109 protein-coding genes (2 of these 109 running past the window's edge) are annotated in these 111,874 nt (G+C 63.3%); 53 read left to right on the plus strand and 56 right to left on the minus strand.

From position 1 onward, the window contains the following. A protein-coding gene (locus tag CIT25_RS10170) for an FAD-binding oxidoreductase (RefSeq protein ID WP_095485057.1) crosses the window boundary here: on the plus strand, positions 1–193 show its final stretch. It extends 908 nt beyond the left edge of the window; 193 of the gene's 1,101 nt are visible here — the last part of the coding sequence; its start codon lies beyond the left edge, outside the window; its stop codon occupies positions 191–193. A gap of 72 nt (positions 194–265) precedes the next feature. Here the strand turns inward: CIT25_RS10170 and CIT25_RS10175 are convergent, their stop codons facing one another. The 6 genes from CIT25_RS10175 to CIT25_RS10200 form a co-directional block, all read right to left on the minus strand. Beyond that, entirely contained in the window at positions 266–1,012 is a 747-nt protein-coding gene (locus CIT25_RS10175; protein ID WP_095484421.1) for an FAD-binding oxidoreductase, read from the minus strand. Then, on the minus strand, positions 1,009–1,620 hold the full coding sequence (locus CIT25_RS10180) for a molybdopterin-dependent oxidoreductase (protein ID WP_095484422.1): 612 nt from the start codon (positions 1,618–1,620) through the stop codon (positions 1,009–1,011). Before CIT25_RS10180 ends, CIT25_RS10175 begins: the two co-directional genes overlap by 4 nt. 100 nt (positions 1,621–1,720) lie before the next feature. Then, positions 1,721–3,259 carry a DegQ family serine endoprotease gene (locus CIT25_RS10185; protein ID WP_095484423.1) on the minus strand — a complete coding sequence of 513 codons (1,539 nt, stop codon included), beginning with the start codon at positions 3,257–3,259 and terminating at the stop codon, positions 1,721–1,723. A 473-nt stretch (positions 3,260–3,732) separates the two neighbouring features. Beyond that, on the minus strand, positions 3,733–4,458 hold the full coding sequence (locus CIT25_RS10190) for an MBL fold metallo-hydrolase (protein ID WP_095484424.1): 726 nt from the start codon (positions 4,456–4,458) through the stop codon (positions 3,733–3,735). Between the two features lie 16 nt (positions 4,459–4,474). Further along, complete coding sequence (locus tag CIT25_RS10195) at positions 4,475–5,641, minus strand: diphosphate--fructose-6-phosphate 1-phosphotransferase (protein ID WP_095484425.1); 1,167 nt, start codon at positions 5,639–5,641, stop codon at positions 4,475–4,477. Positions 5,642–5,759: 118 nt separating this feature from the next. Beyond that, positions 5,760–6,533, minus strand: a complete 774-nt coding sequence (locus CIT25_RS10200; RefSeq protein WP_095484426.1) for a L,D-transpeptidase — start codon at positions 6,531–6,533, stop codon at positions 5,760–5,762. Between the two features lie 205 nt (positions 6,534–6,738). Here CIT25_RS10200 and CIT25_RS10205 point away from each other — a divergent pair, with 205 nt between their 5' ends. The 3 genes from CIT25_RS10205 to xylB all read left to right on the plus strand — a co-directional run bounded on the left by CIT25_RS10205 (position 6,739) and on the right by xylB (position 10,230). Continuing rightward, complete coding sequence (locus CIT25_RS10205; protein WP_095484427.1) at positions 6,739–7,362, plus strand: LysE family translocator; 624 nt, start codon at positions 6,739–6,741, stop codon at positions 7,360–7,362. 9 nt (positions 7,363–7,371) lie between these two features. Next, positions 7,372–8,694, plus strand: coding sequence for a tetratricopeptide repeat protein (locus CIT25_RS10210; protein ID WP_095484428.1), 1,323 nt, complete (start codon positions 7,372–7,374; stop codon positions 8,692–8,694). Between the two features lie 81 nt (positions 8,695–8,775). After that, positions 8,776–10,230 (plus strand): xylulokinase, encoded by a 1,455-nt coding sequence (xylB, locus tag CIT25_RS10215; RefSeq protein WP_095484429.1) that lies wholly within the window; start codon positions 8,776–8,778, stop codon positions 10,228–10,230. Between the two features lie 194 nt (positions 10,231–10,424). Here xylB and CIT25_RS10225 read toward each other — a convergent pair whose 3' ends face one another. Beyond that, on the minus strand, positions 10,425–10,787 hold the full coding sequence (locus CIT25_RS10225) for a nuclear transport factor 2 family protein (RefSeq protein WP_095484430.1): 363 nt from the start codon (positions 10,785–10,787) through the stop codon (positions 10,425–10,427). A gap of 113 nt (positions 10,788–10,900) precedes the next feature. Between CIT25_RS10225 and xylA the strand changes: the two genes are divergently transcribed. After that, positions 10,901–12,226: a xylose isomerase gene (gene xylA, locus CIT25_RS10230; protein WP_095484431.1), complete on the plus strand. Its 1,326-nt coding sequence runs from the start codon at positions 10,901–10,903 to the stop codon at positions 12,224–12,226. A gap of 185 nt (positions 12,227–12,411) precedes the next feature. Then, positions 12,412–12,621, plus strand: a complete 210-nt coding sequence (locus CIT25_RS10235; protein ID WP_095484432.1) for a hypothetical protein — start codon at positions 12,412–12,414, stop codon at positions 12,619–12,621. A gap of 8 nt (positions 12,622–12,629) precedes the next feature. On the opposite strand, the gene CIT25_RS10240 is transcribed toward CIT25_RS10235, so the two are convergent. After that, positions 12,630–13,610, minus strand: coding sequence for a GlxA family transcriptional regulator (locus CIT25_RS10240; RefSeq protein ID WP_095484433.1), 981 nt, complete (start codon positions 13,608–13,610; stop codon positions 12,630–12,632). Between the two features lie 126 nt (positions 13,611–13,736). On the opposite strand from CIT25_RS10240, the gene bcoG reads away from it, so the two are divergent. The 7 genes from bcoG (at position 13,737) to CIT25_RS10280 (ending at position 21,579) form a co-directional block, all read left to right on the plus strand. Then, complete coding sequence (gene bcoG, locus CIT25_RS10245) at positions 13,737–14,648, plus strand: 3-dehydrocarnitine:acetyl-CoA trimethylamine transferase BcoG (RefSeq protein ID WP_095484434.1); 912 nt, start codon at positions 13,737–13,739, stop codon at positions 14,646–14,648. 26 nt (positions 14,649–14,674) lie between these two features. Next, positions 14,675–15,304, plus strand: a complete 630-nt coding sequence (locus tag CIT25_RS10250; RefSeq protein ID WP_095484435.1) for an HD domain-containing protein — start codon at positions 14,675–14,677, stop codon at positions 15,302–15,304. Continuing rightward, on the plus strand, positions 15,301–16,398 hold the full coding sequence (locus CIT25_RS10255; RefSeq protein ID WP_095484436.1) for a carnitine 3-dehydrogenase: 1,098 nt from the start codon (positions 15,301–15,303) through the stop codon (positions 16,396–16,398). The genes CIT25_RS10250 and CIT25_RS10255 overlap by 4 nt, the downstream gene beginning before the upstream one ends. A 4-nt stretch (positions 16,399–16,402) precedes the next feature. Then, the gene (locus tag CIT25_RS10260; RefSeq protein WP_095484437.1) at positions 16,403–17,566 is read left to right on the plus strand and encodes an acyl-CoA dehydrogenase family protein; all 1,164 of its coding nucleotides are present in this window, start codon (positions 16,403–16,405) and stop codon (positions 17,564–17,566) included. 3 nt (positions 17,567–17,569) lie between these two features. Then, positions 17,570–19,648 (plus strand): acetate--CoA ligase family protein, encoded by a 2,079-nt coding sequence (locus tag CIT25_RS10265; RefSeq protein ID WP_095484438.1) that lies wholly within the window; start codon positions 17,570–17,572, stop codon positions 19,646–19,648. Further along, positions 19,641–20,423 carry a carnitinyl-CoA dehydratase gene (locus CIT25_RS10270; protein WP_095484439.1) on the plus strand — a complete coding sequence of 261 codons (783 nt, stop codon included), beginning with the start codon at positions 19,641–19,643 and terminating at the stop codon, positions 20,421–20,423. The genes CIT25_RS10265 and CIT25_RS10270 overlap by 8 nt, the downstream gene beginning before the upstream one ends. 214 nt (positions 20,424–20,637) lie before the next feature. Next, positions 20,638–21,579: an alpha/beta hydrolase gene (locus CIT25_RS10280; RefSeq protein WP_095484440.1), complete on the plus strand. Its 942-nt coding sequence runs from the start codon at positions 20,638–20,640 to the stop codon at positions 21,577–21,579. Positions 21,580–21,584: 5 nt separating this feature from the next. Here the strand turns inward: CIT25_RS10280 and CIT25_RS10285 are convergent, their stop codons facing one another. From CIT25_RS10285 to CIT25_RS10305, 5 genes are all read right to left on the minus strand, one after another. Beyond that, a complete protein-coding gene (locus CIT25_RS10285) occupies positions 21,585–23,243 on the minus strand; it encodes an FAD-binding dehydrogenase (RefSeq protein ID WP_095484441.1) in 1,659 nt (552 codons plus the stop codon). Between the two features lie 27 nt (positions 23,244–23,270). Next, positions 23,271–24,257 (minus strand): Gfo/Idh/MocA family protein, encoded by a 987-nt coding sequence (locus tag CIT25_RS10290; RefSeq protein ID WP_095484442.1) that lies wholly within the window; start codon positions 24,255–24,257, stop codon positions 23,271–23,273. A 281-nt stretch (positions 24,258–24,538) separates the two neighbouring features. Beyond that, positions 24,539–25,114 (minus strand): YceI family protein, encoded by a 576-nt coding sequence (locus tag CIT25_RS10295; RefSeq protein ID WP_095484443.1) that lies wholly within the window; start codon positions 25,112–25,114, stop codon positions 24,539–24,541. A 70-nt stretch (positions 25,115–25,184) separates the two neighbouring features. After that, positions 25,185–25,763, minus strand: a complete 579-nt coding sequence (locus CIT25_RS10300) for a cytochrome b (protein WP_095484444.1) — start codon at positions 25,761–25,763, stop codon at positions 25,185–25,187. 219 nt (positions 25,764–25,982) lie between these two features. Beyond that, positions 25,983–26,873, minus strand: coding sequence for a LysR family transcriptional regulator (locus CIT25_RS10305; RefSeq protein ID WP_095484445.1), 891 nt, complete (start codon positions 26,871–26,873; stop codon positions 25,983–25,985). Between the two features lie 96 nt (positions 26,874–26,969). Between CIT25_RS10305 and CIT25_RS10310 the strand changes: the two genes are divergently transcribed. Further along, positions 26,970–27,965, plus strand: a complete 996-nt coding sequence (locus CIT25_RS10310; protein ID WP_095484446.1) for an aldo/keto reductase — start codon at positions 26,970–26,972, stop codon at positions 27,963–27,965. Between the two features lie 321 nt (positions 27,966–28,286). Here CIT25_RS10310 and pheT read toward each other — a convergent pair whose 3' ends face one another. From pheT to infC, 8 genes are all read right to left on the minus strand, one after another. Further along, positions 28,287–30,695, minus strand: a complete 2,409-nt coding sequence (pheT, locus tag CIT25_RS10320) for a phenylalanine--tRNA ligase subunit beta (protein ID WP_095484448.1) — start codon at positions 30,693–30,695, stop codon at positions 28,287–28,289. Then, positions 30,692–31,129, minus strand: a complete 438-nt coding sequence (locus tag CIT25_RS10325) for a GFA family protein (RefSeq protein WP_095484449.1) — start codon at positions 31,127–31,129, stop codon at positions 30,692–30,694. Before CIT25_RS10325 ends, pheT begins: the two co-directional genes overlap by 4 nt. Next, positions 31,126–32,211 carry a phenylalanine--tRNA ligase subunit alpha gene (gene pheS / locus CIT25_RS10330; RefSeq protein ID WP_095484450.1) on the minus strand — a complete coding sequence of 362 codons (1,086 nt, stop codon included), beginning with the start codon at positions 32,209–32,211 and terminating at the stop codon, positions 31,126–31,128. The genes CIT25_RS10325 and pheS overlap by 4 nt, the downstream gene beginning before the upstream one ends. A 95-nt stretch (positions 32,212–32,306) precedes the next feature. Beyond that, the gene (rplT, locus tag CIT25_RS10335) at positions 32,307–32,708 is read right to left on the minus strand and encodes a 50S ribosomal protein L20 (protein ID WP_006201247.1); all 402 of its coding nucleotides are present in this window, start codon (positions 32,706–32,708) and stop codon (positions 32,307–32,309) included. 38 nt (positions 32,709–32,746) lie between these two features. Further along, positions 32,747–32,950, minus strand: a complete 204-nt coding sequence (rpmI, locus tag CIT25_RS10340; RefSeq protein ID WP_006201248.1) for a 50S ribosomal protein L35 — start codon at positions 32,948–32,950, stop codon at positions 32,747–32,749. Positions 32,951–33,126: 176 nt separating this feature from the next. Next, on the minus strand, positions 33,127–33,783 hold the full coding sequence (locus CIT25_RS10345; protein ID WP_095484451.1) for a methyltransferase family protein: 657 nt from the start codon (positions 33,781–33,783) through the stop codon (positions 33,127–33,129). A gap of 146 nt (positions 33,784–33,929) precedes the next feature. Then, the gene (locus CIT25_RS10350) at positions 33,930–34,574 is read right to left on the minus strand and encodes a methyltransferase family protein (RefSeq protein ID WP_095484452.1); all 645 of its coding nucleotides are present in this window, start codon (positions 34,572–34,574) and stop codon (positions 33,930–33,932) included. Between the two features lie 151 nt (positions 34,575–34,725). Further along, entirely contained in the window at positions 34,726–35,262 is a 537-nt protein-coding gene (infC, locus tag CIT25_RS10355; protein WP_095484453.1) for a translation initiation factor IF-3, read from the minus strand. Positions 35,263–35,473: 211 nt separating this feature from the next. Between infC and CIT25_RS10360 the strand changes: the two genes are divergently transcribed. The 4 genes from CIT25_RS10360 to CIT25_RS10375 all read left to right on the plus strand — a co-directional run bounded on the left by CIT25_RS10360 (position 35,474) and on the right by CIT25_RS10375 (position 38,849). After that, positions 35,474–36,238, plus strand: coding sequence for an alpha/beta hydrolase (locus tag CIT25_RS10360; protein ID WP_095484454.1), 765 nt, complete (start codon positions 35,474–35,476; stop codon positions 36,236–36,238). Between the two features lie 4 nt (positions 36,239–36,242). Beyond that, positions 36,243–37,385, plus strand: a complete 1,143-nt coding sequence (locus CIT25_RS10365; protein WP_095484455.1) for a benzoate/H(+) symporter BenE family transporter — start codon at positions 36,243–36,245, stop codon at positions 37,383–37,385. Between the two features lie 117 nt (positions 37,386–37,502). Further along, on the plus strand, positions 37,503–37,991 hold the full coding sequence (locus CIT25_RS10370) for a DUF2852 domain-containing protein (protein ID WP_095484456.1): 489 nt from the start codon (positions 37,503–37,505) through the stop codon (positions 37,989–37,991). Between the two features lie 99 nt (positions 37,992–38,090). Next, positions 38,091–38,849: a M48 family metallopeptidase gene (locus tag CIT25_RS10375; protein WP_095484457.1), complete on the plus strand. Its 759-nt coding sequence runs from the start codon at positions 38,091–38,093 to the stop codon at positions 38,847–38,849. 9 nt (positions 38,850–38,858) lie between these two features. Here CIT25_RS10375 and CIT25_RS10380 read toward each other — a convergent pair whose 3' ends face one another. After that, on the minus strand, positions 38,859–39,077 hold the full coding sequence (locus CIT25_RS10380; RefSeq protein ID WP_095484458.1) for a hypothetical protein: 219 nt from the start codon (positions 39,075–39,077) through the stop codon (positions 38,859–38,861). Between the two features lie 109 nt (positions 39,078–39,186). On the opposite strand from CIT25_RS10380, the gene CIT25_RS10385 reads away from it, so the two are divergent. The 6 genes from CIT25_RS10385 to CIT25_RS10410 all read left to right on the plus strand — a co-directional run bounded on the left by CIT25_RS10385 (position 39,187) and on the right by CIT25_RS10410 (position 44,850). Then, entirely contained in the window at positions 39,187–39,846 is a 660-nt protein-coding gene (locus CIT25_RS10385) for a phosphoribosylanthranilate isomerase (protein ID WP_095484459.1), read from the plus strand. Between the two features lie 81 nt (positions 39,847–39,927). Beyond that, positions 39,928–41,178 (plus strand): tryptophan synthase subunit beta, encoded by a 1,251-nt coding sequence (gene trpB / locus CIT25_RS10390; protein ID WP_095484460.1) that lies wholly within the window; start codon positions 39,928–39,930, stop codon positions 41,176–41,178. 2 nt (positions 41,179–41,180) lie between these two features. After that, on the plus strand, positions 41,181–42,020 hold the full coding sequence (trpA, locus tag CIT25_RS10395; protein ID WP_095484461.1) for a tryptophan synthase subunit alpha: 840 nt from the start codon (positions 41,181–41,183) through the stop codon (positions 42,018–42,020). Between the two features lie 36 nt (positions 42,021–42,056). Continuing rightward, positions 42,057–42,983 carry an acetyl-CoA carboxylase, carboxyltransferase subunit beta gene (gene accD / locus CIT25_RS10400; protein WP_095484462.1) on the plus strand — a complete coding sequence of 309 codons (927 nt, stop codon included), beginning with the start codon at positions 42,057–42,059 and terminating at the stop codon, positions 42,981–42,983. Between the two features lie 62 nt (positions 42,984–43,045). Beyond that, entirely contained in the window at positions 43,046–44,371 is a 1,326-nt protein-coding gene (locus CIT25_RS10405; RefSeq protein WP_095484463.1) for a bifunctional folylpolyglutamate synthase/dihydrofolate synthase, read from the plus strand. A 59-nt stretch (positions 44,372–44,430) separates the two neighbouring features. Then, on the plus strand, positions 44,431–44,850 hold the full coding sequence (locus tag CIT25_RS10410; protein WP_095484464.1) for a VOC family protein: 420 nt from the start codon (positions 44,431–44,433) through the stop codon (positions 44,848–44,850). A gap of 38 nt (positions 44,851–44,888) precedes the next feature. On the opposite strand, the gene CIT25_RS10415 is transcribed toward CIT25_RS10410, so the two are convergent. The 13 genes from CIT25_RS10415 to CIT25_RS10475 form a co-directional block, all read right to left on the minus strand. Beyond that, positions 44,889–45,170, minus strand: a complete 282-nt coding sequence (locus CIT25_RS10415; protein ID WP_095484465.1) for a cupin domain-containing protein — start codon at positions 45,168–45,170, stop codon at positions 44,889–44,891. A gap of 133 nt (positions 45,171–45,303) precedes the next feature. After that, positions 45,304–45,627: a thioredoxin gene (trxA, locus tag CIT25_RS10420; RefSeq protein WP_027152031.1), complete on the minus strand. Its 324-nt coding sequence runs from the start codon at positions 45,625–45,627 to the stop codon at positions 45,304–45,306. Positions 45,628–45,701: 74 nt separating this feature from the next. After that, positions 45,702–49,214, minus strand: a complete 3,513-nt coding sequence (gene addA / locus CIT25_RS10425; protein ID WP_095484466.1) for a double-strand break repair helicase AddA — start codon at positions 49,212–49,214, stop codon at positions 45,702–45,704. Continuing rightward, positions 49,211–52,330, minus strand: a complete 3,120-nt coding sequence (addB, locus tag CIT25_RS10430; protein ID WP_095484467.1) for a double-strand break repair protein AddB — start codon at positions 52,328–52,330, stop codon at positions 49,211–49,213. Before addB ends, addA begins: the two co-directional genes overlap by 4 nt. Beyond that, positions 52,327–53,073: a nucleotidyltransferase family protein gene (locus CIT25_RS10435; protein ID WP_095484468.1), complete on the minus strand. Its 747-nt coding sequence runs from the start codon at positions 53,071–53,073 to the stop codon at positions 52,327–52,329. Before CIT25_RS10435 ends, addB begins: the two co-directional genes overlap by 4 nt. Before the next feature lie 20 nt (positions 53,074–53,093). Beyond that, positions 53,094–54,605: a tRNA (adenosine(37)-N6)-threonylcarbamoyltransferase complex ATPase subunit type 1 TsaE gene (tsaE, locus tag CIT25_RS10440; protein ID WP_095484469.1), complete on the minus strand. Its 1,512-nt coding sequence runs from the start codon at positions 54,603–54,605 to the stop codon at positions 53,094–53,096. A gap of 8 nt (positions 54,606–54,613) precedes the next feature. Then, positions 54,614–57,178: a sensor histidine kinase gene (locus CIT25_RS10445; RefSeq protein WP_095484470.1), complete on the minus strand. Its 2,565-nt coding sequence runs from the start codon at positions 57,176–57,178 to the stop codon at positions 54,614–54,616. Between the two features lie 188 nt (positions 57,179–57,366). Beyond that, complete coding sequence (gene ahcY / locus CIT25_RS10450) at positions 57,367–58,767, minus strand: adenosylhomocysteinase (protein ID WP_095484471.1); 1,401 nt, start codon at positions 58,765–58,767, stop codon at positions 57,367–57,369. 206 nt (positions 58,768–58,973) lie between these two features. Continuing rightward, on the minus strand, positions 58,974–59,270 hold the full coding sequence (locus CIT25_RS10455) for an HPr family phosphocarrier protein (protein WP_095484472.1): 297 nt from the start codon (positions 59,268–59,270) through the stop codon (positions 58,974–58,976). Continuing rightward, positions 59,267–59,668 carry a PTS sugar transporter subunit IIA gene (locus CIT25_RS10460; protein WP_029347440.1) on the minus strand — a complete coding sequence of 134 codons (402 nt, stop codon included), beginning with the start codon at positions 59,666–59,668 and terminating at the stop codon, positions 59,267–59,269. The genes CIT25_RS10455 and CIT25_RS10460 overlap by 4 nt, the downstream gene beginning before the upstream one ends. Positions 59,669–59,831: 163 nt before the next feature. Beyond that, entirely contained in the window at positions 59,832–60,278 is a 447-nt protein-coding gene (locus CIT25_RS10465; protein WP_095484473.1) for an HPr kinase/phosphorylase, read from the minus strand. 3 nt (positions 60,279–60,281) lie between these two features. Continuing rightward, positions 60,282–62,063 (minus strand): sensor histidine kinase, encoded by a 1,782-nt coding sequence (locus tag CIT25_RS10470; RefSeq protein ID WP_095484474.1) that lies wholly within the window; start codon positions 62,061–62,063, stop codon positions 60,282–60,284. Between the two features lie 144 nt (positions 62,064–62,207). Next, positions 62,208–62,909: a response regulator transcription factor gene (locus CIT25_RS10475; RefSeq protein WP_023796909.1), complete on the minus strand. Its 702-nt coding sequence runs from the start codon at positions 62,907–62,909 to the stop codon at positions 62,208–62,210. A gap of 342 nt (positions 62,910–63,251) precedes the next feature. Between CIT25_RS10475 and CIT25_RS10480 the strand changes: the two genes are divergently transcribed. The 4 genes from CIT25_RS10480 (at position 63,252) to CIT25_RS10495 (ending at position 66,883) form a co-directional block, all read left to right on the plus strand. Further along, on the plus strand, positions 63,252–64,862 hold the full coding sequence (locus CIT25_RS10480; RefSeq protein ID WP_095484475.1) for a phosphoenolpyruvate carboxykinase: 1,611 nt from the start codon (positions 63,252–63,254) through the stop codon (positions 64,860–64,862). A 128-nt stretch (positions 64,863–64,990) separates the two neighbouring features. After that, complete coding sequence (arfB, locus tag CIT25_RS10485) at positions 64,991–65,428, plus strand: alternative ribosome rescue aminoacyl-tRNA hydrolase ArfB (protein ID WP_077374749.1); 438 nt, start codon at positions 64,991–64,993, stop codon at positions 65,426–65,428. Positions 65,429–65,543: 115 nt separating this feature from the next. After that, entirely contained in the window at positions 65,544–66,017 is a 474-nt protein-coding gene (gene lysM, locus CIT25_RS10490) for a peptidoglycan-binding protein LysM (RefSeq protein WP_095484476.1), read from the plus strand. Positions 66,018–66,265: 248 nt separating this feature from the next. Next, positions 66,266–66,883 carry an alpha-ketoglutarate-dependent dioxygenase AlkB family protein gene (locus tag CIT25_RS10495; protein WP_095484477.1) on the plus strand — a complete coding sequence of 206 codons (618 nt, stop codon included), beginning with the start codon at positions 66,266–66,268 and terminating at the stop codon, positions 66,881–66,883. Between the two features lie 1,689 nt (positions 66,884–68,572). On the opposite strand, the gene CIT25_RS37450 is transcribed toward CIT25_RS10495, so the two are convergent. From CIT25_RS37450 to hisB, 13 genes are all read right to left on the minus strand, one after another. Continuing rightward, positions 68,573–70,066: a hypothetical protein gene (locus tag CIT25_RS37450; protein WP_245329818.1), complete on the minus strand. Its 1,494-nt coding sequence runs from the start codon at positions 70,064–70,066 to the stop codon at positions 68,573–68,575. Between the two features lie 76 nt (positions 70,067–70,142). Continuing rightward, the gene (locus CIT25_RS10510) at positions 70,143–70,541 is read right to left on the minus strand and encodes a GtrA family protein (protein WP_095485060.1); all 399 of its coding nucleotides are present in this window, start codon (positions 70,539–70,541) and stop codon (positions 70,143–70,145) included. A gap of 7 nt (positions 70,542–70,548) precedes the next feature. After that, the gene (locus tag CIT25_RS10515) at positions 70,549–71,319 is read right to left on the minus strand and encodes a class I SAM-dependent methyltransferase (RefSeq protein WP_095484479.1); all 771 of its coding nucleotides are present in this window, start codon (positions 71,317–71,319) and stop codon (positions 70,549–70,551) included. Continuing rightward, on the minus strand, positions 71,319–72,326 hold the full coding sequence (locus CIT25_RS10520; RefSeq protein ID WP_095484480.1) for a glycosyltransferase family 2 protein: 1,008 nt from the start codon (positions 72,324–72,326) through the stop codon (positions 71,319–71,321). The genes CIT25_RS10515 and CIT25_RS10520 overlap by 1 nt, the downstream gene beginning before the upstream one ends. A 77-nt stretch (positions 72,327–72,403) precedes the next feature. Continuing rightward, positions 72,404–73,363, minus strand: a complete 960-nt coding sequence (gene coaA, locus CIT25_RS10525; RefSeq protein WP_095484481.1) for a type I pantothenate kinase — start codon at positions 73,361–73,363, stop codon at positions 72,404–72,406. A 24-nt stretch (positions 73,364–73,387) separates the two neighbouring features. Then, the gene (locus CIT25_RS10530; protein WP_095484482.1) at positions 73,388–73,714 is read right to left on the minus strand and encodes a phosphoribosyl-ATP diphosphatase; all 327 of its coding nucleotides are present in this window, start codon (positions 73,712–73,714) and stop codon (positions 73,388–73,390) included. 66 nt (positions 73,715–73,780) lie between these two features. Then, positions 73,781–74,575 carry an imidazole glycerol phosphate synthase subunit HisF gene (gene hisF, locus CIT25_RS10535; protein WP_164759251.1) on the minus strand — a complete coding sequence of 265 codons (795 nt, stop codon included), beginning with the start codon at positions 74,573–74,575 and terminating at the stop codon, positions 73,781–73,783. Beyond that, positions 74,572–75,408, minus strand: a complete 837-nt coding sequence (locus CIT25_RS10540; protein ID WP_095484484.1) for an arginase family protein — start codon at positions 75,406–75,408, stop codon at positions 74,572–74,574. Before CIT25_RS10540 ends, hisF begins: the two co-directional genes overlap by 4 nt. Next, positions 75,405–76,154, minus strand: coding sequence for a 1-(5-phosphoribosyl)-5-[(5-phosphoribosylamino)methylideneamino]imidazole-4-carboxamide isomerase (gene hisA, locus CIT25_RS10545; RefSeq protein WP_095484485.1), 750 nt, complete (start codon positions 76,152–76,154; stop codon positions 75,405–75,407). The genes CIT25_RS10540 and hisA overlap by 4 nt, the downstream gene beginning before the upstream one ends. A gap of 3 nt (positions 76,155–76,157) precedes the next feature. Further along, positions 76,158–76,448 (minus strand): DUF1330 domain-containing protein, encoded by a 291-nt coding sequence (locus CIT25_RS10550; RefSeq protein WP_095484486.1) that lies wholly within the window; start codon positions 76,446–76,448, stop codon positions 76,158–76,160. A 1-nt stretch (position 76,449) separates the two neighbouring features. Next, on the minus strand, positions 76,450–77,100 hold the full coding sequence (hisH, locus tag CIT25_RS10555) for an imidazole glycerol phosphate synthase subunit HisH (protein ID WP_095484487.1): 651 nt from the start codon (positions 77,098–77,100) through the stop codon (positions 76,450–76,452). Between the two features lies 1 nt (position 77,101). Next, complete coding sequence (locus tag CIT25_RS10560; RefSeq protein WP_095484488.1) at positions 77,102–77,578, minus strand: DUF2628 domain-containing protein; 477 nt, start codon at positions 77,576–77,578, stop codon at positions 77,102–77,104. A 3-nt stretch (positions 77,579–77,581) separates the two neighbouring features. After that, positions 77,582–78,181, minus strand: coding sequence for an imidazoleglycerol-phosphate dehydratase HisB (hisB, locus tag CIT25_RS10565; protein ID WP_095484489.1), 600 nt, complete (start codon positions 78,179–78,181; stop codon positions 77,582–77,584). Between the two features lie 222 nt (positions 78,182–78,403). Between hisB and hslV the strand changes: the two genes are divergently transcribed. From hslV to CIT25_RS10590, 5 genes are all read left to right on the plus strand, one after another. Beyond that, positions 78,404–78,955, plus strand: a complete 552-nt coding sequence (hslV, locus tag CIT25_RS10570) for an ATP-dependent protease subunit HslV (protein ID WP_095484490.1) — start codon at positions 78,404–78,406, stop codon at positions 78,953–78,955. 51 nt (positions 78,956–79,006) lie between these two features. Next, positions 79,007–79,531, plus strand: a complete 525-nt coding sequence (locus CIT25_RS10575; RefSeq protein WP_095485061.1) for a GNAT family N-acetyltransferase — start codon at positions 79,007–79,009, stop codon at positions 79,529–79,531. Positions 79,532–79,535: 4 nt separating this feature from the next. Continuing rightward, positions 79,536–80,135, plus strand: coding sequence for a DUF2585 domain-containing protein (locus CIT25_RS10580; protein WP_095485062.1), 600 nt, complete (start codon positions 79,536–79,538; stop codon positions 80,133–80,135). Between the two features lie 4 nt (positions 80,136–80,139). Beyond that, positions 80,140–81,453, plus strand: coding sequence for an ATP-dependent protease ATPase subunit HslU (hslU, locus tag CIT25_RS10585; protein WP_095484491.1), 1,314 nt, complete (start codon positions 80,140–80,142; stop codon positions 81,451–81,453). 169 nt (positions 81,454–81,622) lie between these two features. Then, entirely contained in the window at positions 81,623–82,582 is a 960-nt protein-coding gene (locus CIT25_RS10590) for a DUF1402 family protein (RefSeq protein WP_095484492.1), read from the plus strand. 252 nt (positions 82,583–82,834) lie between these two features. Here the strand turns inward: CIT25_RS10590 and CIT25_RS10595 are convergent, their stop codons facing one another. From CIT25_RS10595 to CIT25_RS10605, 3 genes are all read right to left on the minus strand, one after another. Then, positions 82,835–84,064 carry an NAD(P)/FAD-dependent oxidoreductase gene (locus tag CIT25_RS10595; RefSeq protein ID WP_095484493.1) on the minus strand — a complete coding sequence of 410 codons (1,230 nt, stop codon included), beginning with the start codon at positions 84,062–84,064 and terminating at the stop codon, positions 82,835–82,837. Positions 84,065–84,069: 5 nt separating this feature from the next. Further along, positions 84,070–84,384, minus strand: a complete 315-nt coding sequence (locus CIT25_RS10600) for a MocE family 2Fe-2S type ferredoxin (RefSeq protein WP_095485063.1) — start codon at positions 84,382–84,384, stop codon at positions 84,070–84,072. A gap of 63 nt (positions 84,385–84,447) precedes the next feature. Beyond that, complete coding sequence (locus CIT25_RS10605) at positions 84,448–85,557, minus strand: fatty acid desaturase family protein (protein WP_245329819.1); 1,110 nt, start codon at positions 85,555–85,557, stop codon at positions 84,448–84,450. 176 nt (positions 85,558–85,733) lie between these two features. On the opposite strand from CIT25_RS10605, the gene CIT25_RS10610 reads away from it, so the two are divergent. From CIT25_RS10610 to CIT25_RS10645, 9 genes are all read left to right on the plus strand, one after another. After that, a complete protein-coding gene (locus tag CIT25_RS10610; RefSeq protein ID WP_095484494.1) occupies positions 85,734–86,765 on the plus strand; it encodes a LacI family DNA-binding transcriptional regulator in 1,032 nt (343 codons plus the stop codon). Between the two features lie 382 nt (positions 86,766–87,147). After that, complete coding sequence (locus CIT25_RS10615; RefSeq protein ID WP_095484495.1) at positions 87,148–88,089, plus strand: sugar ABC transporter substrate-binding protein; 942 nt, start codon at positions 87,148–87,150, stop codon at positions 88,087–88,089. Positions 88,090–88,265: 176 nt separating this feature from the next. Beyond that, positions 88,266–89,342, plus strand: coding sequence for an ABC transporter permease (locus tag CIT25_RS10620; RefSeq protein WP_095484496.1), 1,077 nt, complete (start codon positions 88,266–88,268; stop codon positions 89,340–89,342). Positions 89,343–89,344: 2 nt separating this feature from the next. After that, complete coding sequence (locus tag CIT25_RS10625; RefSeq protein ID WP_095484497.1) at positions 89,345–90,112, plus strand: ATP-binding cassette domain-containing protein; 768 nt, start codon at positions 89,345–89,347, stop codon at positions 90,110–90,112. Positions 90,113–90,240: 128 nt separating this feature from the next. Then, positions 90,241–91,242 carry an inositol 2-dehydrogenase gene (gene iolG / locus CIT25_RS10630; RefSeq protein ID WP_095484498.1) on the plus strand — a complete coding sequence of 334 codons (1,002 nt, stop codon included), beginning with the start codon at positions 90,241–90,243 and terminating at the stop codon, positions 91,240–91,242. A gap of 23 nt (positions 91,243–91,265) precedes the next feature. After that, entirely contained in the window at positions 91,266–92,060 is a 795-nt protein-coding gene (locus CIT25_RS10635) for an SDR family oxidoreductase (RefSeq protein ID WP_095484499.1), read from the plus strand. 30 nt (positions 92,061–92,090) lie between these two features. After that, positions 92,091–92,387: a hypothetical protein gene (locus tag CIT25_RS10640; protein ID WP_158302537.1), complete on the plus strand. Its 297-nt coding sequence runs from the start codon at positions 92,091–92,093 to the stop codon at positions 92,385–92,387. Positions 92,388–92,465: 78 nt separating this feature from the next. Further along, positions 92,466–92,711 carry a hypothetical protein gene (locus CIT25_RS36210; protein ID WP_128286286.1) on the plus strand — a complete coding sequence of 82 codons (246 nt, stop codon included), beginning with the start codon at positions 92,466–92,468 and terminating at the stop codon, positions 92,709–92,711. A 210-nt stretch (positions 92,712–92,921) separates the two neighbouring features. Further along, entirely contained in the window at positions 92,922–94,013 is a 1,092-nt protein-coding gene (locus tag CIT25_RS10645) for a 3-deoxy-7-phosphoheptulonate synthase (RefSeq protein ID WP_095484501.1), read from the plus strand. A gap of 213 nt (positions 94,014–94,226) precedes the next feature. On the opposite strand, the gene CIT25_RS10650 is transcribed toward CIT25_RS10645, so the two are convergent. Continuing rightward, complete coding sequence (locus CIT25_RS10650; protein ID WP_095484502.1) at positions 94,227–95,336, minus strand: Gfo/Idh/MocA family protein; 1,110 nt, start codon at positions 95,334–95,336, stop codon at positions 94,227–94,229. Positions 95,337–95,488: 152 nt separating this feature from the next. On the opposite strand from CIT25_RS10650, the gene CIT25_RS10655 reads away from it, so the two are divergent. The 9 genes from CIT25_RS10655 (at position 95,489) to phnN (ending at position 105,041) form a co-directional block, all read left to right on the plus strand. Further along, positions 95,489–96,334: a MurR/RpiR family transcriptional regulator gene (locus CIT25_RS10655; RefSeq protein WP_164547059.1), complete on the plus strand. Its 846-nt coding sequence runs from the start codon at positions 95,489–95,491 to the stop codon at positions 96,332–96,334. Between the two features lie 141 nt (positions 96,335–96,475). Further along, positions 96,476–98,410 (plus strand): bifunctional 5-dehydro-2-deoxygluconokinase/5-dehydro-2-deoxyphosphogluconate aldolase, encoded by a 1,935-nt coding sequence (locus CIT25_RS10660; protein WP_095484504.1) that lies wholly within the window; start codon positions 96,476–96,478, stop codon positions 98,408–98,410. Between the two features lie 34 nt (positions 98,411–98,444). Further along, positions 98,445–100,286, plus strand: a complete 1,842-nt coding sequence (iolD, locus tag CIT25_RS10665) for a 3D-(3,5/4)-trihydroxycyclohexane-1,2-dione acylhydrolase (decyclizing) (protein ID WP_095485065.1) — start codon at positions 98,445–98,447, stop codon at positions 100,284–100,286. 44 nt (positions 100,287–100,330) lie between these two features. Continuing rightward, positions 100,331–101,248, plus strand: coding sequence for a myo-inosose-2 dehydratase (gene iolE, locus CIT25_RS10670; protein WP_095484505.1), 918 nt, complete (start codon positions 100,331–100,333; stop codon positions 101,246–101,248). 47 nt (positions 101,249–101,295) lie between these two features. Further along, entirely contained in the window at positions 101,296–101,514 is a 219-nt protein-coding gene (locus CIT25_RS10675; RefSeq protein ID WP_095484506.1) for a DUF3329 domain-containing protein, read from the plus strand. 6 nt (positions 101,515–101,520) lie between these two features. Beyond that, positions 101,521–102,333: a 5-deoxy-glucuronate isomerase gene (gene iolB / locus CIT25_RS10680; protein ID WP_095484507.1), complete on the plus strand. Its 813-nt coding sequence runs from the start codon at positions 101,521–101,523 to the stop codon at positions 102,331–102,333. Between the two features lie 154 nt (positions 102,334–102,487). After that, positions 102,488–103,195 (plus strand): DUF1045 domain-containing protein, encoded by a 708-nt coding sequence (locus tag CIT25_RS10685; protein ID WP_095484508.1) that lies wholly within the window; start codon positions 102,488–102,490, stop codon positions 103,193–103,195. A gap of 80 nt (positions 103,196–103,275) precedes the next feature. Next, entirely contained in the window at positions 103,276–104,415 is a 1,140-nt protein-coding gene (locus tag CIT25_RS10690) for an alpha-D-ribose 1-methylphosphonate 5-triphosphate diphosphatase (RefSeq protein ID WP_095484509.1), read from the plus strand. Further along, entirely contained in the window at positions 104,412–105,041 is a 630-nt protein-coding gene (phnN, locus tag CIT25_RS10695) for a phosphonate metabolism protein/1,5-bisphosphokinase (PRPP-forming) PhnN (RefSeq protein ID WP_164547060.1), read from the plus strand. Before CIT25_RS10690 ends, phnN begins: the two co-directional genes overlap by 4 nt. Positions 105,042–105,208: 167 nt before the next feature. Here the strand turns inward: phnN and CIT25_RS10705 are convergent, their stop codons facing one another. The 3 genes from CIT25_RS10705 to CIT25_RS10715 form a co-directional block, all read right to left on the minus strand. Continuing rightward, positions 105,209–106,204 (minus strand): ABC transporter permease, encoded by a 996-nt coding sequence (locus tag CIT25_RS10705; RefSeq protein WP_095484512.1) that lies wholly within the window; start codon positions 106,202–106,204, stop codon positions 105,209–105,211. 45 nt (positions 106,205–106,249) lie between these two features. Then, the gene (locus CIT25_RS10710) at positions 106,250–107,794 is read right to left on the minus strand and encodes a sugar ABC transporter ATP-binding protein (RefSeq protein WP_095484513.1); all 1,545 of its coding nucleotides are present in this window, start codon (positions 107,792–107,794) and stop codon (positions 106,250–106,252) included. 202 nt (positions 107,795–107,996) lie between these two features. Continuing rightward, positions 107,997–108,959 carry a sugar-binding protein gene (locus tag CIT25_RS10715; protein ID WP_095484514.1) on the minus strand — a complete coding sequence of 321 codons (963 nt, stop codon included), beginning with the start codon at positions 108,957–108,959 and terminating at the stop codon, positions 107,997–107,999. 579 nt (positions 108,960–109,538) lie between these two features. On the opposite strand from CIT25_RS10715, the gene CIT25_RS10720 reads away from it, so the two are divergent. Then, positions 109,539–110,678, plus strand: a complete 1,140-nt coding sequence (locus tag CIT25_RS10720) for a LacI family DNA-binding transcriptional regulator (RefSeq protein ID WP_167391046.1) — start codon at positions 109,539–109,541, stop codon at positions 110,676–110,678. 37 nt (positions 110,679–110,715) lie between these two features. On the opposite strand, the gene CIT25_RS10725 is transcribed toward CIT25_RS10720, so the two are convergent. Further along, entirely contained in the window at positions 110,716–111,039 is a 324-nt protein-coding gene (locus tag CIT25_RS10725; protein WP_095484515.1) for a winged helix-turn-helix transcriptional regulator, read from the minus strand. A gap of 94 nt (positions 111,040–111,133) precedes the next feature. Between CIT25_RS10725 and CIT25_RS10730 the strand changes: the two genes are divergently transcribed. Next, positions 111,134–111,874, plus strand: the 5' portion of a protein-coding gene (locus tag CIT25_RS10730; RefSeq protein ID WP_245329820.1) for an NAD(P)-dependent oxidoreductase. The gene runs 186 nt beyond the window's last position; only the first 741 of its 927 coding nucleotides appear in the window; it begins with the start codon at positions 111,134–111,136; its stop codon lies off the right edge, out of view.

Consider the following 111,874-nt stretch of genomic DNA (forward strand, 5'->3'; position numbering starts at 1 on the left):
GACGGCGCGCGCTTCGGGCGTGCGCATCCCGGCGGCCTGCGAGTTCGGCCTGTGCGGAACCTGCAAGGTGAAAAAGGTCTCGGGCACGGTCGAGATGAGCCACAATGGCGGCATCCTCGATCACGAGATCGACGACGGCTTCATCCTTGCCTGCTGTTCGAAGCCGCTGACGGCGATCGAGATCGAGGCATGACCGGCGGCCCTAAAGCGCGTCGCGTTTTGACCGGCCTTATGCGACGCGCTTTAGGTTGTTGCGCGACATGCATTAGACCCCGTAGCGCTCGGTGCGGATGAGGCTTGCCGGAACGCCGGCATCGATCAGCGCCTGGGCGGCGGCCGACACGAAGGCATTCGAGCCGCAGACAAAGGCGAACCTTGGCGGCGCGGGCAGCCGCACCATCGACTGCTCTATCATCGCGGCATCGATCCGCCGTGAATAGTCCGCCGGGCGCCGGGCCGGCTCGCGGGTCAGCGCCAACACCAGATCGAAGCCGTCCCGGCGATCGTGGAAGTCGATCAGCTCGTCGCGAAAGATCACCTCGTCCCAGATCCGTGCGGAAAACACCAGCGTGGCAGGCACCGCCGATTTGCGTGCGGCGCGATGGCGGATCATCGCCATCAGCGGCACCACGCCCGACCCGCCGCCGACCAGCAGAAGCGGGCCGCCGTCACTGTCGGACCAGACAAAGTGTCCGCCGAGCGGGCCGCGCAGCTCGACCTCGTCGCCGACTGCCGCGACCTCGTGGAAGAACGGCGAGACCTCGCCATCATCGAGCCTTTCGATCGCCAGCTCGATCGTCTCGCCGGCTTCCGGCGCCGAGGCAATGGAGTAGGAACGGCGCGCCTGATAGCCATCCGGCGCCGTCAGCCTGACATCGACATGCTGCCCGGCACGATAGGCGAAGGGCCGTGACGGCCGGAGAAAAAAGCTGGTGACGCGCGGCGTGCGCTTTTCGATGCGGGTGATGGTCACCGTCTGCCAGGGCGACTGCGCCGCCGGCCCGTCGCTCATGGATCGCCCGTATAGCGCTGCTCGCGCCACGGGTCGCCATAGATATGATAGCCACGCAGTTCCCAGAAACCCGGCTCGTCGCGCTCGGTGAACTGCAGCCCGTTCAGCCATTTGGCCGACTTCCAGAAATAGAGATGCGGAACCAGCAGCCGCGCCGGGCCGCCATGGTCCGGCGTGATCGGCTTGCCTTCGTAAAGCAGCGCCACCATCGCCTTGCCGGCGGTGAGGTCCTTCGTCGGCACATTGGTGGTGTAGCCGTCGAAGGACAGCGCCAGCGTGAAGCCGGTCGGCGGCTCGATGCCGGCATCCGCCAGAATATCGTCGACCAGCACGCCTTGCCACGCCGTGTCGAACTTGGTCCATGCGGTGACGCAATGAATGTCGCGCGTCATCTTGGTCAAAGGCAGCGCGTTGAACTCCGTCCAATTCCACTTCTTGATCGGCCGCGGTCCGTGCTTGAGCGTGAACGACCACTCCTCGGTGCGCACACGCGGCGTCGGCCCGGCCGACAGCACCGGGAACCCTTGCTCGAGATACTGCCCCGGCGGGATGCGCGCATCCGCATCCGTCGGGGGCTTTCGTCCTGAAGAGAAGCCGCGGGTGACCATCGAGACAATCCATGCAGGTTGAAGCCAACCTGCGCTAGTCTTCTCGAAGATGCTCTGACGGGCAACCGAAATCTTGGCCGCGACCTCGCGCCAATGCGCTTCAGCCGGCGGCGAAGGGCACGGCGACGAAGATCTGCTCGTCGCCCCGTTCGACGAGCAGGAGCACGGACTTCTTGCCAGCCTTTCCGGCCTGCGCGATCGCCTGGTCCGCCTGCCTGGCGTCCCTCACCGGCGCCTGATTGACGGCGATGATGATGTCGCCCGGCTGGATCCCGGAAGCCGAGGCCGCCTTGTCAGGATTGACGCTCTCGACCAGCGCGCCGCGCTGGTTGGGCGCCAGGTTCATCGCCTGTCGGACATCCGGGGTGACGTCCATCAGGCCGAGGCCGATCGCAGGAGCACGAAGGCCTTGCTGTGCGGACGGTGTCTCTGGTCCGCCGCCGGCCGATGCCGTCTCCACATCGTCTCCATTGCGCCCGACATCGACGGAAATCTTCACATTCTGCCCTTTGCGCCAGACACCCAGCGTTTCCGTCTCGCCGGGCGAGACATCGGCAACGGCACGCGACAGGTCCTTGGGATCCTTTATCTGCTGACCGGCGAAGCTGGTGACGACGTCGCCGGTCTCAATCCCGGCTTTTGCCGCCGGCGAGCCGTCGCTGACCTCGGAAACCAGCGCACCGCTGGGCTGACCGAGGCCGACGGCGCTCGCCACGTCGGGCGTCACCGGCTGAATCTGGACGCCGAGATAGCCATATTGGATGGAGCCGCCCTTCATCAGCTTGGCGACCACCTTTTGCGCCTGGTCCGACGGGATGGCGAAGCCGACGCCGACGCTGCCGCCATTCGGCGAAAAGATCGCCGTGTTGATGCCGACGACGTTGCCGCTCACATCCATCAGCGGACCGCCGGAATTGCCGTGGTTGATCGGTGCGTCGATCTGAATGAAGTCGTCAAACGGCCCGCTGTGCAGATCGCGGCCGCGCGCCGAGACGATGCCTGATGTAACCGTGGTGCCGAGGCCGAACGGATTGCCGAAAGCGAGCACCTGGTCGCCCGGCATGAGCTTGTCGGAATCGCCCCATTTGACGGTCGGCAAAGTCTTGTCGGATTTGATCTTGAGGACAGCGAGGTCGTTCTTGGCGTCGCGGCCGACCAGCTCGGCGGGAAGCTCGGTGCCGTCGTCGAGCGTCACCTTGATCGACGTGGCGCCGTCGATGACGTGATTGTTGGTGACGATGGTGCCGTCGGCTGCGACAATGAAGCCGGAGCCGAGCGCCTCTGCGCGAGGCGCCTGCTGCTGCGGCGGGGTCCTGGGGCCGGGCAGCCCCTGGTCGCCGAAGAACTGGCGGAAATAGTCGTCGAACGGTGAGCTGTCGCCGAAGGGAGCAGCGTCGCTCATGGTCTCCGACTGTGCCTTCATGACGGTGGTGATCGTCACCACTGCCGGCTTGTCGGCCGCCACGATCGGGGCGAACGATCCATTGGGCACCGTCATGCCGGTGACGGGAGGGGTCACTGTTTCTGCCAGGGCGCCATTCAGCTTGGGGGCGAGCGGCAGGATGAAAGGGCTGACGATCAATGCGGCGCCCAGCAAGGCGGCGACGCGATGTCTGCGAAGAATGTGGATGGGTGACATGGCCGTTGTCCGGGCGAGAAATTGGTCGGGCACCGTGGCGTTCCGGCTGGGAAACCGCCCATTCGGCGTGTCGAGGGTCGCCTTGCCTGTCTCGCCTGGCAGGCAGCCGACCGATCGACAGCCCCCGCATCTAGGGCGGCGATCGTGGTTTCCAGATGATATTACGAAGATTTAATATAACGGCCTGGCACCGGCCTGCCGGATGGCGCCGAAACCCGAAAACAAAAAACCCGCCTCACCGGCGGGTCGCTGGCGCAATCAGCACCATGCCAAAGTTACTAGCATAACTGCCGGCACAAAGCAAGAACAAAATCACTGAGACCCGGCACAAGAGCATGAACACCTCTGGCCCTGCTTCCGGCGTTGACGACTGGCGAAAGCCGTGGCGGCATCCAATCTCCCCCCTTGCGGAGGAGATCAGCAGCTTCGTCGACGGCGCCTGCCCGCATCTCTTCCCGTCCTGCCGGAGCCTCCTATGCGCCGATCCCGTCAGTCCGCCTGAGATAGCCGTTAGCGATCTCGCGCATCCGTTTGGCGTCGAAGCTCGGGCCGTGGCCGCCATGGCCGATGCGGATCGGCAAATCGAGCAGCCGCTGCATGGTGCGGCGATAGGCTGGTCGGTCGGAGTCCGGCAGGTCGTCGATCAGCATGGCGTCGTAGATGGCGTCACCGGCGAAGAACAGGCCATCGGCCTCATCGAATAGCGCGATCGAATCGGGCGAATGGCCGGGCAGATGCAGCACGCGGAACCGCCTATCGCCGAGGTCGACCAGATCGCCCTCGTCAAGCGTCCGCGTCAGCGGGGCCGGTGGGATTTTGTAATCGGCCGCTTTCCAGCCGGGCGCCGGCAGCTTGGAGACGGCGCCGTCGAGATCGTGGAACATGTGGGCGTAGGTGACCGCTTCGTCCATGCTGTCGAAATGCGCGGCACTCATCCTCGGCCCCGCCCGCGAGGGGAATTCGTGCAGCGAGCCGACATGGTCGAGATGGATGTGGGTGGCGACGACGAGCAGCGGCTTGCCAGCAGGCGTATTGATCTGCGGCGCCAGCGGGCAAATCCCCATGCCGGTGTCGACGAGCAGGTCGACGTCACGGCCGCGCAGATGCCAGATGTTGGCGCGCACGAAATCATGCACGAACGGCTCGGCCAGAATAGTCGTATGGGCGTCGACTTCCGTCTTGCTGAACCAGTCAAGCATCAGGAGAGATCCGGCATCAGACGAACGGCTTCCCGACCTTGTATTTTTCGGGGACCAGCCGCTTCAGATAGGCCATGCCCGCATCGGAGAGCTGGTTGACTTCCGGCAGCATGAAATCGTCGGGCATGTGGCGCGTCTTGCCGGCGACGTTTTTCAGCGGCACTTTCCTCAGCACGGTTTTCTTGCCGTCATATTGCAGCGCTACCGATCCGCCGCCCTCCTCCGCCACCTTGACGGCGAAAGCGCCGGCGTCGAAGGCTTCCTGCGCATCGACGGCGCTGATGGCGCCGACATAGCCGCGCGGCATGTAGCCAAGCGCATCGACGCGCGCCCGCTTGCCCGGCAATCCTTCAGCCAGCGCACGCTCGAGGGCGGCCGGCAGGTCGCTGCCCGACAGCTTGACGTTGCCATGTGCATCGCGCTCCAGTTTGTCCGGCGGGACGAGGCTTTCGACCAGCGCCTTGCCGTCGGCGGTGCTGACGCCTTCGGAGACGGCAACGATGCAGCGCTTATGGCGATCGAGCGTGGCGCGAACATCGTCGATGAAGGCCGCAGCCGAGAACGGGCGCTCCGGCACATAGACGAGATGCGGGCCGCTGTCGGGGTCAAGCTGCCATGCGGCAGCGGCGGCGGTGAGGAAACCGGCGTGCCGGCCCATGACGATGCCGACATAGATGCCGGGCAGGGCACGGAAATCGAGGTCGACCGAGAGAAAGGCGCCGGCGACGAATTCGGCCGCCGAAATGAAGCCGGGCGTGTGGTCGTTCTCCTCGAGATCGTTGTCGATGGTTTTCGGCGCATGGACGAAAGCCATCTTGCCGCCGGCGGCGTCGGTCAGGATCTGCTGCGTGCCCGACGTGTCGTTGCCGCCGATGTAGATGAAGGCGTCGGCGCCGGCCTTCTTCAGGCCGTTGAGGATGATTTCGCAGTAGGCGGCATCCGGCTTGTCGCGCGTCGAGCCGAGGGCGGCGCTCGGCGTGGCCGCGATCAGCCGCAACCGGTCCTCGGCAATGGCGGAAAGATCGACATAGTTGCCGTCACGAATGCCGCGCACGCCATGGATGGAGCCTAAAACCTTGGCGCCGGGATGCCGCTTGCGGATCTCGAGCGCGGCGCCCACCATCGTCTGGTTGATGACGGCGGTCGGGCCGCCGCCTTGCGCGATCACAAAAGTTCCGGACATGCTTCACGTCTCCCGAGCAGTGGCTTTGCAGGCACATTCGCCTGTCTTGCGAGATCACGCAACGGGAGAGTCGAGCGGCCGCGCCAGCCGCTATGAGGTCAGGCGACGACCGGGAGGGTCAGACGACGACGACGGGGTTCTTCCTAGAGACGCGGCTGTAGAGGTCGATAATGTCCTGATTGATCAGGCGAACGCAGCCCGACGACATCGCCTGGCCGATGCTCCACCATTCGGGCGAGCCGTGGATGCGGTAGCCGGTGTCCTGGCCATTCTGATAGATGTAGAGGGCGCGCGCGCCGAGCGGATTTTCGAGGCCGCCGGGTTGTCCGCCTTGCCATTTCACCAGTTCCGGCTTGCGGGCGATCATCTCGGCCGGCGGCGTCCAGACCGGCCATTCCTTGCCGTACTGGATGTTGGCGCGGCCGGACCAGCGGAAGCCTTCCTTGCCGATGCCGACGCCGTAACGGATCGCGTCGCCGCCGGGCTGCACCAGATAGAGCAGCCGCTCCTGCGAATGGACGACGATGGTGCCGGGCTGCTCGCCGGTCGGGTCGACGACGATCTGGCGGCGGAACTCCGGCTTGACCTTGAGGTAGGGCACTTCCGGCAGCGTGAAGCCGCCATCGGTGACAGAGGCATACATCACACCAGGGCTGGTGATGTTCTTGTCGACGCTGATGCTCGGGCGGATAGGGGTGATCGCGCCGGTGGTGACGCCGTCGAGTTGCAGCGATGGCAAATCGAGCGTCTGGCTGCAGCCGGCAACCCCGAGTAGCGCCAGCGCACCGGCGCCGGACAACACCGCGCGGCGGGAAAGCTGGATTTCGGAAATTTCGATTTCGACGGCGTCGCCATTGTACGGCGGCGTCAGACCTTGCGGCAACTCACGCATGTACCCAAACCCTACGCTATCGGCGGGAAACACGGTCCGGCCGGATCGATGGTATTTTCACCAATCATGGTTGAAAAAGCGTGAAGACGTCTTGCCCTACCTTAACCTCTGGCCGAGCCCGTCGTGCCGTCTATTTCAATGCTGCCCCTTTACATCTTCGCGGGGTCGAGGATTTATCCTCTTCTTTGAGCTCAAGGAGACGAGCATGTCCTTCGAAAACTGGGCCGCCTTTGCCGCGGCCTCGACGATCCTTCTTGTCATTCCCGGCCCGACCATCCTTCTGGTCGTGTCCTATGCGCTCGGCCAGGGCTGGCGCACGGCGCTGCCGATGGCGGTCGGCGTCGCGTTTGGCGACTTCACGGCGATGACGCTGTCGATGCTGGGCATCGGCGCGCTGCTGGCGGCGTCGGCCACCGTGTTCACGGTGCTGAAGGTGATCGGCGCCGGCTATCTGATCTATCTCGGCGTAAAGCTGTTTCGCGCCGGTGGCACGCTCAGGGCCGAGCCGCGCCTGGATGCGGTGTCGTCGGCCAAGATGATGGCGCATGCCTGGCTGGTCACCGCGCTCAACCCAAAAAGCATCACCTTCTTCGTCGCCTTCCTGCCGCAGTTCCTCGACCGGCATGGCGATTTCTGGACGCAGATGCTGATCTTCGAAACCACCTTCCTGGCGCTCGCCTTCGCCAATGCCTTCGGCTATGCGCTGATCGCCGCAAGGGCGCGCAACGTGGTGCGCAATCCCCGGGCGATCCGTATCTTCAACCGCACCGGCGGCACGCTGCTGGTCGGCGCCGGCATCGCCACGGTGGCGATGCGCTCGGGCAATTGAGGACATGACATGGCCGTCAGGGACGCATTCGGCCTGACTTTTTCGGGCGCGACCGAAGCCGGGTTTTCGCCCTACAGCCAAGCTGTCCGCGAACTGCAATGCTTCATCGGCGATCCGGTCGGCTCGGTCGACCGCGCCATCGCCGAGGATCCCGGCTTCGTCATGGCGCATGTGTTCAAGGGCTATCTCTTCGGCCTCGCCACCGAGCGCGAGGCGACTGCTGTGGCCAGGACATGCCACGCGGCGGCGCTGCCGCTTGCCGCCACGACGCGTGAGCAGGCGCACGTCGCAGCACTCGGCCACCTTGCAGCAGGACATTGGCATGAAGCCGCCCGTCTGCTCGAGGATATCGCCATCGAATTTCCGCTCGACGCGCTGGCACTGCAGACCGGGCACCAGATCGATTTCTTCACCGGCAACGCCCGCATGCTGCGCGACCGCATCGGCCGCGCGCTGCCGTCATGGCAGAGCGGCATGCCGGGCTATCACGCCATACTCGGCATGCAGGCGTTCGGGCTGGAGGAAATGGGCGACTATGCGCGTGCCGAAAAGCTTGGCCGCGCGGCAGTCGACATCGAGCCGCGCGACGGCTGGGCGCAGCACGCCGTCGCCCATGTCATGGAGATGCAGAGCCGCCAGAAGGACGGCATCGCTTGGATGCGCGCCAACCCCGAAGCGTGGACGCAAGAAAGCTTCCTGCAAGTGCACAATTGGTGGCATCTGGCGCTGTTCCACTACGATCTCGGCGAGACCGACCAGGTGCTGGCGCTTTATGATGGGCCGATCTACGGCGAGCGCTCGACGCTGGCGCTCAATATGGTCGACGCCTCGGCGATCTTGTGGCGATTGCATCTCGGCGGCGTCGATATCGGCGATCGCTGGGCGGCGCTTGCCGCCAACTGGGCCAAGGCTGGCGCCGGCAACTATGCCTTCAACGATGCCCACGCGATGATGGCCTTCGTCGGCGCCGGCCAAGAAGCGCCGGTTCGCACCTTGCTCGAGGCGCAGCGCGAGGCCATGAACGGCAACGACGACAACGCCGCCTTCACCCGGGACGTCGGCCATCCCCTGACGCTGGCCATCAAGTCGTTCGGCGACGCCAATTATGCCGAGACGGTGCGCCTCATCCGGCCAATCCGGGCGATCGCCCACCGCTTCGGCGGCAGCCACGCGCAACGCGACGTCATCGACCTGACGCTGATCGAGGCGGCGCTGCGTTCCGGTGACCTAGCGTTGGCAAGGGCGCTCGCGGCGGAACGCGCGCTGGCGCGGCCGGACAGTCCGCTGTCGGCACTGATCTCGCGGCGGGCGGCCGATTCGTCGGAGAATTGACCGGAGGCGGATCTTGTCTTAAAAACTGCCAAGTCAGATTTTTTCGAGATCCGAAAAAATTAATGGCATTGGGAGGACACCATGTATCTCGGCCTCGATCTGGGCACGTCGGGCGTCAAGGCGCTTTTGATCGATGCCGGGCAGACCGTCATCGGCTCCGGCCATGCTTCACTCGACGTGTCGCGGCCGCATCCCGGCTGGTCGGAGCAGAATCCCGTCGACTGGATCCGCGCCTGCGAGGAAGCGGTCGCCGAGCTCAAGGCATCGCATCCAGGGCAACTCGCCGCCGTGAAGGGCATCGGCCTGTCCGGCCAAATGCACGGCGCCACCTTGCTCGACGCCGGCGACCATGTGCTGAGTCCCTGCATCCTGTGGAACGATACGCGCAGCCATGCCGAGGCGGCCAAGCTCGACGCCGATCCGCGCTTTCGCAAGCTCACCGGCAACATCGTCTTCCCCGGTTTCACCGCGTCAAAGCTGGTCTGGGTAAAAAACAACGAGCCTGATATTTTCGCCAAGGTGGCAAAGGTCCTGCTGCCGAAGGATTTCCTGCGGCTCTGGCTTTCCGGCGAACACATTTCGGAAATGTCTGACTCGGCCGGCACATCCTGGCTCGATGTCGGCAAGCGAGGCTGGTCAACCGACCTACTTTCCGCGACGTCGCTTGATGAGAAGCAGATGCCGTCGCTGGTCGAAGGCACTGAGAAGGCTGGCGCCTTGCGCAGCGAATTGGCCTCGAAATGGGGGATGCAGGCCGGCATCCCGATCGCCGGCGGCGCGGGCGACAATGCGGCCTCGGCCTGCGGCATGGGCACTGTCGGAGCGGGCCAGGCCTTCGTCTCGCTTGGCACGTCAGGCGTGCTGTTCGCCGCCAACGCGTCCTATCTGCCAAACCCGGAAAGCGCGGTGCACACGTTCTGCCATGCGCTGCCCGGCACCTGGCACCAGATGGGCGTCATCCTGTCGGCAACCGATTCGCTCAACTGGCTGTCGGAGATATCAGGAAAAGGCGCCGGCGAGCTGACCGCCGAACTCGGCGATGCGCTGAAGGCGCCGACCGGCGTGTCCTTCCTGCCCTATCTCTCCGGCGAGCGCACGCCGCACAATGACTCGGCCATTCGCGGCTCTTTTACCGGGCTTGCACATGAAACCAGCCGCGCCGTGTTGACCCAGGCCGTGCTGGAGGGCGTGGCTTTCGCCTTCCGCGACAGTCTCGAAGCCTTGGCCAAGGCCGGCACGACGCTGACGCGGGTGACGGCGATCGGCGGCGGCTCGCGCTCGCGCTACTGGCTGACGGCCATCGCCACCGCGCTCGGCCTGCCCGTCGACGTTCCCGCCGACGGCGATTTCGGCGCTGCCTTCGGTGCAGCCCGGCTCGGCATGATCGCGGCGACAGGCGCCGATCCGCTCAGAGTGTGCACGGCGCCGGCCACCGATGCCACCATCGAACCAGTCGCCACGCTAAGCAACGCCTATGCGGATGCCTATCAGCGCTACCGGGCGCTTTATCCGGCGATCAAAGCGGCGACCGCGTGAGCCGGCGCTTACCCCCCTCTGGCCTGCCGGCCATCTCCCCCTCAAGGGGGGAGATCGGCAGTTCCAGCGCTGGTGCCAACCTTGTTTCGCTGGAGATTGGCGAAAGCAGAAAAGACAGCCAATCTCCCCCCTTGAGGGGGAGATGGCCGGCAGGCCAGAGGGGGGTGCTTGGCGCCCGCCTTACCCAGAAGTCTTCACTGCGCCGGAACCTTGTCGAGAAAGCCGGTGACGCTTTTCAGGCGGCCATTCTCGATGACGCCGATGTCGGTGCCTTCGATGACGGAATCAGTGCCTTCCGGCCCGAGATTCCACGAGAAGCGGATCGTGTCGCCAAAACCGTCCGGCTTGCCCTTGAGCGAGAACCGGAAGCCGGCAAAGCGCTGCTGGACGCCATCGATCAGCGCGGCGACGCCGTCATGGCCGTCGCCCTGCATGATCGGGTCGCGGTAGCTGACGTCCTCGGTGAAGGTCGCCTTCAGCAAGGCTTGCCGGCGAGCCGCATCACTCTCGTTCCAGGCGGTGATGTAGTTTTCGGCGATCGTGTTGAGGTCGGTCATGGTCTGTCTCCGTTGTTGAGTGGCTTTGACACGACCCTTTTCACCCAGCGCCAGCGCGAAACCAATTACGCCTGAGGTAATCAGGACAGAACCATGCGAGAGGACAGACAAACATGACCAGCGGCTTTTTCGGCGACATCAAGACGATCAAATACGAAGGACCGGATTCTACCAATCCGCTGGCCTACCGCTTCTACAACCCAGACGAGGTGGTCGCCGGCAAGCGGCTGGAGGACCATCTGCGCTTTGCCGTCGCCTACTGGCATTCGTTCGCCTGGCCGGGCGGCGATCCGTTCGGCGGCCAGACTTTTGACCGGCCATGGTTCGCCAAGGCCGGCGGCACCGACACGATGGAGTTGGCCAAGCTCAAGGCCGATGTCGCCTTCGAGATGTTTTCGCTGCTCGGCGCACCCTATTTCTGCTTCCACGATGCCGATGTGCGGCCGGAAGGCAGGGACTTTTCCGAGAGTGCCGCGCGCCTCGACGAGATCGCCGATTACTTCGCCGGCAAGATGAAGCAGACCGGCGTCAAGCTGCTTTGGGGCACGGCCAACCTGTTCTCCAACCGCCGCTTCATGTCGGGGGCCGCCACCAATCCCGACCCGGATGTCTTTGCCTATGCGGCAGCGACGGTAAAGCACTGCATCGACGTCACCAAGCGGCTGAAGGGCGAGAACTATGTGCTGTGGGGCGGCCGCGAAGGCTATGAGACGCTGCTCAACACTGACCTTGCCCGCGAGCAGGAACAGGCAGGCCGCTTCCTCAACCTGGTCGTCGACTACAAGCACCGCATCGGCTTCAAGGGCACCATTCTGATCGAGCCGAAACCGCAAGAGCCGACAAAACACCAGTACGATTATGATGTCGCCACGGTCTATGGCTTCTTGAAACGCTTCGGACTGGAGAAGGAAGTCAAGGTCAACATCGAGCAGGGACATGCGATCCTGGCCGGCCATTCCTTCGAGCATGAGCTGGCGCTGGCCAATGCGCTCGGCATCTTCGGCTCGATCGACATGAACCGCAACGACTACCAGTCGGGCTGGGACACCGACCAGTTCCCCAATAATGTGCCGGAGATGGCGCTGGCCTATTACCAGGTCCTGTTGGCGGGTGGCTTCAAGACCGGCGGCACCAATTTCGACGCCAAGCTGCGGCGCCAGTCGCTCGATCCGCAGGATCTGCTGATCGCCCATATCGGCGGCATGGACGCTTGCGCACGCGGCCTCAAGGCTGCCGCCAAGATGGTCGAGGACAAGGCGCTGTCGGGTCCGCTGGCCGAGCGCTATGCCGGCTGGAACTCTGCCGAGGCCAAGGCGATGCTTGCCGGCAAGCGGACGCTGGAGGAGATCGCCGAGCGCGTCGTCAAGAAGAAGATCGAGCCGCAGCCCAAATCCGGCCGCCAGGAACTGCTCGAGAATATCGTCAACCGCTACGTCTGAGGTGTCGCGCCGGCGGGTCTCCTAACCGACCCGCCGGCCCGGAACAGCTTTGCGCGAGGGCGGAACCGGCGACAAGGTTTTGCCTCGCACGCCCCTCAATCGCCTCGCTCTTGCCTTCAAACAGCCGTCACGAATCTCGTATAGTGTGGTTCGTGGCGGGAACAGAAAGAAGGAGGCGAAACGATATGCAGCACGAACGCGAAATCGACGCCCTGCTCTCATCTGGCGAGGCCGGATCGATCATCGACCGGCTGATGGCGCTGCCGCATCCGAAGCATGGTGCGCGCAGTGCAAACGAATGGGATCGCGCGGTCGCCAGCCGCTTCGAGACCCACCTTGCGAGACAGATGCGCTCGCAGATCGACGGCAACAGCGACCGCCAGGACGCTGCCTAATCCCCACACTATCTCTGACGCAGCCTGACCGGCGCTTCGCCGAAAGCTCTTGAAAACGCCCTGGAAAATGCCGCGGCGGACGAGAACCCTGTCCGCCCGGCAATATCGGCCATGGCCACGCGCGTGTCGACCACTAGCCGGCGCGCGGCACCCAGCCGCAGCCTGAGATAATAGGCGCCCGGCGTTTCGCCGATCGACTTGCGAAAAATGCTTTCCAAGGTTCGCGCCGTCACCCCGGCGCGCTTTGCTACCGCGGCAATGGTCAAAGGCTGGTCGACATGGGTTTCCATCAGCCGGACGGCTTGTGCCAGCCGCGGATCGTAGCCGTCGAGGCGGCCGAGCGAGACCAGCGGCTGCGCGTCGGTCGCCGCCCGCGCCTGGTCGTAGATGAAGACACTTGCCACATCGAGCGCGACGGCCATGCCGAGCCGCGTGCGGATCAGATGCAGCATCAAATCGAAGGTCGGCGAGGCGCCGCCGGAGGTGAATACCGGCCCGTCGATGACGTAGCGGTCGGGGCGGACATCGACACCGGGAAAGGCCGAGGAAAAATCTTCCATGTCCTCCCAGTGGGTGGTGGCGCTGCGCCCTTCCAGCAGGCCGGCGCGGGCGACCAGCCAGGTGCCGGCTTCGACGCCGCCGCAAGCGCGCGCAGCGCGGGCCGCGCGGCGCAGGCCGGCAAGCAGGGCCGATGTGGCATAGTTCTGCGTGCCGAAGCCGGCGACCACAACAAGCATATCGGTTGTGTCCGCTGCATCGAAGCGGCCGCTGACCGCAACCGGCAGGCCGCATGTGGTGATTGGCGCTTCGCCGGTCACCGAAACCAACCTGAAATCGAACAGCGTCTCGCCGGCGATGCGATTGGCGGCGCGCAGCGGATCGACGGCCGACGCCACGCACATGATCGACGAACCGGAAAACACCAGCAGCGTCACCTTGAGCGGCGAGCGTTCGGCGCGAAAGATCGACGGCTTTTCGCTTTTTATCATACGATCTTCGTAAAACGCAAAACAGTTTCCGGCAAGTCAGGCATTGTTGCCATCTGCTCGATTGGGCCCATGTTTGATTGGGCCATATTGGATCGGAGCCGTCTGTGCTGATTGGGAGGAAAGTCCATGCCGCTTGCGATGAACCGTGAGGTTTTCATTACCTGTGCCGTGACCGGGTCCGGCAGCTCACAGGACCGCAGCCCGCATGTGCCGCGTTCGCCCAAGCAGATCGCCGATTCGGCCATCGATGCGGCAAAGGCGGGTGCGGCGATCGTGCACTGCCATGTGCGTGATCCCGAAACCGGCAAGCCTAGGCGTGACGTGCATCTCTACCGCGAAGTGACCGAGCGCATCCGCGCGGCAGACGTCGACGTGGTGCTGAACCTGACCGCCGGCATGGGCGGCGACATGGTGTTCGGCTCGCCGGAAAACCCGCTGCCGCTGAATGAAAAAGCCACCGATATGGGCGGCGCCACCAACCGCGTGGAACATGTGCGCCAGTGCCTGCCGGAAATCTGCACGCTCGACTGCGGCACCATGAATTTCGCCGAGGCCGACTATGTCATGACCAACACGCCCGGCATGCTGCGCGCCATGGGCGGCATGATGACGGCGCTCGGCGTCAAGCCGGAGATCGAGGCCTTCGACACCGGGCATCTCTGGTTTGCCAAGCAATTGGTCGAGGAAAAGGTGCTGGATCCGGATGCTCTCGTGCAATTGTGCATGGGTGTGCCGTGGGGCGCGCCGGATGATCTCAACACCTTTATGGCCATGGTCAACAACGTGCCGTCGAGCTGGACCTGGTCGGCCTTTTCCATCGGCCGTAACCAGATGGCCTATGCCGCCGCCGCGGTGCTGGCCGGCGGCAATGTCCGCGTCGGGCTCGAGGACAATCTCTGGCTCGACAAGGGCGTGCTGGCGACCAATGCGCAGCTGGTCGACCGGGCGGTCAGCATCGTGTCGAACATGGGCGCGAGGGTGATCGGCCCGGAGGAAGTGCGCAAGAAGCTCAATTTGACGAAGCGCGTGCCGCTTTGAAGGGAATCAGTAGGGAGGAGCCGCCGATGAAGACCGTGAAATTCACCGCCATGAAGGACGGCGACCGCGAGGACTACGCCTTCCTCACCGAGCACGAGATCGACTATGCGGCGAAAACCGGCGACCGGCTGCTTGACGCGCTTGTCCAGCTCGACGAGGGGCTGTCCGGCTACAAGATCACCCGGCTTGGCCATTCGCTGCAAGCGGCGACACGCGCATGGCGCGACGGCGCCGATACCGACTGGATCGCCTGCGCGCTGCTGCACGACATCGGCGACATCTACGCACCCTACAATCACGACGAATATGCAGCTTCGATCCTAAAACCGTTCGTGCGCGAGCAATGCACCTGGGTGGTGGAAAAGCACGGCGACTTCCAGCGTCTCTATTACGCGCACCACCTTGGCGGCAATCCGCATGCGCGCGACCGTTTCGCCGGCCATCATTATTTCGACGATTGCGATGAGTTTTGCGAGCGCTGGGACCAGTCGAGCTTCGACCCGGACTACGAGACGCTGCCGATCGACTTCTTCCGGCCCTTCGTGCTCGAAGTGTTTGCGCGCAAGGCCTATGACCCCACCGTGATCCGCGCCGGCCAGCGCGTGCCACTCACCGATTCCAAAGTAGCCAGGACCAGAACCGGAGCCTCCGCATGAGCATCATCAACAAGGCGGCCGCCATCGGCGGCGGCGTCATCGGCGCCGGTTGGGTGGCACGGCTGCTCTTGAACGGCATCGACGTGTCGATTTTTGATCCGGACCCCGAAGCCGCACGCAAGGTCGGCGAAGTGATGAAAGGCGCACGCCGCGCCTACAAGCAGATGCTGCCCGACGGCCTGCCCAAGGAAGGAAAACTGACCTTTGCCAAGACCATCGCCGATGCCGTCGCCGATGCCGATTTCATCCAGGAAAGCGTGCCGGAACGGCTCGACCTGAAGCACCGCGTGCTGGCCGAGATCGATCTTTATGCGCCGGCTAACGCCATCGTCGGTTCGTCGACCTCCGGCATCAAGCCGACCGACATGCAGGTGGCGATGAAGAAGCATCCGGAGCGGCTGGTCGTCGGCCATCCGTTCAACCCGGTCTATCTCTTGCCGCTGGTCGAGATCGTCGGCGGCCAACAGACCTTTCCCGAGGCGATAGAGGTCGCCAAGGAGATGTATGCCTCGATCGGCATGAAGCCGGTGGTCATCCGCAAGGAGATCGAGGCGTTCGTCGGCGACCGCCTGCTGGAGGCGGCATGGCGCGAGGCACTATGGCTGATCAAGGATGGCATCTGCACGGTCGAGGAGCTCGACGACATCATGCGCTATGGCTTCGGCCTGCGCTGGGCGCAGATGGGCATGTTCCAGGTCTATCGCGTCGCCGGCGGCGAGGCCGGCATGCGCCACTTCATGGCGCAGTTCGGGCCATGCCTGAAATGGCCGTGGACCAAGCTGATGGATGTGCCGGAGTTCAACGACGAACTGGTCGACCTGATCGCCACCCAGTCGGACGACCAAGCGCATGGCCTGTCGATCCGCGAGCTTGAAAAGATCCGCGACGACAATCTGGTCGCCATCATGGATGCGTTGTCGAAGCAGAACAAAGGCAAGGGCTGGGGCGCCGGCGCCTTGCACAAGGACTATACCAAGCAGCTCGCCAAGCTTGCGGCGAAGAAGCCCGCCTCTTCCAAGGCAGCCGATAAGGCCAAGGCAACCAAGCCGGTGAAGGCCAAAGCTGAAAAGCCGAAGAAAAAGAAGAAGGGCTGAGACCATGGATTTTGGTCTTTCGGAAGAACAGAAACTCATCGTCGAGACGACGCGCGCCTTCGTCGAGAACGAGCTCTACCCGCATGAGCGCGAGGTCGAGCGCACCGGCGTGCTGCGCCGCGAGCTGATCGAGGAGATCAAGGCCAAGGCGATCGAAGCCGGGCTCTATGCCGCCAACATGCCGGCGGATGTCGGCGGCGCCGGCCTCGATACGGTGACCTGGCTGCTCTACGAAAAGGAGCTCGGCCGCGCCAATTACGCGCTGCATTGGACCTGCGTGGCGCGGCCTTCCAATATCCTTTTGGCGGGCACGGCCGAGCAGCGCGAGAAGTATCTGTTCCCCTGCATTCGCGGCGAGAAATGGGACTGCCTGGCGATGACCGAGCCGGGTGCCGGCTCCGACCTGCGCGGCATGAAGGCGACCGCCGTCCAGGACGGCGACGACTGGGTGCTGAACGGCACCAAGCATTTCATCAGCCATGCCGACCTCGCCGACTTCGCCATCGTCTTCATGGCCTCGGGCGAAGAGGATTCGCCGCGCGGCAAGCGAAAGAAGATCACCGCCTTCTTCGTCGACAAGGGCACCAAGGGTTTTACGGTGCGCGACGGCTACCGCAACGTCTCGCATCGCGGCTACACCAACGCCATACTCGAATTCGACGATTGCCGGCTGCCCGGGGCCCAGGTGCTCGGCGAGGTTCACAAGGGCTTCGATGTCGCCAATTCGTGGCTTGGCGCAACCCGCCTGCAGGTCGGCGCCACTTGTCTCGGCCGGGCCGAGCGGGCGCTTGGCCATGCCATCGATTACGCCGCGCAGCGCCAGCAGTTCGGCCAGCCGATCGGCAAGTTCCAGGGCGTGTCGTTTAAACTCGCGGACATGGCGACCGAGTTGAAGGCCGCCGACCTGATGGTGTTCGAAGCCGGCTGGAAGTACGATCAAGGCACCGTCACCGATCAGGACATGGCCATGGCCAAGCTGAAGGCCACCGAAATGCTTGCCTTCGTTGCCGATGAGGCGATCCAGATCCATGGCGGCATGGGGCTGATGGACGATTTGCCGCTGGAGCGCATCTGGCGCGACGCCCGCGTCGAGCGCATCTGGGAAGGCACGTCGGAAATCCAGCGCCACATTATTTCGCGGGCGCTGCTGCGTCCGTTCGGAGCCTGATCAATGCACAGACTTGAACGTCTCCTGCGTCCACGCTCCATTGCCGTGTTCGGCGGCGCGCAGGCGGCTGCTGTCGTCGCACAATCGATCAAGATGGGCTTTGCTGGCGAGATCTGGCCGGTGCACCCGACCAAGCACGAGGTCGCCGGGCGCAAAGCCTATCGCTCGGTGGCCGACTTGCCCGGCGCGCCGGACGCTGCCTTTGTCGGCGTCAACCGGCATTTGACCATCGAGGTGGTCAAGGCGCTGGCCGAGCGCGGTGCCGGCGGCGCCGTCTGCTTTGCCGCCGGCTTTCTCGAGACCGAGGCCTATGACGAGGACGGCGAGCGGCTGCAGGCCGAACTGGTCGCAGCGGCCGGCCAGATGCCGATCATCGGGCCGAACTGCTACGGCCTGATCAATTATGCCGACGGCGCGCTTTTATGGCCCGACCAGCATGGCGGCATCAGGCTGGTCGAGGGTGGCCGCGGCGTCGCCATCATCACCCAATCGTCGAACATCGCCATCAACATGACGATGCAGAAGCGCGGCCTGCCGATCGCGTTTCTGATGACCGCCGGCAACCAGGCGCAGACCGGCCTTTCCGAAATGGCGCTCGGCCTGATCGAGGGCGACCGCGTCACCTCGCTCGGCCTGCATATCGAGGCCTTCGATTCGGTAGCCGGCTTCGAAAGGCTGGCCGCGCGGGCGCGTGAGTTGAGAAAGCCGATCATTGCCATGAAGGTCGGCCGCTCCGAGCAGGCGCGGCAAGCGACCGTCTCGCACACGGCATCGCTGGCCGGCTCGGATGCGGCCTCGGGCGCCTTCCTGAAGCGGCTCGGCATCGCCCGCGTCGACTCCATCCCCGCCTTCATCGAGGCGCTGAAGCTGCTGCACGTCACCGGACCCCTGCCCGGCTACCGGCTGTCGTCGATGAGCTGTTCGGGCGGCGAGGCCTCCGTCATGGCCGACAGCGCCGAAGGCCGCTGGGTGAATTTCCCTGTTCTGACCGACACGCACCGCGCCCACGTCAAATCGACGCTCGGGCCGCTGGTTGCAGTGGCCAACCCGCTCGACTACCACACCTTCATCTGGAACAACGAGCCGGCGATGACCGCCACCTTCACCGCCATGGTGTCGGGCGGCTTCGACCTCAACATGCTGGTGCTCGACTTTCCGCGCCCCGACCGCTGCTCCGACACTGACTGGTGGGCGACGCTGCGTGCCTTCGAATCGGCGCTGAAGACCAACAAGGCGCAGGGCGCGATCGTGTCGTCGCTGCCGGAGAACCTGCCCGAGGAATACACCGCCGGACTGATGGCGCGCGGCATGGTGCCGTTGTTCGGCATTTCCGAGGCCATGGACGCCGCCCAGGCGGCAGCCTTTATCGGCTGGGCCTGGCGCGAGCCGCAGGCGCAGCCGATCGACACCTCCGCTTCCGGTGCACCGAGTGGCGACCATGTCACACCTGATGAGGCCGAGGCGAAAGCACGGCTGATCGAGGCCGGGCTTCCCGTGCCCAGGGGCGAACGCGCCGGCAACGCCGTCGAGGCGGTGATCTCGTCGATGGCGCTCGGCTTTCCGGTAGCGCTGAAGGCATTGGGCGTCACCCACAAATCCGAGCTTGGCGCGGTGCGGCTCAACCTCAGGGATGCCGAATCCGTCAGCACCGCCGCCCATGATCTCGATCCGCTCGGCACCGGCCTCTATGTCGAGCGCATGGTGCGCGACGGCGTCGCCGAGCTGCTCGTCGGCTTCACCCGCGACCCGATGTTCGGCGCGGTGATGACGCTCGGCACCGGTGGCGTGCTGGTCGAGCTGTTGCGCGACAGCGTCACGCTGATGCTGCCGGCGACACGCGACGACATCGAGGCGGCCCTGCGCGGGCTCAAATTGTTCCCGCTGCTCGAAGGCTATCGCGGTCGGCCGAAGGCCGATGTCGCGGCGGCCATCGATGCAATATCAGGCATCGCCGCCTTCGTGCAGGAAAATGCCGGCGAGATCGAGGAACTCGACATCAATCCGCTGATTGTCTGCGCGCACGGCAAAGGCGCCTGGATCGCCGACGCGCTGCTGGTGCTTGGAGAGAAAAAGAATGTCTGACGTCATTTCAACGCGCCGCGAGGGCACGATCCTCGAAGTCACGCTCGACCGGCCCAAGGCCAATGCCATCGATCTGAAGACCTCGCGGCTGATGGGCGAGACGTTCAAGGCGTTCCGCGACGATCCGGATCTGCGGGTCGCCATCGTCAGGACTGCCGGCGACAAGTTCTTCTGCGCCGGCTGGGACCTGAAGGCTGCGGCCGGCGGCGATGCGGTCGACGGCGACTATGGCGTCGGCGGGTTTGGCGGGCTGCAGGAGTTGCGCGACCTCAACAAGCCGGTCATCGCCTGCGTCAACGGCATGGCGGTCGGCGGCGGCTTCGAGCTGGCGCTGTCCTGCGACCTCATCTACGCGTCCGATCATTCCTCCTTCGCGCTGCCCGAGATCCGCGCCGGCACGCTTGCGGATGCGGCGACGATCAAGCTGCCGAAGCGCATCCCCTATCATGTCGCCATGGATCTTTTGCTCACCGGCCGCTGGATGGATGTCGCAGAGGCGCATCGCTGGGGCCTGGTCAATGAGGTGCTGCCCAGGGACAGGCTCGAGGACCGCGTCTGGGAGATCGCACGACTGCTGGCCGGCGGTCCGCCGCTGGTCTTCGCCGCGATCAAGGAGACGGCCCGGGTCGCCGAATCGCTCACCTTCCAGGACGCGATGAACCGGGTGACGCGCAGGCAGCTGCCGACCGTCGATGTCCTCTACGGTTCGGAGGACAACATGGAAGGTTTTCGTGCCTTTGCGGAGAAGCGCCAGCCTGTGTGGAAGGGACGATAACGTCGGAGATGATGGCGCGAGGCACCCCCCTCTGCCCTTCCGGGCATCTCCCCCTCAAGGGGGGAGATCGGATGTCGCGAAGGCTTTCGTCAATCTTCTATGTCGCAGGGAAAGCGCCGAGCCCGAAGCTGCCAATCTCCCCCCTTGAGGGGGAGATGCCCGGCAGGGCAGAGGGGGGTGCCTGGGCGCCGTCGTCGCAGGTTGGTCTCCTCTCATGACCGACTACAATAAGCTGATCGACGCCGAGACCTGGGCCTTCATCGAGCGGACCAATTCCTACTATCCGCCTGACACGATCGACTACACGATCGATCAGCAACGTGAAATCTACGACCGCATGTGCCGCGAGTTCTTTGCCGGCTACCCAGACAATGTCACGGCGGAGACCACCGCCATTGCCACGCCCTCGCATCCCATCCCGATCCGCATCTACCTGACGCCGGCGCCGGAAGCGGCGGCGATGGTGCTCTATTTCCATGGCGGCGGTTTTATCCTCGGCGGGCTCGACAGCCATGACGACGTCTGTGCCGAGCTTTGCAGCCGCACCGGCTTTGAAGTGGTTTCGGTCGACTATCGGCTAGCGCCGGAACATCTTCATCCGGCTGCCTTCGACGATGCCATCAGCGCCTTCGAATGGGCGGCGACAACTTATAAGCGCGCGATCCTGCTTTGCGGCGACAGCGCCGGCGGCAATCTCTGCGCCTCCGTTAGCCACGCGACACGCGGCCATGCGCGAAGGCCGATCGGCCAGGTGCTGATCTATCCCGGTCTTGGCGGCGACCGCTCGCAAGGGTCCTACGTGGCCCATGCCGAAGCGCCGTTGCTGACGGTGCGCGACCTCGATTTCTACACGAATATCAGGACTGGCGGCGAGGACCGCACCGGCGATCTCACTCTGTCGCCGCTGGCCGACGCCGATTTTGCCAATCTGCCGCCGACCGTGCTGATCACCGCGCAATGCGACCCGTTGTCGTCAGACGGCGAGGCCTATCGCGACCGCATCGTCGCGGCAGAGGGACACGCCTACTGGTTGGAGGAGCCGGGTCTGGTGCATGGCTATCTCAGAGCCAGGCATACGGTCGGCCGCGCCCGTTCGAGCTTCACCCGCATCGTCGACGCTGTGTCGGTTCTGGGACGCGGCGAATGGATCTGGTGAGGGTTCTACCCCACCGCCCGCGCGGCAGCCCGGCCGGCGCTGCGCCCGGAAAAAACGCAGCCCCCGAGAAACGTGCCTTCCAGCGCTGCATAGCCATGCATGCCGCCGCCGCCGAAACCGGCGGCTTCTCCGACGGCATAGAGCCCCTCGATCGGCTGGCCCTCGGCATCCAGCACGCGGCTGCCGAGATCGGTCTGCAAGCCGCCCAGCGTCTTGCGGGTCAATATGTTGAGCCTGACCGCGATCAGCGGGCCATTGGCAGGATCTAGCATCTTGTGCGGCCTGGCCGTGCGGATCAGCCGGTCGCCGAGATAGGCGCGAGCGCCGCGCAGGGCGGTGATCTGCATGTCCTTGGAGAACGGATTGTCGAGCTGCCGGTCACGGGCGCGGATTTCGCGCTCGACCTGGCGAAGCTCAAGCAGCGGCTCGCCACCGACAAGCGCGTTCATGCGGGCGACCAGCGCCGGCAAATCAGGCTCGACGATGAAATCCTCGCCCTTCTCCATGAATGCTTTCACCGGACCGGGAACGCCTGATGTGGCGCGGCCGAGCACCTGGCGCCAGCTCTTTCCGGTGAGATCGGGGTTCTGTTCGGAGCCCGAGAGCGCGAACTCCTTCTGAATGATTTTTTGGGTCAGGATGAACCAGGAATAGTCGAAGCCGGTGCCCATGATGTGGCTGAGCGTGCCCAGCGTGTCGAAGCCGGGATAGAGCGGCACCGGCAGGCGCTTGCCGCGGGCGTCGAGCCACAGCGATGACGGACCGGGCAGGATGCGGATGGCATGGTCGGTCCAGAGCGGCGCCCAGTTCTTGATGCCTTCGACATAGTGCCACATGCGGTCGCGGTTGATGATGCTGCCGCCGGCCGCCTCCGTGATGGCCAGCATGCGGCCGTCGACATGGTCAGGAACACCGCTGATCAAGCGGCTGGGCGGCGTGCCCAGCCGCTGCGGCCAGTTTTTCCGGACAAGCTCGGGATTGCCGCCGATGCCGCCGGAAGCGACGATGACCGCTTGCGCCTTCAGCTCGAAATCGCCGGCGATGTCGCGCGAACTCTTGCGGCCGCGCTCGACGTCGCTCGGCGCCAACATGTCGCCGCGTACGCCGTCGACGACGCCGCCCGTCCTTGTCAGTTCATTGACGCGGTGGCGGAATCTGAAGCGTATCAGCCCGTGCTTCTCGGCCTCGCGCACGCGCTGAACGAACGGCTCGAGCACGCCGGGCCCGGTACCCCAGGTGACGTGGAAGCGGGGCACTGAATTGCCGTGGCCGACGGCGTTGCCGCCGCCGCGCTCCGCCCAGCCGACCACGGGAAAGAACTTTATGCCGCGCTGCATGAGCCAGGAGCGCTTTTCGCCGGCGGCGAAGCCGACATAGGCTTCGGCCCATCGGCGCGGCCAGAGATCTTCCGCACGGTCGAAGGCGGCGGTGCCCAGCCAATCCTCGAGCGCCAGATCATGCGAATCGCGGATGCGCATGCGCCGCTGTTCGGGCGAACCGACGAGGAAGATGCCGCCAAGTGACCAGAACGCCTGGCCGCCGAGCGACTGTTCCGGTTCCTGGTCGACGACGATGATCTTCTTGCCAGCCTCGACCAGTTCCGCCGCGGCGACGAGGCCGGCAAGGCCGGCGCCGACAATGATCACATCGGCATCGTCAGCCATTTTCTCCTCCCCGGCTTGACGAAATTGTCAGACCGTCTCCCAGCCTTCCTTCTCGCCGGCGCGGAAGATGGCGTCGATGACCTTCTGGTTGAGCACGGACTCTTCCAGCGTGAAGACGCGCTCCGTGCCGCCCTGTGCTGCCCGCGCGAAGGCCTCGACCTCCAGCCGGTACTGCTGCATGCCGGGGAAGCGGAACACTTGCGCCTCGCTGTGTTTCTGGTTGTGCAGCTCGATGCGATGATGATCGTAGATACCGGCGTTGAACGGCGAAAGCACCTCGATGAAGCCCTTCTCGCCGTGGAACACCATCACCTGCCGCGCCGCCATCTGCGTCGACAGATAGAACGACAGTTCGAAGTCGCCGAAATCGGCGCGGATCGAGGAGTAGATGTCGGTGCCGAACGTCTTGTCGCGCTCGATCGTCGCCTGGACGCGCAGCGGCTCCTTGCCCGTCGAAAAGCGCGTCGACACCGTCGGGTAGACGCCGATGTCGGGCAGCGCGCCGCCGCCGAGGTCGAGCTGGTTGCGCATGTTCTTGGGATCGACATTGTAGTAGGAGAACGCGCCCTGGACATGGCGCAGCCGGCCGATGGCGCCATTGGCGATCAGTTCGCGCACCTTGATCCATTGCGGGTGGTAGACGACCATGAAGGCTTCGCAGACCAGCACGTTTTTGGCATCGCGCAGCTTGATCAGCGGCGGAATGTCCCTGGCATCGAGCGCCAGCGGCTTTTCGACCAGAACATGCTTGCCGGCTTGAATGGCCTTCGCAGTCCATTCGACATGCTGCGCGGTAGGCAGCGGGATGTAGACGCCGTCGATGTCCTTGGATGCGAGCAGCTCGTCATAGGAGCCGAAGGCATGGGGCGCGCCGAAACGGTCGGCCAGGGCACGGGCTTTCGACAGGTCGCGGCTGGCGATCGCCGACAGCACGCCGTTCTCCGCCTCGACCATTGCGGGCAAAAGATGCTCACGGCCGATCTTGGCCGTCGACAAAACACCCCATCGGAACATCAGGCTTCTCCCTCTCGATTGCAGGACTGGAGGTTTGCCCTAATTCAGGAGAAAAGCCAATCAGACACTGGCTCGTCGATCCGCACTTTCGTCATCCTCGGGCTTGACCCGAGGATCCATGCCGCGACATCGCCGAGGAATGCGACGAAACAGAATTCTGAACCGTTGCAACGCTTTGATGTCCCGGCATGGATCCTGGGGTCTGCGCCGCGTCGCTTCGCTCCTTGCTCCGCCCCAGGATGACGAAGTGAGAGGTGTCTCTGCCAATCGCGAAAGTGAAGCTAGCTCCGCTTGCCGGTCAGTGTCATGTCGAAGTGGACGACGTTCGAATAGATCGGCGTGCCGACGTCCATGCCGTAGCGCGACCGCAGCACCTTGCCGGTGACATGGAATTTTATCGTGCCCGCCTTGAGGCCGCTAAGCTCGGCAGTGAACTTTTCCGGAAAAGTCTTGCCGCGCGCCGTCAGCCGGCCGGTGACAAGAGCTGACGTCTCGCCGGTGCGTTTCACGCTGGTCGAGCGGAACTGGATTTCCGGGTTGTTGGCGGCGTCGAACACCGCGTCGGAGCGAAGGAAGGCGTCGATGCGGCTCTGGCCGGTGCCGACGCTTTCGGGAAAGATGGTGATATTGACACGCGAGCGCCCGACATCGCTGTTGTCGATGCGGATGCTGCCCTTGAAACGGGCAAAGGCGCCGTCGAATCCGCCGCCACCGAGCTTGCCGATCGAGAAGCGAATGCTCGAACCGGCCGGGCTGATCGTGTAGCTGCCGGCGGCATCACCAAGGGTGACCGCCGCGAAAACAGGCATGGCAAGACAAGTGGCGACCGCCGCAAATCCGAGGATGCGCGCATACATGGATTTGATCCTTTTCTTGCAGGCAACGCGTTCTCCGCGCCTCACCCCGTGAACGAATGAACCGCTAGCTCTATTCCGCCTCGTGATTTGACGAAGGCCGGACCATGCGCGTCAGCACCGCGTCCTTCAGCCAGAAATGATGGCGCAGCGCCGCGGCGATATGCAGGGCGACAAGTCCGATGCCAGCATAAGCGAGATACCAATGCGTTGAGATCCAGAAGCTTTCCGCCGTGTCCGATTCCACGAGTGGCAGGTCCGGCATGACGAACAGGTTGAACGGCACGCTCGGTATCTCCAGCATCGACACTGATACCAGCGCCCAGCCGGACAGAGGCAGCGCAAGCTGAAACGCGTAGAGCGCGAAATGAACGAGCGCCGCCGCCCGGCGCTCGAAGCGTCCGACTGAGCGTGGCAGCGCCGGCGCCGCATTGCCGAGCCGCCAGGCAATGCGCAGGATCACCAAGCCGAGCAGCAAGAAACCGAAAGATTTGTGCAGCTGGATCAGCTCGAAGGCGGTGCGCTGGCTGGACACCCGCATCATGACGAAGCCGAGCACGAACTGGCCGATGAAGATCGCGGCGATCAGCCAATGGAGGACGATCGCCGCCCAGCCATAGCGGGTGGTGTCGTTTGTGATCAATGCCGGCATGGTCGGTGAACGATTGCCGGACCGGCTTTCTTCCCGCCGCTTACCCCCACCCCTAACCCCTCCCCACAAGGGGGAGAGGGACGCTGCCGCGCGCCTTCTATTTATCGCTGGTGCCGAGACATCCGCTATTTGCCGTGGTCAGCGCCTACGAGAGTCCCCCTCCCCCTTGTGGGGAGGGGTTAGGGTGGGGGTACTTCCACATGCCTGCCTGGGCAGCTCTTATCCGCTCATCTTGAAGAAATCGACAAACGCCCTGAGTGCCGGCCGCATCTGGCGGCGGCTCGGGTAGTAGACGAAGAAACCGTCGAAGGGTTGGCACCAATCCTCCAGCACGCGAATGAGCCTGCCATCGGCAATCGCCTCGCGCACATAGTCCTCGAACAGAAAGGCAAGCCCGGCGCCATCGACCGCCGCATTGGCGATCAGATGATCCTCGTCGAGGATCAGTGGCCCTTGCACGGCGAGCTCGATTTCCTCGCCGCCCTTCTCGAATTCCCAGCGGTAGAGGATGCCGCTGGAGAAACGAAACCGGAGGCAGCGGTGGCCGGCGAGATCATTGGGATGCCGTGGCTCTGGCATGGTTCGGAAATAGGACGGCGCGCCAACCACGGCGCCGCGAATGTCGGGGCCGATGCGCACGGCGATCATGTCGCGCTGCAGGCTTTCGCCGAGCCGGACACCAGCGTCGAAGCCGCCTTCGACGACGTCGGTGAAGCGATCCTCGATGACGATCTCCAGCACGATGTCCGGATAGGCCGCGGCAAAGGCGCCGAGCCGTGGCGTCAGCGCCAGATGGGCCGCGGTGCGCGGCACGGTGAGCCTGAGATTGCCGGCCGGCCGGTCGCGCGCCTCGACCGCCGATTCCAGTGCAAGGTCGATCTCCGACAGCGCAGGGCGCAGACGCTCCAGCAATTGCGCGCCCTCCTCCGTCGGGGCGACGCTGCGCGTGCTGCGCGCCAGCAGGCGAACGCCGAGCCGCGCTTCCAGACTGGAGATCGCGTGGCTGACCGCCGAAGGCGCGACGGCGAGCTCCCTGGCCGCACCGCGAAAGCTGCCGCATTGGGCGACGGTTGCCAACACGGCGAGTTGGGAAAGATAGGTTCGGTTCATTGATCTATTCTTTAGAACAACCCGTGCGAATGAGAGCCGATTATCGAACGCGATGCAAGACGCTATTTCCGTCGCATCACAACAAGGAGACGCGTGATGCAAACCCGCAAGCTTGGAAATGAACTTGACGTCTATCCGGTCGGCCTCGGCTGCATGGGGATGAGCTTCGTCTATGGCGGTCAGCCTGAGGCCGACGCGATCGCCACGCTGCGCCGCGCCGTCGAGATCGGCGTCAATTTCTTCGACACGGCCGAAGTCTATGGCCCCTACGAGAACGAGACCCTGCTCGGCAAAGCGTTGAAGCCGGTGCGCGATCAGGTGACGATCGCGACAAAATTCGGCTTTAAGATTCTTGAGGAAGGCAACGGCGTCGAGCGCATGGCTGGCGTCGACAGCCGTCCCGAACACGTCAAGGCGGTCGCCGAAGCCTCGCTCCAGCGGCTGGGCGTCGAGGTGATCGATCTCTACTACCAGCATCGTGTCGATCCCAACGTGCCGATCGAGGATACGGTCGGCGCCATGGCCGAGCTGGTGCGCGAGGGCAAGGTGCGCGCGCTCGGCCTGTCGGAGGCTAGTGCGGCGACCATTCGCCGGGCGCATGCCGTGCATCCGATATCAGCCGTGCAGAGCGAATACTCGCTGTGGAGCCGCGATCCGGAAGAAGAGGTGTTTGCCGTCTGCCGCGAGCTCGGCATCGGCTTTGTCCCATACAGCCCGCTCGGCCGCGGCCTGCTGACCGGCACGATCGCCAAGCCCGAAGCCCTCGGCGCCGACGACTGGCGCCTCACCCTGCCGCGCTTCCAGGCCGACGCCATGGCCGCCAATGCGGCCGTTATCGCCACGCTGGAGAGGATGGCAACCGAGAAGGGCGTCACGCCGGCGCAACTGGCGCTCGCCTGGGTGCTGCATCAGGGCGATTTCATCGTGCCGATCCCCGGCGCGCGAAAAATCCGCCATCTGGAGCAGAACGCGGCAGCGGCACAGATCGCGCTGAGCGACACCGAGGTGGCTTCCATCGGCGACGCCCTGTCGCCAGAAAAGGTCGTCGGCAAGCGCTACACCGAAGCGGCGCTGGCGCTGGTCAACGGATAAACATCGACGTCAGAGACAACCGAGAGGGGCGCTGCGGCGTCCCTTTTTTCGAATACGGCGGTGCAGAAGATTGCGAGACGTTGGCGGGACAGCGCCCCCCTCTGTCCTGCCGGACATCTCCCCCACTTGGGGGGAGATTGGCAGCTTCGCCGTCCCGCTCAGCTTCCTGCGTTGGTAGTCGGCGAAAGCGGAGGAGATCCGATCTCCCCCCTTGTGGGGGAGATGTCCGGCAGGACAGAGGGGGGCGCTGTCCCGCCAATGTCTGCGGAGAATACTAGGCTCATCACGGCACAACAGTGATCGCCAGGTTCCCGCAAGCCGTCACGCTCTGAGCACGCCACCGGTCTGCTTGTGCACATTCTCGACGATGCGCTTGGCCAGCGCCTCGAAATCCTCGTCGGTCAGCGTCTTCTCCACCGGCTGGATCGACACCTCGATGGCGATCGATTTCTTGGCAGCACCCAGCGACGCCCCTTCGAACACGTCGAAGACCGAGACATTGGTGATCAGCTTCTTGTCGGCGGCAAGGGCGGCGCGGGTCAGCGTGGCGGCTTGGACCGCTTTGTCGACGACAAAGGCGAAATCGCGCTTGACCGCCTGGAAGGCGGACAGTTCCAGCTTCGGCTTTGTCCGCGTCGGCTTAGCCTTCGGCTCGGGCACGGCGTCGACGAAAACCTCGAAGCCGCAAAGCGGGCCGGAGACATCCAGCCCCTCCAGCGTCTTCGGATGGAATTCGCCGAATGTCCCCAAAATGACTTTAGGCCCGAGCCTGATCGTGCCGGAACGGCCGGGATGATACCAGGCCGGCCCGCCGGCCTCGATCTGCAGCCGCTCGACCGGCGCGCCGCAGGCTTCGAGCGCGGCGATCGCGTCGGCCTTGGCGTCGAACACACCGACCGGACCCGAATTGCCGGCCCAATTGCGGCCGGAGCCGTCGAGCTTGGCCGTGCCGCGCCGCACACCGGCAGCGACGCGTCGCTGCTGGTCGGCGCCGTCCCCTTCATAGGTGCCCGACACTTCGAACAGCGCGACATCGCCGATGCCCTTGTCGGCATTGCGCTGGGCGGCGGCGATCAGGCCCGGCAGCAGCGACGGCCGCATGTCCGACATGTCGGCGGCGATCGGATTGGCGAGCTTCAGCGCGGTCTGGCCGCCACCGAACAGTTCGGCATGTTTTGCCGGAATGAACGACCAGGTGACGGCCTCCATCATGCCGCGCACCGCCAGCGCCCGCTTGGCCGCCCGGGTGCGGATCTGCAGCACGGTCAGGATCTTGGCGTTGACGGCATCATGGGCGCCGAGCGGCTGCGGCGCGATATTGTCGACGCCATGGATGCGCATGACCTCTTCGACCAGGTCGGCCTTGCCGTCGACATCCGGCCGCCAGGACGGGACCGCCACATTGACGACATCGCCCGCGCCTTCCGGCTTGAAGCCGAGGCGGTTCAGGATGCCGAGGCTCTCGTCCCTCGGCACCTCGATGCCGGTCAGCCGCTTCACTTCCGACAGCGGGAAGGAAACGATCTTCTCGACATGGCCGGCATAGCCGACGACTTCGGTTTCGGTCGGCGTGCCGCCCAAGAAATCCAGCACCAGTCTGGTCGCCAGCTCCACGCCGGGCACCATGAATTCAGGGTCGACGCCGCGCTCGAAGCGGTAGCGCGCGTCGCTGATGATGCCGAGCGTCCTGCCGGTGCGGGCGGTGGTGATCGGGTCCCAAAGTGCCGATTCGATCAGCACGTCAGTGGTGTTCTCGTCGCAGCCGGAATGCTCGCCGCCCATTATGCCGGCGATCGACTCGACGCCGTCCTGGTCTGCTATCACGCACATATCAGGCGTCAGCGTGTATTCGCGGCCGTCGAGCGCCAGCACCTTTTCGCCGTCGCGCGCTCGGCGCACGACCAGGTTGCCGGCGACCTTGTTCGCGTCGAACACATGCAAGGGCCGGCCGCGGTCGAAGGTGACATAATTGGTGATGTCGACCAGCGCGCTGATCGGCCGCAGACCAATGGCGATCAGCCTTTGCTGCAGCCATTTCGGCGACGGGCCGTTCTTCACGCCGCGCACCAGGCGCAGCGCAAAACCGGGGCACAGCTCCGGCGCTTCGATCGTCACCTTGACCGGCGTCTCGCCCTTGCCGGGGATCGCCTCGACCGGCGCGCTCTTAAGTTGGCCGAGCCCGCTCGCCGCCAGATCGCGGGCGATGCCATAGACGCTGGTCGCATCCGGCCGGTTCGGCGTCAAATTGATCTCGATCAGCGGATCGTCGAGATGGGCATAGGCGGCGAAGCTGGTGCCGACCGGCGCATCTTCGGGCAGGTCGATGATGCCGCCATGCTCGTCAGAAAGCTCGAGCTCGCGCTCGGAGCACATCATGCCGTGGCTTTCGACGCCACGGATCTTGCCGACCGTCAGCGTCACGTCGATGCCGGGAACATAGGTGCCAGGCGCTGCAAAGGCGCCGATCAGGCCCGCGCGGGCGTTCGGCGCTCCACAGACAACCTGCACCGGCGGCCTGCCGTCGCCGGTGTCGACGGTCAGCACGCGCAGCCGGTCGGCGTCGGGATGCTGCACCGCCGTCAGCACCTTGGCGATGACGAAGGGTTTCAGGCTCGCCTTGTCGTCGACATGCTCGACTTCGAGGCCGATCGAGGTCAGCCGCTCGACGATTTCGGCCAGCGAGGCGTCGGTCTCGAGGTGGTCCTTGAGCCAGGAGAGAGTGAATTTCATGACTGTGTTCCGTCTGGTCTTTGCCCGTCAGGCCTGGGCACGCTGGTCTTCAGATGGCGCGGCAAGTCGTCCGGCATGTGCACGAAGGGAAGCTGCTCGCGTACATGGGCGTGGTGCATCGGCTTGAAATAGGCCGGCATGTCCATGGCGCCGAGCATAAAATAGATGTGGTCGGCCAGCCGCTCGTCGACATAGGCGATCGGCGAGCCGCAGACACCGCAAAAGGAGCGCGTCACCGACCCGTTCTCGAACATCTTCAGCGCCTTGCCCGTAAAGGCGACCTGCTCAGTCAGGAACCCGACGAAGGCCGACACCGGCGCGCCACTGGCCCGCCGGCAATCGCCGCAATGGCAATAGCTGACATGGTGCGGTTCGGCCGAAGCCTCGAACCGCACGGCGCCGCAGCGGCAGCCGCCGGTGTGGGCCGCTGTCATGCGCTCAAGCCTGCGAATAGCGTCGGCATGTCGAGCGGCCGGAAGCCGTAATGCGACAGCCAGCGCACATCGGCGTCGAAGAAGGCGCGCAGGTCCGGCATGCCGTATTTCAGCATGGCGATGCGGTCGATGCCCATGCCCCAGGCAAAGCCCTGATACTCGTCGGGATCGAGCCCGCCATATCTCAGCACATTGGGGTGAACCATGCCGCAACCGAGGATCTCCATCCAGTCGGAGCCTTCACCGAAGCGCACCTCGCCCGGCCGCGAACGGTCGCACTGGATGTCGACCTCCATGCTGGGTTCGGTGAACGGGAAGAAGGACGGCCGGAAGCGCATCTTGACCTGTGGCACCTCGAAGAAGGCCTTACAGAACTCCTCCAGCACCCATTTCATGTTGGCGACATTGGCTGTCTTGTCGATCACCAGACCCTCGACCTGATGGAACATCGGCGAGTGGGTGGCATCGGAATCCTGCCGGTAGGTTTTTCCGGGAATGACGATGCGGATCGGCGGCTTCTGCGCCTCCATGGTGCGGATCTGCACCGGCGAGGTGTGGGTGCGCAACAGCTTGCGCTCGCCCTTCTCGTCCGACTGGAAGAAGAAGGTGTCGTGCATCTCGCGCGCCGGATGGCCTTCCGGGAAATTCAGCGCGGTGAAATTGTAATAATCGGTCTCGATATCGGGACCTTCTGCGATGGCAAAGCCGAGATCGCCGAAGATCGCGGCGATCTCGTCGCTGACCTGGCTGATCGGATGGATACGACCGCGCTCGGCCGGCGATTGCCGCACCGGTAGCGTCACATCGACCTTTTCCGCCGCGAGCCTGGCTGCGATCGCCACGTCCTTCAGCTCGGCGCGGCGCGCTGTAAGCGCCTCGGTGACGCGGTTCTTGAGGCCGTTGATAGCCGGGCCTTTTATCTGGCGCTCTTCTGCGCTCATCGAGCCGAGCGTCTTCAGCATTTCTGAGACCGAGCCCTTCTTGCCGAGCGCTGAAACACGCACGGCTTCGATCGCCTGCTCGTCGGCGGCCGACGCAATGTCGGTCATCAGGGAATTTTCGAGAGTTTCCATGTCACTCATGTTTCAGACTCGATTGGAAGCAAAGAAAACCCGCGCCAGCCGTGCCAGCGCGGGTTCCCCAAAATCAGAATTGCGAATGCTTGGGAAGCGCTGGCTTAGGCGACAGCGCTTTCAAAAGCGTTCGGCGTGGTGTTCTTGAGGTATTCGAGCGCGACCTTCGCCTTAGCCACAAGTGCGGCAAATGCCTGCGGCTCGTGGATGGCCATATCCGACAGGATCTTGCGGTCGATCTCGATGCCGGCCTTGTTGAGGCCGTCGATGAAGCGGCCATAGGTCAGGCCATGCTCGTGGGTCGCGGCATTGATGCGCTGGATCCACAGAGCGCGGAACGAACGCTTGCGGTTCTTGCGGTCGCGGTAGGCATACTGCAGCGACTTTTCCACCGCCTGCTTGGCGATGCGGATGGTGTTCTTGCGACGGCCGTAGAAACCCTTGGCGGCTTTCAGGACCTTCTTGTGCTTGGCGTGCGAGGTGACGCCTCTTTTTACGCGTGCCATGTCATGATCTCCTTAAAACGCTGTCCAGACCGAATGCCTTAGAGGCCGTTCGGCAGAAAATTCTTGATGACCTTCTTGCCATCCGGTTCAGCCAGAACCATCGTGCCGCGGGCATTTCGAATGAACTTGTTGGAACGCTTGATCATGCCGTGACGCTTGCCGGCCGCAGCCGACAGGACTTTACCCGTACCTGTGATCTTGAACCGCTTCTTGGCGGCTGACTTGGTCTTCATCTTGGGCATTTTGCTACTCCGTTTATATGCGCATCATCGCGCTTTTTGTTCGCTTCAGGCCGACCAAAGCCCGAAAAGCAAATGAAACCGCCACGGCATGCCCTGCCGGGCGGTTTTTGGGAACGGCGGTCCTATACGTCAAAGCGGGCCGGCGCGCAACACCCAGTGCTCAGCAACACCAGCGCTCATGGGAAACGGAACAGCACCGGCAGTATGCCCGACTGTTGGGCGCCGTCGATCAACTCGAAAAACGGCAAGGCAACGAGGAACACCAATCCGTCCAGCAGCGTCGTGCGCAGCAGGCGCGGCTTGAAGCTGCCGGTGTCGCCTTCCTGATACAGCGAAAGCTTCGGGAAGAAGCGCGGCACCCGCGCCACATAGGCCTGGAATGGAGTGCCGAGGGCTTCCTTCAGGAACTTCTCCTCGCGCAGGATGACGACATGAAAGGCGGCGGCGCAAATCACCGCGAAGCCTACCGTCGCGGTGATCGAGCCCATCTGCGCGCCGACGCCGGCGGCAGCCATCGAGGAGAAGACATAGAGCGGATTGCGGGTAATCGAATAGGGTCCGCCGGTGACCACCTCGGAGGATTTGCGTCCGCCGATATAGAGCGTCGACCACAAGCGCCCGACAATGCCGAGAAAGATCAGCAGGATGCCGACCATTTCGATCGTTTCGTGCGGCACGCTTTCGGGAGGAAAGGCAGATTGGCCGAACAGCAGCGCCACGAACATGACGAGCACGAGCACGGCAAGCACCATCCTGCGCGCGTGCTGGTAGCTGCCCAGCGCACGCCTGGCCTGCACTTGTTCGGCCTGCGCCGATTTAACTTCATTGAGCATGTTGGGAATCCGATCGTCGAGGAACTTTGCCGGCGATCGCAGCGTCTGGCTAAGAAAACAGGCGCCCCGCCGATCGCCGGGACGCCTTTGCGGGATAATTCAGGCGGATTTAATGCATGTCGCCTCTTTGCCTGCCCATCCGTAGCTCAATACAGCCAGAACAGGACGGGAATTACACCGCTTTCCTGTCCGGACTCGATGAGTTCGAAAAACGGTATGGAAGCCAGGAACATCAAGCCATCGCGCAGCGTGTGATTGAAGACGCGCGGTGTGAAGGTGACCTCGGCCTGATCGCGAAAAAGCAAGGGATTGGGAAAAAACCGCGGCACCCGTGCGATGTAGTCCTTGTACGGCGCCCCGAGCACGGTGGTCAAATGCCGTTCCTCGCGCAGCGTGACGATGTAGAACGCGGCCGCGCACAAAACCGCCGACGCCACCGAGACGATCACGCTGCCGGTCTGGGCGCCGATGCCGGCGGCCGCTATGGTAGAGAAAAAATACAGCGGGTTGCGCATCACCGAATATGGACCGGTAGCAACCACTTCGGCCGACTTGCGGTTGCCGATATAGAGGATCGACCAGAGCCGGCCGCCGATCCCGATCAGTATCAGGGCGATCCCGTACTGCCCCTCTATGCGTTCGTGGGCTAGCTCATCGTGCGCGGAGCCGCCGAAGATCAGCAAAGCGCAAAAAACACCGATCAGCAGCGCCAGCAGAAGGCGCCGGCGCCGCTGATAGCGGCCCATTTCGTCGAACGACTTTTCGATCGGAGAACGTGCCGCAGCGGCCATGGAACAATCCTTTGCCGCGAGGACCGGCAACCAGGTTCCTTGTCGATGCAACTTGCGGAGAAATCATGGGCAACTTGCGGAGAAATCATGGCGAAGACAAAAACAAAAACAAAAGGCCGCCGAAGCGGCCTTTGCTTTGACGGGATCGCTTTTAGCGGGGCGCCAGCACCATCATCATCTGGCGGCCTTCGAGCTTCGGTTCCGCTTCGACCTTGGCGATGGGCGCCACTTCCTCGCGAACCTTGTTCAGAAGCTGCATGCCGAGTTCCATATGCGCCATCTCGCGGCCGCGAAAGCGCAATGTCAGCTTGACCTTGTCACCTTCCTCGAAAAACCGCCGGACCGCTTTCATCTTGGTCTCGTAATCATGGCTGTCGATGTTCGGGCGCATCTTGATCTCCTTGATCTCGATGACCTTCTGGTTCTTGCGCGCCTCGGCCGCCTTCTTCTGGTTGGCGTATTTCAGCTTGCCGAGATCGAGGATTTTTACGACGGGCGGCACCGCGTTGGGCGATATCTCGACCAGATCGAGCCCAGCCTCTTCGGCGAGCAGCAATGCGTCGTTGATGGAGACATCGCCGTGGTTCTGGCCTTCGGCGTCGATAAGCTGGACCCGGGGGACCCGGATGTCACGGTTGGAGCGCGGGCCCTCCTTGGTGGGCGCCGTTGCTTTGAAAGGTCTGCGAATGGTCGTGGTCTCCTTGAGCCGTTTCGTTCAGGATTTTCAGTTCAGATTTGTGAACGCGCCAATGTGGTGAGCGCGCGGCCGGAGTCAATAGCACAGCGTTCACAGGAAATCACCTGTTCCCTGACCGCAGCCTGCACCAAACGAAGAAACTTGCCGAGCGCTTTTCGTTGAACCGCCAGCCGTGCCAAAAGACCTGCCTGAGGAGTTAGCCATGACCGCACCGATTTTTCTCGACGTCGACGGAACCAGCATCGCTGTCAGGCGCGCTGCGGGTGCTGCACCAGGCATTGTCTGGCTCGGCGGCTACAAGTCGGACATGCTGGGCACCAAGGCCGAGAAGCTGTCGGAATGGGCGAGCGGGCAAGGTCGTGCTTTCCTGCGCCATGATTATTCCGGCCATGGCGAATCGGGTGGCGCCTTTGCCGACGGCACCATCTCGAAATGGCTTTCGCAGAGCCTCGCTGTCTTTCGCCATTTCACGCAAGGCAGGCAAATCCTGGTCGGCTCGTCGATGGGCGCATGGATCGCGCTGCGCATGGTTCAGGAATTGCACAAGGCAGGCGAGAACCGCATCGCCGGCCTGGTGCTTCTGGCTCCGGCGCCGGATTTCACCGCCGAGCTGGTCGAGCCGGCGCTGACCAAAGCGCAGAAGCGAGACCTTGCCAAAAAGGGTTTTTTCGAGGAGCCGTCGAACTATTCGGCCGAGCCTTACGTCTACACCCGAGCGCTGATCGAGGACGGCCGCAACAACCTGACAATGACCGGCCCGATCGACACCCATTGCCCCGTCCACATATTGCAAGGGCTGGCCGATGCCGACGTGCCGTCGAGCCATGCGCTGAAACTGGTCGGCCTGCTGCCGGCCGACGACGTCACGCTGTCGCTGATCCCCGACGGCGATCACCGCCTGTCGCGGCCGCAGGACCTCGACATGCTGGTGCGGGCGGTCGACGCCATGCTGCGGCAGGCGGGGTAGAGACATGCGTATTTCCATTCCGGTATCCGCCTTCGTCGCGGCGATCGTCGGCTTCGGCGGCACGCTGGCCATCGTCATCGCCGCTGCCAAGGCGGTCGGCGCGACGCAGGTCGAAACCGCGAGCTGGGTGACGGCGATCTGCCTCGCCATGGCGATCGAGAGCCTGTGGTTGTCATGGCGCACCAGGATGCCGGTCATCGCCGCATGGTCGACGCCGGGGGTGGCGCTGATCGCGGCATCGAGCGGCTTTTCAATCGGCGAGGCTGTCGGCGCCTTCATCGTCACCGGGATTTTGCTGATCGCCACGGGCCTGTTCAGGCCTTTGACCAAGCTGATCGCCAGGATACCGGCCTCGGTCGCGTCGGGAATGCTTGCCGGCATCGTCGTCACCTTCGCCATCAACGCGGTGAAGGCCATTCCCGCCGACCCGTGGCTGATCCTGCCGCTGATCGCCGCCTTCTTCGTCATCCGCCTGTTCAATCCGGCGCTCTCGGTGCTGGCGGTGCTGATCGGCGGCGGCGCTGCCGCCTTCCTCACCGGCCGGGTCGGTGGCCTGCCGACGCCGGAGCTTTCGACTTTGACGCTGATTGCGCCGCAGTTCACCGTCACGGCGATCATCGGCCTGGCGCTGCCGCTTTATCTGGTCACCATGGCCTCGCAGAACCTGTCCGGCCTCGCCGTGCTGAGGGCCGCGGGCTACCACCCAGACCCCGGCCCGCTGATCGGCGTCACCGGCCTGCTTTCGCTGCTGTCGGCGCCATTCGGGGCCTCGACCACCAATCTGGCGGCGATCTCAGCGGCGATCTGCACCGGCCCCGACGTGCATCCTGATCCGGGCGAGCGCTGGAAGACTGGTCCCTTCTACGCGCTTGCCTATCTCGTCTTCGCGATTTTCGGCGCCTCGCTAGTGGCGATCTTCGCCGTGCTGCCGCAGAGCCTGATCGTGCTGGTTGCCGGGCTGGCGCTGATGGCACCGCTCGCCAACGCGCTGTCGATCGCCTTGAAGGAAGACGGCGAGCGCATGGCCGCCACCGTCACTTTTGCCGTCACCGCCTCGGGGCTGACGCTGTTCGGCGTCGGCGCGGCGTTCTGGGGCCTGATTGCGGGCCTGGTCATCCTTTTCCTTGAAACTCTCAAAAAGCGATAATCATTTCAGCTGCTTGTCCGGTTTTGGCTGACACTGTCTTGAATCGCCGTTTTTCCCTTCCCATTTCGATTCCACGCAGCCGGGTTTGGCTGTCTCCAACTGAAGGATTGGGAGAAAATGAACACATCTGCATTGATCCGTCCGGCCTGGACGCCGGCAACCATCGCACTGATGGTGATCGGCTTCATGGTGTTCTGGCCGCTCGGCCTCGCCATGCTCGCCTACATCATCTGGGGCGACCGGCTTGAAGGCTTCAAGCGCGACGTCAACCGCGCCACCGACGGCATCTTCGCCGGCTGCCGCCGCAGTTCCGACAAAGCGGCGCGCTGGGGCCACGGCTCCGCCCGCACCGGCAACGTCGCTTTCGACGACTGGCGCGAAAAGGAACTCGAGCGGCTCAATGAAGAGCGCCGCAAGCTCGACGAGATGCTGAGCGAGTTCGACGAATATGCCAGGGAACTGCGTCGCGCCAAGGACCAGGAAGAGTTCGACCGCTTCATGGCGAACCGCAACAAGTCGACGTCGCCTACAACCGGTGGATCAACCGGCTCGACGGGGACCGGCAAACGCGGTGGCAAATCCACGCCAGGCCTACTGGACGAGTAAGGCACTTGCCCCGATAAATAATCAAAAAACGGCGTCGCGTCAGCGGCGCCGTTTCTTTTATGTTCTATTCGTTTTCCTCGAATCACGTATCGTCGCCCCATGTCATTCGGCTTCTTCCGCAACCTGACCAAACCCAGGCCCGCCCCCGTCGTGGAGCGAGAGCATTGTGTTGCCGGCCGCACGCTGCCGCTCAAGATCGTCGAGAGCGACCGGGCGCGGCGCCTGACGCTGCGCATCGATTCCGGCGGCCGTGGCTTGCGCATCACCGTGCCGCCGGGCTTGCGCCGTGGCGAAGTCGAAAAATTCCTGGACCGCCATCAGGACTGGCTGGAGCAGCGGCTGGCCAAGGTGCCCAACCGGCCGCAGGTGCGGCCCGGCATCAAGGTACCGGTGCGCGGCGTGCCGCATCGCATCGTTCATGAGCCTTCGAAACGCGGGACCGTCACGCTGTCGCGCGACGAGCGCGGTCCGCTGATGATCGTGCACGGCGATCGCGTGCACCTGCCGCGCCGCATCGCCGATTTCCTCAAGCGCGAAGCCAAGCGCGAGATCGAGGCGCTGGTGGTCAAGCATACCGGCGCGGTCGGCAAGCGCGCCAAGGCGATCCGCTTCAAGGACACGTCGAGCCGCTGGGGATCGTGCACCTCCGACGGCAATTTGTCCTTCTCCTGGCGCATCATGATGGCGCCATCGCCTGTTATAAACTATCTCGTCGCGCATGAGGTGGCGCATCTCAAGGAGATGAACCACGGCCCGAAATTCTGGAAATTGTGCGAGCAGCTTTGCCCCGACACCGAGCGCTGCAAGGATTGGCTCAAGCGCAATGGCGGCGCGCTGCAAGCGATCATGTTCGAGTAGATCGCCCGATCAATCGTCGTTGGCGGCGTTCAGCTCTTCGGGACGTAAGCCTTCGTCGGTATGGCGCGGCCATGGCAAGAAATTCTTCTCGAAGGCATCGTTGCTGAAATAGGCCAGCGCGCGATGTGCCTCGGCGCCGTTGAAGGCGGCCTTGTCCATCAGATGAGCGATGACCTCGTGGGCCTGGGCGATCTTTTGCCTGAGTTGGGCGACGGTTTGGTCTGCCATGCTTGTTTACTCCCGCCTGTACTGTCTGAAGTAAGGTAGCGCGTTCCGCGCTGGTGGCAAACATGCGCTTTTTCTCGACTCTTTTGCCGTTTCGTGCCAATCCCGCGCCATGGCGCTCGACATCAAGATATGCGGACTGAAGACCGACAAGGCATTGGCCGCGGCATTGGCCGGCGGCGCCAGCCATGTCGGCTTTATTCTCTTTGCCAAAAGCCCGCGCTATGTCGAGCCGGCGGAAGCCGGCCGCTTGCGCGAAGCGGCAATCGGCAAGGCCAAGGCGGTTGCCGTGACGGTCGACGCCAGCGACGCGTTTTTGAATGAAATCGTCGGGAAAATGCGCCCGGACATGCTGCAGCTGCATGGTTCGGAAACGCCCGAGCGGGTGGTCGAGTTGAAGGCGCGCTATGGCCTGCCGGTGATGAAGGCGCTGTCGGTCAGCGAGGCTGTCGATCTGAAGCGGATAAAACCCTTCATCGGCGTTGCCGACCGCTTCCTGTTCGACGCCAAGCCGCCTAAGGGTTCGGAACTGCCGGGCGGCAACGGCGTTGCCTTCGACTGGCGCATTCTGGCCGGCCTTGACGCAGGCGTCGATTACATGCTTTCCGGTGGGATCAACGCCGCCAATATCGGCGATGCTCTTCGGCTTGCCAACCCGTCCGGATTAGACATTTCCTCGGGCGTGGAAAGCGCGCCGGGCGTCAAGGATCCGGCGCTGATCGAACAGTTTTTCCGGGCCGTCAGGGCAGCACGCGACAACCGCGCCGCCTGAGGATAGAACCCGGAGCATGTCCCGGAAACGTGGAAACCGGTCGACAAGGACATGCTCCAAACAAGAAGTAGGAGATCGGCGATGAACAAGCCGACGATACCCAATTCCTTCCGCACCGGACCCGACGAACAGGGTATGTTCGGCATCTTCGGCGGTCGTTTCGTTGCCGAAACGCTGATGCCGCTGATCCTCGACCTGGAACGGCACTGGAACGAGGTCAAGGACGATCCGGATTTCAAGGCTGAGCTGACTGACCTTTCGACCCACTATGCCGGCCGGCCGTCGAAGCTTTATTTCGCCGAAGGCCTGACCAGGCATCTTCGTGAGGTTTCCGCGGCGAAGGGCCTCGGCGGCGGTGCGAAAGTCTATTTCAAGCGCGAGGATTTGAACCACACCGGCTCGCACAAGATCAACAACTGCCTTGGCCAGATCCTGCTGGCCAAGCGCATGGGCAAGAAGCGCATCATCGCCGAGACCGGCGCCGGCCAGCACGGCGTGGCGTCGGCCACGGTGGCGGCGCGTTTCGGGTTTCCTTGCGTCGTCTATATGGGCGCAACCGACGTCGCCCGGCAAAGCCCGAACGTCTTCCGGATGAAGCTGCTCGGCGCCGAGGTGCGGCCGGTGACAGCAGGCCACGGCACGCTCAAGGACGCCATGAACGAGGCCCTGCGCGACTGGGTGACCAATGTCGAGGACACCTATTACCTGATCGGCACCGCCGCCGGCCCGCACCCCTATCCGGAGCTGGTGCGCGACTTCCAGTCGGTGATCGGCACCGAGGCGCGCGCGCAGATCCTCGAGCAGGAAGGCCGGCTGCCGGACACCATTATCGCCTGCGTCGGCGGCGGCTCGAACGCCATCGGCCTGTTCCATCCCTTCCTCGACGACAAAGAGGTTCGCATCATCGGCATCGAGGCCGGCGGCCGCGGCCTCGACGGCATCGAGCATTGCGCCTCGATGAGCGCCGGCGCGCCCGGCGTGCTGCACGGCAACCGCACCTATCTCCTGCAGAACGCCGACGGGCAGATCATGGACGGGCATTCGATCTCGGCCGGCCTCGATTATCCGGGCGTCGGGCCGGAGCATTCCTGGCTGCGCGACTCAGGCCGCGTCGACTATGTGCCTGTTCTCGACGATGAGGCGCTGGAGGCGTTCCAGCTGACGACGCGCGTCGAAGGCATCATTCCGGCGCTCGAATCCGCGCATGCCATCGCGCATGCGGTGAAGATCGTGCCCGCCATGGACAAGGACCAGATCGTCATCGTCAACCTGTCCGGCCGCGGCGACAAGGACGTGCATACGGTGGCCAATATGCTGGGCATGGAGATCTGATCATGACCACCCGCATCGACCGCCGCATGGCCAAGCTGAAGGCCGAAGGCCGCCCGGCGCTCGTCACCTATTTCATGGGCGGCGACCCGGACTACGACACCTCCCTGTCGATCATGAAAGCGCTGCCCGGCGCCGGCAGTGACATCATCGAGCTTGGCATGCCGTTTTCCGATCCGATGGCCGACGGCCCGGCAATCCAGGCGGCCGGCCTGCGCGCGCTAAAAGGCGGCCAGACGCTGGTCAAGACGCTGAAGATGGCGTCGGAATTCCGCGCCGGAGACAATGAAACGCCGATCGTTTTGATGGGCTACTACAATCCGATCTACATCCACGGCGTCGACCGCTTCCTGAGCGACGCGCTGGCCAGCGGCATCGATGGGCTGATCGTCGTCGACCTGCCGCCGGAAATGGATGAGGAGCTGTGCATTCCGGCACTGAAGGCCGGCATCAATTTCATCCGGCTGGCGACGCCGACCACCGACGACAAGCGCCTGCCCAAGGTGCTGCAGAACACCTCCGGCTTCGTCTACTACGTGTCGATGACCGGCATCACCGGCTCAGCACTTGCCGACACCGGCAAGGTGGCGGCAGCGGTCACGCGCATCAAGGGCCATACCGACCTGCCGGTCTGCGTCGGCTTCGGCGTCAAGACCGCCGAGCAGGCGCGCGTGATCGGCGCCAATGCCGATGGCGTCGTCGTCGGCACCGCGATCGTCAATGCGGTCGCCAATGTTCTGGGGCCGAAGGGCGAAAAAACCGCCGACCCGGCCGAGGCGGTCGCCACGCTGGTCAGCGGGCTTTCGCAAGGCGTGCGCGCGGCTCGCCTTGCTGCCGCCGAATAGTCTTCCTACGTCTTCGTCAGGACAGGAGCCGAAGCGATGAACTGGATCACCAACTACGTTCGCCCGAAGATCAATTCGATGCTCGGCCGGCGCACCGATATGCCCGAGAATCTCTGGATCAAGGATCCGGAGACCGGCGAGATGGTCTTCCACAAGGATCTGGAGCAGAACCAGTTCGTCATCCCGTCCTCCGGCCACCACATGAAGATCTCGGCCAAGGAGCGGCTGAAATTCTTCTTCGACGACGGCAAGTACGAGACGCTCGAAAACCCCAAGGTCGTGCAGGACCCGCTGAAGTTCCGCGACGAGAAGCGCTACACCGACCGGCTGAAGGACGCCAAGGCCAAGACCGGCCTGGAGGACGCGATCATCAATGCGCTGGGCACCGTCGAAGGCCTGCCGGTGGTGGTGACCGTGCAGGACTTCGCCTTCATGGGCGGCTCGCTCGGCATGGCCGCCGGCGACGCCATTGTTCGTGGCTTCGAGGTCGCCTTGCAACGCAAGCGGCCGCTGATCCTGTTCGCGGCCTCCGGCGGCGCCCGCATGCAGGAAGGCATCCTGTCGCTGATGCAATTGCCGAGGACCACGATCGGCGTCGATCGGCTGAAAGAAGCCGGTCTTCCCTATATCGTCGTTCTGACCAACCCGACCACCGGCGGTGTCACCGCCTCCTATGCCATGCTCGGCGACGTGCACATCGCCGAGCCCGGCGCGCTGATCGGCTTTGCCGGGCCGCGCGTCATCGAGCAGACCATCAGGGAAAAGCTGCCCGACGGCTTCCAGCGCTCCGAGTATCTGATGGAGCACGGCATGGTCGACATGGTGGTGTCGAGGCTGGAGATGCGCCAGACGATCGCGCGGCTCCTGAAGATGCTGCTCAAGCTGCCGGAAGAGCAAAAGCCGCTGGAACCGGAAATCCTGCCGCCAGTAGCGATCCCGGCGGAAGCACGCCCGCAAGCCTGACGCGACATCCTTCGTCGCGAACCGCGATTGCGCGCCATCTGTGGCGCGCCTAGGATTCTCCCATGACCACGCTTGCCGCCGACCGCGAAATCGAAAGCCTGATGTCGCTTCATCCGAAGGGCTTCGATCTTTCGCTCGACCGCATTTCGCGGCTGCTGGAGCGGCTGGGCAATCCGCAGGACCATCTGCCGCCGGTCATCCACATCGCCGGCACCAACGGCAAGGGCTCCTGCGCCGCGTTTTCGCGGGCGCTGCTCGAAGCGTCCGGCCACCGCGTCCATGTCCACACATCGCCTCATTTGGTGAACTGGCATGAGCGCTACCGGCTGGCCGCCGACGGCGGCGGCAGGCTGGTCGGGGACAAAATCTTTGCCGACGCCATCGCCCGGGTCGCCAAGGCCAATGAAGGCCAGAAGATCACCGTCTTCGAAATCCTCACCGCGGTCACCTTCCTGCTGTTTTCCGAACATCCGGCGGATGCCGTCATCATCGAGGTCGGCCTCGGCGGCCGCTTCGACGCCACCAATGTCATCACCGAGCCGGCAGTGTCGGTGATCATGCCGGTCTCGCTCGATCACGAATCCTTTCTCGGCGACCGTGTCGAACTGATCGCCGCCGAAAAGGCCGGCATCATCAAGCGCGGTTGCCCGGTGGTCATCGGTGCGCAGGAAAGCGAGACGGCGCTTCAGGTGCTTATCGAAACCGCCGAGCGGCTCGACTGTCCCGCCTTCGTCTATGGCCAGGATTTCCTCGCCTTCGAGGAAAACGGCCGCATGGTTTATCAGGACGAAGACGGATTGATGGACCTGTCGCCACCGCGCCTGCCGGGTCGCCACCAGTTCGCCAATGCGGCGGCGGCAATTGCGGCGGTCAAGGCAGCGGGCTTCGAGATCAGCCATCGCGTCGCCGACAAGGCGATGGCCAATGTCGCCTGGCCGGGGCGGATGCAGAAATTGCCGCAAGGCAGGCTGACGGAACTGGCGCCGAAGGGCGCCGACATCTGGCTCGACGGCGGCCATAATCCGGGCGCCGGCGTGGTCGTCGCCGAGGCGCTGGCCGAGCAGGAGGAAAAGAACCCGCGGCCGCTGTTCCTGATTTCCGGCATGATCAACACCAAGGACCAGAGCGGTTATTTCAGCGCCTTCAAGGGCTTGGTGCGGCATGTCTACACGGTGCCGGTGAGCCTCAGCGAGGCCAGCGTGCCGAATGACGAACTGGCGGTCCGCGCCGTCGAGGCCGGCCTGTCGGCCGAACCGGTGAGTTCTGTCGCCAATGCGCTGATGCTGCTGCGCGATACCTGGGACGGACCGCCGCCGCGCATCCTGATCAGCGGTTCGCTCTATCTGGCCGGCGCGGTGCTGGCCGAAAACGGCACGCCGCCGGTTTGAGGCTCTGGTTCACCAGGCCATGATGACGGACTTCGTCAAATCACCACGAGGAGTCAGCCATGATCAACGTAAAGCAGCTCGCTCACGTTTGCATCTTCGCAGATGATCTCGAAGTGACGCGAAGCTTCTATCGGGACGTCCTCGGCATGGACACCCAGTTCAACTTCCTGCGCGACGGCAAGATTTTCGGTTTCTACCTTAATTGCGGCAGCCGCAGCCACGTCGAGGTGTTCCAGAAAGACAGGGCCAGCTATAGCGACTTGAACCAGATCAACCACTTCTGCCTTGAAGTGGAAAACCTTGACGCCGCGATCGCCCACGTAAGAGCGAAAGGCGTTGAAGTCACGTCAAAGAAACACGCATGCGATGATACCTACCAGGCGTGGATTCGCGACCCTAACAACGTGAAGATAGAACTGTTTGAATACACTGAGAAAAGTGCGCAGTTCGTCGGAGGCGATCGTATCGCGGATTGGTGATCGCCTCACGCCTATGGCGGAGACGGCCTCGGTGGGGACTACTTCAGCTCAATCTCGATGAAGGCGTATTCGCGCTCATTGGCGCTGATGACGTCGTGCTCGACGCCTTCCTTGCGGAAATAGGGCGCGCCCTTCTTCATTTCGGCGAAGGATTCGCCGTCCTTGGTCAAGAGCTTCAGCTTGCCGTCCATCAGCGGCACGATGACATAGTCGTGGCCATGACGGTGCCAGCCGGTGTTGTCACCCGGCGCGAAGCGGTATTCGGTGACGATGACGCGCTCATTGTCGATGAAGACGGTGGCCTTGGCGGATCCGGTCATGTCGTTCTCCTGTTTGACGTAAAGAAGAACATGCGGCGGCGGGCGGCGAGTGCCAGGGCGGACCAGCGCATGACGCCAGTAAAAGAAAAGCCCGGCACGGGGGCCGGGCTCGTCTGCGAAATTTTCGGTCGGATCAGGCGAGATTGCCGTTGATCCAGTGCGACAGCGCCGTCTTCGGCGCGGCGCCAACCTTCATGTCGGCCATTTCGCCGCCCTTGAAGATCATCAGCGTCGGGATAGAGCGCACGCCGAACTGCGCGGCCAGCTCCGGATTCTCGTCGATGTTGAGCTTGGCGATCTTCACCTTGCTGCCGAGTTCGATGGCGATGTCTTCCAGCGCCGGCGCGATCATCTTGCACGGGCCACACCATTCCGCCCAGAAATCGACCACGACCGGCTCCTTGGCGTCAAGCACATCGGTCTGGAAGTTGCTCTTGTCGACCTTGACGGTGGCCATGCGAAAATCCTTTCGAGAGTTATTGTCGCACCAAATGTGGTGGTGATCGTGCCCTTCTTCAAGCAGCTGTTGTGTCACGCTCCCGTGAGTCGGGCAAGAGCGTCGTCCATGACCGCCGGCGGCAGCTCGATCAGCCGCGGCACTTCAGTGAACAGCAGAGCCGCCGAGACCTCATGCCGGGGGTAAAGCGGCTGGAGCAGCGCGCGGTAGAGCGCGAGCTGCAGGACATAGGCCGGTGGAACGTCCGCCAGCGCTGCTGGCGCCGGCCGGTTGGTCTTGTAATCGACGATCGACACCTTGCCTGATGTGACCGCCAGCCGGTCGATCTTGCCGGAGATGGAACGCAGCTTGCCCTTGACCTCCAGGCTGCCCATGACCGCGACTTCGGCGCGCGACGATGATGCAAACAACTGATCGAAGCGGCTGTCGGCAAGGATCGCCGCCACCGAGGTCAAGGCCTTGTCGCGCTCGCCTTCAGGCCATTGCGCGCCAACGCGCTTGAGATAGCGTTCCGCGGCATCCCGGCGTTCGGCCTCGGCAATGCCGGGCAGCATCTGCAACAATTTGTGCAGCGCCAGCCCTCGCATCACGGCAAAGCCAGGTTCCGCCTCGGTGTCCAGCACCGGCGAGCCGGTGTCGATTACGGCTTCCTTGGCCTCATCGATCAGGGCCGAGGCGCCGGAGGGCGACAGCGGTCGCGGCAGATCCTCGAAAGGCGGCAAGGGCTGGAACAGGGTCTTCGGCAACGGCTCGAACTGTTGCGTCTGCCGCGCCTCTTCGGCCGCCGCCTGTGCGACCGGCGGCAATTTTGTCACGTGAAACCGATGCACGGTCTCGCCGGTGGCGGGGTGCAGTCGCTCATCGCTTTCGGGGGCGCCGACCAGCGCGCGGCTGACGATCGAATGCCAGGTACCGGCGTTCGGTGCCCGCTTGCCATGGTAGCCGCAGACGATCAGCCGGTCCTCGGCGCGGGTCATGCCGACATAGAGCAGCCGACGGTATTCGTCGTCGGACAGCTCGCGAGCGCGAACCGAAGCGGCCCGCGAGAATCCATTGGCGACATCGCTGGCCGAGCGCCAGAGATAGCCCTTGCCACCCCAGTGCTCGCCCGAGCCATCGAACGGCATCAGTCGCGGCAGATGCTGGTCGCTGAACGGCGCCGAGCCGCCATCGACCAGGAACACGACAGGCGCCTCCAGGCCCTTGGCGGCATGCACGGTCATGACGCGAACCTCGTCGCGGGTCTGGTCCATTTCGCGCTTGATCTCGGGGCCGGCATTTTCCAGCGTCGACAGGAAGGATTCCAGTCCCGGCAGGCCGGTCCGTTCCCCGGCCAGGCAAAAGCTTAGAAACTCGTCGAGGATGTCGCCGGCCTCCGGCCCGAGCCGCGCGATCATCTTCTTGCGCAGGCCGTCGCGGGCGAGAGCCCCGGCATAGAATTCGAACACCGGCTTGAATGCGGCTTCATCAGACCATGTGTCGAGTTGGGCAACGATTGCGGCCAAGGCAGCGCTTTCGCCGGCTTGCTGCCTGAGCGAAGCGATCAGCGAGAGACCAGACGGCCGCTCGCCCGCCAGCGCGAAAAGCATCTCTTCCGAAACATCGAAAATCGGGCTGCGCAGCACTGCCGCAAGCGACAGATCATCCTCGGGCTGGATGAGAAAGTGGCCGAGCGCGATCAGGTCCTTCACCGCGATATGGCCGGGCAGGCTGAGCCGGTCGGCGCCGGCGACCGGGATGTCGCGGCGCTTCAGCGCACGCGTCAGCGCATGGACAAAGCGATCGCGCTTGCGCACCAGCACCAGCACGTCGCCGGGGCGAAGCTTCTTGCCACGGCCTTCGATGATCTCGCCGGTGCCGATCCAGCCAGCAATGGTCGCCGCCACGTTCTCGGCAACACGCACCGCCGGCGCATGGGCGTGGTCGACGGCTTGCGTCCAGTCGTCGGGTTCGTCGACGACATCGGCGCCGATCGACGGCCAGACCTCGACATAACCCGGCGCATCGGTGCGGATCGCCTTGTGGTCGAGCGGGTCGGGATCGTGGCTGATGCCGCGCCGCACGATCGGGTCGGCAAAGACACGGTCCACCGCCGCAAGCACGTCGTCGGTCGAGCGGAACGACCAGGTCAGCTTGAGATCGGCGAAGGCGGCGTTGGCGTCGCGCACCCTTCCGGCAAACAGGATCCTTGAGTCGGCAAAGGAGTCGGGCGCCGCTCCTTGAAAGGAATAGATCGACTGCTTTTCGTCGCCGACGGCAAAGACCGTGCGATGAACATTGTCGCGCGCGCCGAGCCCGGCAAAGAATTCCTCCGCCAGCCGCTTAACCACCTCCCATTGGTCGGGGCTTGTGTCCTGCGCCTCGTCGAGCAGGATGTGGTCGATGCCCTGGTCGAGCTTGTATTGCACCCAAGGGCCGGCGTCGGGCCGCGCCAGAAGATTAACCGTTCGGGTGATGAGGTCGTTGAAGTCCAGAAAGCCGCGGGCGCGCTTCAAGTGCTCGTAGCGGGCGATGAGCCAGTCGGCGATGGTCAGCGCGGCACGTGTGCCCTCCAGCATCCTGAACAAGGCCAATCGATCGGAGATTTCGAGGATCGCATCGGCAGCTGAGAGATAGCGCTCGGCAAGATCGGGCAGCCGGTCGAGCAACGCCTTCTTGAATGTCTTTGCCGGCTCATAAGGCTCGCCATCCGCTCGCAGGAAAGCTTTTGCCAGCAGATGCAGCCGGCGAACCGGATCATCCTCGGCGAAGGCAAGACGCGCATAGGGCAGAAGAATGTTCAGCACGATGCGGGCATCGGCGGCTTCGGCAGCGCGGGCAAAGGTGATGAAATAGTCCGGCAGGAAGCCCGGCAGCGGCCAGACGGAGGCCGCCAGGCCTTCGGCGGTCTGGCCGGCGCGAAACCTGAACTCGTCGAACAGCGCCCGGAAGCCATCGCCACCGGCCGCGCTGATGAAGGCGCGCAAGCCGTCGCGCTTGCGCACGATCTCGGCCAGCAATGCGTCGAGCCCATGTTCGCCGCCGCGCTCCAGAATGGTGGCGAATGCCTCTGCCAGTCCCGCATCGCCGGCGGCCGTGCCCGAGATCATGTCACGACGGGCGGCGGCGAAGAGCGACGCCTCCATCTGCGGATCGAGCATTTCGAAATGGGCCGGAATGTTGGCTTCCAGCGGGAACTGGTGCAGCACCGATTCGCAGAAGGCGTGGATGGTCTGGATCTTCAGCCCGCCCGGCGTCTCCAGCGCCTCGGCGAACAGCCGGCGCGCGCGGCGCATGGTTTCGCGATCGGGCTGGCGACCGTCCAGCGCCTCTACCCTCGCCGCCAGATCGACGTCGGCAAGCGCAGTCCATTCCGACAACGTCGAAAACACCCGGTTCGACATGTTGGTGGCGGCGGCACGGGTGTAGGTCAGGCACAGGATCTTCGATGGATCGGTGCCACGCAGCAAGAGCCTGATGACGCGCTGGGCCAGCACATGGGTCTTGCCCGATCCGGCATTGGCCGACACCCAGGCGGAATTTTTCGGGTCGGAGGCGCTTGCCTGGCTGGCGGCGGTATCGGTCGGGATGGGATAGGCCTTCTTCATGCCTCCCCTCCTTCGTCGTCGGCGTCGCCGCCGGCGGACCATTCGAGAACGCGGGCGAGATGGTCGTAGTCGCCATCGGTCTCGCCCTCGCGAAATGGCAGCGCCCGCGACAAATAGCCGGTCGTCGGGTCGGCGTAATGGATCAGCAGTTTTTCCAACCGCGCCCAGGCCTCCTCGGCGAGATCGGCGGCGGTTCGCGGCTTGCGGTTGTATTCGAGGATGGATTCCTCGAATACCTCGCCGTTCGGCTTCAGCCTGACGAAGGCCAGTTGCGACGGCTCGCGCGCGCCAAGCCCCTTGAAGGCCCCGCGCCTCAGCAATGCCCCTTCCAGCGCCAATTGTGGCGACAGCAGCGTGTGCGCCTGCGCCTTGGACGGCGAGGAGCCGGTCTTGTAGTCGAGAATGTCGGCCATGCCGCCGGCCAGCAGGTCGACGCGATCAGCGTAGCCGGACAGCGTCACGCCGGACCGGCCAACGCCGGTTTTCTCGGCGCGCTCCTCGGCGTGCCGCATTGTCACGGCAAGGGCGCGGCCGCGCTCCCATTCGATGATCCCGGCCGCAAGCTTTTCGAAGCGCGGCCACCATACCGCCTCGACATCGTTAGGAAGGGCCGCTTCGGCAAAGCATTGGCGGCCGGCGACGATGAGACCGTCAAGCGCCTCCGGCACAAGCGGATCGGCCACCTTCGCCGAGAAAAGATGCAGGATGGCGTGAAACAGCGTGCCGCGCTCGGCAGCACCCGGGTCGCGGATGACCGGGTCGAGCGGCATCAGGCGCAGGATCCTCCTGGCATAGATCGCGTAAGGGTCGCGGCGCAGCGTCTCGATCTCGGTGACCGAGAAATGCTGCGGCCGCTCAGCCAGCGGCGGCTGCGGCTGCGGTCGCGGCGCGAAATCTCTCCTTTCGCCGGCATCGAGCGCACGTGCCCAGGAAAGGAATTCATCACCACGCCGGCGCAGCACTGCCGCATGGTCCTTGCCGATGAAGGTCAGGAGGCGCTGCAGCCAGCGCGACGGCACCGCCGGCGCGTCGCCCGAGCGGGCGGAGCGCGCCAGCACCACTTTCTTCGCCCCCATCGCCATCTGGAAATCATGGGCGGCCAGGCCGATGCGCCGTTCGGGCGGGTCGAGATCGATGCCGGTCTTCATCAGCCGCGACATGAAGCGGTCGCTCTCCGGCTTGCGCGGCCACACGCCTTCATTGAGCCCGCCGACGACCAGCGTGTCGACGCTCTGCAACCGGGCTTCCAACGCGCCCCAGATGGCGATGTTCCTGTCGGTGCCTTGTGCCGGCTTGACGGTTTCGGGCGCGATCAGCGCCTCCATCACATCGGGCGATTCGTCCGCCGCGAAGGAGAACGACGCCGAGGCGGCGACCAGCCCGCGCAAGAGCTCGGCGAGCTTCTCACCGGCATCGCCCGCATAGAGTTCGCTCAGGCTGCCATCCGCGGTGCGGCCGAGACCTTCGAGCGTGACGACGCTGGCCCGGGTCAATTCGGCAAGATCGGCCTCGGCTTGATTGCGAAAGGCGATCAGCGGCGCCAGCGCCGCGGCTAGGCGGATGAGCAATTTGCGGGCGCCCTCGATGTTGCGCACGGTCAGGCGGGAAAACCAGAAGGGCGGGCGGGCATCGCCCAGGCCGGTGAGACGTATGTCGAAGAGCTCCGGCAACGATGCAATGTCGGGGCGGCCGGTGCCGCCACGCAGCGCCACCAGTTCGATGATCTCCGCCGCATGACGGACGCTTGTGCGTTCCAGGCCGAGGCCAAGCAGCGGGTGCTTGAGCAGCGACAGCAGGGCGACCGGATCGCCGGGCCGGAACGCGGCCTGAAGCGCCAGCCTGAGCAGACTGGCGGCTGGCGTGTTGATGAGCGGCGTGCCGCCCGAATCGTCGGCCACGACCCCAAACCGCAACAGCTCGACCGAGACGCGCCGCGCCAGGGCGCGGTCGCCGGTGACGAGCGCCGCACGCTGGCCGGGCTGCTCGACGGCACGTTTGAGCGCGACGGCGATCGCCACCGCTTCGTCGCGTTCGCCGGCGGCTTCGAGAAGCGTCACGTCGGCGAAGGCATCAGTGATGTCCGCGGCGGCAAAGCCAGCGCGCGTCTGCGCCCATAGCTCAGTGGTTTCGGCCGGCCGCAGCGCCTCGCCGACAAGTGCGGCGCGCAGCGCGAGCGGCCTTTCGGCAACGGCGATTTCCTCGACATCGCCGCGCAGCACGCCGATCTTGCCGACCAGTTTTGCCAGGCCGTATTGCGGATGGCCAAGCAAGGCCGGGCGCGCCCCGGGCGCCGCGATTGCCTGGAATGACGGCTCATCCAGCATCAAATCGAGGCCGGGCAGCACGACGGCGCCGCTGGGCAGGCCGGCGATCACCGCAAGCAATTCGGCGGTGGCCGGAATCGACCCGGTGGAGCCGGCTGCGATCACCGGCCCAGTGGGCGGATTGCGCTTCAGCCGCGCCGCTTCCAGCCTTATCAGCGCATTGCGATGCGCGGCGGGGTTGGAGCGGTTGCGTTCCTCGAGGAGATCCGGCCAGTTTTCGGTGACGATGCTCAGGAAGTCGAGTGTCACTTGCCACCAGCCGGCAAGGTTGCCGGTGACCAGATCGGCGAGCCTGGTCCAGTCTGTGCCTTCGGTCTCGATCTCGTCCATCAGCCGGGCCAGGTCGCGCGCCAGCCAGATGGCGTCGGCGGCGGAGGCCGGCACAACGATCTCCTCATCGAAAAGTGCCGCGACATGGGCAGGCAAGCGGCGCTTCCAGGCGCGCACCAGCGGTGCCAGCAGCAGCAGCCGCTCGATCGCCGCGATCGGCGGCGCGAGATCGATCGCCGCCGATGCGTCGGCCTCGAATGCAGCTTCGTCCTCGTCGAACTCGCCAAGCGGACGGATGACCGGCAGGATCGCCGAGCGGCCACCCAGACGGTCGACGAAGACGCCGCGCAGCGCCCGCGCGGCGCGGCGCGTCGGCACGTAGATGGTGGCGTCGGCCAGCGCCAGCGGGTCGCCGTCGAAGCGGAAACCGGGAACAAGCCGCCCCGACAGCAGGGCCTCGGCCAGCGTCGGCAGAAACGGCGCTCCGGGCGGGATCGAGAAAACGCGGCGGGAGCCGCTCATTTCAACTCAGTGAAGGCGCTGGTCAACTCGGTAAAAGCACTGGGTGACTCAGCGAGAGCAGCGGCGACGGCGGCTTCCGCAAGCGGAATGGCGTCTGGCGTGCCGACGGTGATCCAATGGCCGTGCATCACCGTGCCGAACAGGCGGCCGGCAGCAATGGCCGCATCGAAATAGGCGTTGAGCGAATGCGGACCGGCCGGCGCATCCGCGAAAAGCCTGGGATGGACGATCGCCGCCCCGGCATAGATCAGGCCTGTCGGGTCGCCTTTCGAACGCCGCAAGGCGCCGTCCGGCGCCATCAGGAAGTCCGTGCCGCCGCTGTGTCCGGTTGCTGACTGGAGATCCGCGAGCATCAGCAGAATATCCATTTTCGCCGCGTCCCATGCAAGGGCGAGGCGGGCAAGGTTGGGCACGCCGCTGTCGATCCAGAAGGTGTCGGCGTTGACGATGTAAAAGGGAGCCCCTCCCAGTTCCGGCAAAGCATGGACGATACCGCCGGCGGAATCGAGCAGTCTTTCGCTTTCATCGGAAATGACGACTTTCGGGGCGCGGCGCGCGGCGACATGGGCGACGATCTGTTCGGGGAAATAATGGACGTTGACCATCGCCTTGTCGACGCCGGCCTGCGCCAGGCTGTCCAGGCTCCAGTCGAGCAATGTCTTGCCTGATATCTTGACCAGCGGCTTCGGCATCGTGTCGGTGATTGGCCGCATGCGCTTTCCCAGCCCGGCGGCAAGCACCATTGCGGTTTTGAGGTGTGTCGTCACAGCGACCGCTCCTCTAGCAGGCCGTGGGCGGTATAGAAATCCCGCAAGCTGGCCAGCCGGGGATGCGCCAGCGCTCGCCTGAGATAGTCGCGAATGCGCGGCAGATGTTTTAGATAATAGGGCTTGCCGTCGCGCTTTTCGAGCCGAACAAAAATGCCGAGTATCTTCGAATTGCGCTGCGCCGCCATGATCGCATAGGTCTCGACGAATTCGTCTTCGTTGAAAGCGCCAGCCTTATGGCGCGCATTGATATAGGCGTTGAGCGTCCGCTTCTCGATCTCGGGCGAAAGCGTGACGCGCGCATCCATGGCAAGCGAGGCGAGGTCGTAGGCGGACGGGCCAATCAGCGCGTCCTGAACATCGACGATGCCGAGGCGATCGTGACCGGTGCGCTCGCCGCGCCAGATGATGTTGGGCGAATGGAAGTCGCGCAGCATGAGCGTGTATTCGCGCCCCTCCAGCCGGTCGAGGACCGCATTCCATTCCCTGTTATAGCCGGCGCGCAAGGCATCGCTTGCCGGGCCGCCTGATATCGCCGGCACATACCAATCGACCAGCAATTCGGCTTCGATCATCATGGCGTCGCGGTCGAAAGGCGGCACGTCGTGAAAGACGCCGGGCGCGGCCTCCATTCGATCGGGCCATGATTTGCCATGCATCATGGCAAGCAGTTTGGCCGCCGCTGCGTACCGCTCCGCCACCGGCTGACCATGCTGGCCGAGAAATCCCTCCGAGCCGAGATGCTCCAAGAGAAGAAAGCCTTGGTCCAGGTCTTGCGCATGGATCTCCGGGGCGCTGACGCCGCCGGCCCGCAGCGCCCGGTCGATGGCGACGAAGGCCGAGACGGATTGCGCGGTGTGGGCGATCACCGCATAGGGCTTGCCGTCGCGGACCGGCGGCCCGTGCACCAGCCTTGGTGAATTCATCAACACGCGCCGCGGCAGGCCGGCCAGCGAGACGATCTCATAGGAGCGGGCCGATGCGTCGCCGATAAAATATCGTCGCTGCGCTTTGCCCCAGCCAGCTCTTTCCAGAAAATCGCGCATCGCCAGCGATCGCGCCGCGCGCTCGAAGGCAGCGCCTTGTCCCGACAGTCTCGCCAGGCGGCCGTCGCCCTGATGGAGCAGCTCGATCTGGACCGAAGTCTTTGGCAAATAGGACCCTGCCCGTTCCGGCCATTCCACCAGGGCAGCGCCTTGCGCCAGCGCCTCGTCGAAACCCAGTTCGTCCAGCTCGGACGCCGAGGACAGGCGATAGAGGTCGAAATGATGGATGGGAACGCGCGCCTCATAGCTCTGGACGAGCGTGAAGGTCGGGCTCGGCACATCGAGACCGGAATCGTCGGTCATGGCCCTGATCAGCGCCCGCGCCAAACTCGACTTGCCGGCGCCAAGGTCGCCTTTGAGCGCCAGCACGTCGCCGGGGCGCAGCGACATGGCCAGATCCTCGCCCAGCCTTGCGGTCGCAGCCTCGTCGGCGAGAAAACGCTCCAGCACCACGCCTGCCATCGAGCGCGCTACTCGGCCGCCGCGCGGATGCCGGACGGCGTGTCGGGAAAGGCACAAATGACGGTGGTGCCCCTGTCCTTGCCGGTCTCGATGCGGACGCTGCCGCCATGCAGCTCGACAAAGCTCTTGACGATCGACAGGCCGAGGCCGGCGCCGCGCCGGCGGCCACCATTGGTGCGCGGCTCGAAACGACGGAACACCGAATCGAGCAGGTCCGGCGGCATCCCGGGACCGTCATCGTGGACGGAGAATTCCACGCCTTCGGCAAGCGAGCGGCAGGCGAGCGTGATGGTGCTCGCCTCCGGAGCGTAGTTCGCGGCGTTGCTCAGCAGATTGTAGAGGATCTGGCGGACGCGGGTTTCGTCGCCGTGGAACGTCTTTGGCGCGGTGGCCGCGTCAATCTTGAGCCTGATTGCATGCTCCTCCAGCCGGTCGGCAACAAGCTCGGCGGCGGCGGCGATGGTCCGGTCGACGTGAACTTCGGAGATGTCGAGCTCCATGATGCCGGCATCCACGGTCGCCAGGTCGAGGATGTCATTGACGATGGTGAGCAGTACCGAGGAAGACGAGCCGACATGCTCGACATATTCGCGCTGCTTCTGGCTCAATGGCCCGGTCGACGGCAGCGAAAGAAGCTCGGTGAAGCCGATGATGTTGGTCAGCGGCGAGCGCAATTCGTAGGAGACGTGCTGCACGAACTCGTTCTTGAGCTGGTCGGATTTTTCCAGCGCCTCGTTCTTGTCCTTCAGGGCCCGCTCGACATTGACGCTGTCGGTGACGTCGACGAAGGTCATCATCACCTGCCCGTTGGGCAGTGGGATCATCGCGTAGCGCAGCACGTTGCCGTTGTTCAGCTCGGTCTGGCCGTGGCGGTCGCGGCGCTCATCGTCGAAACCGGTGATGGCGGCAACGAACCCGGCCCAGGGACTGTCGGCGGCGCGCCGGTCGCAAAGATCGCGGATCGTGGAGACGTGGACGTTGGGCTTGGCGGCGTCGGCGTCCAGTCCCCAAAGTGCTGCGAATGCCGGGTTCGACAATCTGAGCCTTCCGTCCGGGCCGAACACGGCCACGCCCTCGGCAAGATTGTCGAGCGTCTCGCCCTGGACCCGCACCGCGGTCTGGTAGCGGCTTTCGAGGTCCATCTTCTCGGTCAGGTTCTCGAACACCCAGGTCACGCCGCCCTTGGGCTGCGGATTGGCGACAACGCGGATGGTCTTGCCGTCCGGCAGATGCCACCAATGTTCCTGCGACTCGACCGCGCGATAGGCGCCTAGCAGGCTCTCCTTCCAGCGCCGCCATTCGGGCTGCTCGGCGATCTTGCCTTCGCTGCGCAGCCGGTCGAGCAACAAGGCGTTGTCTGGGGCGCTGTGCAGGAAGCCGCTGTCGAGGCCCCATAGTTTCTGGAACGCCTGGTTGAAAAACCGCAGCTTCTCGTCGGTATCGAAAATCGCCACGGCGGTGTTGAGTTGATCGAGCGTGTCGGCATGGCTCCGCACGGTCCGCTCGTACTCGTTACGGATGATCTCGATGCCGCTGGTGTCACAGGCAAGACCCGCCGAACCATCCGCGCCGGCGAAGTCGGTCACAGCGAACATGCGGCGGTCGCCTTCGATGACGGTGGAAAGCGCCTGCTCGAAGACGGGATGCGACTTGTGCTGCGCAGCGATCGCATCGCGCGCCTGGCCACCCAGGAATTCCTTCGCGTCGCGAACGGCCGCTTCGGCATTTTCCGCTTCGACTGCTTTGGCATAGGCGCGGTTGACCCATTTCAACCGCCCGTCGGCCGTGCGCAGCCATGACGGCATGCTGAGCGCGTCGAGAAGGCCGAGCATCGTGTCATAGTCGGTGGCGAGGCGCTGGTTCTCGATTTTCAGCCTGGCCTCGCTTCGCTGCGTTTCAGACAGCGAGACGAAGCGCACAAGCACGTGTGCTGCGCTCTTGCGACCGTGCACTTCGAGCGGCGCACCGACCTGCGATTCGATGACGAGATCGAACGGCCTCGCCTTTTCACGCAGTCCCGCCACGGCATTCTCGAGCGCCGCCGCCGAGCGCGGCATCAGCCAACGGCCGAAGGCGAGGAAAGCGGCGCGGTCTTCCGGGGTGCCGCTTTCGATCGGCAATGTCCCGACGAGCTCGGGTTTCTTGTTTTCCGAGGCCCATACGATGACACGCTGGTCGCGCAAATTGAGCAGCGCCTCGGAGCGCCGCAGCGCAGCGTTGACATCGGCCAGGCGGGCTCTGAGTTCGACATTCTGCGCCGAGGTGCGCGCTCTTTCGCGGATCAGGGCGATGGCCGAGACAAGTGCCGCGCCCATGACACCGACAAACATGGCGAGCTGCATGACCTCGACCGTGGAGACCGACAGCCCGGCTTTTTGCGCAGCGACGGTTTCAGCATGCGCCGCAAAACCGAGCAGCGGGCAGGCGAGCGCGGAAGAAGCAAGCAATTTTCCGACGCGAGCGCCAGCGCACCATAAGAGGCTTCCGCCTGTTGCAGCGGAATCCGTGGTCACCGAATCGTTGTGGCCGCCGGAAACGGCCTGTCCCGCGCGAGGCGGGTTATCCCCCGGCATGTCTTGGTCCTCTTCGCCGCCTGAATGCAAGACCGCCCTGATGCGTGCGTCGGCCCTCGTCCCCGGACCCGCGAATCAGCACCATAGCGCTTGCGCGAATCGGCGTGAAGAATCAATCAGCGCAAAAATAAAGCCGGGCGAAAAGTCAATCGCCCGGCATCAATATCTAGTGGTAATTTAAGCTTTGGTTAATAGCGGTAGTGTTCCGGCTTGAACGGCCCCTGCGGGGTCACGCCGATATAGGCGGCCTGTTCGCCGGACAGTTCGGTAAGCCGGGCGCCAAGCTTGTCGAGATGCAGGCGCGCGACCTTTTCATCGAGATGCTTCGGCAGGACATAGACCTGATTCTCGTACTGGCCGGGCTTGGTGTAGAGCTCGATCTGCGCCAACACCTGGTTGGTGAAGGACGCCGACATGACGAAGCTCGGATGGCCGGTGGCATTGCCGAGATTGAGCAGGCGGCCTTCCGACAAAAGGATCATCCGCTTGCCGTCCGGGAAGGTGATCATGTCGACCTGCGGCTTGATGTTGGTCCACTTCAGATTGCGCAGCGACGCCACCTGGATCTCGTTGTCGAAGTGACCGATATTGCCGACGATCACCATGTCCTTGAACGACCGCATGTGGTCGAGGGTGACGACGTCCTTGTTGCCGGTGGTGGTGATGATGATGTCGGCCGTCGGTGCGGCATCCTCGAGCGTGACGACTTCGAAGCCGTCCATCGCCGCCTGCAACGCGCAGATCGGATCGACCTCGGTGACCTTGACGCGGGCGCCGGCGCCCTTGAGCGACGCCGAAGAGCCCTTGCCGACGTCGCCATAGCCGCAGACGACCGCGACCTTGCCGGCCATCATCGTGTCGGTGCCGCGGCGAATGCCGTCGACCAGAGATTCCTTGCAGCCGTATTTGTTGTCGAATTTCGACTTGGTCACGCTATCGTTGACGTTGATGGCCGGGAACGGCAGCAAGCCCTTCTTCTGCAACTGATAGAGCCGGTTGACGCCGGTCGTCGTCTCTTCGGTGACGCCGCGGATCGCTTCCTTCTGCTTGGTGAAGAAGCCGGGCGAAGCCGCCATACGCTTCTTGATCTGCGCAAACAGGATCTCTTCCTCCTCGCTGCCCGGATTGGAGAGCACATCCTCGCCGGCTTCGGCGCGCGCGCCGATCAGGATGTACATGGTGGCGTCGCCGCCATCATCCAGGATCATGTTGGAGGTGCCGCCATCGGCCCACTGGAAGATCCTGTCGGTGTAGACCCAGTAGTCTTCGAGCGTCTCGCCCTTGATGGCGAAGACCGGAATGCCGGCCTCGGCGATGGCCGCGGCCGCATGGTCCTGGGTCGAGAAGATGTTGCAGGAGGCCCAGCGGATATCGGCGCCGAGCACCTTCAGCGTTTCGATCAGCACCGCCGTCTGAATGGTCATGTGCAGCGAACCGGTGATGCGCGCGCCCTTGAGCGGCTGCGCCTTGCCGAATTCCTCGCGGCAGGCCATCAGACCCGGCATTTCGGTTTCGGCGATCTCGATCTCCTTGCGGCCCCAGCCGGCAAGAGAGATGTCGGCGACCACATAGTCTTTGCTACCCGTCATGGCAGTGCTCCGATCAAGAATTGTCTTCGGGATGCGCCCGCGCCAAAGGCGTTTCGAAGGGCGCGAGTTGCCGGCCTGACTAGCAGATCGCCGGTCGGACGACAATGGGATATAAAGAAATCTTTATCCGTGCATGTCTTCGGAAGCGATTTTCGGAAAGCACGATGCGCAAATTCGAGTCCAAAGGACGCGCGGCGCTCCAGGCGTCAGGATTCTTCGCCGAAGCGGGAGGCGATCAGTTTCTCCAGTGCATCGATGACCTGCTCGGCCTCCGGGCCGCTGGCGGTGACGCGAATCGAATAGCCGGGGCTCGCCGCCAGCATCATCAAACCCATGATCGAGGTGCCGCCGACCTTGACGCCGTCCTTCTCGACATGGACGGAGGCGTCGAAGCCGCTGGCAACCTGAACGAACTTCGCCGAGGCGCGGGCATGCAGGCCACGCTGGTTGACGATTGGAAACTCCCGGACGATGTCATCCTTCTTGGCCGACAGCGCGTTCATTTGCTGCTCAAAAGCTGGCTGGCGACATTGATGTATTTGCGGCCGGCTGCCTGCGCCTCGTCCAGCGCTGCGCTCATATTGTCGCCCTTGCGAATGCTGGACAGCTTGATCAGCATCGGCAGGTTCATACCGGCAATGACCTCGGTACGACCGGATTCCATCACCGAAATGGCGAGATTGGAGGGCGTGCCGCCGAACATGTCTGTCAAAACGATGACGCCCGCCCCCGTGTCGACACGGGCAACGGCGTCGACGATGTCGCTGCGGCGCTGCTCCATATCGTCATCGGCGCCGATCGCCACGGTCTCGAAACTGTCTTGTGGCCCGACGACATGTTCCACGGCATGGCGGAATTCGGCGGCCAGTTGACCGTGCGTTACAAGCACGAGTCCGATCATTCTTTGGTGGCTCCCGTCATCGCCGCTTCATAAGGCGTTTCATACTCGCCGGCCATTCCAGGCGGCGGGAGCGCTATCTTGTCGACGCGAGACGCGTTGACAAGCCCAAAATTGCATAGGCCTAGGCCATTTTGACGCATTGCAGCAAAAAACCGGAACCGGATCATAGAAAAGGCGCGATGGAGAGCCGTGCCATCACCGCCGGCAAGGCCGTGGCGGCGTTGCGCTCGGCAAGGTCGATACGCGGCACCGGACAGCCTGCCACCGGTTCGCTGATTTCCTCCTGGAAACGGGCCATTTCTGCCTTCGGCACCAGCCGGACATGCAGGTCGATCACTCCACCCGGCTCGAAGGGCAGCGGGCGCGGCATGAACCCAGGCACTTCGGCGAGACCGGCGATGGTCGCCGGCACGCGACAGACCAGCCGCCCGGCGTGGGCCACGGCGAGCAGCCTGTCATCGCCGATAAGCCGCGAAAACAGCCCGCGCGCGCGGCAATGATCCAGGAGCGTCAGCGCCAGCGTCGTCTTGCCGGCGCCGGACGGTCCGGTGATGAGGACGCCGCGCTCGCCGATCAGCAGCGCCGTTCCATGAATGTTTTCAGCGCGCATAGATCAGCCTTCGGCCGGCAGTGTCACGACGAAGCGCGCGCCCTTGATTTCGCCGGGTTTGGTGCCCGGGATGTTCTCGGCGGTCAGCGTGCCGCCATGGGCTTCGACGATCTGCCTGCTGATCGACAGGCCAAGCCCTGAATTCTGGCCGAACGCCTCGCCGGCCGGCCGGTCGGTGTAGAAGCGTTCGAAGATGCGGTCGATGTTGTCGGCTCTTATACCGGGACCATTGTCGTCGATGGTGATGATGTTGACCTTGCCGGCGCGCGCCAGCGAGATAGTGATGTGGCCGCGCTCTTCAGGAACGAAGGAGCGGGCATTCTCGATCAGATTGGTGATGACCTGGCCGATCCTCAGATCGTGGCCGGCGACGAAGTAGCCCTTGACGCCCTGCGGCGGCTTGGCGACCTTGAACTCGATCTCGACCGTCTTTTTGTTGCGCGTGGCCGTGCGTGAAACGTCGACCAGATCCGTGATGAACTTCTTGAGATCCACGGTTCCTGCGTCTTCCCGCGCGAGTTCGGCGTCAAGACGGGAGGCATCGGAAATGTCGGTGATGAGACGGTCCAGCCGCCTGACGTCGTGCTGGATGATATCCATCAGCCGGCTGCGCGACGTGTCGTTCTTGGCCAGCGGCAGGGTCTCCACTGCGCTGCGCAGCGAGGTCAGGGGGTTCTTCAACTCGTGCGAGACGTCAGCCGCGAAACTTTCGATCGCCTCAATGCGGGCATAGAGCGCATTGGTCATGTCGCGCACGGCGATCGACAGATTGCCGATCTCGTCCTGCCGGTCGGAGAAATCAGGGATTTCCTCGCGGTTCTTGACGCCGCGCCGCACCCTGACCGCCGCCGCCGACAGCCGGCGCAGCGGGTTGGCGATGGTCGAGGCGAGCAGCATCGACAGGATGGCGGTGACAAGGGCGGCAATGCCGAAGACGCGCAGGATCGCCTTGCGCTCGGCCGCGACGATCCTGTCGATGTCGCCGCCTTCCGTCGACAGCATCAATACGCCGAGAACGGCGCGGAAGCGCTGGATCGGCACGGCGACCGAAACAATCTGCTCGCCCTGTTCCGAGATCCGCACGATGGTCGACGGGCTGCCGGTAAGCGCCTTGACCACCTCCGGAAATGCAGCGCCATTGCCGCCCGGCTGCTCATGATAGAGCGGCAGCGCGGTGTTGCGGAAGAAATCGAAGACGAATTTCTGGATACGCTCCAGAAGGTCGGGCTCTTCCGCGGAGACCGGCGGCAGGTCGTAGCGAAGGATCTGGCCGCGCGAATAGAGATGGCGGGAATCGAGCAGCAGGTTGGCGTCGCGGTCATAGATGCGGGCACGCGTCCGCGTCGGCGAAATCAAGCGCCTGAGCACCGGCGCGACGCGCTCCGGATTGATCGGGAAATCCAGATTGTCGAGCTGATCGGAGCCGGGACCCAGGCTTTCGCCGGCCTGCAGTTCCAGCAGTTTTTCCGGATCGATGCTGATCGAATCGGTCTCGACCGTCGCCGATGCTGCGATCGCGCCGGCGATGATCTCGCCCTGGGTCATCAGGCTCTCGACGCGGGCATCGATCAGCCCGTCGCGAAACGTGTTGAGGTAGAGAATGCCGGTGACCAGGACGGCCAGGCCGGCGAGGTTGAGGAAGAGAATGCGCCGCGTCAGGCTGGAAAAGATATGGTGGCCGAGGAAGCGGCGCATCGGCACCGTGATCCTCGACAGGAATGCGGGCAGAATCCGCGACGGGCGCCGGCCGCCCGTCCGTCTCACTCGCTCTACGTCCACTGCCATCGAATAGCAGCCCCCGCTCGGTCTTTAGTTTTGAGCATGTCGTTGTCCCAAAACCGGGACCACTTTTGGACGACATGCAATAACGTTTTCGATGCATGTCGTTGTCCCCAAAACCGGGACCACTTTTGGGCGACATGCATCAATTCATGCTTCGCGGAACCGGTATCCGACTCCGTAAAGGGTTTCGATCATCTCGAAGTCATCATCGACGGCCTTGAACTTCTTGCGAAGCCGCTTGATGTGACTGTCGATGGTGCGGTCATCGACATAGACCTGCTCATCATAGGCCGAATCCATAAGCGCATCACGGCTTTTTACCACACCGGGACGCTGGGCCAGAGAATGCAGGATCAGGAACTCGGTGACGGTAAGCGTCACCGGCTCGCCCTTCCAGGTGCAGGTGTGGCGCTCCTGGTCCATGACAAGCTGGCCGCGCTCGAGCGAACGTGCCTGCTGGTTGGGCGTCTTGGCCGACGCCTCGCGGGCGCTGGCGCGGCGCAGCACGGCCCGAACCCGCTCGACCAGAAGACGCTGCGAGAAGGGTTTGCGGATGAAGTCGTCGGCGCCCATCTTGAGGCCGAAAAGCTCGTCGATCTCGTCGTCCTTGGACGTCAGGAAGATCACCGGCAGGTCGGATTTCTGGCGCATCCGGCGCAGAAGCTCCATGCCGTCCATGCGCGGCATCTTGATGTCGAGGATGGCGAGATTCGGCGGACGCGCCGCCAGGCCTTCCAGCGCCGATGCCCCATCCGTGTAGGTTTCGACGCGATACCCCTCCGATTCGAGGGCGATCGACACCGAAGTCAGAATGTTGCGATCGTCGTCGACAAGCGCGATTGTTGCCATTTCAAGTGGCTCCCTCATGAGCTGTCCCTTCTTTGGTCGAGAAGGGGCTTTTGCAGGACAAATTAGGTACAAAATGTGGCACAGGCTCAGTCCGCTGTCACGAGCGGCATGCCGGCGGCCACAATCTCACCTCGATATGGATTGGACTGATAAAGACCGCCAATCCTTTGGGCAACCGCCTGATTTTTTGCATATATAAACGATTTAAACAACTTTCAAAATATTTAAATCGATTAATTATTTGATATCATTTGGCTTTTCTGGTTCTGACGCTTACAGTCTCCGTCGTGGGGGCTCCGGAAATTCGCCGGCCAGGATGCTCAAATCGAAGAAGGAACCCTCATGTCGGAAGCCGGCAAACGCAATCCCGCATGGGCGATCGATCGGATCGGCCTGAAAACCACGGGCGCGGTGCGCTATAATTTCGGCGTGGCGGCCCTTTACGAGGAAGCGATCCGCCGCGGCGAGGCCCGGATAACCGCGCATGGCGCGCTCGTCGCCGAAACCGGGCAGCACACCGGCCGCTCGCCCAAGGACAAATTCATCGTGCGCGACGAGACCACCGGGCCGCATGTGTGGTGGGACAACAACAAGGCGATTTCGCCGTCACAGTTCGACATGCTGCTCGCCGATTTTCGCGCCCATGCTGCGGACAAGGATCTTTATGTGCAGGATCTGGTCGGCGGCGCCGACGAGGACTTGAAGCTGACGACCAGGGTCGTCACGGAGCTTGCCTGGCACTCCTTGTTCATCCGCAATCTGCTCATTCGTCCGGAAGCCGCCGAGCTTGAGCATTTCGTGCCTGACATGACGATCATCGACCTGCCGTCGTTCCGCGCCGATCCCGTCCGCCACGGCACCCGCACCGAAACGGTGATCGCCGTCGATCTCTCGCGCATGATCGTGCTGATCGGTGGCACCTCCTATGCCGGCGAAATGAAGAAATCGGTGTTCACCGTGCTCAACTATCTGTTGCCGGCGAAGGGTGTGATGCCGATGCATTGCTCGGCCAATGAAGGCGCTGGCGGAGACGCGGCCATCTTCTTCGGCCTTTCGGGAACCGGCAAGACGACGCTGTCGGCCGACCCGTCGCGCACGCTGGTCGGCGACGACGAGCACGGCTGGGGTCCGGATGGCATCTTCAATTTCGAAGGCGGCTGCTATGCCAAGACGATAAAGCTTTCGGCCGAAGCCGAGCCGGAGATCTTCGCCACCACGCAGCGCTTCGGCACGGTGCTGGAGAATGTGGTGCTCGACGCGGACCGTGTGCCGGATTTCGACGACGGCAGTCTCACCGAAAACACGCGCTGCGCCTATCCGCTCGACTTCATCCCCAACGCCAGCAAGACGGGCCGCGCCGGTCACCCGAAAAACATCATCATGCTGACCGCCGACGCATTCGGCGTGATGCCGCCGATCGCCCGGCTCACTCCGGCGCAGGCGATGTATCATTTCCTCTCCGGCTATACCGCCAAGGTGGCAGGGACCGAAAAGGGCGTCACTGAACCCGAAGCGACGTTTTCGACCTGTTTCGGCGCACCGTTCATGCCGCGCCATCCGTCGGAATACGGCAATCTGCTGCGCGAGCTGATCGCCCATCACGGTGTCGATTGCTGGCTGGTCAACACCGGCTGGACCGGCGGCGCTTATGGCACCGGCAAGCGGATGCCGATCAAGGCGACGCGCGCGCTGCTTGCCGCGGCACTCGACGGCTCGCTGAACGGGGCCGATTTCCGCACCGACGCCAATTTTGGTTTCGATGTGCCGGTGGCGGTCGCTGGCGTCGACCGCGCCATTCTCGATCCGAGATCGACCTGGGCCGACACATCAGCCTATGACCTGCAGGCGGCGAGGCTGGTCGGCATGTTCGCCATCAATTTCGAAAAATTCGAACCTCATGTCGACGCCATTGTGCTCGGCGCCGCCCCGCGCATGCGCGAAGCCGCGGAATAATCGCCGGGCGGATATCCTGCACCTCAAGGCCCGGACCGGGATCCGGGAGGCCCGACCCGGGGAACGGGAACGCCCGACCCCGGGGATCGGGCCTTTTCTTTTTTCGCTTGCCGCGCCATGACTGCGGCATGAACGCCGACGACAAGATCATCATTGCCGACGATGCGGTGATCCATCCGGATGACCTGCATGAGGACTTCATCCGCTCGTCCGGCCCTGGCGGCCAGAACGTCAACAAGGTGGCGACGGCGGTGCAATTGCGCTTCGATGCGGCGAATGCGCCGGGCCTGTCGGAGCGCGTCCGCGAGCGAACCATAAAGCTGGCTGGCCAACGGGCCACCAAGGACGGCGTCATCGTCATCGAGGCCGGACGCTTCCGCACGCAAGAGCAGAACCGGGCTGACGCCCGCGCGCGGCTTGCGGAACTGGTCGCCAAGGCCGCCGAACCGCCGCCGCCGCCGCGCAAGAAGACGAGGCCGTCGAAAGGCGCGGTAGAAAGGCGGCTGAAGACTAAAGCTGGGCGCGGCACAATCAAGAAACTGCGCGGCCGGGTGGACGACGATTAGAGCGACGTGCGTCCACGATGTGGCAGGCGCGACATCGATCCCGCGGTCGAGACGGCTTCCAATTCAAGGTTGCAGATGGCAAGTTCTGTATTCGCCACAGCAAGGGAGACCACAGATGGGCATGTTTGATTTCGTCAAGGGCGTCGGCAAGAAGCTCGGCTTCGGCGACGATGAGCCGGAGCCGACCGCCGATACGCTCAAGAAGGAGCTCGATTCGCACGCGCTCGGCACCGACAATGTGGAAGTCGTCGTCAAAGGCGATACGGCCGTCCTGAAAGGCGTGGTCAAGGATCAATCGATCTTCGAAAAGGCTGTCATCGCCGTCGGCAACACGCTCGGCGTCTCCAAGGTGCAGGCAGACGAATTGCAGGTCGCCGCACCCGAGTCCGGCACGCCCGCTACCGCGGCCAAGGAACCGACCTTCTACACGGTCAAGAAAGGCGACAACCTCTGGAAGATCGCCGAAAAGAGCTACGGCAAGGGCAAGGGTGCGAAGAACCCGATCATTTTCGAGGCCAACAAGCCGATGCTGACCCACCCGGACAAGATCTATCCGGGGCAAGTCCTGCGCATACCGGACCTCGACTAAGAGACTGTTTGGAAACTCTACTCCGGCGGCTATCTGATAGCGTTTTCTGCGCTTCCGGTGCTCACGTGCTTAAGTACGCTCCGCTCCGGTTCTCGAAACCACCACCATATGACTCGCCAGAGCGAATTTCGAAACAGTCTCTAAGCCCGGTGCAATCGCGACAAGAGAAGAACGGCGGCTTTCGGGTCGCCGTTCTTGTTTGTTGGTGGCATTATCCGCCAGATGAACCTAATGGAGCGACCAAGCTGATGCTCGTTCTGCCCAAAGGTGTCCGCCACATGCCCGGCTACCTGTCCCGTGCGGTGCAGGAAGCGCTGGTCGAGGATGTGAGACGGGTCGTCCAGGAGGCTCCCCTGTTCGTGCCGGCCATGCCGCGCACCGGCAAGGAGATGAGCGTGCGCATGACCAATTGCGGCCCGCTCGGCTGGGTCACCGACAAGGAGCACGGCTATCGCTACCAGCCGACGCACCCGGTGACCGGAACGCCCTGGCCGCCAATCCCGGACGTGCTGCTCGAGTTGTGGCGGGACGTGTCTGCCTATCCGCATCCGCCGGAGGCTTGTTTGGTCAATTTCTATTCGCCGGACGCGAAGATGGGCCTTCACCAGGACCGCGACGAGGAGGATTTCGCCGCGCCGGTCGTGTCGGTCTCACTGGGCGACGATTGCCTGTTCAGGGTCGGCCAAAGCACGCGCGAAGGCGGCACAAAATCGTTCAGGCTGAAAAGCGGCGACGTCGTCGTGCTTGGCGGCGAAGGCCGCCTCTCTTTTCACGGCGTCGACCGCATCTATCCCTCGACCTCGGCGTTGCTCAGGAATGGCGGACGGATCAATCTGACGCTGAGGCGGGTGACGACGCCGACGTGAGGCGCCCGACCGTCAACGGGCCGGGGCGGACATAGTCATCGCGTAGATAGATGCGCAGGGCACCGTCTTCGGCGAGCACGTGGTAACGGGCCAGGATCGCGTCAAAGCCAAAACGCTCGGTCAGTTGGCTTGTCCAGTTGGTGTTGTTTTTCTTGAAGATGATGACATCCGCGCGCAGGCGCTCAAATTCTTCGCGCTTGCTTTCGGCGTAGCGCACCATGATGGCTTGGTAACGTGTCGCCTCGGCGGTGTCACCGGAGAGGACCGCCTGCTGGGACAGGCGGAGCGAGAACGCTCCAAGCCAATCGCTGACATGGGTCGAAACGAACTGCCCGTCGATCATGCGGTTCAGCGGATGTCCAGAGGAAATGTCCGGGCTGACCAACGCGACGGTCGGCCGATCGGTCGCGGCGCGAATGGCGGCAACCAGCGCGGGGTCTGGCTTCTGAGTGCTCCAGTACGGCAAGAAAGCGATCGCCACCCCCGCCAGCGCCCAAGCTCGCGAAGGTGCCGTCACAAATGACAACAGCCTTGGCTGCTGCTGCTCGATCCTGGGCAATGCCAGCAGGCAGAGAATGGCTGCCACGGCGCAAAAGATGGCGGGATAGGCATGATAGGCCCAGCCTTTCGCCTGGTAGAACAGCGGGAACATGCCGGCGACCGACGCGGTCATTGCTACCGCCGCCAGCTCCGGAAATCGCCCGGCCGGCCACAGCCACCACGTCAGGAATACGAGAAAGCCCCACGTAAAACCGTAGACGATCACAATCGGCAGAAAGACGCTGACCTTTGCATAAACATCCGCCATCAGGGGATAAACGTCGCGCAGGAATTCCGGATGGATCAATGTGACCGCGCCGAAATAAGCGATGCAGACGCCGCCTATGACCCAGTGCTCCGGAGCGAAAACCGATTTCAGACTGCATTGGCGTGCTGCGACGAGCAGTGCCGGCGCCAACACCATGATCGCGTAGTAGGGCTTGATCAGCAACAGAACACTGCCCGACAGGCCGGCAAGGGCTGCAAGACCCAAGCCTGGTTGCGCCGTTGCATCTCGGCGCGCGCGCCAGGCATGAAGTGCGAGCAGCGGCATGAAAAGCGCTATGCCGATATGCTCTCGCTCGCTGAAGGCGTTGCCGGGAAAGACCACCAGCATTGCGTAGAAAGCTGGCGCCAATGCAAATAGTGATGCTGCTTCGGCGAAACCCGCACGCTTGACGATCACGCCCGAGAACGAAAGTCCGACAAGTGCGGCAAGATAGGTCCAGGCCTGAACCAGGACTTCCGGGGCGATTCCCAGCAACCTGGCCGCAGCCACTGGCGGCAGATAGAGCCATACGCTGAATGGAGGGTTGGTCTCGTAGATTTGCGTGTAGAGCCGCTCACCAGAGAGTATCCGCTCGCAGACGGTGATCAGCCAACTCGTATCCGGAATAGTTCCCCAGCGCACCTGACAGGCGATCGACAAGACTGTGAGCGCAGCAATCGCAAGGACATTGCGGCCAGGATGCAGCGACGCCGCAAAATCCCGACTGCCCCACCGGCCCCAGCCGCCAGTCTCGTTCGCGACGCTCACGGTGCTGTCCTGCCCCGGAACGTTGACATATGTGCTCTCCGATAAAACGATTGGATAGCCCTTACCATGTTCTCTGTAGCCTCTCCCTCGATCAGCCAATCGGCCGGACGGAACTAGTTCGAAACGGGCGTCAATTGGCGCGCGCCGCCGCGCAGAAAGACGGTGATCTCCGGCTCGGCGTGCAGCACGTGATAGTCGCTCAAGGCAGCCGCGACCCGCTCGTCCTGCAGCATCAAGGCAGTCCACGAGGGGGAGCCTGACAGCACGATATCGGGCTTCTCCGCTGATATCTCGGCGGCGTATTCGCCGATCACCCGATCGCGGATCCCTTCAAATTTCCGTTTCTGTCCGTATTCATCGGCCTTGCGAGCAAGTATTTCCGCATTGAACACCGCCCAGGCGCCCGGGTGACGCGACATGAACCTGCCGCCGACCAGCCTGGTGAGAGGATGGCCCACCTGCATCCGATCCGCGATCGACATGATCGTCGGGTTTTCGATCGTGGCGCTGATTGTGGCGGCGGACCGCTCCATCGGCTCGTTGTCCGCAGTCAGCGCAGCGTATTGTGCTCTAATCGTTATTTGCAGCACCAACACGCAGCCGAAGACAAGGCCGGCTTTGCGAACGAAGCCTGCAGCGCGGAACTCACCGAACCGCGGAAGCTGGACAGCGAATGCAAGTACCGCCACAACCACCATCGGCAGCGCGTGATTGGGCCAACCCTTGCCCATGACGACGAAGGCGGGGATGAACCCGAGAGCGGCCAAGAGCGGAATCCGGACGTCCCAATGCAATCGCCTGATGTCGCCCGCTGCCAGCAGGACGGCCGCGGCCAGAAGCAGCACTATCTTCGGCCAGTTTGCCATCATCTCGACGACCGAAGCTCTCAGCGGCAGATACACCTCCCTGACGAAGGGCAGTATTTCGCTGAAATAGGCGCGGTCGAAGATCGCAATGGAAGCCACATAGATGACGATGACCGCAGCGCCGAGAAGATTTTCCACGGCGAAGAACGGCTTTAGAGACCGTCGATGGAGCGCAAGGCACAGCGAGGGCAGCAGGAAGGCCAGGGCAAAATGCGGCGGTTTGAGCATGATAACGGTGGCCGCGCCCAGCCCCGCCAGAACGCGCTCCACGGTCGAGCCTGCGACGAAGTCCGGCGTTCGCTGGCGTGCGCACTGCAATGCCAACCAGGGCAGAATGGCAATCAGCGCGAAATGCTCGCGCTGGCCGAATTGGTCCGGCAGGAAACACAGGACCATGAACAGCGCGACCGGAGCTGCCAAGAGAGCGTTAGGCTGTCGGTAAATCGGGTCGACGCGGGCGAGAATGCGGGCGGAAACAACCAGGCTGGCCAAGCTCAGGCAGACGACACCGAGCGTCAGCCAGACTTCGGCGCGTATGCCGCTAAGCTTTTCCAAGAGCATAAACGGCATGTAGAGAAAGATCGAGAAAGGCGGATTGGTCTCTATGATGTCGGTGTTCAGTCGCTCTCCGCCGAGCAACCGATCACACGCAACCAGGAGCCATGACACATCGACATTGGTCGGCGTCACAACCGTCGATAACCAGGCAGCATACGCCACGACCACGCCGGCCAGCAACAACGGAGCAGCACCTGCGCCGCCGACAAACCGCGAGAAACGGCCTATGGTAGGCAGCGGTTCACCGAGGGATCGCGCGCTAGAGACCACGAAACACCCAGCGCCCGAGGACGACATAGTTGATGACCGGCACGGCAATGCAGGTAAGCAGGATCGGGACTGAAGCAGGGACGCCGAGCATCTGGGTCAAAAACCCCGGCAGAGCGACCGCGATAGCGAGGCCCGAAGCGGTGAGCAGGAGGAAGCGAGGCAGTTCCATTGCGTGGCTGCCGCCAGAGATGAATGTGAAATATTTATGCCCGGTATAAGAGAACAGCGCGGCGATGGCATAAGCCGCAAAGGATGTGAGTGCTGCCGGCAGGCCAGCCGTTGCCTGTCCACGCGACAGCAGGAAAGCGCAAACGGCATAGATCAGCGTCGATGCAATCCCGATCAGGGCAAAGCGCGACAGGCGACGATACGAGCCAGTAGCCGACATGGCGCGGTCAGGCCGCCAGTTTCTCGTCGAGGCGGCCGGTGTCGACGGCGCCATCCCTACGAAACACGGCCAGCAGCGAGACACCAAACGGCAGGCTTGCGTTTGGCACGATACGGCCCTCCGCCGAAAACACAGCCTTCATCGCCGCATTGACCGGCTTCGGCGGCGTCGCGTGGCCCGCTGGCCTGGCCGGTCGGCGCAGCCTGTCCAGCAATCGTGCCAACACAGCTGCGGGAAACAGCGCGGCATTGGTGTAGCTCAGCCGGTCGATCGTGAAGCCGGCCTTTTCAATGCGCTCACGCAGCAGATTGCGGGAATAGCGCCGCATGTGATGCAGCCCCACGTCGTGGGTGCTCCACAGCCATTGATGTGCAGGCACCGTAAGGATGACGCGGCCACCTGGTTTCAGCATTTGGCGGATTGCGGCCAGCGATGCTTCGTCCTCCGCGACATGCTCCAGCACGTCGAACAGGCAGATGAGGTCACAACTTTGCGGCGCGACAGGAATATTGTCCGGCAGATGGCCAGCAAGAAAGTCGCGGCCGGTCTTTTCCCCGGCGATCTCGCGCGCGAGATCGCTCATTTCCACCGCCGTCACCGCGCCGAACTGCTCCAGCATCTGGATGTTGCCACCGGTGCCGGCGCCGATCTCGACGATGCGCGCCTTTGCGGGCAGGTCGAGGTGGCGAATGACCGCCTCCGCGATGGCACGCCGCCCACAGAACCACCAATGCTCGTCTTCGGTGGCGGCCATCTGTCGGTAGGCGTCGAGCTCCATCAGTTCATCCCCTCATATTTGCGACGCACGATGTAGATCGGACGCTGCTTGATCTCGGCGTAGACCCTGCCGAGGTACTGTCCGATGATGCCGATGCCGAGCAATTGGATGCCGCCAAGGAAAAGAACACTGACCAGCAGCGAAGCGTAGCCTGGCACGTCCGCGCCAAAGATCATCGTCTTGGCGACGATCAGCAGGCCGTAGAGAAACGACAATGCCGAGATCGTCGCGCCGACATAGGTCCAGATTTCAAGCGGCGCGGTGGAGAAGCTGGTGATACCTTCGAGCGCGAAGTTCCACAGCCTCCAGCCGGAGAATTTCGACTGGCCGGCGATGCGCCGATCGCGGACATATTCGACGGTCGCAGTGCGGAAGCCCACCCAGGCGAACAGGCCCTTCATGAAACGACGGCGTTCGGGCAAGGAGCGCAGCGCTTCGATGACCTGACGATCGATCAACCTGAAGTCGCCGACATCGTGCGGGATCTTCTGCTGCGCGATCCAGTTGTGAACGCGGTAAAACGTCGAGGCGGAGCGCTGCTTTAGAAAACTGTCGCTCGACCGATTGGCTCGCTTGGCCAGAACGACCTCGAAACCCTCGCGCCATTTTTCGACAAGCAGCGGAATGACATGCGGCGGGTCCTGCAGGTCGACATCGATGGGAATTGCGGCATCGGCATCGCAGCTGTCGAGACCGGCGGTCATCGCGGCCTCCTTGCCGAAATTGCGTGAAAGGTCGATCACCCGAATACGCGGATCGGCTTGCCGGGCTTCGATCAGCCGTTCGAGCGTCGCATCGCTGCTGCCGTCATTGACGAAGATGAGATCGAAGGTAACGCCATGTTCCTGCAGCGGATCGATGCTTTCGCATACAGCCTTCAGAAATGGCGCGATCGCGCCTTCCTCATTGTGCACCGGCACGATCAGCGCAATCGTGGCGGTCCCGCTCCCCGGATGTGCGACGCGGTCAGCTGCCGGTCGATCAATATGAAGGAATGGCGCGTTCATTGTTTGCCGGAGCCCGCAGATCAGGCTCGACAATAGAAAGGCTGGGTTAAGATGACTTTAAGGAATGGCTCGGAATTTCACAGCTTCCTGAGCGCCACTTCCTCGACCAGATGATTGGCGCCCTTGCGCAGGATGAGATCGGCGCGGGCTCGCGTCGGCAGGATGTTCTCGCGCAAATTCTTCAGGTTGATGTTGGCCCACAAGCCTTCGGCGATGGCGCGGGCCGCTGCTTGCGAAAGTTGCGAATAGCGGTGGAAGAAGGAGTCCGGGTTGCGGAAGGCGGTCTCGCGCAGCCGCATGAAGCGGGCGATGTACCAGTGATGGATCAGCTCCTCTTCGGCATCGATATAGATGGCGAAATCGAAGAAATCCGACAGGAAAGGCACGATCTTGCCGTCCTTCGGCAGCTTGCCGGGCTGAAGCACGTTGATGCCTTCGAAGATCAATATGTCCGGCCGGTCGATGGTCTGGAACTCACCGGGAATGACGTCGTAAGTCAGGTGCGAATAAACAGGCGCGCGGACATTGCGCTGCGCCGATTTGATGCCCGACAGGAAACGCAGCAGGGCGCCGACGTCATAGCTGTCGGGAAAGCCCTTGCGTTCCATCAGGTTGTTGCGGCGCAGGATTTCGTTGGGAAGCAGGAAGCCGTCGGTGGTGATCAGATCGACTTTGGGGCTCGAGGGCCAGCGCGCCAGCAATTCCTTGAGCACGCGCGCCGTGGTCGATTTGCCGACCGCGACAGAGCCGGCAATGCCGATGATGAACGGCGTTTTGACGATATCCACCGCGTTGAAGAAGGCCTGGCGCTGCCTGAACAGCAGTTGGCTCGCCTCGACATGGGCCGACAAAAGCCGCGACAGCGAAAGATAGATGCGCTTGACCTCTTCGAGGTCGACCGGGTCGTTGAGTGAGCGCAGACGACGGATCTCGTCCGCGCCGAGCGTCATCGGCGTGTCGGCACGGAACTGCGACCATTGCTCCGCCGAGAAAAAACGAAAGGGCGAATATTTCTCGGTGGGGGCGAGCTGGTCCATCGAGTTTCCTACCCTCCGCAGCGATCAGCCCCGGTCCTGCCGAGACGCCTTTTCGGCGATGCCCGAACGACTGGTGCGGCGCTCGAGTTCGGTCAGGATATCGGCAAGCGGAACGCCGGCGACGCCTAGAACGACGAGCCAATGATAGATGAGATCGGCGCTTTCCGAAACGAGCGCTTGTCTGTCACCGCCAACGGCCGCGATCACTGTTTCGACCGCCTCTTCGCCGAACTTCTGCGCCGCCTTGTCGATGCCGCGCGCGAACAGTTTTGCCGTCCATGAATCCGCATCGCCGGAATGCGCGCGTTCCCTGATGATTATCTCCAGATCGGAGAGCGAAAACTCAGCCATGGCGCCATCTATCTGCTTGTTTAAGCATGATCTTTCCCGAAAACCGGTTCCCGCTGGCGGTCATGCTTAGAGCCGATCAGCCGTTGAGTCCAGTCGCATCGGCAGCCCGGCGCGGGCCATATGCGCCTTGGCTTCGGCGATGCTGTACGTGCCAAAATGGAAGATCGATGCCGCCAGCACCGCACCGGCATGGCCATCGCGAATGCCCTCGACCATGTGATCAAGCGTGCCGACGCCGCCGGAGGCGATGACCGGCGCACGCACGGCGTCGGCTACCGCGCGGGTGAGCGCAATGTCGTAGCCGGCCTTGGTGCCGTCGCGGTCCATCGACGTGAGCAGGATCTCGCCGGCGCCGCGATCGACCATCTGCCGAGCAAATTCGACTGCGTCGATGCCGGTCTTCTCGCGGCCGCCATGGGTGAAAATCTCCCAGCGGTCGGCCTCGTCTTCACCCGATACTTTCTTGGCGTCGATGGCGACGACGATGCACTGGTTGCCGAACTTGTCGGCCGCCTCGGCGACGAAATCGGGATTCTTCACCGCCGCCGTGTTGATCGACACCTTGTCGGCGCCGGCCAAAAGCAGCCTTCTTATGTCGGCGACCTGGCGCACGCCGCCGCCGACGGTCAGCGGCATGAAGCATTGTTCGGCCGTGCGGGCGACGATATCGAAGATCGTCTCGCGATTGTCGGACGAGGCGGTGATGTCGAGGAAACAGAGCTCGTCGGCGCCGGCGGCGTCATAGGCCTTTGCCGCCTCGACCGGATCGCCGGCATCGACCAGGTCGACGAAGTTGACGCCCTTGACGACGCGGCCGTTCTTGACATCGAGACAGGGGATGACGCGGGCTTTCAGCATCAAATCCTCTCAAGCGCGGCAAGAAAATCGCCAAGCAATTGCCCGACGACAGGCGGAACCTCGCCCTTGGCGTCAAATGCCGGGTCGTAGGCAGACAGGGTGACGCCGACAATCGGGATCGACCTGGCCAGTCCGCAAACGAGTTGCCGCAGTTGATCCGGGTTTGGGCCTCCCGGCTGCGCATAGCGGTTCACTTGCAGCACATCCGGATCGTGAACGTCCAAATCCAGATGCAGATGTGCCCGAACCGCGCCGGCCGCCTTCAGCTTTCCGACATTGTCGAGCGCATCGGCGCATTGGGTGCGAATGACAGGCAATGTGTCCAGCAGGCGCTTTTCATCGGGATCGAGGTCGCGTGCATCGACCAGCATGCACCGCGATGGATCTATCGCCTGGAAGCGGGGAATCGCTGATGTCATCGGACGCCAGCAGAGCCCCAGCGTCGTCGCCAGCGCCATGCCGTCGAGGAAGCCGTAGGCGGACGTCTCGGGCGTGTTGAGATCGCCATGCTGATCGACCCAGATGATCGAATCCGCGGCGTTGCCGGCCACCGCACCGGCGGCGGTCAGGCAATTTCCGGCGAGCACGATGGGAAAACGCTCATCGTCGCGCGCCAGATCGACCTTGGTGGCGACTGCCCGGCAAACCGCGAAGCCCGTCGCGATTTCGCGTCTCTGGGCATCGCCGACCTCGCCGATGTCCTCGACGACGACATCGTGGCCGCGGAAAGCAAGTTCATCGACGAGGCCGCCGGCAATGATGGCGTCGGGGCCCTGGCCACAGCCGGCATGGTAAAGGCCGCTGTCATAGGGTGCGAGGATGATCGAGAGTTTCATCGCGCCCTCGCCTTCTCCGGTGCTGCCGCCAGGATCGCCAGTGCCTCGGCCGGATCGATACGCCCGTCATAAAGCGCGCGGCCCGAGATGGCGCCTTCGAGTTTTTGCGCATCGGGCATGGTCATGCGCACGATGTCGGCAATCGAGGCCAGACCTCCAGAGGCGATGACCGGGATCGAAACCGCTTCGGCGAGATCGATGGTGGCGTCCCAGTTGATGCCGGTCAGCACGCCGTCGCGATCGATATCGGTGTAGATGATGGCGGCAACGCCGGCGCCCTCGAATTTCTTCGCCAGTTCGATGACGCCGAGGCTCGAGGCCTCTGCCCAGCCCTCGACCGCCACCTTACCGCCCTTGGCGTCGATGCCGACGGCGATCCTGCCGGGGAATGCCTTGCAGGCCTGCCTGACCAGATCGGGATCGCGCACGGCCACCGTGCCGAGAATGATGCGGGCCAGCCCGCGATCGAGCCAGTCCTCGGCCTGCGCCAGGGTGCGGATGCCGCCGCCAAGCTGCACCGGGTTTCTCGTCGCCTTGAGGATGGCGCCGACCGCCGCGCCGTTGACGCTCTGGCCCTTGAAGGCGCCGTTGAGGTCGACCACATGCAGCCATTCAAAGCCCTGTTGCTCGAAGGCTCTGGCCTGCGCGGCCGGGTCGTCATTGTAGATCGTCGCGGTCGCCATGTCGCCGTGCTTCAGGCGCACGCACTTGCCGTCCTTGAGGTCGATGGCCGGGAACAGGATCACCGTTCAAGCGCCTTCGACAATGACGAAGTGACCGGTCGAGGCGGCAAGCCTGTACTTCAAAGCCGCCCGGTATTCAGGTGACTCGTAGCATTCTATCGCCCTGTCGTAGGACTCGAACTCCACCAGGACATGGCGGTTGCCTGTCGGCCCTTCCGGGTTCGCGTGACGCCCGGCCCGCACGGGAAACTTCGCACCATATTTCGCAAAAGCCGCGGCGTTCGCCTCGATATATTGCTTGTAGACCTCAGGATCGCGGACATCGACCATCGCCATCCAGTAGCCTTTCTTGCTCATCCTAGGGCCTCCAGCTCAGGAAATTGGTGATCAGCGCCAGGCCAAGCGCCTGGCTCTTTTCGGGATGGAACTGCGTGCCGGCGAGATTGTCGCGGGCGACCGTAGCCGTCACCGGACCACCATAGTCGGCAATCGCCAGCACGTCGTCCGCTTTCCTGGCGTCAAGATGATAGGAATGAACGAAATAGGCGTGCAGTCCCTTGGCGCCGGTCGGAATGCCGGAAAACAGCGGATGCTTGTGCGTGAGCTCGATGGTGTTCCAGCCGATCTGCGGGATTTTCAGCGCAGGATCGGCCGGGGCGATCTCCTTGACATCGCCGGCGATCCAGCCAAAGCCTTTTGTAACAGTCTTCTCCAACCCCCGCTCCGACATCAGCTGCATGCCGACGCAGATGCCGAGGAACGGCCGCCCCTTGACGATCGCGACCTCCTCGACCGCTTCCCACATGCCGGCCACAGCGCGCAGCCCGGCCGCGCAATCGGCGTAGGCGCCGACGCCGGGCAGGACAACGCGGTCGGCGGTTCTGACACGCTCGGCATCGGCGGTCAGGTCGATGGCGGCGGCGATGCCGGCTTCGTGCGCGGCGCGCTCGAAGGCTTTGGTGGCCGAGCGCAAATTGCCCGAGCCGTAGTCGATGATCGCGACCCGCATGTCAGGGTCTTCCCGGCGTGTGGTTCAGCCCTAGCGCTATGCCCATATGTGCTGGCCGGGCATGGACAGCGTCGGGAACGATGCGTTGCGCGGGCGCTTGCTCATCCGAATGCGCTTCGGCTTCCAGCACATAGCGCGTATCGGCATCATCGAGCCTGTCGGCCTCGACGACGCCCCATTCATGCCAGCCACGGCGGCGCAGTGCGGCAATCCGCAAGGCCTGCCCTTCCAGCCCGACATAGAGCGATACAAGCAGCGACAGCAGCGGACCTGCCAGCCCCAGGCTCAATCCTTCAGCAAGCATCGAAAGGAGAGCCATGGCGACAAAGGCCAGGGCTGCCTCGATCCACAACCGGTGCCAGAGCAGCCACAGCGGCGGCACGAGGAAGCCGAGCCAGGAAAAACCATCACGGACAAAGGCCGTCATATCAGGCTTTTCGCCGCGGCCCGGCGGTTCCATCACGACATAGATGGCCATGGCCTATCCCTTCAGAGATCCCTTGGTGGAAGGAACCGCGTCCGGCTGGCGCGGGTCGCTTTCAAGTGCTGCGCGCAGCGCGCGGGCCACTGCTTTGAAGCAGGTCTCGGCGATGTGGTGATTGTTGGCGCCATAGTGATTGGTGACATGCAGCGTGATGCCGGCATTCTGCGCCAGGGCCTGGAAGAATTCGCGCACCAGTTCGGTGTCGAACGTGCCGATCTTCGGTGACGAGAACGCAACGTTCCAGACAAGGAAAGGACGACCGGAGACGTCAATCGCGGCGCGTGTCAGCGTCTCGTCCATGGCGAGATCGATCGAGGCATAGCGCATGATGCCGCGCCGCTCGCCCAGCGCCTGGGCCAGCGCCTGGCCGAGCGCGATGCCGGTGTCCTCGACCGTGTGGTGGTCGTCTATGTGCAGATCGCCCTTGGCCTTGACCGTCATGTCGATCAGTGAATGGCGCGAAAGCTGGTCCAGCATGTGGTCGAAGAAGCCGACGCCCGTCGAAATATCGGATTTTCCCGAGCCGTCGACCTGGACCGATACGGAGATGTCGGTTTCCCCAGTCTTGCGGCTTGCGTTGGCGGAACGGGGCGGCATGACCTCATCCTTGTCCAGAGTTCAGACGTTCCAAGCGCCCACGTGCTTGAAAACGAGAGCCTTCTAGCAGCATGATCCGGCGATTGCCAGTTGCCATGCCAGGGGATATCGAGCCTGGCAGATGACCGGTTTGCAATCATCGGGCCTATGCATACATATGGCCGATCAAGTCACTCGTAACGCGCCAATTGCCTTCGGGATCGGTGCTGATCGGAGCAGAAAATGTCTGATAAACTGACCATGCACGCCACGACCATCGTGACGGTGCGCAAGGGCGGCAAGGTGGTCATCGCCGGCGATGGCCAGGTCAGTCTCGGCCAGACCATCATGAAGGGCAACGCCAAGAAGGTGCGCCGCATTGGCAAAAGCGGCAATGTCATTGCCGGTTTCGCCGGCGCCACCGCTGACGCCTTCACCCTTCTGGAGCGGCTCGAGGCCAAGCTCGAACAATATCCGGAGCAATTGACGCGGGCCTGCGTCGAGCTCGCCAAGGACTGGCGCACCGACCGCTATCTGCGCCGGCTGGAAGCGATGATGCTGGTCGCCGACAAGTCGGTCTCGCTGGCGCTGACCGGCACCGGCGATGTGCTCGAGCCCGAACATGGCGTCATGGCGATCGGTTCGGGCGGCAACTACGCGCTGGCCGCGGCGCGCGCGCTGATGGACAGCGACAAGGATGCCGAGGAGATCGCCCGCAAGGCGATGCAGATCGCATCCGACATTTGCGTCTACACCAACAACAATTTCGTCATCGAAACACTCGATGCCGGCTGAGCAGGCCGTGCCATGATCCCGAAAAGTGGAAACCGGTTTTCGGCGGAAATCATGGCCAAACAAGAGAATAGATATGATTTTCGGCCGGTGACCGAGGCGGACTTGCCGATGATCGCGGCATGGTTGGCCGAGCCGCATGTCGCCGAGTGGTGGGATGATCCCGAGACGGAGATCGCGCAGATCCGCGAGCATATCGACTCGATTTCCGTCGAACCGCTGATCATCGAGCTCGACGGCGAGCCGATCGGCTACATGCAGAGCTACGACCCGCATCTGGAGGACGGCCATCCCTATAGCGACCAGCCGTTCGGCACGCTCGGCATCGATCTGTCGATCGGCAGGCCTGAGCTTGTCGGACACGGCCACGGCTCGGCAATTGTGCGGCAGTTCGTGGAACAGCTGTTCGAGGAAGGGGCGCCGCGTGTCATCATCGACCCGGATCCGGCCAACGGACGAGCCATCCGCGCCTATGAAAAGGCCGGTTTCAGAGCTATCGATCGAAGGCAATCGGAATATGGCGACGTTTTGCTGATGGCGATTGATGTCGAAGTGGGCGACGCCGAAGAGGGGCAGTAACAGCATGAGCACAACCGGCGCCGACAAATCCGTCTCGGCCTACGAAGACAGCTGGCGGATGGGACTTCTGCTCGTCCTCGGCCTGATCATATTCCAGGCCGGAGCCCTTTACGGCATGGGCCGAACGCCAATCTGCACATGCGGCTATGTCAAGCTATGGCACGGCATCGTGCAGAGCTCGGAGAATTCCCAGCATATTTCCGACTGGTACACATTCTCGCACATCATCCATGGCTTCCTGTTCTACGCGCTGGCGTGGGCTCTGTTCCCGCGCTCGCCGATCGGGCTCAGGCTGGCATTTGCGGTCGTCATAGAGGGCGGTTGGGAACTTCTCGAGAACAGCCCTTTGATCATCGAGCGCTATCGCGCCGGCACAATTTCCCTGGATTACTATGGCGACAGCATCATCAATTCGGTGGCAGACACGCTGGCGATGGTGGTGGGATTTGTGATGGCGCGGAGGCTTCCTATATGGGTGATCGTGACCCTCGCTCTCATCTTCGAATTCGGTGTCGGCTACATCATCAGGGACAATCTGACACTCAACGTGATCATGCTGCTGCATCCGTTCGAGTCCATCCGGCAGTGGCAAAGTGGAATTTAGTGATATGAGCACATTCTCGCCCCGCGAAATCGTTTCGGAACTCGATCGCTTCATCATCGGCCAGAAGGACGCCAAGCGCGCCGTGGCCATCGCCTTGCGCAACCGCTGGCGCCGCCAGCAGCTCGAAGGCCAGATGCGTGAAGAGGTGATGCCCAAGAACATCCTGATGATCGGCCCGACCGGCGTCGGCAAGACCGAGATCTCGCGCCGCCTGGCACGCCTTGCCGGTGCGCCGTTCGTCAAGGTCGAGGCGACCAAGTTCACCGAGGTCGGCTATGTCGGCCGCGACGTCGAGCAGATCATTCGCGACCTGGTCGAGATCGCCATCGGGCTGGTGCGCGAGAAGATGCGCGAGGATGTCAAGGCGCGCGCCCATATCAATGCCGAGGAACGCGTGCTGGAAGCGCTCGTCGGCAAGACGGCGAGCCCGGCCACGCGCGACAGTTTCCGCAAGAAGCTGCGCGACGGCGAGCTCGACGACAAGGAGATCGAGATCGAAGTGGCCGACACCGGCACGGGCGGCATGCCCGGCTTCGAGATCCCCGGCATGCCGGGCGCCAATATCGGCGTGTTGAACATCAACGACATGCTGTCGAAAGCGATGGGCGGCCAGAAGACCAAGACGCGCAAGACGACGGTGAAGGAATCCTACACGCTGCTGGTCGGCGACGAGTCCGACAAGCTGCTCGACCAGGATGAGGTGGTGCGCAGAGCGCTCGAATCGACCGAAAACGACGGCATCGTCTTCCTCGACGAGATCGACAAGATCGCCTCGCGCGAGGGCGGCATGGGCGCCGGTGTTTCCCGCGAAGGCGTGCAGCGCGACCTGCTGCCGCTTGTCGAAGGCACAACGGTCGCGACCAAATACGGACCGGTGAAGACGGACCACATCCTGTTCATCGCATCGGGTGCGTTCCACGTCGCCAAGCCGTCCGACCTGCTGCCGGAACTGCAGGGCCGTCTGCCGATCCGCGTCGAGCTGCGGGCGCTGGAGAAGGACGATTTCGTCCGCATCCTGACTGAGACCGAGGCCAGCCTGATCAAGCAGTATATCGCGCTGATGAAGACCGAGGGCGTCGACCTCGTCTTCACCGACGACGCCATCGATTCGCTGGCCGGCATTGCCGTCGATCTCAACGCCAGCGTCGAGAACATCGGCGCCAGGCGGCTGCAGACGGTGATGGAGCGGGTGCTGGACGAGATCTCCTATGACGCGCCGGATCGCCACGGCACGTCGGTGACCATCGACGCCGCCTATGTGCAAAAGCATGTCGGCGACCTGTCCAGAAACACGGATTTGTCGCGTTTCATCCTGTAAGACGGCGCCGGCCAAGCCCGGTGCCCGGGCGACGGGCGATTTCCGGACATTCCGCAGTGTGTGGCCAAATGGAAGCATCTGGCCACCTTTTGTCTCAGTTGTCGAAGGGCTCTCGACTCGACCTGGGGCTTTACCTAGTTTGCCCGGCGACTATTACAGGCGGCGGCGCATGAAAAAACTGATCCTCGTCATTCTCGGGCTGACGCTGGCGACAGCCATGTTCGCTGCGCAAGCGGCGACGATGGTGCCGCCGGGCAACAGTCATGCCGAGCAGCCCAACATACCGGGCGCCTCGAGCCGGCGCACCCAGGCCACCAACACCACTTTCCAGGCAAAATACCGCAAGGTCTATGCGCTGCTGCAGAACGACGCCGATCTTCGCGGCAAGATCAGCCAAGCGGCGGCGACCTATGGCATCGATCCGATGCACATCGTCGGCGCCATCGTCGGCGAGCACACCTACAATGTCGACGCCTACGACCGGCTGCAGACCTACTACGTCAAGGCGATCTCCTATCTGTCGAGCAAGCTGTCCTTCGCCTATGAAGGCGAGGACATCACCGATTTCGTGCAACGGCCGCAATTTGCCAAATGCGCCGGCGAATCGGACAGTTACGCGCTGTGGGCGTGCCGCGAGCAGGTGTGGAACCAGTCCTTTCGCGGCAAGAATGTCGGGGGGACAAGCTTTCCCAATGACCGCTTCGGCGCCACTTTCTTCCAGCCCTATTATGCCGGCCAGACCTTCGGTCTTGGGCAACTCAATCCGCTGACGGCGTTGCAGATGAGCGATCTCGTGCACCAGGTTTCCGGCCTGCCGAAGCTCGACGTCGGCGATCCGAACGGGGTCTACAAGACCATCATGGATCCGGACCTCACCTTGTCTTATGTCGCGGCGACGATCCGGAAATCGATCGATGCCTACCAGAACATTGCCGGCTTCGACATATCGGACAACCCCGGGATCACATCGACGCTCTACAATGTCGGCAATCCGGAACAGCGCGCCTATGCGCTGAAGGCCGAGAACGACAAGCGCCGTGCCGCGGGCGAACCGGAGAAGCTGCCCGAGGAAAATTACTATGGCTGGCTGGTCAACGACAAATTGCCGGAGCTGAAGGCGCTGTTTTAGAACGTGTTGAGATTCGGATTTTCAGCCGGATCGAAGTCGCCCCTTTCGGGCGTTTGCGCTGCCCTCCTTGCCCTGCCGGCATTTCTCCCCGTATAGTGACGGGGGAGAAAGAACGCTGGCATCGGCTGCAACGCCCGTTCTGCGGCGCTGGCGATTGGCGAAATCCTAAGCGACAGTGGGTCACTATACGGGGAGAAGATGCCGGCAGGCAGATGAGGGGCGGCGCCGGCTTTAGGCAATCGGCGCCACGGCTCACGCCGCCAGCAGAGACTTCAGCTTGACCGTCTGCGAGCCGAGCGCTTCCGGCGCCGGCTTGGCCCTTTTCGCGATCAGCATCTCGGCCAGCCTGATGTCGCGGGCGACCGTGTTGCCCGGGCCGATGCCGCTCGCCGCAACGAGCCTGCCGTCCTCGGCGAGGTGGAACAGGATGAAGGCGCCATCGTCGAGGTCGCGGCGCACAGTGCTGCGGCCCTCGTCCGACAGGCCGGATATCTGCAAGGTCAGGCCGTATTGATCCGACCAGAACCATGGCACCGCCGCGTGGCTTTCGCCGGCGCCAAGCATGTTCCTGGCCGCAAGCGCGCCCTGCTCCTGCGCGTTGCGCCAAGCTTCCAGTCGCACGCGCCGGCCGCCATAGACGGCAAGCGGAAACGAGCAGCAATCGCCGGCGGCGAAGATGGCCGGATCGCCAGTGCGAAGCCCGGCATCGACTGCTATGCCGTTGTCGATCGTCAGCCCGGCTTCCGCGGCGAGCCCGATCACCGGCACTGCGCCGATGCCGATCACGGCGAGATCGGCGACGATGTCCAGTCCGCCGGCAAGCGCGATGCGCACCTCGGCGCCATCGTCGGCGATCGCGGCGATGCCGTCGCCGCACAGGATTTTCACGCCTTCGGCTTCATGCGCCTCGTGGATGACTTTGGCGATCTCGGCCGGCACGCCGCGCATCAGGATGCGCGGTTGCGCCTCGATGACGGTGACCGCGGCTCCCAACCTGCGCGCCGCTGCGGCGAGTTCAAGACCGATGAAGCCGCCGCCGACGATGGCGATGCGATTTCTGGCGCTGAGATGAGCGCGAATCGCCAACGCATCGTTGAAGGTCCGGAGATAGACGCAGCGCGGGCCGAGGCCGGGCATTGGCAGCTTGCGCGGGGTTGACCCGGTTGCCAGCAAAAGCTTGTCGTAAGGCAGGTCCGAGCCGTCCGACAGGCGCACGAGATGCGCGGCGCGATCGATCGCCACCGCCTGAACCGAATGGATATGCCGGATCGACCTCTCGGCCAGGATTTCATCGCTGGCGATCGCCTTGATCACGGGCGCATCGCTAGCCATCGCTTCTTTCGACAGCGGCGGCCGCTCATAGGGCAGATGCGGCTCGTCGCCGACCAGCGTCACCGGCCCGTCATAGCCGAGATCGCGCAGCGCCAAGGCAGCCCGCCCGCCGCATTCACCGGCACCGATGATGACCATCCCGTTCGTCATCACCGTCACCCGATCTGAATGAGGATTTTACCGGCGTCGAGCTTGACCGGATATGTCCTGAGATTGACGCAGACTGGCGCGCCCCTGGCCGCACCGGTCTTGTAGTTGAAGCGGCCATTGTGCTTCGGGCATTCGATGATGTCGTCCATCACCAGCCCGTCGGCCAGGTGCACCTTCTCATGCGTGCAAAGACCGTCCGTCGCGAAATATTCGTCGTCGGGGCTGCGATAGATGGCGAAGGTGCGGCCTTCATGGTCGAACCGCATCACGTCCTCTTCGTCGATGTCTTCGGCATCACAGGCCTCGACCCAGTCGCTCATCAGTCCTCCCGGCGTTTTTTGCTTGGTCAACTTGCCCGGCATGTTGCCTGGCATGGGCGCATATCATTCCGCTGCTGCCGCGACGGCATCGTTATCGTTGTGGAGTTCCTCGCGATAGGGCTTCGCGGTCGGCGGCAGTTCGCGCTTGAGGAAATAATCTTCATTGCGCAGCTGGCGCAGGAAGGCAGGCACCATCTCGCGATAGCCGGCCAGGATCGACGGCGTCGGCGCCGGCAGGTCGTGCTTGATCATCTCGTGCAGCCTTGGCAGCGCGTGATAGGGCACCATCGGGAACATGTGGTGCTCCACATGATAGTTCATGTTCCAGTAGATGAAGCGGCTGATCGGGTTCATGTAGACGGTGCGGCTGTTGAGGCGATGGTCGATGACATTTTCGGCGAGGCCGCCATGCTGCAGCAGGCCCGTCATGACATGATGCCAGGCGCCGTAAAGCCTGGGCAGCCCGACCAGCATCAGGGGCAGGAACGAGCCGCTATAAAGTGCCAGCGCGATGGTCGCGGCATAGATTGCCGCCCAGATGCGGGCAATGCGGATCGCCTTTGGCTGCTCCTGCTCGGGAATGAAGGTTTTTTCCGCCGGGCTGACGATGCCGACCGCATTGCGCAGCATGTCGCTCATGGCATGCCAGGCATCGAGAATGCCGAAGAAATTGAGCACGACGCGCAACAGATCCGGCGGGCGCATCACCGCGATCTCCGGATCGCGACCGACGATGATCGTATCGGTGTGATGCCGCGTATGGCTCCAGCGCCAGGTCACCGGGTTGCGCATGATCATGAAGCAGGCGAGCTGGTAGATCACATCATTCATCCACTGCGTCCTGAACGCGGTGCCATGACCGCATTCGTGCCAGCGTGAATCGGTGGAAGAGCCGTAAAGCACGCCATAGACGAAGAAGAACGGGACGCACCACCACGTGCCCCAGAACCAGGCGCCGCCTGCGCCGCTCAGGATCAAGGCGCCGAGCCAGATGATGGTGTCGCGGATCGCCGGGCCGTCGGAGCGCTGCATCAGCGCCTTCATCTGCTTGCGCGGCACGTCGGTGTGATACCACTCGGCCGCCGCCAGCCCGGTCTCGACGGCGAGCTTGGCGTCGCGGCCGATCAGGCTGTAGTCGCGCCGGGACGGTGCTGCGTCCATCGTTGCGTCCATGGGAGTGCCTCCACCAGCGCCCTGCGATCCGCCCCGGTCAATGACCGGGCCGCGGTCGCAAACGTCGTAGGCTAGGAATAGCGCCAAGCCATGATAGGCTCAATATCACAAAGATAGTTTCTATCATTTCCCATCAGAATGATATAAATTGCTTTGGCAAGCGGAGAGAGACAGCCATGGCAAAACGGCCGACCATCACCGATCTGGCGCGCGCCTCCGGCGTCAGCGTCGCCACCGTCGACCGGGTGCTGAACAATCGCCTGCCGGTGCGCGAGGAAACCGCGCGCCGTGTCTATGAGGCGGCGACCGATATCGGCTATCACGCTGCCGGACTGATCAAGCAGCGGATGCGCCAGGAACTGCCGGAATATCGGCTCGGCTTTCTGCTGCTGAGGGGCAATGATGTTTTCTACAGCAATTTCGCGCGGGAGCTCGAACTGGCGGTGTCGCAATCGCAGCGCTTCCGCGGCGTGGCAACCATCGACTTCGCCGGTTCGCTGGCGCCCGGCGAGATCACTGCCCAGATGCGCAAGCTGGCGGCGAAATCCAGGGCTGTCGCCCTTGTCGGTCCGGATCATCCGACGCTGACGGCAGCCGTCGAGGCGCTGAAGGCGAGAGGGCAACCCGTCTTCTCGCTGCTGTCCGACTTTGCCGCCGGCATCCGCGAGGGCTATGTCGGCCTCGACAACCGCAAGGTCGGCCGCACCGCGGCCTGGATGATCGCCAGGGCGGCGAGGAAGCCCGGCAAGGTCGCGCTTTTTGTCGGCAGTCATCGCTTCCATGGTCATGAGCTGCGCGAGATCGGCTTCAGATCATTCTTCCGCGAGCATGCGCCGGAATTCACGGTGCTGGAGACGCTGGTCAACCTGGAGGCCAACCAGGTGACCCATGATGCGATGATCGATCTTCTGGCGCGGTACCCAGATCTTGCCGGCTGCTACGTCGCCGGCGGCGGCATGGAAGGCGCGGTTTCCGCGCTCAGGGCAGCGAGGCCCGTAAATATGCCGGTGGTCGTTTGCAATGAGATCAACGCCGAGTCGCGCGCGGCGCTCGCCGACAACATCCTGACCATGGTGATTTCGACGCCGCTGGCAGCACTATGCCGCGAGCTTGTCGATCTGATGGCGCATGCCATCGAGGCAGGCGCTGCCAACGCGCCCGGCCAGACCTTCCTGCCCTTCGACATCTATCTGCCGGAAAACATCTAGGTTCGGGCAAAACATCTGGGCTCAGCCAATGCATCCAGCTTCAGATCGGGCACCACGATGCATCGGCAATGATGTGAACCATCAGCCTGATGGATTCTTGCAGAAGGTTTGCCGGCCCTCAGCGGCGTTATCCGAAAATCCGCCATCCGATTTCGGAATCTCCTTGACGCCCGCCGGCGGAATGGAATAAATATTTCACTAGATAGGTATTTTGGTTCTTTCGTTCCGGAACATCTGTTTCAAGCAGAGGGCTTGGCGTTCCAGTCAACGCGGAAATCGCCATCGGGAACGGAGATGGCAATCGGGAGAGATTCCCTGGGAGATCGGGGATTCCGGGTAGATCGGTGCAGCCGGACACCAATTCTGTGGAGGAGAGAATAAAATGAAGAAACTGCTTTTGGGCGTCGTGTTTTCGGCGCTGATGAGTTCGTCCGCCCTCGCTGCCAAGATCGGCGTGTCTATGGCGCTGTTCGACGACAATTTTCTCACCGTGCTGCGCAACGGCATGATCGAGCAGGCCAAGGGCATGGAAGGCGTAGAACTGCAGGTCGAGGACGCGCAGAACGACGTCGCCAAGCAGCTCGACCAGATCAAGAATTTCGTCGCCTCGGGCGTCGACGCGATCATCGTCAATCCGGTCGACACCTCGGCCACCCAGGCGATGTCGGACGCCGCCGCTGCGGCCAAGGTTCCGCTGGTCTATGTCAACCGCGAGCCGGTCAACGTCGACACGCTGCCGGACAACCAGGCCTTCGTCGCCTCGAACGAGGTTGAGTCCGGCACTCTCGAAACCCAGGAAGTCTGCCGCCTGTTCAAGGAGGCCGGCAAGACCGAGGCCAATGTCTATGTGATCATGGGCGAGCTGTCGAACCAGGCGGCGGTGCAGCGCACCAAGGATATTGACGATGTGATCGCCACTCCGGAATGCAGCTTCATCAAGATCATCGACAAGCAGACATCGAACTGGAAACGCGAGGAAGCGCAGAACCTGATGACCAACTGGCTGTCGACCGGCACGCCGTTCGATGGCGTGATCGCCAACAATGACGAAAGCGCCATCGGTGCGATCCAGGCCATGAAGGCTGCCAACGTCGACATGAAGTCGGTTGTCGTCGGCGGCGTGGACGCCACCCAGGACGCGCTTGCCGCGATGCAGGCGGGCGACCTCGACGCGACCGTGTTCCAGGACGCGGCCGGCCAGGGCGCCGGGGCGCTGGACGCCGCGCTCAAGCTTTCCAAGGGCGAGGCGGTCGAACAGAAGGTCTACATACCCTTCCAACTGGTCACGCCGGCGAACATCGACAAGTTCCTTAAGAAGAACTGAGGCTGCGGGATCGTTTCGATAGGGAGCGGCGCGTCAGAGCATCGGACCGTTTTGGGAAATCCGATGTTCGAAACAAGAGCATCGGGAGCTCAAAACAAAGGGACGGCGCCGCTCCTCTTTCCCTCATCGCCGTAGACAGGCGGCGGGAGGGCGACTGCTGACGGAGGAAGCAAGATTTGGCACAGACAACCCATGGCGTCGGCGGACTCAGCTATGATGCGAAGAAGCGCACATGGCCTGCCGAATTCAACGTTTTCCTGGCGCTCATCATCCTCGTCGGCGCCTTCGAGCTGATAGGCCGTGTCTTTCTTGGCGACAGCTTTCTGTTCAACACCCGCGCCAATGTCGATACGATCTTCAACGAGGCGCGCCTGCAGATCATCATCCTGCAGGTGTCGATCGTCGGCATCATCGCCATCGGCGTGACGCAGGTGATCATTTCCGGCGGCATCGACCTTTCCTCTGGTTCGATCGTCGGCGCCACGGCGATGATCGCCATGAGTTTCGCCCAGGTAGCGACGGTCAACGGCAACCCTAACCCCAAGGCGGTGTTCCTCGCGCAAGGCTGGACCGACCTGCCGGTGATCGTGCCGGTGCTGGTCGCGATCGGCTGCGGCCTGCTGGCGGGCTTGGTCAACGGCTCGTTGATCGCCTACACGCGCATTCCGCCGTTCATCGCCACGCTCGGCATGATGGTCACCGCGCGCGGCATCGCCAAATGGTGGTCCAAGGGGCAGCCGATCTCGTTTCCCACCGAGAGTTTCGCCGCCATCGGCAAGGGGTTGATGCCGGTCATCATCTTCATATCGCTGGCGATTCTGTTCCAGCTGATCCTGTCATACACCAGGTACGGCAAGCACTGTTATGCCATCGGCTCCAACGAGGACGCCGCCCGGATGTCCGGCATAAATGTCCAGAACCACAAGATCCTCGTCTTCGTCATTGCCGGCATCCTCGCCTCGCTCGCCGCCGTGGTGCTGAGCTCCAAGAACCTCACCGCTCAGGCCGGCATGGGTGTGATGTACGAGTTGGACGCCATCGCCATGGCGGTCATCGGCGGCGTCTCGCTGTCGGGCGGCCGCGGCTCGATCATCGGAACGGTGATCGGTGCGCTGATCTTCGGCGTCATCATCTCCGGCTTCACCTTCCTGCGCCTCGACGCCTACTACCAGGAGATGGTCAAGGGCGTGATCATCATCGGCGCAGTCGTTCTCGACCAGTGGCGCCAGCGCCTGCGGGCAATGAGGGCTTGATCATGTCAGACATCGTCCTGAAGACCGAAAACCTGACCAAATACTATGGCGGCGTGCATGCGCTCGAAAGCGCGAACTTCGAGCTGCGCAAGGGCGAGCATGTCGCCATCATGGGTGACAACGGCGCCGGCAAGTCGACCTTCGTGCGCCAGATCACCGCCGTCGAGCAGCGCACCAGCGGCAAGGTCTGGTTCGATGGCAAGGAAGTGAACTTCGCCGGCCCGATCGCGGCGCGCGAGGCGGGCATCGAAACGGTGTTCCAGAACCTGGCGCTTGCCGACGATCTCGACGTGCCATCGAACCTGTTTCTCGGCCGCGAGAAGGTGCTTTTCAATCTCGGGCCTTTCTCGATCCTCGATCGCAAGTTCATGCGCAAGGCGACCGAGGCGGCGTTGATCCGCACGGCGGTCAAGATTCCCAATCTCAACAACACCATCCGCCACATGTCGGGCGGCCAGCGCCAGTGCGTGGCGATCGCCAGAACCGCGACCTTTGCGTCCAAGCTCATCATCATGGATGAGCCGACGGCAGCACTTGGCGTGCAGGAGACGATGCAGGTCGAAAACATCATCCGCACGCTGAAAGCCAATGGCGAGCCGTTGATCCTGATCAGCCACAACATGCGCCAGGTGTTCGACCTTTGCGACCGCATCGTTGTCTTCCGGCGCGGCCGCATCGTCGCCAATTTGCGCAAGCAGGACACCGACGGCAACGATATCGTCTCATATATCACCGGCGCCAAGACCGGGGAGGCGGAACTTGCGGCCTAGGGCCAATGCCGGCGCGGGTCATCGACCCGTCGCCGATCTGCCGCGATAAGAAAATCTACTGCGCCTCGCGCTGAACGGTGCAGGAAAGACGCACTTCCATTTTCGAACAATCCTCAAAGGAAATTCCCATGTCTCTCCGCTTCGCTCTTCTCGGTGCCGGCCGCATCGGCAAGGTCCACGCCCGTGCCGTTGGTTCCAATCCGCAGGCCAGGCTGGTGGCAGTTGCCGATGCCTTCGAGAAGGCGGCGACGGATCTGGCGTCGGCCTATGGCGCCGAAGTACGAACCATCGAGGCCATCGAAAAAGCCGGAGATATCGACGCAGTCATCATCTGCACGCCGACCGACACCCATGCCGACTTGATCGAGCGGTTCGCCAAGGCCGGCAAGGCGATCTTCTGCGAGAAGCCGATCGACCTCGACGCCGGCAGAGTGGAAGAATGCCTTGAAGTGGTCGACAAGGCCGGAGCCACTTTGATGGTTGGCTTCAATCGCCGCTTCGATCCGCATTTCGCCGCCGTGCGCAAGGCGATCGACGACGGCGCCATCGGCACGGTCGAGATGGTGACTATCACGTCGCGCGATCCCGGCCCGCCGCCACTCGATTATATCGGCCGCTCGGGCGGCATCTTCCGCGACATGACCATCCATGATTTCGACATGGCGCGCTTCCTGCTCGGCGAGGAGCCGGTGGCCGTCAGCGCCCATGCCTCGGTGCTGGTCGACAGACAAATCGGCGAGGCCGGCGACTTCGACAGCGTCAGCGTCATCCTCGAAACCTCTTCCGGCAAGCAGTGCATCATCTCCAATTCGCGCCGCGCCACCTATGGCTACGACCAGCGCATCGAGGTGCATGGCTCGAAAGGCATGATTGCGGCCGAGAACCAGCGGCCGGTGTCGATCGAACTGGCCAATGAAAAGGGCTATACGCGCCCGCCGCTGCACGACTTCTTCATGACCCGCTACCTCGACGCCTATGCCAACGAGATCGCTGCCTTCATCGCGGCGGCGACATCAGGCAAGAAGGCGGCGCCGAGCGGCAAGGACGGGCTCGTCGCGCTGAGGCTGGCGGACGCGGCGCTGAAATCGGCGAAGGAAGGCAAGACCGTTCGCCTCGACAAGACAGTCTGACTATCAAGCACAGGAGCAAGGCGATGAACGGTTCCGCCGGTCGCAATTCAGAAACACGCGCCATCGTCACCGGCGGTGCGCAAGGCATTGGCTTCGCCGTCGCTGAGGCGCTGGCTGATGAGGGCTGCCGGGCGCTGGCGCTGGTCGGCCGCTCGCAGGAGAAGGGCGACAAGGCCGTCGCCATCCTCAAGAAGTCGGGCGTCGACGCCATCTTCATCAGCGCCGATGTTTCCAAAGTGGCCGACTGCAAGCGCGCGGTCGAAACGGCGATCGGCCATTTCGGCAGCGTCAACGCGCTGGTCAATGCCGCCGCCACCTCGGCGCGCGGTTCACTGGTCGAGACGAGTGAAGAGCTTTTCGACCAGATTTTCCAGACCAATGTGCGCGGCCCCTTCTTCCTGATGCAGGGCGTGGTGGCGCAGCTGCTCGCCCGCAAGGCGCCAGGCTCGATCGTCAATGTGCTGTCGATGTCGGCGCATTGCGGGCAATCGTTCCTGGCGCCCTATTCGTCGAGCAAGGGCGCACTGGCGACGCTGACCAAGAATGTCGCCAACGCGTACCGCAGCAACCGCATCCGTTGCAACGCCGTGCTGCCCGGCTGGATGGACACCGAGGGCGAGGCGATCGTGCAGAAGAAATGGCACGATGCGCCTGATAACTGGCTGGAAAAGGCCGAGGCGGCGCAGCCGATGGGCCAATTGGTGAAGCCGGACCAGCTTGCCCGGCTGATCAGCTATATGGTCAGCCCGCAGTCGGGCGTCATGACCGGGTCGCTGGTCGACTATGACCAGAATATTGCGGGATCGTCGCCGGAGTAGTGTCATCAGAAGCGTGGGTAGTAGGTCAGTTTGAAATTCCTCTTTCAAATGGCCGGGCTTGAATGCCATATTGGAAGAATGACAGACCAAATCGCATCCGGCATCGTGGTCGTCCGCGTGTTCATGACCGACCATCTCGTGGGCGGTCAGCCAGCAGTTCAATTGTGGGCCGCAGCCGTTCCGCGGGATGAAGCGGTCGCTGCTGTCAAAAGAGCGATTCCAACTCATTGGACCGCTGAGTTGACTGATCGACGGCTTACTCAGGATCACGTCAGACGACTCAATATGAAGCTGGGCAGTGTCTTCGAATTGAGTTTAGCGGAATGAACCCAAGCGCCCGTGCGACGTGGTCAATTGGCGAAGTCGGTTGTAGGACATCACAACAAGTCAACTTGGGAGGATTCTATGGCGATTGCTCGTTGCACATCACATCCGATCACGCGTGACACGAAGGAACCTTATCAGGTCCACGCTTTACCAATTGGCTATCCTACAACGGCGGCAGTTTGCGGACGGGTTGGATGCGAAGACCCTGCTCGTATTTGGCTGACGCCTGACGAAGCAAAGAAACATAGTGCCGGTCAACGAGTCTTCGGCGTCAAAACACATTCGGTCAAAGTGCGTGTTGGGGCCGATCTTATTTCAAACTGACACAATACCGACGCGTGACAAGCGCCCCGGCTTCGATTATATGAGCCGCATGATCAACCTGACCGCCACATATTGGTACTTTAGGAGCTCGCTGGCGGCGGGAGGATTGCGCTCGATCTGAAGATTGCAGCATCAAAATCCGAACAGCCGCCAGACCTGGCGGCTTTTTTTGTTTCAGCCGGCAGGTCTCCCAATCAGGAGCAGAGAGCCGTGTTGACCACCACAGATGATCTTCGGGTCAAGGAAATCCGAGAACTGAGTACGCCGGACCAGGTGATGCGGGAGATACCGCGCACGCTGACGGCGACGCGCACCGTGACCGCGTCGCGCAACGCTATCCACGCCGTGCTGACCGGCACTGACGATCGGCTGATCGTCGTCGTCGGCCCCTGCTCGATCCACGACCCGGCCGCCGCCGTAGACTATGCCAGCCGCCTGGCATCGCTGCGCGAAAGCCTGTCCGATCGGCTGGAGATCGTGATGCGCGTCTATTTCGAGAAGCCGCGCACGACGGTCGGCTGGAAAGGCCTGATCAACGATCCTGACCTCGACGGCAGCTTCAACATCGACAAAGGACTGAGGCTGGCGCGCAACGTTCTCTCCGCCGTCAACAATCTTGGCCTGCCGGCGGCGACCGAATTCCTCGACATGGCCACCCCGCAATACATTGCCGACCTCGTCGCCTGGGGCGCGATCGGCGCGCGCACGACGGAGAGCCAGATCCATCGGGAACTCGCATCCGGCCTGTCCTGCCCGGTCGGCTTCAAGAACGGCACCGACGGCAATTTGCGGATCGCCGCCGAGGCGGTGAAATCCGCCGCCCAGCCGCATCATTTCTTGGCGGTGACGAAGGGCGGGCGCAGCGCCATCGCGACGACCACCGGCAACGAGGACTGCCACGTCATCCTGCGCGGCGGCATTCAGCCCAATTATGACGCGGCAAGCGTCGCCGCCGCCGGTGCGGAACTCGCCCGGATCGGCGTCGCGCCCCGGCTGATGATCGATGTCAGCCACGCCAACAGCAACAAGAAGCCAGAGAATCAGCCGAAGGTAGCGGCCGACGTGGCGGGCCAAGTCGCGGCAGGCGACGAGCGCATTATCGGCGTCATGATCGAGAGCAACCTCGTTGCCGGCCGGCAGGACGTCATGCCCGGCAAGCCGCTCGTCTACGGCCAGAGCATCACCGATGGCTGCATCGACTGGGCAACCACCGAAACGGTGCTGCACGGCCTTGCCGACGCGGTCGAGCAACGCCGGTCGGCGCGACGCGCCCTGGTCGCCAGCCGCCCGGGAGCCGCTTGACGCTTTCCCCTTCTCCCCTTGTGGGAGAAGGTGGATCGGTGCGCAGCACCGAGACGGATGAGGGGTGCTGGAGGAAATGAGGCGTTGAGATATCGAGTGATTTTAGGTTCTTAAGACGTCAAAGTCGCGATCTGGCCAACACCCCTCATCCGACCGAGCTTCGCTCGGCCACCTTCTCCCATAAGAAGGGGAGAAGGGGAGCCAACGCCCGCGCTACCTAACATCCAACCAGCGCTGTTCCTCGAACGAGCGCGCCATGGCATGCACGGTGCGCTCGATCTCCAGGCCTTCGTCGAAATCGATGATGCGCGCCGGCTTGCCGGCGAGCCTGGTCAGCAGTTCTCGGCATTCGATGATCTTGAGATCGTTGAAGCCGAGACCGTGGCCGGGTGCCGGCAGGAAGGCGTCGTAAGGTCTGTGGTGCGGCGCCACCAGGATGGTTCGGTAACCCTGCTCGGTCGGCCGGTCGGCGGTGAGATAGAGCTGGAACTCGTTCATCCGCTCCTGATCGTACAGGATCGAGCCCTTCGAGCCGAAGATCTGGATAGCGATCCGGCCCTTGCGGCCCCAGGCCGAACGGTTGGCCAGCAAGGTGCCGGCAACGCCGTTTTCGAGGTGCATCAGCACGCTGGCGATGTCATAGGTCTCGACCGTGCGGCGCCCGCCTGAAGCGACGCGGCGATCGGCATAGGGTTTTGCCATGTCGCACATGACGCGGGCGACGCGGCCGAACAGCACGGCGACCAGCGACAGCGGATGCACCGCGAAATCGTCGAGCACGCCGTAGCCGGACGCCGCCTCGTGCTTCCAGAAGAACAGCGCCTCTGGATCGGCCATGAAATCCTCGTCCATCTCGATGCGCAGATGGTTGACCTCGCCGATGATCTTTTCGTCGAGCAGCGCACCGATATGGCGGATCGCGGGGTTCTGGATGTAGTTGTAGCCGAGGGCTGCCACCTTGCCGGATTTTTTCGCTGCTGCCGCCATGGCTTCGGCTTCTGCGAAGCCCGGCGCCATCGGTTTTTCGCACCATAGATGCTTGCCGGCTTCGAGGATGGCGATGGCCATTTCCGGATGGAACTGGTTTGGCGTCGTCAACGAGACGATATCGACCTCGGGGTCGTTAACGACGGCGCGCCAGTCACCGGAACCCTTGGCGAAGCCGAATTCGGTGGCACGGCGCTTGGCAAGGTCCTCGTCGACCTCGCCGAGATGGACCAGCCTTGGTTTGGCCACGTCGGGAAAGACAGTGCCGACCGCGTTCCAGGCGATGGCGTGGCACTTGCCCATGAAGCCTGTGCCGATAAGACCGACTCCGACCATTCCCTTGTCTCCGCTATCAGGAAGATTTGCGTGGATGAATTAGTCCATTTTATCCAGAAATGGAACGCATGCCTCATTTTTTATGGCCTTCTTGCACAGGCTCGCTATGATGGGGCACACAGCATCGACTGATGGGCCTAGGCGGAGCGACGATGGACGAACGGGTGCCCCGCGATTTCGAGACGCTGCGTACGACGATCCTGGAACGGCGCCATAGCCTGCCCAAGCGTATCGCGCAGATCGCCGCCTATGCGCTCGACAATCCCGACGATATTGCCTTCGGCACCGCCGCCAGCATAGCCGCCTCCGCCGGCGTTCAGCCTTCGACCCTGATCCGCTTTGCCCAGCAGCTCGGCTTCGACGGCTTCACCAGCCTGCAGCTGGTATTTCGCGAGCGCCTGCGTGAGCGCAATTCGTCCTATGATGAAAGGCTGGCGGCATTGCGCGCCAAGGCCGAGGAAGGCGCCGGTCACCGGGCGATCTTCGACGGCTTCGTCGCCGCGGCCAGCACCTCGCTCAACGATATTTCAGGCAGGTTGAACGAAGAGCATTTCGAAGATGCTATCGCCTTGCTGGCGAAGGCGGAGACCATCTATGTGCTGGCCAAGCGCCGCTCCTATCCGGTCGCCTCCTACATCGCCTATGCGCTGGGCAAGCTCAAGATCCGCAACCAGCTGATCGAATCGGCCGCCGGACTCAACGCCGAGATGATCGGCTTTGCCTCGCCCAGGGATGCCGTCATCGCCATCAGTTTCTCACCCTATGCCCCGGCGGCCATCGAGGAGGCGCGCGTCATCTCCGAGCAAGGCGTGCCGATCGTGGCGATCACCGACAGCTCGTTCTCTCCGCTCGCCCAGTTCGCCAAGGTCTGGTTCGAGGTTGCCGAGGCTGATTTCGCCGGCTTCCGCTCGCTGTCGGCGACCATGGCGCTGGCCATGGCGCTGACCGTCGCGGTTGGCGAGAAGCGCCGCGACACGGGCCGCAAGCGCAAGGCCTAGGTGGCCATCGCGCCAGCACTTTTCAGCAAAGGAACGCGTGTTCCATATTGACTATGGATTGGAATTATTATTTCATATTGCCGGCGCCACGCTGCCGCTCGCGCGTGTTACCCAAGACAACAAGGCTGATGGGAGGTTCGAATGGGCGAAGCCGTGGACGCGAAACATGCGCCGCTCGACGTCATCACCATTGGCCGCGCCTCCGTCGATCTCTATGGTCAGCAGATCGGCTCGCGCCTGGAGGACATCACCTCCTTTGCCAAGTCGGTCGGCGGCTGTCCGGCCAATATTTCAGTCGGCACGGCGAGGCTTGGCCTGCGCTCGGCGCTGCTCACCCGCGTCGGCGACGAGCAGATGGGCCGCTTCATCCGCGAGCAGCTGACGCGCGAGGGCGTATCCGTCGACGGCCTCAGGACGGACCCCGACCGGCTGACCGCGCTGGTGCTGTTGTCGGTCGAGGAGGAAGGCGTCTCGCCGATGATCTTCTACCGCTCCGACTGCGCCGACATGGCACTTTCGGAAGCCGATATCGACGAAGCGTTCATTGCCTCGGCGCGCGCGATCGTCGTCACCGGTACGCATTTTTCGCGGCCCAACAGCGATGCCGCGCAGCGCAAGGCGATCCGCGCTATCAAGGCCAAGGGCGGCAAGGTGGTGTTCGACATCGACTATCGCCCCAACCTCTGGGGGCTGGCCGGCCATGCCGAAGGGTTCGAGCGCTATGTGAAATCCGACCGGGTCTCGGCCCAGTTGAAGACGGTGCTGCCCGACTGCGACCTCATCGTCGGCACCGAAGAAGAGATCATGATTGCCTCCGGCGCCGACGATTGCCTGAATGCGTTGAAGACGATCCGCTCGCTGTCCAAGGCCACCATCGTCTTGAAACGCGGCGCCATGGGCTGCATCGTCTATGACGGGCCGATCAGCGACGATCTCGAAGACGGCATTGTCGGCAAGGGCTTTCCGATCGAGGTCTACAATGTGCTCGGTGCCGGCGATGCCTTCATGTCGGGCTTCCTGCGCGGCTGGCTGGGCGAGGAAAGCCTTGAGACGGCGGCGACCTGGGCCAATGCCTGCGGCGCCTTCGCCGTGTCGCGGCTGCTCTGCGCGCCGGAATACCCGACCTTCGAGGAATTGCAGTTCTTCCTGAAGAACGGCAGCCAGCACCTGGCTTTGCGCAAGGACGAGGCGATCAACCATATCCATTGGGCGACGACGCGCCGGCGCGACATTCCCTCGCTGATGGCGCTGGCCTGCGACCACCGTATCCAGCTTGACGATGTCGCCGCGAAAGCCGGCGCCGACCCGTCGCGCATCCATGATTTCAAGGTGTTGACGGTCAAGGCGGCGGCGAGGATTGCCGCCGGCCGCGCCGGCTACGGCATGCTGCTCGACGAGAAATACGGCCGCGAGGCGATGTTCGAATTCGCCCGCCATTCCTTCGCCTGGCTCGGCCGGCCGGTCGAGCTGCCGGGATCGCGGCCGCTTCGTTTCGAATTCTCGCAGGACATCGGCTCGCAATTGATCGAGTGGCCGGTCGACCATTGCATCAAATGCCTGTGCTTCTATCACCCCGACGACCCGGAAGCGCTGAAGACTGAGCAGCAGCAGAAGCTCAAAAGCCTGTTCGAGGCGGCGCGGAAAGTGGGCAGAGAACTTCTCATCGAGATCATTGCCGGCAAGCACGGCGAGCTCGACGACACGACGATCCCGCGCGCGCTCGAGGAACTCTACGCGCTTGGCATCAAGCCTGACTGGTGGAAGCTCGAACCGCAGGCTTCAGCCGGGGCTTGGGCAAAGATCGAGGCGGTGATCCTGAAGAACGACCCATGGTGCCGCGGGATTGTGCTGCTCGGCCTGGAAGCGCCGCTGGACGAGCTGGAAGCGGCCTTTGCCGCCACCGCCGAGGCGCCCATCGTCAAGGGTTTCGCCGTCGGCCGCACCATCTTCATCAACGCAGCCGAACAATGGCTTGCCGGCAAGATGTCGGACGAGGAAGCGGTGGCCGACATGGCGTCGCGCTTCGAGAGGCTGACCGAGGCATGGCTTGCCGCGCGCGGCCGCAAAGCAGCATAAGAAGGCGCGGCATAAGGACTGCGGAGGAAACAAGATGACCAAGACGATCCGCCTGACGATGGCGCAGGCGCTGACCCGCTTTCTTGCTCGCCAGATGACCGAGATCGACGGCAAGAAAATGCCGATCTTCGGCGGCGTCTGGGCGATCTTCGGCCATGGCAATGTCGCCGGCGTCGGCGAGGCGCTCTATCAGGTGCGCGACGAATTGCCGACCTTCCGTGCCCATAACGAGCAAGCGATGGCGCATGCGGCGATCGCCTATGCCAAGGCCAATTTCCGTCGCCGCTTCATGGCGGCGACCAGTTCGATCGGCCCCGGCGCGCTCAACATGGTGACGGCGGCGGCGCTTGCGCATGTAAACAGGTTGCCCGTCCTGTTTCTCCCCGGCGACGTCTTCGCCAATCGCATTCCCGACCCCGTCCTGCAGCAGGCAGAGGATTTTTCTGACGGCACGGCGACGGTCAATGACTGCTTCCGGCCGGTGTCGCGCTACTTCGATCGCATCACCCGGCCGGAGCAGATCATCCCGGCGCTGAACCGTGCCATGCAGGTGCTGACCGATCCGGCCGAATGTGGGCCGGTGACGCTGGCGCTCTGCCAGGACGTGCAGGCCGAGGCCTATGATTACCCCGAGAGCTTCTTCGCCGAACGGGTCTGGCATCAGCGGCGGCCGCGTCCGGACCGCCAGGAACTCGCGGCTGCGGTTGCGGCGCTGAAGGGGGCGACTAAGCCATTGGTGATTGCCGGTGGCGGCGTGCTTTATTCGCAGGCATCGGGTGAATTGGCGAAGCTGGTGCAAGGCGCCGGCATCCCGGTCTGCGAGACGCAGGGCGGCAAATCATCGCTGCCGGACGATCATCCGCTCAACATGGCGGCGGTCGGCGTCACCGGCACCTCGGCGGCCAACCGGCTGGCCGAAGAAGCCGACGTCGTGCTTGCCGTCGGCACCAGGCTGCAGGATTTCACCACCGGTTCCTGGGCGCTGTTCAAGAATTCCGGCAAAACCATCATCGGGCTGAACGTCCAACCTTTCGATGCGGGAAAGCACCAGGCGCTGCCGCTGGTCGCAGACGCGGCGGAAGGGCTCGCCGAGCTCGGCGCGGCGCTGAAAGACTGGAAGGCGCCGGTCGCCTGGACCGACAATGCGGCCAGGGGCAAAAAGGATTGGCAGGCCGATGCCGACAAGGTGACGGCGTCGACCAATGCCGCCTATCCCTCCGACGCGCAGGTGATCGGTGCCGTGCAGCGCGCCATGGGCGCCGGTGTGACGTTGCTTCATGCCGCCGGCGGCCTGCCCGGCGAATTGCACAAGCTCTGGCAGGCGGGGGCGCCCGGCTCCTACCATGCCGAATACGGCTTCTCGACCATGGGTTACGAGATCGCAGGCGGGCTTGGCGTCAAAATGGCCAAGCCCGCCGAGGAGGTCGTCGTGATGATTGGCGATGGCTCCTATCTGATGCTCAATTCCGAGATCGCAACGTCTGTCATGCTCGGCCTCAAGCTGACCATCGTGCTGCTCGACAACCGAGGCTATGGCTGCATCAACCGGCTGCAGATGGCGACCGGCGGCGCCAACTTCAACAATCTCTTGAAGGACGCCCGCCACGAGGTTCTGCCCGATATCGACTTCGCCGCGCATGCGGCAAGCCTGGGCGCGATCGCCGAGAAAGTTTCGTCGATCGCCGGGCTGGAAACGGCGCTGGCGCAAGCTCGGAAGAATACCAGGACCACTGTGCTTGTCATCGACACCGATCCGCTGGTTTCGACCGAAGCCGGTGGAAGCTGGTGGGATGTCGCCGTGCCGGAAGTCTCGGTGCGCCCGCAAGTGAACGCGGCGCGCAAGAAATACGAGGAAGCGCTGAGCGGGCGGCCTTAAGCCGTCCGTGAAGCTGATCCTAAGGCCTGAACTGGAGTAACGACTTGAGAGCCAAACTGGGCATGTCCCCCATTGCATGGTGGAACGACGATCTTGCGGAACTCAGCGATGATGTGTCGCTGGAGGAATGCCTGGCGCAGTCGCGTTCGGCAGGCTTCACCGGCATGGAAATGGGCCGCCGTTTTCCCAGCGATCCGGAGATCATGCTGCCGATCCTGAAAGAGGCCGACGTCACGCTTTGCGGCGGCTGGTTCTCCGGCACACTGGTCGACGAAGGCATGGCTGACAACAAGGATCGCATCCAGCCGATGATCGATCTGTTCAAGGCGGTGAACGCGCCCTGCATCGTCTATGGCGAGGTCGGCCGCTCCATCCAGGGAGATCGCTCGAAGCCGCTCGCCACCAAGCCCAAGCTTTCGGACGACGAGATGAAAGCCTATGCGAGGCGCCTCACGCAGTTCGGCGAATGGTGCGCCGAGCAGGGCATGCCGCTGTCCTATCACCATCATATGGCGGCGGTGGTCGAGACCGAGCCCGAACTCGACGCATTCATGCGCTACTCGGGAGAAGGCATTCCACTGCTGCTCGATGCAGGCCATCTGGCTTTTGCCGGCGGCGATGTTCTGCGCGCCATCGACAACCATCACAAACGCATCAACCACGTGCATGTGAAGGACGTGCGCATGGAGGTGATCGAGAAACTCGACCGCCAGAAGCAATCCTTCCTCGATGCTGTGGCACTTGGCGCCTTCACGGTGCCGGGAGATGGCTCGCTGGATTTTGGCGCCATTGTGGAAAGGCTGGCGAACTACGGTTATGAAGGCTGGTTCGTCGTCGAGGCCGAGCAGGATCCCAGGAAGAATCCGCCGCTCAAGATGGCACAAGTCGGCTACAAGGAGTTGATGCGGGTGATGACGGCTGCCGGCTACACCGTTGAAACACAGGGCTTCCCCAATGCTTGAATGCACTATTCCCGGCAAATGGCTGATCCGATGCGGGGGTTGATCCGATGAAGGACTCCGAGCACCCGTTCTTCCGGCCTCTGTGGCGGCGCGTTGCCATCGTCGCGGTCTGCCTGGTCTGGGCCGTGGTCGAGTTTGCCACCGGCGCACCATTCTGGGGCACGATCGCGCTCGGCTTCACCGGCTATGCCGTGTGGCAGTTCTTCTATCTCTACAAGCCGGCCGACGAGGACAAGGCTTCGGCCGACACCGAACCGAAGGAATGACCCTAGATGTCGAAACTGCTCATCAAAGCCGATAAGGGCCATGGCCGCGTCGCCCATGTGACGCCGCAAAGCGCCGGCTGGACCTATGTCGGTTTCGATCTGCATCGGCTGCGGCCCGGTGAGGCAGCCTCCGGGCAGACCGCGAACTGCGAAGTCTGCCTGGTGTTCGTCACCGGCAAGGGCAAGGCTAGGGCGGGCGACAATGATCTCGGCCTGCTCGGCGAACGCATGTCGCCCTTCGAAGGCAAGCCGTGGTCGGTCTATGTGCCGCAGGGCTCTGACTGGTCGGTGACCGCCGACACCGATGTCGAACTCGCGGTCTGCTCGGCGCCTGGGCTTGGCGGCGGCCTGCCGGTCCGCGTCATTGCGCCGAAGGAACTCGGCCAGGAGGTTCGCGGCAAGGGCACCAACACGCGCTATATCACCAACATCCTGCCGGAAGGCAAGCCGGCCGATTCCTTGCTGGTGGTCGAGGTCATCACGCCCGGCGGCCACACCTCGAGCTACCCGCCGCACAAGCATGACCAGGACAATCTGCCGGCCGAATCCTATCTCGAGGAGACCTACTATCACCGGCTCAACCCGCCACAGGGCTTCGCCTTCCAGCGCGTCTACACGGATGCCGACAGGAATGGCGCTCGTTCGCTCGATGAGGCGATGGCGATCGAGGACGGCGACGTCGTGCTGGTGCCAAAGGGCTATCATCCTTGTGCCGCCTGCCATGGCTACGACCTCTATTACCTCAACGTCATGGCCGGGCCGAAGCGGACGTGGAAGTTCCACAACGCGCCTGAGCACGAATGGCTGATGAAGAGCTGATCGCGCGGCTCTTCCGGGTTGGCAAACTGGCCCAAAGCGAAAAAATCGTCGGCTAATGACCCGCCTGAACAACTTTGTTATCAGGAGCGATCATCAGCTTCGTCATTTCGTCATGCAAATCGCCTATGGCAGCGGGAGTTGACGAGGACTTTCGATGCGCTACGCTATCTATTTCACCCCCCGGCAGGACGAACCGCTGGCGCGGATCGCCGCCAATTGGCTCGGCCGCGACCCATTCGGCGCCGCCACAAGGCCGGTCGAGGCCGTGGGCGAGCTGTCGGCGGCGGAAGTCGCCTTCCACACCGCTTCGGCGCGCCGCTACGGCTTCCATGCGACGCTGAAGGCGCCCTTCCGGCTAGCCCCGAACGAGACGGAAGCCTCGCTTCGCGCGGCGCTCGACGATTTTGCCGAGGCGACGCCGGTGGTGACCATCCCACGGCTGGTCGTCAGCCAGATCGACGGCTTCTTCGCACTGGTGCCGGAAGGACCACTGCCGGCGCTCAACCGCTTCGCCGATGACGTGGTGCGCGACTTCGACCGTTTTCGCGCGCCGCTGAGCGAGGCGGAAATCGAGCGGCGCAGCCCGGATTCGCTGAAGCCGGCTGAATTCCGCAATCTCTGCCAATGGGGCTACCCCTATGTCTTCGAGACCTTTCGTTTCCATATGACGCTGTCCGGCCGGGCCTCGCCACAGGAAAGCCCTCGTCTTCGCTTAGCAATCGACAGCCTGTTTGCGCAGGTCCTGCAAAAGCCGGTGCCGGTGGACGCGCTGACCCTGTTTGTCGAAACCGAACCTGGCGCCCCGTTCATGGTGCTTTCCCATCACGCGCTCGGGCGCCGCCCGGCTAGAAAAACTGCCTGAGATGACTGTTTGTTTTAACCGCATTTGTGCGATGCCAATCGATTCCAATTGGCTGCAAAATGCTCCAAGGACTGCCTGAAATGACCGCCGAGACCGTTCTCAACAATGCCCGCATCGTGCTTGCCGACGAGATCGTCGAAGGATCGATCGTGCTGCGCGACGGCTTGATCACCGGGATAGATGCCGGTGCCGGCCGGACCGGCGAGGACATGAGCGGCGATTTCATCATCCCCGGACTGGTCGAGCTTCACACCGACCACCTCGAAGGCCATTACGCGCCGCGGCCGAAGGTGCGCTGGAACCCGATCGCCGCGGTGCTCGCTCACGACGCGCAGGTGGCGACCGCCGGCATCACCACCGTGCTCGATGCCTTGCGCGTCGGCATGGACGACGATGCCGACATGAATTCGGCCGACATGCGCAAGCTGGCCGATGCGATCGAGGACAGCGTCCAGCAGGACCGGCTGCGGGCCGATCATTTCATCCATCTGCGCTGCGAGGTTTCGGCGCCGGATTGCCTCGCAGCCTTCGCCCATTTCGACGGCGATGACAGGATCAAGCTGGCGTCGCTGATGGACCATGCGCCGGGACAGCGCCAGTTCGTCGACTTGGAAACCTATGCCTATTACTACCAGCGCAAGCTGAAGCTGACGGATCGCGAATTCCAGCAATTTTGCGAGAAGCGGATGGCGGAATCGGCGACGAATTCCGGCCCGAACCGCGCCTTCATCGCCGCCGCCTGCCATCAGCGCGGCATCGTGCTCGCCAGCCATGACGACGCCACGACAGGCCATGTCGACGAAGCGATCGAGCAGGGTGTCCGCGTCGCCGAGTTCCCAACTACAGAAGAAGCCGCCAGGGCCTCGAAAGAAGCAGGGCTTGGCGTGCTGATGGGCGCGCCGAATGTCATGCGCGGCGCCTCGCATTCTGGAAACGTTTCAGCCCGCACACTCGCCGGCGACGGGCTGCTCGACATACTGTCGTCCGACTACATTCCCTTCAGCCTGATCCAGTCGGCCTTTTTTCTCGGCGACGTGGTCGACGGCGTTTCCCTGCCTCAGGCGGTGGCGATGGTCTCGAAGAACCCGGCCGAGGCAGTCGGCCTAACCGACCGTGGCGTCATCGAGCAGGGCCGGCGCGCCGATCTGGTGCGTGTACGTCTCGACGACCATGTCCCGGTCGTCCGCACGGTCTGGCGGCAGGGACGCCGGGTCGCATGATGGCGTCGGCGTTGATCGAGCGTGAGTTGTCGGCCGCGGCGTTTCCGATCCGCGACGGTGTCTTTGTCGCCGTTGTCGGGCCGAGCGGCGCCGGCAAGGACACGGTGATCGGCTATGCCCGCACCCGCTTCGCTGACGAGACAAGGCTGGAGTTCGTGCGCCGGGTCATCACCCGGCCGAGCGACACGACAAGCGAGGATCACGACACGTTGGCCGATGCGGCCTTTGTCGAGGCCGAGGCGGATGGCGCCTTCGCCATCTCCTGGGAGGCGCATGGTTTGCGCTACGGCATTCCGGCTGAAGTCGACTGGTCGGTCGCCAATGGACGCGTCGCCATTGCCAATGTCTCCCGCGCCATTATCCCGGTTCTACGCGAGCGTTACGCAAATCTCGCCATCGTCGAGATCACCGCTTCACCGGAAATCCTGGCCGAGCGATTGGCCATGCGCGGCCGCGAGTCGCGCGGCGAGGTGCTGGCGCGCCTGGCGCGCAGCGCCAATGTGGCGCTGTCCGGGCCAGGCGTCACCTCGATCGACAATAGCGGCCCACGCGAGGCAGCCGGCGAGCGCTTCGCCGATGTGCTGCGCAAGGCGATGGCCTTCTCCGACATGTCGGGCCTGATCTAGGCTGCCCCTTACCTTCTCCCCTTGTGGGAGAAGGTGGCCGCGAAGCGGTCGGATGAGGGGTGCTCCAGCTTGGCATCGCCAGCGATCCGTCCAACACCCCTCTTCCGTCTCGGCGCTACGCGCCGATCCACCTTCTCCCACAAGGGGAGAAGGCCGAGGCGGTGCAACTATTCCGCGGCGGCACCTGCCGCGCCCTTGCGGGCTGCCCCCAGCATCAGTCGCCGCTCCCGGAACACGCCCCATTGCTGGTCGACCAGCACGCCGATGAGGATCACTCCGCCCATCACCGCGAAGTTGAGCGAGGAGGGGATGCCGAGCAGGTTGACGAGGTTTTGCAGCTCCTGCAGCAAGACCGTGCCGAGGATGACGCCGATCAGCGAGCCCTCGCCGCCGCGCAGCGAGAAGCCGCCGAGCACGGCTGCGGCAATGGCGTAGAGTTCGTAGAACTGACCGTGGCTCGCCGGCGAGATCGAGCGCGTGTACATGGCGAAGTAGATCGCCGACAGCGCCGTCAGCACACCGCAGATGACATAGGCGGCGATGACGACGCGACCGGTGCGGATGCCCGAATATTTCGCCGCCTCCTCGTTTTTGCCGATGGCATAGAGGTAGCGCCCGAACACCGAGCGGTGCAGCACCACCCACGTCACGATTGCGATGACGATCAGCGCGATGAAGCTGTTTGGCACGCCATAGGATCGCCCCGCTGTCAGGAACTCGAGCTCCGGAAAGTTCTGTCCGAAGGCGAAGCCGGCGGTGCCGTCGGCTGTGTAGAACCGCGCCACGCCGCGGTAGATCAGCAGGCCGCAGAGCGTCACCACGAAGGGCTGCAATTTGAGCCGCGTGATCAGCCAGCCATGTGCCAGCCCGATGAGGCCGCCGAGCACGAGGATCAGCGGCAGCGCCACCGGCCATGCCATGCCGCGCGTCGCGATAAAATCGACGAACAGGACGCCGAGCAGCGCGACCACCGAGCCGACCGACAGTTCGATGCCGCCGGTGATGATGACGAAGGCCTGGCCGATCGCCAGGATGCCGAACAGCCCGATCAGGTTCGAGGTATTGGCGAGGTTGATTGGCAGCAGGAAGCGCGGATTGATGATCGCCACCACCGCTCCCACCACAAGGATCAGGATCAGCAGGCCGAGATCTTTCTTGCTCATCGTCTTCTCCCAATGCCTGACTAGAACCCGCGCCAAAACAAAAAGCTATTTCGGCTGTTTGCCAACTGCCAGCAGCAGCACGTTTTCCTGGCTGAATTGCTCCTTGTCGAGAATGCCTGAGATCTGGCCCTCATGCATGACGGCGATGCGGTCGGAGACGCCGATCACCTCCTCCATGTCGCTCGAGATCATCAGCACGGCGACGCCGGCATCGGCCAGCGCCCGCATCAGCCCGTAGATTTCGGCTTTGGCGCCGATATCGATGCCGCGTGTCGGCTCATCGAGGATCATCACCTTAGGGTGCATGGCCAGCCATTTGGCAAGCACCACCTTTTGCTGGTTGCCGCCGGACAGCGTGCCGGTGCGCGTCGCCACCGAGGGCGCCTTGATGCCGAGATTGCGTTTCTGCTTCTCGGCGGTGACGGCTTCGGCGCTGGCCGAGACCAGGAACCGCCGTGCATGCGCCGGGAGGTTTGGGAGCGAAATATTCTGGGCAATCGACAGGTCGAGCAGGATGCCGGTAAGCTTGCGGTCTTCCGGGACGAGGAAGATCCCGTTGGCCACTGCGTCCGCAGCCGAACCAAGAACCAGATCTGTTCCATCAAGCTGGAGCGCACCGCCAAGTGCCTTCTCAATACCGAAAAGCACGCGCGCCAGCTCGGTGCGGCCGGAGCCGACAAGACCAGCCAGGCCGAGGATTTCGCCATGCCTGACGCCGAGATCGACTGGCCGGTCGGGATAGGCGCTTGTGCGAATAGCCTTGGCCGACAAGGCGACCGTGCCGGGCGGTCGCGCCGATTCTGCGGCCTTCTCCCTCTCCTTCAGCAAGCGTCCGATCATCAGCTTGACCATCTGGTCGTGATTGATGGCGTTTTTCGGCAACGTGCCGGCAAGCATGCCGTCCCTCAGCACGACGACGCGATCGGCGACCCGCTCGACCTCGTGAAGGCGGTGCGAGATGAAGATGACGCTGATGCCCTCCGCCTTCAGCGCCCTGATGACATCGAGCAGCTTGTCGGTTTCGGCAAGGGGCAGGCTCGATGTCGGCTCGTCGAGGATGACCAGCCGCGCCTCGATCGACAGCGCCTTGGCGATTTCGACCATCTGCTGCTGGGCAAGCGACAGCGCCGATACCGGGGTGTCGGCGGAAAAATTGGCGCCCACGCGTTTGAGCAGCGGCGCCGACAACGCGCGCAGCCTGGCGCGGTCGACCAGCTTGAGCGGGCCGGCGCGCCACGGCTCACGGCCGAAAAAAATGTTGGCGGCAACATCGAGGTTTTCGAACAGGTTGAGTTCCTGGTGGACGAAGGCGATGCCGGAACCGATGCTGGCCTCGACCGTCAGCCCGTCATGGGCGACCCCGTCGACGATAACCGTGCCGGTGTCGGGGGTGGTCACGCCGCCGAGTATCTTCATCAGCGTCGACTTGCCGGCGCCGTTTTCGCCGACGAGGCCGATGACCTCGCCGGGCCTGACGTCCATCGAAAACCCGTCCAGCGCAACCACGCCGGGGTAGGTCTTGCGCACGCCCTCGAGACTGAGGAACGGGGCAATCGTGGATGCGCTGATGGATGCGTCGGAATAATTCATCATGCCTGACAGCAGCCGGTGGGCCACAGACTGACGGGCCTGGCGAGGCCCGTCAACAACAGCGTCGCGCTGCCCCTCACCCTTACCCTCTCCCCGTGAAGAACGGGGAGAGGGGGATCGCCAGCGCTGGAGCTTGTCGCTTCTCCCCGTTGTTCACCGGAGAAGGTGCCGGCAGGCGGATGAGGGGCAGCGCCAACGCCGATTATTTACCCGCCATTGTCTTCAGATTGGCGGCATAGGCGTCGACGTCGTCCTTGCCGATGATCTTGGTCGGCACGATGATCAGCCCGTCGGCGGGAACGCCCGATTTGTCGCCCTTGAGATAGGCGGCCATCAGCTTCATGCCCTGGTAGGCCCATTCGAAGGGCTGCTGCACAACGGTGGCGGCAACGGTGCCTTCCTTGACGCCGCCCAGCGTGATCGGATCGTCGTCGAAGCCGACGACCGTGATCTGGCCGAGCTTGCCGGCGTCGCGCAGCGCTTCATAGATGCGCGGCGTGTTGTAGGAATAGAAGCCGACCATGCAGGTGACGTCGGGGCTGGCGACCAGCGCGTCCTCGACGTTCTTCTTGGCGCGGGCCTGGTCGATGTCGTCGCCACGAACGTCGATCAACTCGATCTTGGTGCCAGCGAGCCCTTCCTTCATGCCCTCAATGCGCTCCTTGGCGTTGTCGGCGCCGAGCAGGCCGACGAAGCCGAGGCATTTGCCGCCGTCAGGCATCGCCTTCTTGGCGATCTCTGCCGCCTGCTTGCCGGCGTCGATATTGGACGAGCCGATATAGGCGACCCGCTTGGTCTGCGGTGCATCGCTGTCGGTGGTGAACAGCGCCGTCTCCGAGGCGATCTTGTTCAGCCCGTCGGTCGAGGTCTTGGGGTCGACTGCAGAAACCATGATGGCCTTGACGCCGGCCGTCACCAGATCGTCCATCAGCCGCTGCTGGATGGCGACCGAGGACTGCTCCGGATATTTGAGCTGCAGATCGTAGTCGGGCAATTCAGCCTGCGCCTTCTTGACGCCGGCTTCGGCCGCCTTCCAGAAATCGGAAGCGCCGTTGACGACGAAGGCCAGCGTCGGTTTGTCCTGGGCGCGAGCAATTGCCGTGATGGACAGGCCGAGAGCCAAGGCCGCGGCGGCGACGGACGCATTTCGTATTACAGATTTCATGTTCAACCTCCCGTTTGATTCAGTCATTTTCGCTGATCTGAACTTTGTCGAATGCGGCTTGGACGCCCTCCTCCTCAAGGGGTGCTGGCAGCGAAAGAACGGCGCCATTCCAGCCGCGATTTTGGACTTTAGAGATTCATTGGCTGTTCGTATAGTCGGATTTGTCTGACATTTCTGTAATTGCGTGGCGTTGCTTTGCCGGCCCAAGAGCCGCGGATGCCGCGCCACACGCCTGCTTCCCGTCATGGCCCGTTCGACCCCGGGCCGGCATGACAAATTGACTTTAAAACGCTTACGACTATTAGTAAATAGTATTAGTCTTCTGCTTGGAACCTGGTGTCGCTGACGAAATGGCTGCCTGCCGCATGGCGCGAGAAGTGAGGAATCCGCCCTTCAAGACCGCGTGTATCTCTCACATTGCTCTCTTCGCGCTGATAGCCAATTCGGTTGCCAGGAATAGTAATAATGATTAATCGAGTGCTTGTTTTATAAACGCGAAGCACCGGGCCGGGCTGCCGTATTTAACGACGTCCAGGGCGACCTCTGATCAGCCAGGCCGGTAATTTGGAACACAATGCCATGAACGAACCGACGGATCTGCGTGATCCTGCGCCTGAGGTCTCCAAGCCCCGAAAGGCTCCTGCGAAAAACCCCAAGGGTCGCGTCACCATGACGGACATCGCCAGGGCCGCCGGCTGCTCGCAGGCGACGGTTTCGTTCGTGCTCAACAACACGCCGGGCATAAGGCTGTCGCAGCAGACCCGCGAACGGGTGATCGAGGCCGCGCGGGGTCTCGGCTATGCGCCACCAGCCTTCTCTGCTCTTCGCGGCCCTGTCGCCTCGTTGGAGGGGCTGGACGGGGTGATCGGCTTCGCGGTCGATCAACTGGCGACCAGCCCCGAAGCGGTCGTCGCCATCGAAGGGGCACGCCAAGCCTCGTGGAATGCCGGCAATGTCGTGCTGGTCGCGCAGACTTTGGGTGATTCCGTCATGGAGCCGCGCGCCATTGCGGCACTGACCAAGCGGGGCATTTCGGCGCTGATCTATATGACCATCTTCACGCGCGAGATCGTCGCGCCAGATTATCTCTACGGCCTCGACATCCCGGTCATCCTGCTCAATTGCTACACCGCCGACTACGCCTTTCCCGCCGTGGTGCCGAGCGAGATCGCCGGCGGGCAGAGCTCCACTCGCCACCTGATCAGTCATGGCCATCGCCGCATCGCCACCATCACCGGCGAGCCCTGGATGCAGGCGGCACAGGATCGGCTGAAGGGCTACCGCCGGGCGCTAGCGACGGCCGACATCCCGTTCGATGCGGAGCTGGTGGTCGAGGGCGACTGGTCGGCGAGCGCCGGCTACGCCGCGACCGTCAAGCTTCTGGCGCTCAAGGACCGCCCGACCGCCATCTTCTGCCAGAACGACCGCACCGCGATCGGCTGCTACGAGGCGCTCAAGGAAGCCGGCCTGCACATCCCTGGGGATATTTCGGTTATCGGCTATGACGACGAGGAAATCGCCCGCCATCTGTTCCCGCCTTTGACGACCTCGATCCTGCCGCATATGGCGATGGGGCAATGGGCGATCGAGCAATTGGAAGTTCCCGCACCGCCCGGCCGCGGCCGCTACCCCATCACCAAGCTTGAATGCCCGCTGGTCGAACGGGAATCGGTCAGTGCTGTGGCGCCTGCGCGCTCAAGCGGTCCGGCAACCGGCTGAGCATGGACCATACCACTCCTGAAATTGTGGAGTTCCGTTAAGCATCGATACCGGAAGGGAATTGCTCACCCCAACGGCATAACGCCTCTGCTCCAGCATTGAGCGCCGCTCCGCTTTCCGTCAACGAATAGACGACCTTGGTCGGCGATCCCGGATAGACTTCTCGGTTCACAAGCCCGTCGGCCTCCAGTTCACGCAATTGCTGCGTCAGCATCTTTTCACTGATCGCCGGAATCGACTGCCTCAACCGGCCGAACCTGCGAGACGCCGTTCCAAGCTCACAAAGAATATCCACTTTCCACTTCCCTTCGATCGCCTTGATCGCGGTTGCGAAGCCGCAATTGGCCGTCGGCTTATTCATGATGTTCTCCTTACCGTTGGGTAACCACTTACCTCCAGGTGCGTATTGTGCGCGCCATTCACTCCAGCATACCTCTGCCCGTGACGGCAAAACCATGGCGCCGGGCGCCTATTGGCATCTATTGGTATGGAGTGTTGCAATGAAGCTTTCAATCAGCGTCGTGGGGACGGGTCGTATGGGATCGGCGCTCGCCCGCGCCCTGCTTCAGTCGGGATATCGGACGACGGTCTGGAACAGGACAAAACAAAAGGCCGAACCGCTGGTAGCGCTCGGCGCCACTGTCGCGGGGTCCGTCCTCGAAGCTGTCAATGCGGCTGAGATTATCATCGTGAACGTAAGCGACTACCAGGCAAGCGCGGTTCTGCGCGACGATGCCGTTGCTTCAGCTATTCGCGGCAAGCTGATCGTGGAGCTCACTTCGGGAACGCCGCATGGCGCACGCGAAGCCGCTGAATGGGTTGCCGAGCACGGAGCCAACTATCTCGATGGCGCGATCATGGCCACGCCGGATTTCATCGGCACAGATGCCGGGACGATACTGATCTCGGGGCCAAGGCAGGCTTTCGACGCGAACGAGGAGATGTTTCGTGCCTTGGGCGGCAATGTCCAGCATGTCGGGGAAGAACCGGGACGGGCGAACGCACTTGATAGCGCGCTGCTTGCTCTCATGTGGGGCGCGCTGTTCGGAGCGCTCCATGCGATCGCCGTGTCTCAGGCCGAAGAGATCGACCTCGGCGAGTTGGCACGGCAGTGGACCGCAACAGCGCCTGTTGTTGACGGGCTTGTCGTCGACCTCATCAAGCGGACGAATGCTGGCCGTTTTGCCAGCGACAAC

The organism is Mesorhizobium mediterraneum (genome assembly GCF_002284565.1).
Taxonomy (GTDB): Bacteria; Pseudomonadota; Alphaproteobacteria; order Rhizobiales; family Rhizobiaceae; genus Mesorhizobium; species Mesorhizobium mediterraneum.

Bases quoted from the DNA above. Each gene is read 5' to 3' on its own strand.
- CIT25_RS10175 (WP_095484421.1), bottom strand. From the start codon at position 1,012: ATGAGCGACGGGCCGGCGGCGCAGTCGCCCTGGCAGACGGTGACCATC.
- CIT25_RS10180 (WP_095484422.1), bottom strand. From the start codon at position 1,620: ATGGTCACCCGCGGCTTCTCTTCAGGACGAAAGCCCCCGACGGATGCG.
- CIT25_RS10185 (WP_095484423.1), bottom strand. From the start codon at position 3,259: ATGTCACCCATCCACATTCTTCGCAGACATCGCGTCGCCGCCTTGCTG.
- CIT25_RS10190 (WP_095484424.1), bottom strand. From the start codon at position 4,458: ATGCTTGACTGGTTCAGCAAGACGGAAGTCGACGCCCATACGACTATT.
- CIT25_RS10195 (WP_095484425.1), bottom strand. From the start codon at position 5,641: ATGTCCGGAACTTTTGTGATCGCGCAAGGCGGCGGCCCGACCGCCGTC.
- CIT25_RS10200 (WP_095484426.1), bottom strand. From the start codon at position 6,533: ATGCGTGAGTTGCCGCAAGGTCTGACGCCGCCGTACAATGGCGACGCC.
- CIT25_RS10205 (WP_095484427.1), top strand. From the start codon at position 6,739: ATGTCCTTCGAAAACTGGGCCGCCTTTGCCGCGGCCTCGACGATCCTT.
- CIT25_RS10210 (WP_095484428.1), top strand. From the start codon at position 7,372: ATGGCCGTCAGGGACGCATTCGGCCTGACTTTTTCGGGCGCGACCGAA.
- xylB (WP_095484429.1), top strand. From the start codon at position 8,776: ATGTATCTCGGCCTCGATCTGGGCACGTCGGGCGTCAAGGCGCTTTTG.
- CIT25_RS10225 (WP_095484430.1), bottom strand. From the start codon at position 10,787: ATGACCGACCTCAACACGATCGCCGAAAACTACATCACCGCCTGGAAC.
- xylA (WP_095484431.1), top strand. From the start codon at position 10,901: ATGACCAGCGGCTTTTTCGGCGACATCAAGACGATCAAATACGAAGGA.
- CIT25_RS10235 (WP_095484432.1), top strand. From the start codon at position 12,412: ATGCAGCACGAACGCGAAATCGACGCCCTGCTCTCATCTGGCGAGGCC.
- CIT25_RS10240 (WP_095484433.1), bottom strand. From the start codon at position 13,610: ATGATAAAAAGCGAAAAGCCGTCGATCTTTCGCGCCGAACGCTCGCCG.
- bcoG (WP_095484434.1), top strand. From the start codon at position 13,737: ATGCCGCTTGCGATGAACCGTGAGGTTTTCATTACCTGTGCCGTGACC.
- CIT25_RS10250 (WP_095484435.1), top strand. From the start codon at position 14,675: ATGAAGACCGTGAAATTCACCGCCATGAAGGACGGCGACCGCGAGGAC.
- CIT25_RS10255 (WP_095484436.1), top strand. From the start codon at position 15,301: ATGAGCATCATCAACAAGGCGGCCGCCATCGGCGGCGGCGTCATCGGC.
- CIT25_RS10260 (WP_095484437.1), top strand. From the start codon at position 16,403: ATGGATTTTGGTCTTTCGGAAGAACAGAAACTCATCGTCGAGACGACG.
- CIT25_RS10265 (WP_095484438.1), top strand. From the start codon at position 17,570: ATGCACAGACTTGAACGTCTCCTGCGTCCACGCTCCATTGCCGTGTTC.
- CIT25_RS10270 (WP_095484439.1), top strand. From the start codon at position 19,641: ATGTCTGACGTCATTTCAACGCGCCGCGAGGGCACGATCCTCGAAGTC.
- CIT25_RS10280 (WP_095484440.1), top strand. From the start codon at position 20,638: ATGACCGACTACAATAAGCTGATCGACGCCGAGACCTGGGCCTTCATC.
- CIT25_RS10285 (WP_095484441.1), bottom strand. From the start codon at position 23,243: ATGGCTGACGATGCCGATGTGATCATTGTCGGCGCCGGCCTTGCCGGC.
- CIT25_RS10290 (WP_095484442.1), bottom strand. From the start codon at position 24,257: ATGTTCCGATGGGGTGTTTTGTCGACGGCCAAGATCGGCCGTGAGCAT.
- CIT25_RS10295 (WP_095484443.1), bottom strand. From the start codon at position 25,114: ATGTATGCGCGCATCCTCGGATTTGCGGCGGTCGCCACTTGTCTTGCC.
- CIT25_RS10300 (WP_095484444.1), bottom strand. From the start codon at position 25,763: ATGCCGGCATTGATCACAAACGACACCACCCGCTATGGCTGGGCGGCG.
- CIT25_RS10305 (WP_095484445.1), bottom strand. From the start codon at position 26,873: ATGAACCGAACCTATCTTTCCCAACTCGCCGTGTTGGCAACCGTCGCC.
- CIT25_RS10310 (WP_095484446.1), top strand. From the start codon at position 26,970: ATGCAAACCCGCAAGCTTGGAAATGAACTTGACGTCTATCCGGTCGGC.
- pheT (WP_095484448.1), bottom strand. From the start codon at position 30,695: ATGAAATTCACTCTCTCCTGGCTCAAGGACCACCTCGAGACCGACGCC.
- CIT25_RS10325 (WP_095484449.1), bottom strand. From the start codon at position 31,129: ATGACAGCGGCCCACACCGGCGGCTGCCGCTGCGGCGCCGTGCGGTTC.
- pheS (WP_095484450.1), bottom strand. From the start codon at position 32,211: ATGAGTGACATGGAAACTCTCGAAAATTCCCTGATGACCGACATTGCG.
- rplT (WP_006201247.1), bottom strand. From the start codon at position 32,708: ATGGCACGCGTAAAAAGAGGCGTCACCTCGCACGCCAAGCACAAGAAG.
- rpmI (WP_006201248.1), bottom strand. From the start codon at position 32,950: ATGCCCAAGATGAAGACCAAGTCAGCCGCCAAGAAGCGGTTCAAGATC.
- CIT25_RS10345 (WP_095484451.1), bottom strand. From the start codon at position 33,783: ATGCTCAATGAAGTTAAATCGGCGCAGGCCGAACAAGTGCAGGCCAGG.
- CIT25_RS10350 (WP_095484452.1), bottom strand. From the start codon at position 34,574: ATGGCCGCTGCGGCACGTTCTCCGATCGAAAAGTCGTTCGACGAAATG.
- CIT25_RS10360 (WP_095484454.1), top strand. From the start codon at position 35,474: ATGACCGCACCGATTTTTCTCGACGTCGACGGAACCAGCATCGCTGTC.
- CIT25_RS10365 (WP_095484455.1), top strand. From the start codon at position 36,243: ATGCGTATTTCCATTCCGGTATCCGCCTTCGTCGCGGCGATCGTCGGC.
- CIT25_RS10370 (WP_095484456.1), top strand. From the start codon at position 37,503: ATGAACACATCTGCATTGATCCGTCCGGCCTGGACGCCGGCAACCATC.
- CIT25_RS10375 (WP_095484457.1), top strand. From the start codon at position 38,091: ATGTCATTCGGCTTCTTCCGCAACCTGACCAAACCCAGGCCCGCCCCC.
- CIT25_RS10380 (WP_095484458.1), bottom strand. From the start codon at position 39,077: ATGGCAGACCAAACCGTCGCCCAACTCAGGCAAAAGATCGCCCAGGCC.
- CIT25_RS10385 (WP_095484459.1), top strand. From the start codon at position 39,187: ATGGCGCTCGACATCAAGATATGCGGACTGAAGACCGACAAGGCATTG.
- trpB (WP_095484460.1), top strand. From the start codon at position 39,928: ATGAACAAGCCGACGATACCCAATTCCTTCCGCACCGGACCCGACGAA.
- trpA (WP_095484461.1), top strand. From the start codon at position 41,181: ATGACCACCCGCATCGACCGCCGCATGGCCAAGCTGAAGGCCGAAGGC.
- accD (WP_095484462.1), top strand. From the start codon at position 42,057: ATGAACTGGATCACCAACTACGTTCGCCCGAAGATCAATTCGATGCTC.
- CIT25_RS10405 (WP_095484463.1), top strand. From the start codon at position 43,046: ATGACCACGCTTGCCGCCGACCGCGAAATCGAAAGCCTGATGTCGCTT.
- CIT25_RS10410 (WP_095484464.1), top strand. From the start codon at position 44,431: ATGATCAACGTAAAGCAGCTCGCTCACGTTTGCATCTTCGCAGATGAT.
- CIT25_RS10415 (WP_095484465.1), bottom strand. From the start codon at position 45,170: ATGACCGGATCCGCCAAGGCCACCGTCTTCATCGACAATGAGCGCGTC.
- trxA (WP_027152031.1), bottom strand. From the start codon at position 45,627: ATGGCCACCGTCAAGGTCGACAAGAGCAACTTCCAGACCGATGTGCTT.
- addA (WP_095484466.1), bottom strand. From the start codon at position 49,214: ATGAAGAAGGCCTATCCCATCCCGACCGATACCGCCGCCAGCCAGGCA.
- addB (WP_095484467.1), bottom strand. From the start codon at position 52,330: ATGAGCGGCTCCCGCCGCGTTTTCTCGATCCCGCCCGGAGCGCCGTTT.
- CIT25_RS10435 (WP_095484468.1), bottom strand. From the start codon at position 53,073: ATGGTGCTTGCCGCCGGGCTGGGAAAGCGCATGCGGCCAATCACCGAC.
- tsaE (WP_095484469.1), bottom strand. From the start codon at position 54,605: ATGGCAGGCGTGGTGCTGGAGCGTTTTCTCGCCGACGAGGCTGCGACC.
- CIT25_RS10445 (WP_095484470.1), bottom strand. From the start codon at position 57,178: ATGCCGGGGGATAACCCGCCTCGCGCGGGACAGGCCGTTTCCGGCGGC.
- ahcY (WP_095484471.1), bottom strand. From the start codon at position 58,767: ATGACGGGTAGCAAAGACTATGTGGTCGCCGACATCTCTCTTGCCGGC.
- CIT25_RS10455 (WP_095484472.1), bottom strand. From the start codon at position 59,270: ATGAACGCGCTGTCGGCCAAGAAGGATGACATCGTCCGGGAGTTTCCA.
- CIT25_RS10460 (WP_029347440.1), bottom strand. From the start codon at position 59,668: ATGATCGGACTCGTGCTTGTAACGCACGGTCAACTGGCCGCCGAATTC.
- CIT25_RS10465 (WP_095484473.1), bottom strand. From the start codon at position 60,278: ATGCGCGCTGAAAACATTCATGGAACGGCGCTGCTGATCGGCGAGCGC.
- CIT25_RS10470 (WP_095484474.1), bottom strand. From the start codon at position 62,063: ATGGCAGTGGACGTAGAGCGAGTGAGACGGACGGGCGGCCGGCGCCCG.
- CIT25_RS10475 (WP_023796909.1), bottom strand. From the start codon at position 62,909: ATGGCAACAATCGCGCTTGTCGACGACGATCGCAACATTCTGACTTCG.
- CIT25_RS10480 (WP_095484475.1), top strand. From the start codon at position 63,252: ATGTCGGAAGCCGGCAAACGCAATCCCGCATGGGCGATCGATCGGATC.
- arfB (WP_077374749.1), top strand. From the start codon at position 64,991: ATGAACGCCGACGACAAGATCATCATTGCCGACGATGCGGTGATCCAT.
- lysM (WP_095484476.1), top strand. From the start codon at position 65,544: ATGGGCATGTTTGATTTCGTCAAGGGCGTCGGCAAGAAGCTCGGCTTC.
- CIT25_RS10495 (WP_095484477.1), top strand. From the start codon at position 66,266: ATGCTCGTTCTGCCCAAAGGTGTCCGCCACATGCCCGGCTACCTGTCC.
- CIT25_RS10510 (WP_095485060.1), bottom strand. From the start codon at position 70,541: ATGTCGGCTACTGGCTCGTATCGTCGCCTGTCGCGCTTTGCCCTGATC.
- CIT25_RS10515 (WP_095484479.1), bottom strand. From the start codon at position 71,319: ATGGAGCTCGACGCCTACCGACAGATGGCCGCCACCGAAGACGAGCAT.
- CIT25_RS10520 (WP_095484480.1), bottom strand. From the start codon at position 72,326: ATGAACGCGCCATTCCTTCATATTGATCGACCGGCAGCTGACCGCGTC.
- coaA (WP_095484481.1), bottom strand. From the start codon at position 73,363: ATGGACCAGCTCGCCCCCACCGAGAAATATTCGCCCTTTCGTTTTTTC.
- CIT25_RS10530 (WP_095484482.1), bottom strand. From the start codon at position 73,714: ATGGCTGAGTTTTCGCTCTCCGATCTGGAGATAATCATCAGGGAACGC.
- CIT25_RS10540 (WP_095484484.1), bottom strand. From the start codon at position 75,408: ATGAAACTCTCGATCATCCTCGCACCCTATGACAGCGGCCTTTACCAT.
- CIT25_RS10550 (WP_095484486.1), bottom strand. From the start codon at position 76,448: ATGAGCAAGAAAGGCTACTGGATGGCGATGGTCGATGTCCGCGATCCT.
- hisH (WP_095484487.1), bottom strand. From the start codon at position 77,100: ATGCGGGTCGCGATCATCGACTACGGCTCGGGCAATTTGCGCTCGGCC.
- CIT25_RS10560 (WP_095484488.1), bottom strand. From the start codon at position 77,578: ATGGCCATCTATGTCGTGATGGAACCGCCGGGCCGCGGCGAAAAGCCT.
- hisB (WP_095484489.1), bottom strand. From the start codon at position 78,181: ATGCCGCCCCGTTCCGCCAACGCAAGCCGCAAGACTGGGGAAACCGAC.
- hslV (WP_095484490.1), top strand. From the start codon at position 78,404: ATGTCTGATAAACTGACCATGCACGCCACGACCATCGTGACGGTGCGC.
- CIT25_RS10575 (WP_095485061.1), top strand. From the start codon at position 79,007: ATGGCCAAACAAGAGAATAGATATGATTTTCGGCCGGTGACCGAGGCG.
- CIT25_RS10580 (WP_095485062.1), top strand. From the start codon at position 79,536: ATGAGCACAACCGGCGCCGACAAATCCGTCTCGGCCTACGAAGACAGC.
- hslU (WP_095484491.1), top strand. From the start codon at position 80,140: ATGAGCACATTCTCGCCCCGCGAAATCGTTTCGGAACTCGATCGCTTC.
- CIT25_RS10590 (WP_095484492.1), top strand. From the start codon at position 81,623: ATGAAAAAACTGATCCTCGTCATTCTCGGGCTGACGCTGGCGACAGCC.
- CIT25_RS10595 (WP_095484493.1), bottom strand. From the start codon at position 84,064: ATGACGAACGGGATGGTCATCATCGGTGCCGGTGAATGCGGCGGGCGG.
- CIT25_RS10600 (WP_095485063.1), bottom strand. From the start codon at position 84,384: ATGAGCGACTGGGTCGAGGCCTGTGATGCCGAAGACATCGACGAAGAG.
- CIT25_RS10605 (WP_245329819.1), bottom strand. From the start codon at position 85,557: ATGGACGCAACGATGGACGCAGCACCGTCCCGGCGCGACTACAGCCTG.
- CIT25_RS10610 (WP_095484494.1), top strand. From the start codon at position 85,734: ATGGCAAAACGGCCGACCATCACCGATCTGGCGCGCGCCTCCGGCGTC.
- CIT25_RS10615 (WP_095484495.1), top strand. From the start codon at position 87,148: ATGAAGAAACTGCTTTTGGGCGTCGTGTTTTCGGCGCTGATGAGTTCG.
- CIT25_RS10625 (WP_095484497.1), top strand. From the start codon at position 89,345: ATGTCAGACATCGTCCTGAAGACCGAAAACCTGACCAAATACTATGGC.
- iolG (WP_095484498.1), top strand. From the start codon at position 90,241: ATGTCTCTCCGCTTCGCTCTTCTCGGTGCCGGCCGCATCGGCAAGGTC.
- CIT25_RS10635 (WP_095484499.1), top strand. From the start codon at position 91,266: ATGAACGGTTCCGCCGGTCGCAATTCAGAAACACGCGCCATCGTCACC.
- CIT25_RS36210 (WP_128286286.1), top strand. From the start codon at position 92,466: ATGGCGATTGCTCGTTGCACATCACATCCGATCACGCGTGACACGAAG.
- CIT25_RS10650 (WP_095484502.1), bottom strand. From the start codon at position 95,336: ATGGTCGGAGTCGGTCTTATCGGCACAGGCTTCATGGGCAAGTGCCAC.
- CIT25_RS10655 (WP_164547059.1), top strand. From the start codon at position 95,489: ATGGACGAACGGGTGCCCCGCGATTTCGAGACGCTGCGTACGACGATC.
- CIT25_RS10660 (WP_095484504.1), top strand. From the start codon at position 96,476: ATGGGCGAAGCCGTGGACGCGAAACATGCGCCGCTCGACGTCATCACC.
- iolD (WP_095485065.1), top strand. From the start codon at position 98,445: ATGACCAAGACGATCCGCCTGACGATGGCGCAGGCGCTGACCCGCTTT.
- CIT25_RS10675 (WP_095484506.1), top strand. From the start codon at position 101,296: ATGAAGGACTCCGAGCACCCGTTCTTCCGGCCTCTGTGGCGGCGCGTT.
- iolB (WP_095484507.1), top strand. From the start codon at position 101,521: ATGTCGAAACTGCTCATCAAAGCCGATAAGGGCCATGGCCGCGTCGCC.
- CIT25_RS10685 (WP_095484508.1), top strand. From the start codon at position 102,488: ATGCGCTACGCTATCTATTTCACCCCCCGGCAGGACGAACCGCTGGCG.
- CIT25_RS10690 (WP_095484509.1), top strand. From the start codon at position 103,276: ATGACCGCCGAGACCGTTCTCAACAATGCCCGCATCGTGCTTGCCGAC.
- phnN (WP_164547060.1), top strand. From the start codon at position 104,412: ATGATGGCGTCGGCGTTGATCGAGCGTGAGTTGTCGGCCGCGGCGTTT.
- CIT25_RS10705 (WP_095484512.1), bottom strand. From the start codon at position 106,204: ATGAGCAAGAAAGATCTCGGCCTGCTGATCCTGATCCTTGTGGTGGGA.
- CIT25_RS10710 (WP_095484513.1), bottom strand. From the start codon at position 107,794: ATGAATTATTCCGACGCATCCATCAGCGCATCCACGATTGCCCCGTTC.
- CIT25_RS10715 (WP_095484514.1), bottom strand. From the start codon at position 108,959: ATGAAATCTGTAATACGAAATGCGTCCGTCGCCGCCGCGGCCTTGGCT.
- CIT25_RS10720 (WP_167391046.1), top strand. From the start codon at position 109,539: ATGAACGAACCGACGGATCTGCGTGATCCTGCGCCTGAGGTCTCCAAG.
- CIT25_RS10725 (WP_095484515.1), bottom strand. From the start codon at position 111,039: ATGAATAAGCCGACGGCCAATTGCGGCTTCGCAACCGCGATCAAGGCG.